Annotated in this window: 89 protein-coding genes and 2 pseudogenes; 44 read left to right on the forward strand and 47 right to left on the reverse strand. The window is 72.4% G+C overall.

Annotated features, from left to right (window positions below):
* Positions 1-97: 97 nt before the first annotated feature.
* A pseudogene (locus ACH5AO_RS25355) lies at positions 98-391 on the reverse strand (hypothetical protein); the annotation flags it as partial.
* Between the two features lie 128 nt (positions 392-519).
* Here ACH5AO_RS25355 and ACH5AO_RS25360 point away from each other — a divergent pair.
* A complete protein-coding gene (locus ACH5AO_RS25360; RefSeq protein WP_398928566.1) occupies positions 520-945 on the forward strand; it encodes an ATP-binding protein in 426 nt (141 codons plus the stop codon).
* 186 nt (positions 946-1,131) lie between these two features.
* Here ACH5AO_RS25360 and ACH5AO_RS25365 read toward each other — a convergent pair whose 3' ends face one another.
* From ACH5AO_RS25365 to ACH5AO_RS25390, 6 genes are read right to left on the reverse strand one after another with little or no spacing between them, the layout of a single operon-like run.
* Positions 1,132-2,007: a phosphogluconate dehydrogenase C-terminal domain-containing protein gene (locus tag ACH5AO_RS25365; protein ID WP_398928338.1), complete on the reverse strand. Its 876-nt coding sequence runs from the start codon at positions 2,005-2,007 to the stop codon at positions 1,132-1,134.
* Positions 2,007-2,807: a sugar phosphate isomerase/epimerase family protein gene (locus ACH5AO_RS25370; protein WP_398928340.1), complete on the reverse strand. Its 801-nt coding sequence runs from the start codon at positions 2,805-2,807 to the stop codon at positions 2,007-2,009. Before ACH5AO_RS25370 ends, ACH5AO_RS25365 begins: the two co-directional genes overlap by 1 nt.
* Positions 2,807-3,586 carry a triose-phosphate isomerase family protein gene (locus ACH5AO_RS25375; RefSeq protein ID WP_398928342.1) on the reverse strand — a complete coding sequence of 260 codons (780 nt, stop codon included), beginning with the start codon at positions 3,584-3,586 and terminating at the stop codon, positions 2,807-2,809. Before ACH5AO_RS25375 ends, ACH5AO_RS25370 begins: the two co-directional genes overlap by 1 nt.
* Positions 3,586-4,059, reverse strand: coding sequence for a ribose-5-phosphate isomerase (locus ACH5AO_RS25380; protein ID WP_398928344.1), 474 nt, complete (start codon positions 4,057-4,059; stop codon positions 3,586-3,588). The genes ACH5AO_RS25375 and ACH5AO_RS25380 overlap by 1 nt, the downstream gene beginning before the upstream one ends.
* Before the next feature lie 11 nt (positions 4,060-4,070).
* Positions 4,071-5,798 (reverse strand): dihydroxyacetone kinase family protein, encoded by a 1,728-nt coding sequence (locus ACH5AO_RS25385; RefSeq protein WP_398928346.1) that lies wholly within the window; start codon positions 5,796-5,798, stop codon positions 4,071-4,073.
* The gene (locus ACH5AO_RS25390) at positions 5,795-7,162 is read right to left on the reverse strand and encodes an MFS transporter (RefSeq protein WP_398928348.1); all 1,368 of its coding nucleotides are present in this window, start codon (positions 7,160-7,162) and stop codon (positions 5,795-5,797) included. Before ACH5AO_RS25390 ends, ACH5AO_RS25385 begins: the two co-directional genes overlap by 4 nt.
* Positions 7,163-7,397: 235 nt before the next feature.
* Between ACH5AO_RS25390 and ACH5AO_RS25395 the strand changes: the two genes are divergently transcribed.
* On the forward strand, positions 7,398-8,156 hold the full coding sequence (locus ACH5AO_RS25395; RefSeq protein WP_398928350.1) for a FadR/GntR family transcriptional regulator: 759 nt from the start codon (positions 7,398-7,400) through the stop codon (positions 8,154-8,156).
* Positions 8,157-8,563: 407 nt separating this feature from the next.
* On the opposite strand, the gene ACH5AO_RS25400 is transcribed toward ACH5AO_RS25395, so the two are convergent.
* The 3 genes from ACH5AO_RS25400 to ACH5AO_RS25410 are packed head-to-tail and all read right to left on the reverse strand — an operon-like array spanning position 8,564 to position 11,064.
* Entirely contained in the window at positions 8,564-9,295 is a 732-nt protein-coding gene (locus tag ACH5AO_RS25400) for an FAD:protein FMN transferase (protein WP_398928352.1), read from the reverse strand.
* Between the two features lies 1 nt (position 9,296).
* Positions 9,297-9,695, reverse strand: coding sequence for an FMN-binding protein (locus ACH5AO_RS25405; RefSeq protein ID WP_398928354.1), 399 nt, complete (start codon positions 9,693-9,695; stop codon positions 9,297-9,299).
* A 28-nt stretch (positions 9,696-9,723) separates the two neighbouring features.
* A complete protein-coding gene (locus ACH5AO_RS25410; protein WP_398928356.1) occupies positions 9,724-11,064 on the reverse strand; it encodes a ferric reductase-like transmembrane domain-containing protein in 1,341 nt (446 codons plus the stop codon).
* 149 nt (positions 11,065-11,213) lie between these two features.
* On the opposite strand from ACH5AO_RS25410, the gene ACH5AO_RS25415 reads away from it, so the two are divergent.
* The 3 genes from ACH5AO_RS25415 to ACH5AO_RS25425 all read left to right on the forward strand — a co-directional run bounded on the left by ACH5AO_RS25415 (position 11,214) and on the right by ACH5AO_RS25425 (position 14,551).
* Positions 11,214-11,903 carry a response regulator transcription factor gene (locus tag ACH5AO_RS25415; protein ID WP_398928358.1) on the forward strand — a complete coding sequence of 230 codons (690 nt, stop codon included), beginning with the start codon at positions 11,214-11,216 and terminating at the stop codon, positions 11,901-11,903.
* A 38-nt stretch (positions 11,904-11,941) separates the two neighbouring features.
* A complete protein-coding gene (locus ACH5AO_RS25420; RefSeq protein ID WP_398928360.1) occupies positions 11,942-13,393 on the forward strand; it encodes a sensor histidine kinase in 1,452 nt (483 codons plus the stop codon).
* Positions 13,394-13,546: 153 nt separating this feature from the next.
* A complete protein-coding gene (locus ACH5AO_RS25425) occupies positions 13,547-14,551 on the forward strand; it encodes an NAD-dependent epimerase/dehydratase family protein (RefSeq protein WP_398928362.1) in 1,005 nt (334 codons plus the stop codon).
* Positions 14,552-14,569: 18 nt separating this feature from the next.
* Here ACH5AO_RS25425 and ACH5AO_RS25430 read toward each other — a convergent pair whose 3' ends face one another.
* Both ACH5AO_RS25430 and ACH5AO_RS25435 read right to left on the reverse strand, forming a co-directional pair.
* Complete coding sequence (locus tag ACH5AO_RS25430; protein ID WP_398928364.1) at positions 14,570-15,682, reverse strand: sensor histidine kinase; 1,113 nt, start codon at positions 15,680-15,682, stop codon at positions 14,570-14,572.
* A gap of 3 nt (positions 15,683-15,685) precedes the next feature.
* Positions 15,686-16,414 carry a response regulator transcription factor gene (locus ACH5AO_RS25435; RefSeq protein ID WP_398928366.1) on the reverse strand — a complete coding sequence of 243 codons (729 nt, stop codon included), beginning with the start codon at positions 16,412-16,414 and terminating at the stop codon, positions 15,686-15,688.
* Positions 16,415-16,518: 104 nt separating this feature from the next.
* Here ACH5AO_RS25435 and ACH5AO_RS25440 point away from each other — a divergent pair, with 104 nt between their 5' ends.
* From ACH5AO_RS25440 to ACH5AO_RS25450, 3 genes are read left to right on the forward strand one after another with little or no spacing between them, the layout of a single operon-like run.
* Complete coding sequence (locus ACH5AO_RS25440) at positions 16,519-17,241, forward strand: glycosyltransferase family 2 protein (RefSeq protein ID WP_398928368.1); 723 nt, start codon at positions 16,519-16,521, stop codon at positions 17,239-17,241.
* Positions 17,238-17,858 carry a DUF2064 domain-containing protein gene (locus ACH5AO_RS25445; protein ID WP_398928370.1) on the forward strand — a complete coding sequence of 207 codons (621 nt, stop codon included), beginning with the start codon at positions 17,238-17,240 and terminating at the stop codon, positions 17,856-17,858. The genes ACH5AO_RS25440 and ACH5AO_RS25445 overlap by 4 nt, the downstream gene beginning before the upstream one ends.
* Positions 17,855-18,550, forward strand: coding sequence for a methyltransferase domain-containing protein (locus tag ACH5AO_RS25450; protein ID WP_398928372.1), 696 nt, complete (start codon positions 17,855-17,857; stop codon positions 18,548-18,550). Before ACH5AO_RS25445 ends, ACH5AO_RS25450 begins: the two co-directional genes overlap by 4 nt.
* Positions 18,551-18,749: 199 nt before the next feature.
* On the opposite strand, the gene ACH5AO_RS25455 is transcribed toward ACH5AO_RS25450, so the two are convergent.
* Together ACH5AO_RS25455 and ACH5AO_RS25460 are read right to left on the reverse strand one after the other, a co-directional pair.
* Positions 18,750-19,163 carry a hypothetical protein gene (locus ACH5AO_RS25455; protein WP_398928374.1) on the reverse strand — a complete coding sequence of 138 codons (414 nt, stop codon included), beginning with the start codon at positions 19,161-19,163 and terminating at the stop codon, positions 18,750-18,752.
* Between the two features lie 13 nt (positions 19,164-19,176).
* Positions 19,177-20,436: a molybdopterin-dependent oxidoreductase gene (locus tag ACH5AO_RS25460; protein WP_398928376.1), complete on the reverse strand. Its 1,260-nt coding sequence runs from the start codon at positions 20,434-20,436 to the stop codon at positions 19,177-19,179.
* 113 nt (positions 20,437-20,549) lie between these two features.
* Between ACH5AO_RS25460 and ACH5AO_RS25465 the strand changes: the two genes are divergently transcribed.
* Positions 20,550-21,872 carry a hypothetical protein gene (locus ACH5AO_RS25465; RefSeq protein WP_398928378.1) on the forward strand — a complete coding sequence of 441 codons (1,323 nt, stop codon included), beginning with the start codon at positions 20,550-20,552 and terminating at the stop codon, positions 21,870-21,872.
* An 18-nt stretch (positions 21,873-21,890) separates the two neighbouring features.
* On the opposite strand, the gene msrB is transcribed toward ACH5AO_RS25465, so the two are convergent.
* The 4 genes from msrB to ACH5AO_RS25485 form a co-directional block, all read right to left on the reverse strand.
* The gene (gene msrB / locus ACH5AO_RS25470; RefSeq protein ID WP_398928380.1) at positions 21,891-22,298 is read right to left on the reverse strand and encodes a peptide-methionine (R)-S-oxide reductase MsrB; all 408 of its coding nucleotides are present in this window, start codon (positions 22,296-22,298) and stop codon (positions 21,891-21,893) included.
* Between the two features lie 14 nt (positions 22,299-22,312).
* A complete protein-coding gene (gene murC / locus ACH5AO_RS25475) occupies positions 22,313-23,701 on the reverse strand; it encodes a UDP-N-acetylmuramate--L-alanine ligase (protein WP_398928382.1) in 1,389 nt (462 codons plus the stop codon).
* An 80-nt stretch (positions 23,702-23,781) separates the two neighbouring features.
* Complete coding sequence (locus ACH5AO_RS25480; RefSeq protein ID WP_398928384.1) at positions 23,782-24,255, reverse strand: indole-3-glycerol phosphate synthase; 474 nt, start codon at positions 24,253-24,255, stop codon at positions 23,782-23,784.
* 208 nt (positions 24,256-24,463) lie between these two features.
* Positions 24,464-25,258, reverse strand: a complete 795-nt coding sequence (locus ACH5AO_RS25485) for a pyrimidine reductase family protein (RefSeq protein WP_398928386.1) — start codon at positions 25,256-25,258, stop codon at positions 24,464-24,466.
* Positions 25,259-25,295: 37 nt separating this feature from the next.
* Here ACH5AO_RS25485 and zapE point away from each other — a divergent pair, with 37 nt between their 5' ends.
* The 10 genes from zapE to ACH5AO_RS25535 all read left to right on the forward strand — a co-directional run bounded on the left by zapE (position 25,296) and on the right by ACH5AO_RS25535 (position 35,305).
* Positions 25,296-26,405: a cell division protein ZapE gene (gene zapE, locus ACH5AO_RS25490; RefSeq protein WP_398928388.1), complete on the forward strand. Its 1,110-nt coding sequence runs from the start codon at positions 25,296-25,298 to the stop codon at positions 26,403-26,405.
* A 403-nt stretch (positions 26,406-26,808) separates the two neighbouring features.
* Positions 26,809-27,390: a carbonic anhydrase gene (locus tag ACH5AO_RS25495; RefSeq protein WP_398928390.1), complete on the forward strand. Its 582-nt coding sequence runs from the start codon at positions 26,809-26,811 to the stop codon at positions 27,388-27,390.
* 8 nt (positions 27,391-27,398) lie between these two features.
* Positions 27,399-28,841 carry a SulP family inorganic anion transporter gene (locus ACH5AO_RS25500; RefSeq protein ID WP_398928392.1) on the forward strand — a complete coding sequence of 481 codons (1,443 nt, stop codon included), beginning with the start codon at positions 27,399-27,401 and terminating at the stop codon, positions 28,839-28,841.
* A gap of 210 nt (positions 28,842-29,051) precedes the next feature.
* Complete coding sequence (locus ACH5AO_RS25505; RefSeq protein WP_398928394.1) at positions 29,052-29,891, forward strand: slipin family protein; 840 nt, start codon at positions 29,052-29,054, stop codon at positions 29,889-29,891.
* Between the two features lie 89 nt (positions 29,892-29,980).
* Positions 29,981-31,387, forward strand: coding sequence for a PhoX family protein (locus ACH5AO_RS25510; RefSeq protein ID WP_398928396.1), 1,407 nt, complete (start codon positions 29,981-29,983; stop codon positions 31,385-31,387).
* A 167-nt stretch (positions 31,388-31,554) separates the two neighbouring features.
* Positions 31,555-33,078, forward strand: a complete 1,524-nt coding sequence (locus tag ACH5AO_RS25515; RefSeq protein ID WP_398928399.1) for an FAD-dependent oxidoreductase — start codon at positions 31,555-31,557, stop codon at positions 33,076-33,078.
* A gap of 101 nt (positions 33,079-33,179) precedes the next feature.
* A complete protein-coding gene (locus ACH5AO_RS25520; protein WP_398928402.1) occupies positions 33,180-34,022 on the forward strand; it encodes a polysaccharide deacetylase family protein in 843 nt (280 codons plus the stop codon).
* A 19-nt stretch (positions 34,023-34,041) separates the two neighbouring features.
* On the forward strand, positions 34,042-34,227 hold the full coding sequence (locus ACH5AO_RS25525; protein WP_398928404.1) for a hypothetical protein: 186 nt from the start codon (positions 34,042-34,044) through the stop codon (positions 34,225-34,227).
* Between the two features lie 33 nt (positions 34,228-34,260).
* Positions 34,261-34,977: a peptidyl-tRNA hydrolase gene (locus ACH5AO_RS25530; RefSeq protein WP_398928406.1), complete on the forward strand. Its 717-nt coding sequence runs from the start codon at positions 34,261-34,263 to the stop codon at positions 34,975-34,977.
* 16 nt (positions 34,978-34,993) lie between these two features.
* A complete protein-coding gene (locus tag ACH5AO_RS25535; protein ID WP_398928408.1) occupies positions 34,994-35,305 on the forward strand; it encodes a hypothetical protein in 312 nt (103 codons plus the stop codon).
* Positions 35,306-35,354: 49 nt separating this feature from the next.
* On the opposite strand, the gene ACH5AO_RS25540 is transcribed toward ACH5AO_RS25535, so the two are convergent.
* Positions 35,355-37,205 (reverse strand): glycoside hydrolase family 76 protein, encoded by a 1,851-nt coding sequence (locus ACH5AO_RS25540; RefSeq protein ID WP_398928411.1) that lies wholly within the window; start codon positions 37,203-37,205, stop codon positions 35,355-35,357.
* A gap of 20 nt (positions 37,206-37,225) precedes the next feature.
* Entirely contained in the window at positions 37,226-38,701 is a 1,476-nt protein-coding gene (locus tag ACH5AO_RS25545) for a glycoside hydrolase family 76 protein (protein ID WP_398928413.1), read from the reverse strand.
* Positions 38,702-39,045: 344 nt separating this feature from the next.
* On the opposite strand from ACH5AO_RS25545, the gene ACH5AO_RS25550 reads away from it, so the two are divergent.
* The 4 genes from ACH5AO_RS25550 (at position 39,046) to ACH5AO_RS25565 (ending at position 43,573) form a co-directional block, all read left to right on the forward strand.
* A complete protein-coding gene (locus ACH5AO_RS25550; RefSeq protein WP_398928415.1) occupies positions 39,046-39,567 on the forward strand; it encodes a hypothetical protein in 522 nt (173 codons plus the stop codon).
* 108 nt (positions 39,568-39,675) lie between these two features.
* Positions 39,676-40,998, forward strand: coding sequence for a DUF692 domain-containing protein (locus ACH5AO_RS25555; protein WP_398928418.1), 1,323 nt, complete (start codon positions 39,676-39,678; stop codon positions 40,996-40,998).
* 107 nt (positions 40,999-41,105) lie between these two features.
* Positions 41,106-41,876: a TIGR04222 domain-containing membrane protein gene (locus tag ACH5AO_RS25560; protein ID WP_398928420.1), complete on the forward strand. Its 771-nt coding sequence runs from the start codon at positions 41,106-41,108 to the stop codon at positions 41,874-41,876.
* An 89-nt stretch (positions 41,877-41,965) separates the two neighbouring features.
* Positions 41,966-43,573, forward strand: a complete 1,608-nt coding sequence (locus tag ACH5AO_RS25565; protein ID WP_398928422.1) for an alpha/beta hydrolase — start codon at positions 41,966-41,968, stop codon at positions 43,571-43,573.
* On the opposite strand, the gene hemQ is transcribed toward ACH5AO_RS25565, so the two are convergent.
* A complete protein-coding gene (gene hemQ, locus ACH5AO_RS25570; RefSeq protein ID WP_398928424.1) occupies positions 43,574-44,305 on the reverse strand; it encodes a hydrogen peroxide-dependent heme synthase in 732 nt (243 codons plus the stop codon).
* A gap of 5 nt (positions 44,306-44,310) precedes the next feature.
* On the reverse strand, positions 44,311-45,768 hold the full coding sequence (gene hemG / locus ACH5AO_RS25575; RefSeq protein ID WP_398928426.1) for a protoporphyrinogen oxidase: 1,458 nt from the start codon (positions 45,766-45,768) through the stop codon (positions 44,311-44,313).
* A gap of 156 nt (positions 45,769-45,924) precedes the next feature.
* Between hemG and ACH5AO_RS25580 the strand changes: the two genes are divergently transcribed.
* Positions 45,925-46,935, forward strand: a complete 1,011-nt coding sequence (locus tag ACH5AO_RS25580) for a DUF4349 domain-containing protein (RefSeq protein WP_398928428.1) — start codon at positions 45,925-45,927, stop codon at positions 46,933-46,935.
* 47 nt (positions 46,936-46,982) lie between these two features.
* Positions 46,983-48,380 carry an FAD-dependent oxidoreductase gene (locus tag ACH5AO_RS25585; protein ID WP_398928430.1) on the forward strand — a complete coding sequence of 466 codons (1,398 nt, stop codon included), beginning with the start codon at positions 46,983-46,985 and terminating at the stop codon, positions 48,378-48,380.
* Positions 48,381-48,448: 68 nt separating this feature from the next.
* Here ACH5AO_RS25585 and ACH5AO_RS25590 read toward each other — a convergent pair whose 3' ends face one another.
* Entirely contained in the window at positions 48,449-48,772 is a 324-nt protein-coding gene (locus tag ACH5AO_RS25590) for a hypothetical protein (RefSeq protein ID WP_398928432.1), read from the reverse strand.
* Between the two features lie 133 nt (positions 48,773-48,905).
* Here ACH5AO_RS25590 and ACH5AO_RS25595 point away from each other — a divergent pair, with 133 nt between their 5' ends.
* A complete protein-coding gene (locus tag ACH5AO_RS25595; RefSeq protein ID WP_398928434.1) occupies positions 48,906-49,730 on the forward strand; it encodes a rhomboid family intramembrane serine protease in 825 nt (274 codons plus the stop codon).
* 45 nt (positions 49,731-49,775) lie between these two features.
* Here the strand turns inward: ACH5AO_RS25595 and ACH5AO_RS25600 are convergent, their stop codons facing one another.
* The 3 genes from ACH5AO_RS25600 to ACH5AO_RS25610 all read right to left on the reverse strand — a co-directional run bounded on the left by ACH5AO_RS25600 (position 49,776) and on the right by ACH5AO_RS25610 (position 52,843).
* Positions 49,776-51,065, reverse strand: coding sequence for a ribonuclease D (locus ACH5AO_RS25600; RefSeq protein WP_398928436.1), 1,290 nt, complete (start codon positions 51,063-51,065; stop codon positions 49,776-49,778).
* Between the two features lie 165 nt (positions 51,066-51,230).
* The gene (locus ACH5AO_RS25605) at positions 51,231-51,890 is read right to left on the reverse strand and encodes a LuxR C-terminal-related transcriptional regulator (RefSeq protein WP_398928438.1); all 660 of its coding nucleotides are present in this window, start codon (positions 51,888-51,890) and stop codon (positions 51,231-51,233) included.
* Between the two features lie 269 nt (positions 51,891-52,159).
* Positions 52,160-52,843 (reverse strand): DUF3000 domain-containing protein, encoded by a 684-nt coding sequence (locus tag ACH5AO_RS25610; protein WP_398928441.1) that lies wholly within the window; start codon positions 52,841-52,843, stop codon positions 52,160-52,162.
* A 129-nt stretch (positions 52,844-52,972) separates the two neighbouring features.
* On the opposite strand from ACH5AO_RS25610, the gene hemE reads away from it, so the two are divergent.
* Entirely contained in the window at positions 52,973-54,067 is a 1,095-nt protein-coding gene (gene hemE / locus ACH5AO_RS25615) for a uroporphyrinogen decarboxylase (RefSeq protein WP_398928443.1), read from the forward strand.
* A gap of 97 nt (positions 54,068-54,164) precedes the next feature.
* On the opposite strand, the gene ACH5AO_RS25620 is transcribed toward hemE, so the two are convergent.
* The 3 genes from ACH5AO_RS25620 to ACH5AO_RS25630 are packed head-to-tail and all read right to left on the reverse strand — an operon-like array spanning position 54,165 to position 57,261.
* Positions 54,165-54,995, reverse strand: coding sequence for a carbohydrate ABC transporter permease (locus tag ACH5AO_RS25620; RefSeq protein WP_398928445.1), 831 nt, complete (start codon positions 54,993-54,995; stop codon positions 54,165-54,167).
* Entirely contained in the window at positions 54,992-55,945 is a 954-nt protein-coding gene (locus ACH5AO_RS25625; RefSeq protein ID WP_398928447.1) for a carbohydrate ABC transporter permease, read from the reverse strand. Before ACH5AO_RS25625 ends, ACH5AO_RS25620 begins: the two co-directional genes overlap by 4 nt.
* Positions 55,945-57,261, reverse strand: a complete 1,317-nt coding sequence (locus tag ACH5AO_RS25630; protein ID WP_398928450.1) for an ABC transporter substrate-binding protein — start codon at positions 57,259-57,261, stop codon at positions 55,945-55,947. Before ACH5AO_RS25630 ends, ACH5AO_RS25625 begins: the two co-directional genes overlap by 1 nt.
* 151 nt (positions 57,262-57,412) lie before the next feature.
* On the opposite strand from ACH5AO_RS25630, the gene ACH5AO_RS25635 reads away from it, so the two are divergent.
* The 4 genes from ACH5AO_RS25635 to ACH5AO_RS25650 all read left to right on the forward strand — a co-directional run bounded on the left by ACH5AO_RS25635 (position 57,413) and on the right by ACH5AO_RS25650 (position 64,465).
* A complete protein-coding gene (locus ACH5AO_RS25635) occupies positions 57,413-59,806 on the forward strand; it encodes a glycoside hydrolase family 2 protein (RefSeq protein ID WP_398928453.1) in 2,394 nt (797 codons plus the stop codon).
* Positions 59,803-60,837: a LacI family DNA-binding transcriptional regulator gene (locus tag ACH5AO_RS25640; protein ID WP_398928455.1), complete on the forward strand. Its 1,035-nt coding sequence runs from the start codon at positions 59,803-59,805 to the stop codon at positions 60,835-60,837. Before ACH5AO_RS25635 ends, ACH5AO_RS25640 begins: the two co-directional genes overlap by 4 nt.
* A 281-nt stretch (positions 60,838-61,118) precedes the next feature.
* Entirely contained in the window at positions 61,119-62,336 is a 1,218-nt protein-coding gene (locus ACH5AO_RS25645) for a thiolase family protein (protein ID WP_398928458.1), read from the forward strand.
* Positions 62,333-64,465: a 3-hydroxyacyl-CoA dehydrogenase NAD-binding domain-containing protein gene (locus ACH5AO_RS25650; protein ID WP_398928459.1), complete on the forward strand. Its 2,133-nt coding sequence runs from the start codon at positions 62,333-62,335 to the stop codon at positions 64,463-64,465. Before ACH5AO_RS25645 ends, ACH5AO_RS25650 begins: the two co-directional genes overlap by 4 nt.
* Before the next feature lie 237 nt (positions 64,466-64,702).
* Here the strand turns inward: ACH5AO_RS25650 and ACH5AO_RS25655 are convergent, their stop codons facing one another.
* The 4 genes from ACH5AO_RS25655 to ACH5AO_RS25670 are packed head-to-tail and all read right to left on the reverse strand — an operon-like array spanning position 64,703 to position 72,280.
* Positions 64,703-66,688, reverse strand: a complete 1,986-nt coding sequence (locus ACH5AO_RS25655) for a glycosyltransferase (protein WP_398928460.1) — start codon at positions 66,686-66,688, stop codon at positions 64,703-64,705.
* Positions 66,689-66,729: 41 nt separating this feature from the next.
* Positions 66,730-68,736, reverse strand: coding sequence for a glycosyltransferase (locus ACH5AO_RS25660; protein ID WP_398928462.1), 2,007 nt, complete (start codon positions 68,734-68,736; stop codon positions 66,730-66,732).
* A gap of 3 nt (positions 68,737-68,739) precedes the next feature.
* Positions 68,740-70,410 (reverse strand): stealth family protein, encoded by a 1,671-nt coding sequence (locus ACH5AO_RS25665; protein WP_398928465.1) that lies wholly within the window; start codon positions 70,408-70,410, stop codon positions 68,740-68,742.
* Between the two features lie 52 nt (positions 70,411-70,462).
* Complete coding sequence (locus ACH5AO_RS25670) at positions 70,463-72,280, reverse strand: stealth family protein (RefSeq protein ID WP_398928568.1); 1,818 nt, start codon at positions 72,278-72,280, stop codon at positions 70,463-70,465.
* Positions 72,281-72,628: 348 nt separating this feature from the next.
* Between ACH5AO_RS25670 and ACH5AO_RS25675 the strand changes: the two genes are divergently transcribed.
* The gene (locus tag ACH5AO_RS25675) at positions 72,629-73,729 is read left to right on the forward strand and encodes an LCP family protein (protein WP_398928467.1); all 1,101 of its coding nucleotides are present in this window, start codon (positions 72,629-72,631) and stop codon (positions 73,727-73,729) included.
* A 24-nt stretch (positions 73,730-73,753) separates the two neighbouring features.
* Here ACH5AO_RS25675 and ACH5AO_RS25680 read toward each other — a convergent pair whose 3' ends face one another.
* Entirely contained in the window at positions 73,754-74,875 is a 1,122-nt protein-coding gene (locus tag ACH5AO_RS25680; RefSeq protein WP_398928469.1) for a hypothetical protein, read from the reverse strand.
* A 181-nt stretch (positions 74,876-75,056) separates the two neighbouring features.
* Complete coding sequence (locus ACH5AO_RS25685) at positions 75,057-76,073, reverse strand: hypothetical protein (RefSeq protein ID WP_398928472.1); 1,017 nt, start codon at positions 76,071-76,073, stop codon at positions 75,057-75,059.
* 132 nt (positions 76,074-76,205) lie between these two features.
* Between ACH5AO_RS25685 and ACH5AO_RS25690 the strand changes: the two genes are divergently transcribed.
* Positions 76,206-76,577, forward strand: a complete 372-nt coding sequence (locus ACH5AO_RS25690; RefSeq protein WP_398928474.1) for an NTP pyrophosphohydrolase — start codon at positions 76,206-76,208, stop codon at positions 76,575-76,577.
* Between the two features lie 22 nt (positions 76,578-76,599).
* Here ACH5AO_RS25690 and ACH5AO_RS25695 read toward each other — a convergent pair whose 3' ends face one another.
* Positions 76,600-84,042: an SDR family NAD(P)-dependent oxidoreductase gene (locus ACH5AO_RS25695; RefSeq protein WP_398928475.1), complete on the reverse strand. Its 7,443-nt coding sequence runs from the start codon at positions 84,040-84,042 to the stop codon at positions 76,600-76,602.
* Positions 84,043-84,200: 158 nt separating this feature from the next.
* Here ACH5AO_RS25695 and ACH5AO_RS25700 point away from each other — a divergent pair, with 158 nt between their 5' ends.
* The 6 genes and pseudogenes from ACH5AO_RS25700 (at position 84,201) to ACH5AO_RS25725 (ending at position 90,242) form a co-directional block, all read left to right on the forward strand.
* Positions 84,201-85,229, forward strand: a complete 1,029-nt coding sequence (locus ACH5AO_RS25700; protein ID WP_398928478.1) for a 3-oxoacyl-ACP synthase III family protein — start codon at positions 84,201-84,203, stop codon at positions 85,227-85,229.
* The gene (locus ACH5AO_RS25705; protein ID WP_398928480.1) at positions 85,226-86,179 is read left to right on the forward strand and encodes an alpha/beta fold hydrolase; all 954 of its coding nucleotides are present in this window, start codon (positions 85,226-85,228) and stop codon (positions 86,177-86,179) included. The genes ACH5AO_RS25700 and ACH5AO_RS25705 overlap by 4 nt, the downstream gene beginning before the upstream one ends.
* The gene (locus tag ACH5AO_RS25710) at positions 86,176-87,753 is read left to right on the forward strand and encodes an AMP-binding protein (protein WP_398928482.1); all 1,578 of its coding nucleotides are present in this window, start codon (positions 86,176-86,178) and stop codon (positions 87,751-87,753) included. The genes ACH5AO_RS25705 and ACH5AO_RS25710 overlap by 4 nt, the downstream gene beginning before the upstream one ends.
* The gene (locus ACH5AO_RS25715) at positions 87,750-88,799 is read left to right on the forward strand and encodes an NAD-dependent epimerase/dehydratase family protein (protein WP_398928485.1); all 1,050 of its coding nucleotides are present in this window, start codon (positions 87,750-87,752) and stop codon (positions 88,797-88,799) included. The genes ACH5AO_RS25710 and ACH5AO_RS25715 overlap by 4 nt, the downstream gene beginning before the upstream one ends.
* Positions 88,763-89,023 carry an acyl carrier protein gene (locus ACH5AO_RS25720; RefSeq protein WP_398928487.1) on the forward strand — a complete coding sequence of 87 codons (261 nt, stop codon included), beginning with the start codon at positions 88,763-88,765 and terminating at the stop codon, positions 89,021-89,023. The genes ACH5AO_RS25715 and ACH5AO_RS25720 overlap by 37 nt, the downstream gene beginning before the upstream one ends.
* A pseudogene (locus tag ACH5AO_RS25725) lies at positions 89,020-90,242 on the forward strand (beta-ketoacyl-[acyl-carrier-protein] synthase family protein). The gene ACH5AO_RS25720 and the pseudogene ACH5AO_RS25725 overlap by 4 nt, the downstream one beginning before the upstream one ends.
* 18 nt (positions 90,243-90,260) lie before the next feature.
* Here the strand turns inward: ACH5AO_RS25725 and ACH5AO_RS25730 are convergent.
* The 9 genes from ACH5AO_RS25730 to ngcE all read right to left on the reverse strand — a co-directional run bounded on the left by ACH5AO_RS25730 (position 90,261) and on the right by ngcE (position 102,500).
* Positions 90,261-91,778: an amino acid permease gene (locus ACH5AO_RS25730; RefSeq protein ID WP_398928489.1), complete on the reverse strand. Its 1,518-nt coding sequence runs from the start codon at positions 91,776-91,778 to the stop codon at positions 90,261-90,263.
* A gap of 149 nt (positions 91,779-91,927) precedes the next feature.
* Positions 91,928-93,862: a 1-deoxy-D-xylulose-5-phosphate synthase gene (gene dxs, locus ACH5AO_RS25735; RefSeq protein WP_398928570.1), complete on the reverse strand. Its 1,935-nt coding sequence runs from the start codon at positions 93,860-93,862 to the stop codon at positions 91,928-91,930.
* A gap of 253 nt (positions 93,863-94,115) precedes the next feature.
* On the reverse strand, positions 94,116-95,408 hold the full coding sequence (locus tag ACH5AO_RS25740; RefSeq protein WP_398928492.1) for a sugar ABC transporter permease: 1,293 nt from the start codon (positions 95,406-95,408) through the stop codon (positions 94,116-94,118).
* Positions 95,405-96,196 carry an ATP-binding cassette domain-containing protein gene (locus ACH5AO_RS25745; protein ID WP_351997641.1) on the reverse strand — a complete coding sequence of 264 codons (792 nt, stop codon included), beginning with the start codon at positions 96,194-96,196 and terminating at the stop codon, positions 95,405-95,407. Before ACH5AO_RS25745 ends, ACH5AO_RS25740 begins: the two co-directional genes overlap by 4 nt.
* A 185-nt stretch (positions 96,197-96,381) precedes the next feature.
* A complete protein-coding gene (locus ACH5AO_RS25750; RefSeq protein ID WP_398928573.1) occupies positions 96,382-97,482 on the reverse strand; it encodes a sugar ABC transporter substrate-binding protein in 1,101 nt (366 codons plus the stop codon).
* Positions 97,483-97,617: 135 nt separating this feature from the next.
* Positions 97,618-98,829 (reverse strand): ROK family protein, encoded by a 1,212-nt coding sequence (locus ACH5AO_RS25755; protein WP_398928575.1) that lies wholly within the window; start codon positions 98,827-98,829, stop codon positions 97,618-97,620.
* A gap of 207 nt (positions 98,830-99,036) precedes the next feature.
* Positions 99,037-99,972 carry a carbohydrate ABC transporter permease gene (locus tag ACH5AO_RS25760; protein WP_398928494.1) on the reverse strand — a complete coding sequence of 312 codons (936 nt, stop codon included), beginning with the start codon at positions 99,970-99,972 and terminating at the stop codon, positions 99,037-99,039.
* 15 nt (positions 99,973-99,987) lie between these two features.
* Entirely contained in the window at positions 99,988-100,920 is a 933-nt protein-coding gene (locus ACH5AO_RS25765) for a carbohydrate ABC transporter permease (RefSeq protein ID WP_398928497.1), read from the reverse strand.
* Positions 100,921-100,994: 74 nt separating this feature from the next.
* Complete coding sequence (ngcE, locus tag ACH5AO_RS25770) at positions 100,995-102,500, reverse strand: N-acetylglucosamine/diacetylchitobiose ABC transporter substrate-binding protein (protein ID WP_398928499.1); 1,506 nt, start codon at positions 102,498-102,500, stop codon at positions 100,995-100,997.
* A gap of 375 nt (positions 102,501-102,875) precedes the next feature.
* On the opposite strand from ngcE, the gene ACH5AO_RS25775 reads away from it, so the two are divergent.
* Complete coding sequence (locus tag ACH5AO_RS25775) at positions 102,876-106,679, forward strand: GH92 family glycosyl hydrolase (protein ID WP_398928501.1); 3,804 nt, start codon at positions 102,876-102,878, stop codon at positions 106,677-106,679.
* A 132-nt stretch (positions 106,680-106,811) separates the two neighbouring features.
* On the opposite strand, the gene ACH5AO_RS25780 is transcribed toward ACH5AO_RS25775, so the two are convergent.
* Positions 106,812-107,906, reverse strand: a complete 1,095-nt coding sequence (locus ACH5AO_RS25780; RefSeq protein WP_398928503.1) for a lytic polysaccharide monooxygenase — start codon at positions 107,904-107,906, stop codon at positions 106,812-106,814.
* A gap of 511 nt (positions 107,907-108,417) precedes the next feature.
* Positions 108,418-111,141, reverse strand: coding sequence for an aconitate hydratase AcnA (gene acnA, locus ACH5AO_RS25785; protein WP_398928505.1), 2,724 nt, complete (start codon positions 111,139-111,141; stop codon positions 108,418-108,420).
* A gap of 297 nt (positions 111,142-111,438) precedes the next feature.
* Here acnA and ACH5AO_RS25790 point away from each other — a divergent pair, with 297 nt between their 5' ends.
* The 4 genes from ACH5AO_RS25790 to ACH5AO_RS25805 all read left to right on the forward strand — a co-directional run bounded on the left by ACH5AO_RS25790 (position 111,439) and on the right by ACH5AO_RS25805 (position 114,567).
* Entirely contained in the window at positions 111,439-111,636 is a 198-nt protein-coding gene (locus ACH5AO_RS25790) for a DUF4236 domain-containing protein (RefSeq protein ID WP_398928508.1), read from the forward strand.
* Between the two features lie 64 nt (positions 111,637-111,700).
* On the forward strand, positions 111,701-113,230 hold the full coding sequence (locus ACH5AO_RS25795) for a UDP-N-acetylglucosamine 1-carboxyvinyltransferase (RefSeq protein ID WP_217129211.1): 1,530 nt from the start codon (positions 111,701-111,703) through the stop codon (positions 113,228-113,230).
* A gap of 282 nt (positions 113,231-113,512) precedes the next feature.
* On the forward strand, positions 113,513-113,893 hold the full coding sequence (locus ACH5AO_RS25800) for a hypothetical protein (RefSeq protein WP_398928511.1): 381 nt from the start codon (positions 113,513-113,515) through the stop codon (positions 113,891-113,893).
* A 5-nt stretch (positions 113,894-113,898) separates the two neighbouring features.
* Positions 113,899-114,567 carry a nucleotidyl transferase AbiEii/AbiGii toxin family protein gene (locus ACH5AO_RS25805; protein ID WP_398928514.1) on the forward strand — a complete coding sequence of 223 codons (669 nt, stop codon included), beginning with the start codon at positions 113,899-113,901 and terminating at the stop codon, positions 114,565-114,567.
* The last annotated feature ends 776 nt before the right edge of the window (positions 114,568-115,343 follow it).

Consider the following 115,343-nt stretch of genomic DNA (forward strand, 5'->3'; position numbering starts at 1 on the left):
TCCCGGTGGCCACTCTGCCAGGCATCCTTGCGCGCCTTACAGGTCAGCCGAAGCGACAAGCGCAACGAGCAAGATCTCGATCTACAGCTGGAGTATTAGCAGCCGTGTCGTAGTGGAGTTCCTGGCCGGCGAGGTACAAGACGGTCCTGACGGGGCCGCGGCGTATCAGAAGTTCGCCGTTGGCGTCGTAAAGGTAGTCGGTGGTCTTGGTGCCTTCGGTGAGGCGGGTGAGTTCTCCTTCGATGTCCCAGGTGAGGCTCTGCGCGGTGCCGGTGGGGCCGTAGCGTTTGGTGGTGTTGCCCTGCTCGTCGTACGTGAGGGTCTTGGCGGTGCCGGTGCCCACTGTGACGGAGGTCAGGGTGTGGGGCTGGCCGGTGCCGGAGGCGTTGACTCAGTAGTGGGGAAAGCGGGGAAATTTCCGGCCGGGTCCGACGCACACGGCCCGTGCTTTTCCTGCCCTTGCGCGGCCGGGAGCCGTTCACTCAGGCAAGGCCACACCGCAACCGCACCTACGAGGTCCTGACGACTGTGACGACAACGCCACGCCCCACGGGGCACCCCGGATACTCCGAGACCCTCCCCCGCTCAGCGGAGAGCGCGGCCGCCGCCCGCAGACTCGTGCGCACCGCCCTGGCCGCCTGGGGTCTCGAGGATCGGATGGAGGACGCCGCGCTGGTCGTCACCGAGCTGGTCTCCAACGCCGTCGACCACGGCCGTCTGCCCTCGATCCGCGTGATCGTCTCGCGGCCCGCGGAGAACCGGGTGCGCCTCGGGGTGGTCGACCGCTCGAAAGTCGTCCCGATGATGCGGACCGACTCCGACGGCGATCGGCTCCGGGGCCGTGGCCTCGTTCTGGTCGACGCGCTGACCGAGCGCTGGGGCACCGACCTCTACGCGTGGGGCAAGCAGGTCTGGGGAGAGCTGAAGTGCGGGTCGGCACGATGACCGGGGAGTTCGAGAAGGCGTACGAGGTCCTCCACGACTGGGCGGACGGTTCCGGCCGGGGCCTGACGGTCTGGCGCCGGTCGAGTCCGGACGGAGCCTCTGACGAGCGCCTTGAAGCGCCCGACGCCCGTGTCGCCGGGGGACGGGCGGCACGGGCGTCGGGAAGCGCTCGGGGAGCGCCTGGGATCAGCGCCTGATCTCCTTGATCTTCAGCATGCGCGTGATGACCTTGTCGAGCTCCTCGTCCTCGAAGACCTTCTTCCAGTCGTCACGGACGATGGACTCCCGGCCGTAGTCCATGGCGATCAGACAGGCGTCGGAGAACGGGTTGGAGCCCTTGAGGGTGTTCGCGAGGGCGACCTGGGTGTGGCCGAGCAGCATCGCGCGGGCGGCCTTCTCGGGGACGCCGACGGTGTGGACCGTCTCGTGCAGCGCCTCGGTGAGCAGGGCGCCGACCATGCAGGCGATGGTCTCGACGAGGGTCGGCTCCAGCACCGCGAGCTGCTTGACGGTGACCCAGTGGACGTCGACGACCGGCGCGTACATCACGCGGATGACCGACTCGGCCAGCTCCTGCTTGGCGGCGTCCCCGCCCTCGTACGCGGCGACGACCTCCTGCGGGGCGGCGATGCCGCCGAAGGTGTCCTGCCACTCCTCCTTGGTGGTGCGCTCCAGGAACACCGACGGGTGGCAGGGGTGGGCGCAGGCGTAGTGGATGTCGTCGCGGGAGAACAGCAGGCCGGCGTAGGCGGCGGCCGGGTCGAGGGTGAGGACGACGGTGCCCGGCCGCATCAGCGGGACGAGTTCCTCGGAGACCTTGCCGAGGACGACGTCCGGGACGGCGAGGATGACGACATCGGCCTGGGCGGCGGCGTCGGCGGACCCGGTGAGCTCGCGGCCGAGTCCGCGGATCAGTTCCTGGCCCTTGGGGGACGCCTCGCTGAAGAGCACCCGGAAGTCGCTCTCGACCAAATTGTTGGAGACGCGCTGGCCCATCTTGCCGGCGGCCCCGATGACGGCGACGGTCGTCACGTCGACCCGGGTTTCGATCTCGGTGGCCATTACGCGCTCCTCAGAAGGGTGTCGATGCTGTGCTGCGTCCACTGGTGTTCGAGCCGGGCGGTGGCGTCGTAGCCCTCGTCCTGCCACGGGAGCCAGTGCTCCACGATCTGGTTGAGGCCCCGCTCACCGGGGCGGACGGCGGCGGTCATGCCGTCGTAATCGAGGAGGCCCTCGCCGAGCGGGCAGCCGGCGTAGGTGAAGCCGACCCAGCCGTCGCGCCGGGTGAAGGCGAAGTCCTTCACATGGATGTTGACCACGTACGGTGCGGTGGCGGCGACCACGTCGGCGGGGCGTTCCAGCCGGGCGACGCTGTTGCCGGGGTCGAGGACGATCCCCAGATGCTCGCTGCCGACACCGCGTACGACGGCGAGCAGGTCGTCGGTGGCCACCTGCTCGTAGGTCTCCAGGCCGAGGGTGACGCCGGCCTCCTCGTAGCGGGGCACGGACTCCTTCAGCAGGGTCAGGGCCTCGGCGGTGTCCGGCCGGTGGTCGGCGGTGTTGAGCATGGAGCGCACCAGGGTGACGCCCAGTTCGCCGGCCTTGTCGAGGAAGTCGAGCAGGTGGCCGGGGCGGATGCCCCGGGTGCCGAGTTCCAGGGTGAGGCCCAGGTCGTGGGCGGTGGCGCGGAGGTCGGCGAGCTGTGCGGAGTCGTACGACAGCAGGGGGGCGTAGTCGCAGATCTGGAAGACCCGGCCGCCCAGTTCCGCGGTGTCGCGCAGCATGTCGGTGAGGGACATCGGGTGCGGTGCGCGCTCGGAGATCCGCCAGAAGTAGGCGTAGGTGCTGATGCCGTACGCCATCACGCCACCGCCGCCGGGGAGGGGGCGCCGACCTCGTCGAGGACGGCCTCGACGTTCGCCGGGTCGTGGGCGAAGCGGCCGAGGAAGAGGCCGTCGGCGCTGCCGGCCAGGCGGGTGAGCAGGCCGGGGCCCGCGCTGCCGCCGTAGATGACGGACGAGCCGGCGTGGCGGGGCCGGTCGTCCAGCCAGGTCCGCAGGGCGCCGCAGACGGCCGCGATGTGCTCGGCGGAGGCCGGTTCGGGGGCGCCGATGGCCCACTGCGGTTCGTAGGCGAGGACGACGGTGCCCTCGAGGCCGTCCAGCAGCCGGGCCGCCTCGGCGACCGTGCGTGCGGCGGCCTCCTCGGGGGTGCCGCGGTCGCGTTCACCGACGCAGAGGACGGGGGTGAGCCGGTTGCGCAGGGCGGCGGCCGTCTTGGCGGCGACGACCGTGTCGCCCTCGCCGTACAGGCGGCGGCGTTCGGCGTGGCCGACCTCGGCGTAGGCGCAGCCGATCTCCTTGAGGGCGGGGCCGCCGACCTCGCCGGTGTAGGGGCCGGTGTCCTCGGTGGCGATGTCCTGGGCGCCGAGGGCGACGCCGTAGGGGGCGAGGATGCCGGCGGCGGGGACCAGGGCGGGGAAGGAGGGGAGGACGAAGAGGCGGGCCGTGCCGGAGGTGAGGGCCGGGTGGCGGGCGGCGAGGGCGGCGATCCTGCGGGCCCAGTTGAGGGTCTCGTGGTGGCCGAAGTACATCTTCAGGCTCACTCCGAGCAGGACGGGCGGACGTGCGGGGCCGGGCATCAGGCGGCGGCCTCGTCGTTCTCGTAGTCGCACATGAGCTGGACCTTGGCGGCGGACGCGGAGGTCTCGTCGAAGCGGTAGGTGAGCCATTCGGCGGCGAGCCGGCGGGCGAGTTCGAGTCCGACGACGCGCTGGCCGAAGGTGAGGACCTGGGCGTTGTTGGAGAGGACGGCGCGCTCGACGGAGAAGGAGTCGTGCGCGGTGACGGCGCGGATGCCGCGGACCTTGTTGGCCGCGATGGCGACGCCGAGGCCGGTGCCGCAGACCAGCAGGGCGCGGTCGGCGTCGCCGCGGGCGACCATCTCGGCGGCGGCGATGGCGACCTTGGGGTAGGCGGTGTGGCCGTCGGCGTCGACGCCGACGTCGGTCACCTCGGCGACCAGGCCGTGCTTCTCCAGGTCCCGCTTGAGGGCTTCCTTGTACTCGTATCCGGCGTCGTCGGATCCGACGACGATGCGCAGCTTGTCGGTCATGTCTGCTTTCCTCAGTGGTCGTCGCGCAGTGCGCCGTGGACGGCGCGGGTGATCAGGGCGAGGGAGTGGGCACCGGCGTCGGGGGTGCCGAGGGACTTCTCCGCGTGCGGGCGGGCGCGCCCCTTGCGGGGCAGCAGTGCGGCGGTGGCCGCGGCGGCGGACCCGGCCGCCGTGGCGGCGCGGTCCCAGGCCTCGGTGAGCGGCGCCCCGGCGGCGACGGCGTCGGCGAGGGTGTCGGCGAACGGGACCAGGGCGTCGACCATGGTCTTGTCGCCGGTCTCCGCCCCGCCCAGCCGGCGCACGCCCGCGGATGCGTCGGTGACGCCGTCGGCGACGCGGGCCGCGGTCGGAGCGTCCTGGTCGCCGAGGGCGGTGCCCAGTGCGCGCAGCATGGTGCCCCACAGGGCGCCGGAGGTGCCGCCCGCCCGGTCGGCCCAGGCGTCGGCGGCGCGGGTGAGCACGGTGCCGGCGCCCGCGCCGAGCTCCAGGGCCTCGGTGGCGGCCCGGAGCGCGGCGGTGGAGCCGCGCCGCATGCCGATGCCGTGGTCGCCGTCGCCGGCGACGGCGTCGATGCGGCCCAGCTCCTCGACGTGCTCGTCGACGGTGCCGGCGAGGGCCCGCAGGGCGGTGAGGACGGTGGCGGCGGCCTTCCGGGAGTCCGCGGAGGCCGGGGGTACGGCGGTGTCCTCGGCGTCCTCCTCCGGCGCGACCGGTGCCGCGGCGGACGGTTCGGGAGCGCCCTTGCGGTGGGCGGGGGCGTCGGCCGGGGCCCGCCACAGCCGTTCCAGGCGGTCGTCGAGCCAGGTCAGCGTGAGGGAGACGCCGGCCATGTCGAAGCTGGTGACGAGTTCGCCGACCTCGGGTTCGACGATCTCGACGCCGGCCTCCTCCAGGAGGGCGGCCACCGCGCGGTAGACGACGAAGAGCTCCTCGTACTTCACGGAGCCGAGGCCGTTGAGGATCACGGCCGCGCGGGCGCCCTCGGGGGTGGGGACGTCGTCGGGGAGTTCCTTGAGGAGGGTGGAGGCCAGGAGGCGGGCGGCCTCGTCGGCGGTCGGCAGCGGTTCCTCGCCGATGCCGGGCTCCCCGTGGATGCCGAGGCCGACGGCCATGCGGCCCTCGGGGACGGTGAACAGGGGGTGGCCGGCGCCGGGCAGGGTGCACCCGGAGAAGGCGATGCCGAAGGAACGGGTGCGGGCGTTCGCGTGCTCGGCGGTGCGCAGCACCTCGTCCAGCGGCAGGCCCTCCTCGGCCGCCGCGGCGGCGGCCTTGAAGACGGGCAGGTCGCCCGCGATGCCGCGGCGCTTGCCGGATTCCTCGGGGCCGGCGCTGGAGATGTCGTCGGTGACGGCGAGGGTGCGGACGGCCACGCCCTCGGCGGCCAGGCGTTCGGCGGCCTGTCCGAAGTGCAGGACGTCGCCGGCGTAGTTGCCGTACATCAGCAGCACTCCCGCGCCGCCGTGGGCGGCGCGTGCCACGGAGCGGATCTGCTGCGCGGAGGGCGAGGCGAAGACGTTGCCGACCGCGGCACCGTGGGCGAGGCCCCGGCCGACGAGGCCGGAGAAGGCCGGGTAGTGGCCCGATCCGCCGCCGATGACGACGGCGACCTCGCCGCGCGGGGTGCCGCCGGAGCGGACGACACCGCCGGTGACGGACCGTACCCAGCGCCGGTGTGCGGCGGTGAAGCCCTCCAGGGCCTCGTCGGCGAAGGCGGTGGGGTCGTTGAACAGGCGGGTCATCGGTGGGCCTCCATCGGCTGCCGGTCGGTCCCGGGGGCCGGTTCGGCGGTGTGGTCACGGGCGGCGAGCCGGACCATCAGGACGGCCGACAGCAGCATGAAGAAGCCGACCAGGTAGAGCGGCGCGTAGTAGGCGCCGGTCCAGTCCTTGAGCCAGCCGGTGATGTAGCCGGCGGCGAATCCGGCGATGTTGCCGGCCGTGTTGATCAGGGCGATGCCGGCGGCCGCGGCGGCTCCGGTCAGGAAGCGGGAGGGGAAGGACCAGAAGACGGGCAGGGCCGCGAAAATGGCACAGGCGGTCACCGTGATGACGGCGATGGTGGCGGTCGGGGAGCCCATGTACAGGGCGAGCGGGATGGAGAGGCCGCCGACGACGGCCGGGCCGGCCACGTGCCAGGTACGGGTGCCGTGGCGGGTGGCGTGCCGGGTCCAGAAGAACAGCACGACGGCGGCGGGCAGGTACGGGATCGCGGTGATCCACGCCTTGTCCATCACGCTGAAGGTGGTGTCGTACTGCTCCTGGAAGCCGCTGATGATCGTGGGCAGGAAGAACGCCAGCGCGTAGAGGCCGTAGACGAAGCCGAAGTAGACGAGCGCCAGGACCCAGACGCGGGCGCTGCCGAAGGCCCTCTTGAGGTCGCCCTTGGCGTGCTTGCCCTCGTGGCCGGTCTTTTGCGCGTTCTCCGCGGCGAGTTCCGCGGTCAGCCAGTCGCGTTCGGCCGTGGTGAGCCACTTGGCGTCGGCGGGCCGGTCGATCAGGTAGAAGTAGGCGACGATGCCGAGGACGATCGCGGGCAGCGAGACGAACAGGAACATCACGCGCCAGCCCTCGAGGCCGAACATCCCGTGACGGCCGATGAGCCAGCCGGCCAGCGGCGCCCCGAAGACGGTGGTGAGCGGCTGGGCCAGGTAGAACAGGCCCAGGATCTTGGTGCGGTGCCGGGCGGGCACCCACTGGCTCAGGAACAGGATGGCGCCGGGGAAGAAGCCGGCCTCCGCCACACCGAGCAGGAACCGCAGCCCGTAGAGCTGTCCGGTGCTGGAGACCCAGGTGAACAGCAGGGAGACGATGCCCCAGCTCACCATGATCCTGGCCAGCCAGCGGCGGGCACCGAAGCGGTGCAGGGCCATGTTGCTGGGGACCTCGAGCACGATGTAACCGAGGAAGAAGATCCCGGAGGCGAAGCCGAACTGGGCGGCGGTGAGTGCGAGGTCCGCGCCCATCCCGTTGGGTTCGGCGAACGAGATGGCCGTGCGGTCCAGATAGTTCACGAAGAACATCAGCGCCACGAAGGGGACGAGGCGTACTGAGACCTTCTTGATGGCAGTTCTCTCGACTGCCGCGGAATGCGTGTCGGTACCCATGGGTGACTCCTCGGCTCGCCCGGACAGCTGTGTCCGGGTCGGGTCACGCCGGTGGCTCGCCGTACGGGGAGGCCGACCGGATCGCTTTCACGGTATGCGGCCACCCCAAATTGGTCACCAATTTACCAGTGTGGTGAGCGTCATAAATTCAGTACGCGACGCCCCCTTGACTTTCCTCACGCTCGTCGGAGTGAACTGCCTGGTCAGTCGCCTGGAACGGGCATCTGGTTGACTGGTGACCGTGACCAGTCAGCCTGATCAGACCGCCGCTGCCGCGCCCGATCTCGCGCAGCTGCTGCGCCCCGTCGTGCGCGAGTCCTCCGTCAGCGAGGTCGCGAAGCGGCTCCTCGACCACCTGTCGGCCGGCGACATCCGGCCCGGGACCCGGCTGCCCGCCGAGCGCCAGCTGGCCGAGGCGCTCGGCGTCGCCCGGTCGAGCGTCCGCGGCGCCCTCTCCGCCCTCGACGTCCTCGGCATCATCGAGATCCGCCCGGGCTCCGGCTCGTACGTCCGCGAGGGCACGTCGGAGTTCCTGCCCCGGGCGATCAACTGGGGGCTCATGCTGGGGCAGCGGCGGACCCAGGACCTGGTCGAGGTCCGCACCTACATGGAGGGCGTCTCCGCCCGCCTCGCCGCGGAGCGGGCCACCGACAAGGACGTCGCCCGCCTGGAGGAGCACCTCCAGCACATGCGGGACGCGCACGGGGACGTGGCGGCCTTCATCGACGCGGACATCGCCTTCCACCTGGAGTGCGCCCGCATCGCGCGCAACACCGTGCTGAGCGACATCCTGCACAGCATCAGGGCGCTGCTGCAGGTGTGGATGGAGCGCGTCAGCGACATCGAGGGCACGGTCAGCGGCACGCTGTGCGAGCACGACGCGGTCCTGCGGGCGATCCGCGACCGCGACCCGGAGGCCGCGGACCGGGCGATGGCGGAACACATGCGCATGGCCAGCACCCGCCTCCAGGCGTCCATCGACGGCACGCCGTAGGCGCCGGCGCCGGCCCGCCGCCCGCCGGAAGGCAGGCCCGGCGCCGCCCGGAGCCTCCGCCCGCGGAACACCGGGACCGCCACCGCCCCGCGACCTGGCGGCCGGCCCGGCAGCCGGGCGGGGGGCCGTCGGTACCGGCCGGCCTCTCGGCTCCGGGTCCTGGTACGCGGCGCCGTACGGGCGGCCGCCGTGGCCCGGTGACCTCACCGGACGTCCAGGTCCTGCCGTCGCCTTCCCGGCGTCCGCCCTTGGGACGGGCCGTCAGGTACGGGCTCCGGAGGCCGGGCGTGTGCCGAGCCCCGGGGAGGGGCTCTCCGCGGCAGCCGCTCACCGTGCGGACCGTGAAGGTCCGTGCGCGGGAGTGGTGTCGTGTTCGTCAGGGTGACGCACGAGGCTCCGGCGGTCGGCTACGCCGCCTGTCCGGCCGCGGGGAAGCCCGGTGATCGTACGACCCGGCGGTCCGCCGTCACGGCGTACACCTCGCAGCCGGGGCGTGCGGCGGCCCATGTGATGCCCTCCGGGCCCAGGGCGAAGGCCGCCGTGGCGACCGCGTCCGCCTCGGTCAGGGTGGGGGCGGTGACGGTCAGGGCGAGCAGGCCGGTCGCCGGGCGGCCGGTGCGGCCGTCGACGATGTGGTCGCCGCGTTCGTAGCGCGCGGAGGTCGCGACCGCGCCGTCGGTGAGGTCCAGGACGGTGCAGAGCCGGTCGGCGTGTTCGGGGTGCCGTACGCCCACGCGCCACGGCCCGCCGGCGGCGACCACGTCCCCGCCGGCGTTGAGGCAGAACCGCCGTGCTCCGGCCGCCCGCAGCAGGTCGGCGCCCTTCTGCACCGACCAGCCCTTCACCACCGCGCACGGGTCGAGGCGCCGGCCCGGCAACCGTACGTCGAACGCGCCCCCGGTGGCGGTCCGGTACCGCTCGCACAGGGCGAGGACCTCGGTGAGGTCGTCGCTGAGCCGACCGGGGTCCAGTTCGCCCCGGTCCAGGCGGGAGACCTCGCTGTCCTCGCGGAACGGGCTGAACCGGGCGTCGACCTCGCGCAGCCAGGCGAAGAGGCCGTCCGCCGCGGACTCCCGGAACCCCTCGTCGTCGACGCGGAGCGACACCGGGAAGCCCATGACGTGTTCGACGCGCCGCACGTCAGGAGCCCTGCGCGTCGAGGGCGGCCTGCAGGGACTCCCGGTAGCCGTCGCTGGTGACGGTGGCGCCGGAGACCGTGTCGACGTCGGCGCTCTGGGCCTCCAGTGTTTCCTCGATCAGGACCGGTACGGCGGCCGTGGTCTGCGGGTGGTCCGGCTGCCGGAGCATCCGTACGGCGCTGATGCGGTCGCCGTCGAGGGTGACCTCGACCTGCACGGGGCCCTTCTCCGTGTCGACGGTGGGGCCGGCCACCACCCGGGTGGTGCTGCCCGGGGAGGCGGGCGCCGAGGGGGCGGGCGCGGGTTCGGCGACCGCCGGCTCCGGGGCGGACGGGGTGTAGCGCCAAAGGGGGATCAGTCCGGCGACGGTCAGGACCAGGACGGGCAGTGCTCGTTTCACGGTGTTCTCCTCATGCGTCCCGTGCTTGTCATCCGGCCAGGCTGAAGCGCTCGTAGTGGATCTGCCGCTTCGGTACGCCCAGTTCGCGCAGGCCGCGCAGGACCGCGGTGGTCATGCCGGGCGGGCCGCAGACGTAGACGTCCCGGTCGGTGAGGTCGGGGACCAGACGGGACAGTTCGCCGGGGGCCAGCCGGTCGGGCACGGGCGGGCCGGTGATCAGGTGGAGGTCGGCGCCCTTGGCAAGGGCGAGTTCGCGCAGCTCGTCGTGGAGGACGGCGTCGGCCTCGGTGGACACGCGGTAGACGACGACGGCGTGGCCGTGCAGCTCCTCCAGCAGGGCGCGGATCGGGGTGACGCCGACGCCTCCGGCGATGAGCAGGGCGTCCGGGCGGGTGCGGTGCAGGGTGGTGAAGGCGCCGTAGGGGCCCTCGGCGAAGACCCGGGTGCCGGGCTCGAGATGGCGCAGGGCCGCGCTGCCGTCGCCGGCCGCCTTCACGGTGAGCCGCAGGGTGCGGCCGTCGGGAGCGGCGGACAGGGAGAACGGGTTCGCCTGCCACCAGCGGTCCTTCGTCAGGAACCGCCACAGGAAGAACTGGCCGGCACGGGCGGGCAGCCGGTCCAGATCGCGGCCGGTGATGTGGACGGACACCACGTTGTCGTTCTCCGGGACGACGGCCGTGACCCGGAACTGGTGGCGCCGGTTGCGCCACAGCGGCAGGACCAGCCGGCCGGCGAACACGGCGGCGAGGGCGGCGCCCCACAGTCCGTACCAGTAGGCGGTGGCGGCGGCCGAGGCCGTGAAGGTGGAGCCGACGGCGACCTGGTGGGTGAAGGCGAGGACCACGGCGACGTAGGTGTACAGGTGGATGAAGTGCCAGGTCTCGTAGGCGAGGCGGCGTCGGGCGCGGCGGGCCGAGACCGCGCCGACGACGAGGATCAGCACCAGTGCGACGACCGCGCGCAGCACGCCCTCGACGGTCTCGGCGAGGTCGACGAGCTGGTTCACCGGGTCCATGGAGGACATCTCGGCGTAGCCGAAGGTGATGAAGACGGCGTGACCGAGGAGCGTCCACAGCAGTCCGAAGCCGGTCCAGCGGTGCCACAGGGTCAGCCGGTCCATGCCGATCCGGCGGTCCAGCCAGGGCAGCCGGGCCACCAGCAGCAGCTGGAACGCCATCAGCAGGGCGGCGTACAGGCCGGTGAGGCGGCCGAGCACGACGAGGGCGTTCGCGCCGAAGCCCGCCTGGACGAAGAAGACGGCCACCACCACCGCGTTCGCGGCGAGCAGGCCGTAGAGGCCGATGCGCGCCACCGCCTTGGGGCGTCGCCTCGCGGTGGGGGGTGCGGGAGGCGATTGGACAGCTGTCACGCCGGAAACTCCTTGATCGGGTCCTGGGACTCCGAGCTTGGTCACAGGCGCTGTCGATTCCCTGTCGGTCAACTTTCAAGTTTTTATCGATCGAGATGCGATCGTGCACCGCCTCTGGCGCCGGGGGCGGTGTGCCGCAGTATGGGCGGGTGGAAAAAGTACGACTCCTCGTCGTGGACGACGACCCGCCGATAGCCGACCTGGTCGCGACCGTCGCCCGCTACGAGGGCTGGGACGCGGTCACCGCCAACTCGGGCAAGGAGGCGCTGCGCCGCGCCGCCGAGTTCCGCCCGGACATCGTGGTGCTCGACCTGATGCTGCCGGACGTCGACGGCTTCGGCGTCCTGGACCGGCTGCGGCGTTCCGGGACGATGGTGCCGGTGGTGTTCCTCACCGCGCGGGACGGGGTCGCCGACCGGGTGGCGGGGCTGACCCGGGGCGGGGACGACTACCTGGTCAAGCCGTTCGCCGTGGAGGAGCTGATGGCGCGGCTGCGCACCGTGCTGCGGCGCAGCGCGGGGCCGGGATTCCAGCGGTCGGTGCTGCGGGTGGCGGACCTGACGATGGACGAGGACACGCGCGAGGTGCGGCGCGGTGAGCGGCTGCTGTCGCTGACGCCGACCGAGTACGAGGTGCTGCGCTATCTGATGCGCCGGTCGCCGACCGTGCTGACCAAGGCGCAGATCCTGGACCACGTGTGGGAGTACGGCTTCGGGGGCCGCTCCAACGTGGTGGAGCTGGTGGTGAGCCGGCTGCGGCGCAAGCTGGACGACACCGGTGCGCCGCTGATCCAGACCGTGCGGGGCTTCGGGTACGTGATCCGGCAGGCCGCCGAGTGAGGGCGTGTCCGCGGCGGCTGCGGGTCACGTACCGGCGGATGCGGCTGGGCACCCGGCTGGCGCTGGGCCTCGGGGTGCTGTCCCTCGCGGTGTTCGCGGTCGTCGGCACCGCGCTCACCACGTACATGCACGACTATCTGGAACGGCAGCTGGGCGACCAGCTCAAGCTGATCCAGGCCGTGCAGGCCAAGGACGCGGCGGCGCACGGCACGGTGAAGCGGAAGCCGTACTACGGCTGGTACACGGCGGTGTACGACGTCTCCGGCGACGCGGTCAGCCTGCGCAGGCCCTCCGACGTGCCCGTCGACACCCGCGCCCTGGCCGACCTCGCGCGGGCGATGGCGCACTCCGACACGGAGCTGACGCGCACCGCGCGGATCAGGGGGGAGGGCACCTACCGGCTGCGCGGCTGCGAGGTCGAACCGGGGGTGGTGCTGGTGAGCGCCGCGCCCGTGGAGGACATCGAGGAGACCGTCGGGCAGCTGATCACGGTGCAGGTCGTGGTGTTCGCGCTCGCGCTGCTGGCCCTGGTGGTGTTCGGGCGGCGGATGCTGCGGCGCGGGCTGAAGCCGCTGAGCGACATGGCGCACACCGCGCACGGCATCGCCTCGCACGACCTGAGCGAGGCGGCGGCGCGGCTGCCGCTGCGCGCGGACGGTCGGGACGGGGGCCGGGAGGTGGCGGAGCTGCGGACCGCGTTCAACACGATGCTGGAGCACATCGACGACTCCCTCGCGGTGCGCGCGGAGGCGGAGCTGCGGCTGCGCCGGTTCGTCGCGGACGCCTCGCACGAGCTGCGCACCCCGCTGATGTCGGTGCGCGGTTACGCGGACCTGTTCCAGTACGCCGCCGCCAACGAGCCCGCCGAACGGGAGCGGCACCTGGCGCGGCTGCGGGCGGAGGCCGCCCGGATGGGTGTGCTGCTGGACGACCTGCTGCTGCTCGCCCGGCTGGACGCGGCGGAGGTGGAGGCACCGCTGCGGACGGCGGACACGGACCTGGCGGAGCTGGTCCAGCAGGCCGCCGACGCGTTCCGGGCGAGCTACCCGGGCCATCCGCTGGCGGTGACGGCGGGCTCCGGGCCGCTGATGCTCCGGATCGATCCGCAGCGCGTCCGGCAGGTCCTGGACAACCTGCTCACCAACGCGGCCGTGCACACCCCGGCCGGTACGAGGGTGTCCGTCACGGTCTCCGTCACCGCCGGCTCGGCGCTGGTACGGGTGGCCGACGCGGGCCCCGGCATCCCGGCGGAGGACCGGGAACGGGTCTTCGACCGCTTCTACCGCGTCGACAAGGCCCGCAGCCGCGACCGCGGCGGCAGCGGCCTGGGCCTGGCGGTCGCCCGCTCCCTGGTACGGGCGCACGGCGGCGACATCGACCTGAGCAGCACCCCGGGGACGACGACGTTCACCGTCCGGCTGCCGCTGGAGGCGTACCCGCGGGCGATCGTGCCGCAGGGCGGCACGGGTGGGCGCGACGGCACCCCGTAAGCGCCGGGCTGCGCTACCCACCCCCGCCCAGCCACCACACCGGGCACCGCCCAACCCCGGCCCACCTCAGCGCCGGGCGCCCCGGTCTTACGGACCCGTGACGTCACGGGCGCGGCGCCCCCGTCCGAAGAAGGACACGCCTAGCGTGAGCACATGCGCGTACTGGTCACCGGCGGCGCCGGTTTCATCGGATCCCACGTCGTGGAGGCGCTGCGCGCCCACGGGCACGACCCCGTCGTCTTCGACATCCGCACCGACCCCACGGCGGACGTCCGCTCCCCTGGAGCGGTCCGCGACGCCCTCTCCGGCGTGGACGCCGTCTGCCACCAAGCGGCCATGGTCGGCCTCGGCACCGGATTCACCGACGCCCCGGCCTACGTCTCCCACAACGACCTGGGCACAGCCATCCTGCTGGCCGCCATGGCGGAGACCGGGGTCGGCCGGCTCGTGCTGGCCGGTTCGATGGTGGTGTACGGCGAGGGCCGCTACCTCTGCGCCCGGCACGGAGTCGTACGCCCCGGACCGCGCGCCGCCTCCGACCTGGCGGCCGGACGCTTCGAACCCCTCTGCCCGGCCTGCGGCGCGGACCTCGAACCCGGCCTGGTCGGCGAGGACGCCCCGGCCGACCCGCGCAACGTGTACGCCACGACCAAGCTGGCCCAGGAACACCTGGCCGCCGCCTGGGCCCGTTCGACGGGCGGTTCGGCGGTGTCGCTGCGCTACCACAACGTCTACGGCCCCGGCATGCCCCGCGACACCCCGTATGCGGGCGTCGCCTCCTTCTTCCGCTCGGCGCTGGCCCGCGGCGAGGCCCCGCGCGTCTTCGAGGACGGCCGTCAGCGCCGGGACTTCGTCCACGTGCGGGACGTGGCGGCGGCGAACGTCGCCGCCCTGACGGCGGCGGACCCGGCGGCCGGGACGCTCACCGCGTACAACACCGGCAGCGGCACCCCGCACACGGTCGGCGGGATGGCCCGCGCCCTGGCCGCCGCGTACGGCGGTCCGGACCCGGTCGTCACCGGCGAGTACCGCCTGGGCGACGTCCGGCACATCACGGCGGACTCCTCCCGGCTCCGCGCCGACCTGGGCTGGAAGCCGGAGGTGGGCTTCGAGGAGGGGATGCGGGAGTTCGCGTCGGCGGGGCTGCGGGGCGAGTGAGGCGGCGGGGCGGGCGAGTCACCCCTCCGTCGCCGGGAGGATCACCTCGAAGCGGCAGCCGCCGGTGACGTTGCGGACGGTGGCGCTGCCCCGGTGGGCCTCGACGATGCCGCGGACGATGGCGAGGCCGAGGCCCGCGCCGGCCGGCGGGGTGCGGGCGTGGGTGCCGCGCCAGCCGGTGTCGAAGACGCGGGGCAGGTCCTCCTCGGGGATGCCGCCGCAGCCGTCGGTCACGGACAGCACCACGCCTTCGTCCGAACGCCGGGCGGCGACGGCGACCGTGCCGTCGGCCGGGGTCCGGCGGATCGCGTTGACCAGCAGATTGCCCAGTACGCGGCTCATCTCCCGCCCGTCCACCTCCACCGGCACCGGCTCCACCCCGTCCCCGACGAGCCGTACACCGTGCTCGCGGGCGAGCGGGTCCGCGCCGGCGAGGGCGTCGCCGATCAGGTCGTACAGGGAGATCCGGGAGGGCGAGAGGGTCAGTGTGCCGGCGTGGATGCGGGAGAGTTCGAAGAGGTCGCCGACCATGTCGTTGAGGCGTTCCACCTCGGTGCGGATCTGCCTCAGGTAGCGGTCGGGTTCGGCGGCGACGCCGTCCTCCAGCGCCTCGGCCATCGCACGGAGTCCGGCGAGCGGGGTGCGCAGGTCGTGGGAGATCCAGGCGACGAGCTCCCGCCGGGAGGACTCCAGGGCGCGCTCACGGTTCCGTGACTCGGCCAGTCTGACGCTGGTCGCCTCCAGTTCACGGCTGAGCGCGGCGAGTTCGGCGGTGGACGGGCGCTCGGGCGCGGCGAAGTCACCGCCGTCGCCGAACGAGCGGGCGGCGAGAGTCAGTTCGCGACTGCGGGCGACGACCCAGCGGCCCAGCAGCAGCGCGGTGACCGTGGAGACGACGGCGGCCATGGCGACGACCGTGGTCACCACGCTCAGGTCGTGCGCGGAGAGGAACATCGCCTGGGCGACGGCCAGGGTGCCCGCGAGCATCGCCGCCACCGCGACCCCGGCGACCACCGCGAGGTGCGCCGTCAGCGACCACCGCCGGATCAGCAGCAGGACGCACGCGCCGAGGACACCCGCCGCGGCGGCGCCGAGGAAGGCGAACAGGGCGATGAGCAGCATGTCCCGCATCGTTCACGCCTCCCCGGCCGCGGTGGCGGGGTCGAAACGGTAGCCGACGCCCCACACCGTCTGGATGAGCCGGGGCCGTGCCGGATCGTCCTCGACCTTGCCGCGCAGCCGCCGTACGTGGACGGTCACGGTGGACAGGTCTCCGAAGTCCCAGCCCCACACCTCACGCATCAGCTCCTCCCGCGCGAAGGCCCGCCCGGGGTGCCGCAGGAAGAAGGTGAGGAGGTCGAACTCGCGGATGGTGAGGGCGAGTTCGGAGCCGTTCTTGGCGGCCCGGCGGGCGGCGGGGTCGACGGAGAGGCCCGCCGCCCGCAGCAGGCCGGACGCGGGGTCCGGAGCGGGGCGGGCGCGGCGCAGCACGGACTCGACGCGCAGGACCAGTTCGCGCGGGCTGAACGGCTTGGTGACGTAGTCGTCGGCGCCGACCTCGAGACCGAGGATGCGGTCGTCCTCGTCGCCGCGCGCGGTGAGCATGATGACCGGCACGGGCCCCTGCCCGCGCATCCGTCGGCACACCTCCAGGCCGTCCATGCCGGGCAGCATCAGGTCGAGGACGACGAGGTCCGGCCAGTGGGCCGCCGCGCGGGCGAGCGCGCCGGGGCCGTCACCGGCCCGGTCGACGACGTATCCGGCGCGGTCCAGGTAGCCCGTGACGATCTCGGCGACGGTGGGGTCGTCGTCGACGACGAGGACCCGGGCTCCGGCCTCGGCGTGCGGTGGTCGCTGCTCCATGCCGCCAGCCTCGCACCACGCGCGCGCGAGCAGGGCGTCCGGGCCGCCGACGTCCGCATTCCGTAAGGAGCCGCTGCCCGGTTTGCCCTTTTCGCGTTCGTAGGGTGAGAGCCGTGACCACCTCCTCCCCCGCCCCCGAACCGGGCCCGCCGTCCGTGGACGTCGTCCTCCCCTGTCTCGACGAGGCCGCGGCACTGCCGTGGGTGCTGGAGCGCGTGCCGCCCGGCTGGCGCGCCCTCGTCGTGGACAACGGCTCCACGGACGGCTCCGACCGCATCGCCCGCGAGCTCGGCGCGACCGTCGTGCACGAGGAGCGGCGCGGCTTCGGCGCCGCCTGCCACGCCGGGCTGACCGCCGCCACCGCCGACATCGTCTGCTTCTGCGACTGCGACGCCTCCCTCGACCCGGCGGACCTGGTGCCGTTCGTGCGCGAGGTACGGGCCGGCGAGGCGGACCTGGTCCTGGGCCGGCGCCGGCCGCGGGGGCGCGGGGCCTGGCCGCTGCACGCCCGCGCGGGCAACCTCGCCCTGTCCCGGCTGCTGCGCCGCCGTACCGGGCTGCGGCTGCGCGACCTCGGCCCGCTGCGGGCGGCCCGGCGCGAGGAACTGCTCGCCCTGGACCTGACCGACCGGCGCAGCGGCTACCCGCTGCAGATGGTGGTGCGCGCCGCCGACGCCGGCTGGCGGGTCACCGAGCACGACGTCCCGTACGCGCCGCGCACCGGCACCTCCAAGGTGACCGGCACCTGGCGGGGCACCTTCCAGGCGGTACGGGACATGAGCCGTGTCCTCCAGGAGGCGCCGGTGCGGGAAGGGGCGGCGTCATGACGTCGTCGCCGGTCACGCTGCTGGTGATCGCCAAGGAGCCCCGCCCCGGCCGGGTGAAGACCCGGCTGACCCCGCCGTTCTCCCCCGAGGAGGCGGCATCGCTCGCCGAGGCCGCGCTCGCGGACACGCTGGACGTGGTGGCGCGCACGCCCGCGCGGCGCCGGGTGCTGGTGCTGGACGGGGCGCCGGGGCGCTGGCTGCCGGCCGGCGTCGAGGTCGTACCGCAGTGCGCGGGCGGGCTCGACGAGCGGCTGGCCGCCGCGTTCGCCGGGTGCGACGGACCGGCCCTCCTCATCGGCATGGACACACCCCAGGTGACCCCGGAGCTGCTCACCGTGGACTTCGGTGACTGCGACGCGTACTTCGGCCCCGCCGAGGACGGCGGCTTCTGGGCGCTGGGCCTGGCCGCACCCGATCCGGCGCTCCTGCGCGGGGTCCCCATGTCGGTACCGGAGACCGGGGCCGTGCAACGGCGACGGCTCGCGGGGTTGCGGGTCCGCGAACTGCCGCCGCTGCGGGACGTGGACACGGCGGACGACGCGGCGCTGGTCGCCGGTGAGGCACCCGGCGGACGGTTCGCCGCGCGACTGGCCCGGCTGACGGCGGCCCGCCGGTGAGCGGGGTGCGCGCGGCGGCGCGGGTAGGACACCAGCGGACGGCACCCGCCGCCGAGCGGGCCTGGTCGGCGGACCCGTACGCCGACGCCCTGCGCGCCGGCCGGGGGCCGCTGTTCCTGCGCCGTGCCGACGGCCGGCTGCTGCCGCTGGACGTGGAGCGCTGGTGCGCGGAGGCCGACGCGGCGGACCTGGAGGTGCTGCGGCGCTGCGAGGGCGCGGTGCTGGACGTGGGCTGCGGGCCGGGGCGGCTGGTCGCGGCGCTGGGCGCCCAGGGGCGCAGCGCGCTGGGCATCGACGTCAGCGAGGCCGCGGTCGCGCACACCGTCGGGCGTGGCGGGCAGGCGCTGCTCCGGTCGGTCTTCGACCCGCTGCCGGGGGTCGGGCGCTGGGGTACGGCGCTGCTGCTGGACGGCAATGTCGGGATCGGCGGGGATCCGGTCGCTCTGTTGCAGCGGGTCGCGCGGCTGGTGGTGGCGGGCGGGCTGTCGATCGTCGAGACGGTGCCGCGGCCGGACGTCGACGAACGTGTGCTGGTCCAGGTGACCGACGCGCGTCGTGCGCCCGGGGCGCCGTTTCCGTGGGCCCGTCTCGGGACGCCGGCGCTGTTGCGGTGTGCGGCGGGGGCGGGGTGGCGTGCGGACGGCCAGTGGTCGGCGGGCGGGCGCTCGTTCGTGGCGCTGCGGGCGGAGTAGGGACCTTTTTCTCGCCCCCGCCGCCCCTTCCCGTCCCGAACCTGGGGCTCCGCCCCAGACCCCGCTCCTCAAACGCCGGAGGGGCTAAGTTTCAGCCCGTCCGGCGTTTGAGGACGAGGCCCGAAGGGCCGAAAGGGGGGTCTGGGGGCGCAGCCCCCAGGGACGGGACGGGAAGGGGCGGCGGGGGCGAAGAGGATCGTCAGGCGTCGTCAGCCGACCGACGCCTCCTCCCCGCCCGCACGGCGAACACCACCGCAGACCCCCCGAACAGCACGGCCGTGACGATCAGCCACCGCATCGCGTACCCGTCCGCCGACAACCCCGTGACGCCGGCATACCGCTCCGACACCCGCCCGCTGATCAGCGGAAACCACACCAGCAGCAGCAACCCGGACAACGCCGCCGGCACCCGCACGTAGGGAACCCACCCCCGCCGCGCCACCCCTCGCACCAGCGCACGGTCGGCCCCCGCGTACAACGGCAGCAGCACCAGGTCATGGACCACCGCCGCCCCCACGAACCACAACGCGACCGAGAACCAGTCCCCGTCGAGCAGCCGCACCCCCGCGTACGCGCAGAGGACGAACGAACACAGCAGCACCACCAGCTTCACAGGTCCGCTCCCCTCACAGTTCGCCGAAGGTCAGCCGGGCGACCCACTTGGTGTTGAGCACACCGGGCGCCGCCGGCACGATGACCCGGGCCGGGTAGCCGTGATCGGCGGTCAGTTCCTCGCCGTTGACGAACAGGGCGAGCAGCGAACGCGGGTCGGCCACCTGGTTGGCCCGCAGCGCACCCCGCCGGAACGCGCCGCGCCGCTGGAGCGACTCCACGAACACGTCCACCGGCTCCTCGTGGCCGACGAGCGCCGCGAGGTCCCGCAGCCGTACCCCCCGCCACCACTGGTCGGAGGTGGACCAGCCCTCCACGCAGGCGATGGGCAGGGCCGCGCTGTGCAGCGGCATGGCGAGCAGCTCGGCCCTGCTGAGCCGTACGGTGCCGGCGGGCCCGGTGACCGCCAGCCGCCACGCCTCCTGGTTCGTCTCGGCGGCGCGGATCCCGGCGTACGCGGCCGTCTTGTTGATCTGAAAGCCCCCTGGTCCGCCGCCGGGTTCGGGACCGCCGTGCGGGGTGAGGACGGCGGTCTCGCGCAGCGGCCCGTCGAAGCTGCGCCCGGCGGAGGTGGCGAACAGCAGCAGCGAGCCGCCGCCGACCAGTCCGAGCGCCCCGCGCCGCGAGACGGTCGGCGGGCCGGGACGGGGAGCGACCAGCTCGTCCGCTTCCTCGTCGCCGCCGTCCCGCATCGTCCGCAGGTTCCGGAACGCCACCGGCGCCTTCAGCACCGCATGGGCGACGAACGCGCCGAAGAACACCCAGGCGCCGTAGAAGTGCAGCGGGTAGAAGGAGCCGGGGAAGACGTAGTCGAGCTGGACGTTGAGGATGCCCGTGGTGAACTCGAACAGCGCCCCGCCGACCAGGAGCAGCAGGGAGATCCGCTCCAGCGCGTGGGTGAGCGAGCGGGCCGGGGGCAGGGTGAACAGCCTGGGCACGACCGACCAGAGCTTGGCCAGCAGCACCGGGACGAGCACCAGGCCGAGCGTGACGTGGACGCCCTGGGTGAGCCGGTACAGCCAATGCGGGTCGGTGGGCCAGGAGAAGAGGTAGAAGCCGAGGATCCCCTTGCCGGGGGTCTTGTCGTTCACCCGCGCGAGGTCCGGGTTGTACGCGGCGTACGACAGCAGTCCCGTCACGAACAGGATCGTGATGCCGGCGAGGAGGACCACGCCGAGCACCGCGGTGAACCGGGGGCCGCGCAGCGGGCTGCGCCAGAAGTCCGGCGAGAACGGGCCACGCGCGGGGACGGTGGGGAGGAATGACCGAGCCATGTGCCGACCGTAGGACCGCACCACCCCATGGAAGGGTGCGGAAGGGATGACGAAACGCTGACATCCCCCCTCGCCGGCCGCTCGGGCCCGCTCCCCCGGCCTAGCGTGACGGCGTGAACCGCGATCTTCCCCGTTGCACCGCCCGTGACCTCTCTGCGGTCGCGGCCGCCGCCCTGCTCGTCCTGGCCGCCGCGCTGATCGGCGCGTGGATCGACCGCGACGGATCCTTGCGGGTGAACTGGCCGCCGCTGCTGGCGAACTGGGCTCCGCACGTCGGCCCCGGCACACCGGCCGCCCTGGGCGTCGCCGCCGCCGTGGTGGCGTACGGCCCGTCCCTGGCCGTACGGCTGTCCTGGCGGCGGCTGCTGCTCGCCACGTGGGCGGCGTCCCTGGCGTGGACCTGGTCCCTCGCCCTCGTCGACGGCTGGTTCCGGGGCGTCGCCGGGCAGCTGACCAGCACCCACGAGTATCTGCGGGCGGTCGACCGCTTCCGGGACATCCCCGCCACGCTGCGGGACTTCGACGCGCACATCCTGCTCGACAGCCCCGACAACTGGCCCGCCCACGTCGCCGGGCACCCGCCGGGCGCCACGCTCACCTTCGTCCTCCTGGACCGGATCGGGCTGGGCGGCGGGGGGTGGGCGGGCGCCTTCGTCATCGTCACCGGCACCACGGTGGCGGTCGCGGTCCTGGTCGCCGTACGCCGGCTCGCCGACGAGTCGCTCGCCCGCCGCGCCGCGCCCTTCCTCGTCCTGGCTCCGGCGGCGGTGTGGGTGGGCACGTCCGCCGACGGTTACTTCACGGCGGTGGCCGCCTGGGCCGTGGCGCTGCTCGCCCTCGCCGTGACCGGCCACCGCCCGGCCTGGACGGGCCTCGGCGCGGGACTGCTGTTCGGGCTCACCGTGTACCTGTCGTACGGGCTGACCCTGTTCGCGGTGATCGGCGCGGCGGTTCTGCTGCTGGGCACGCGGCGGCTGCGGGTGCTGCCGTACGTGATCGCCGGGTTCCTGGTCGTACCGGTGGTCTTCGCCGTGCTGGGCTTCGACTGGTGGGAGGCGTACCGCCTGCTGGTCACCCGCTACTACCAGGGCGCGGGCGGAGTACGGCCGTACGGGTACTGGGTGTGGGCGAACCTCGCGTGCACGGTGCTGATCACCGGCCCGGCGACGGTGGCCGGGCTGCGCAGGGCCGGGGGCGCGCCCTTCGGGCACCGGGGTGCCGACGCCCGTCTCGCGGTGCTCATGGCGTCCGCGCTCCTCGCGCTGCTGATCGCGGATCTGTCGGGGATGAGCAAGGCGGAGACGGAACGGATCTGGCTGCCCTTCGCCCTCTGGCTGCTCCCCGCCGCCGCCTTCCTGCCCGGCCCGCGCGCCTGGCTGACCGGTCAGGCGGTCCTCGCGCTGCTCCTGAACCACCTGCTGCTCACCGGCTGGTGAGCAGCAGGCCGGTACGGATCAGCCCTCGGTGGGCTGCAGCGTCAGCGAGATGCTGTTGATGCAGTACCGCTGGTCCGTGGGCGTCGGATACCCCTCACCCTCGAACACGTGCCCGAGGTGGGAGCCACACCGTGCGCACCGCACCTCGGTGCGGACCATGCCGTGCGAGCGGTCCTCGACCAGCTCCACGGCGTCGGTGTCCTTCGGGTCGTAGAAGGACGGCCAGCCGCAGTGCGACTCGAACTTGGTGGTCGAGGTGAACAGCTCGGCGCCGCAGGCGCGACAGGAGTAGACGCCCTCGGTCTTGGTGTCGGTGTACTCGCCGGTGAAGGCGGGTTCCGTGGCCGCCTGGCGCAGGACGGCGTACTCGGACGGGGACAGTTCCGCGCGCCACTGCTCGTCCGGCTTCTCCACGTCGTACGGCATGAGCTTCCAGCCCCTTACTTCGGCAGACGGTCCAGGATCAGCGGGCCGAGGTCGGTGACGTCGCCCGCTCCCATGGTGAGAACGAGATCACCGGGCTTCGCCATTCCCGCGATCACCTCGGGGATCTCCGCCTTGTCGTGGACGGCGGTGACGTCCGCTCCGGCCGTCCGGGCCGCCTCGATGATCAGCTCGCTGGTGACGCCGGGGATCGGGTCCTCGCGGGCCGGGTAGATGTCGAGGACCACCGAGGCGTCGGCGAGGGACAGGGACCGGCCCATCTCCTGGCCGAGCTCGCGGGTGCGGGAGAACAGGTGGGGCTGGAAGACGACGAGGATGCGGGCGTCGCCGGCGGCGGCGCGCATCGCCTCCAGGTCGGCGGTCATCTCGGTCGGGTGGTGCGCGTAGGAGTCGACGACCTGGACGCCGGCCGCCTCGCCCTTGAGCTGGAGGCGGCGCTTGACGCCCGTGTACGCGGCCAGCGCCGGGGCCAGTTCGGCGGCCGGGACGCCGAGCGCCACACCGGCGGCGAGCGCGGCGACCGCGTTGTGCGCGTAGTGCCGGCCGGGGACGGACACGGTGAAGGTGAGCGGGGCGCCGTCGAGTTCGACGGTCACCTCGCTCCTCAGTCCCTGCGGGACGACCGACAGCACCCGCACGTCGGCGTCCGCGGACTCGCCGTACGTCACGGTCCGCACCGAGCCGTCCAGCCGGCGGGTCAGCTCGCGGGCGCCCTCGTGGTCGGCGGAGATCACCAGGGTGCCGCCGGGCACGATCCGGCCGACGAACGTCTCGAAGGACTGGTGGATCTCCTCCATGGAGGCGTAGTTGGCGTGGTGGTCCAGCTCCACGTTGAGGATGATCGCGACCTCGGGGGCGTACTTGTGGAAGCTGCGGTCCGATTCGTCCGCCTCGGCGACGAAGATCTCGCCCGCGCCGTGCAGCGCGTTGGAGCCGGGGGCGTCCAGGTCGCCGCCGATCGCGTACGACGGCTCGCGGCCCAGCGCGGTGAGGGAGACGGCCAGCATGGAGGTGGTGGTGGTCTTGCCGTGGGTGCCGGCCACCGCGATGGGGCGCAGTCCGTCCATCAGGGCGGCGAGGGCGTCGGAGCGGTGCACCACGGGGACCCCCAGCTCGGCCGCGCGGACCAGCTCGGGGTTGTCCTCGCGGATCGCGGAGGAGACGACCACGCAGCTGGCGTCGTCGGCGAGGTGCGCGGCGGCGTGGCCGATGTGCACGGTGGCGCCGAGGGCGCGCAGGGCGTCGGCGGTCGGGGAGTCCTTGGCGTCGCTGCCGGCCACCTTCGCGCCGCGCTGGGCGAGGATCTTGGCGATGCCCGACATCCCGGCGCCGCCGATGCCGATGAAGTGCGGTCGGTCCATGGCGGTAGGAAGGCCGGGTGCCATGCGTGTTCTCCCAGTGGTGCGACGAGCGGGACGGCGGTCTTCGCGCTCTCACGGGGGAGCCGGGAGAGCGCCGCCCCAGCCTATGCCTTGCTGTGGGAGAAGAGTTTCAGCACCGGCACCCCGACCTTGTGCCGGGCCCGGGAGGCCCAGTCCCGGTGGAAGAACTCCTCCACGTAGTGCGGGTCGGTCAGGACGATCACCTCGTCCGCCCCGACCTCCTCCACCATGGCCTTCAGCGCGTCCAGGGGGTGGTCCTCGATGAGGCGGCCGTCCGCCGTGTCACCGGTGGCGCGCAGGGCCTGCAGGGAGACCGCCAGGGCGCGTTCCCCCGTGCTCCTGGCCTCTTCGCCCTCGGGGGTCCCGCCCTCGCGGACGGCCTCGTCGAGCTCGCCGAGCGCGACGTCGTCGATCGCTCTCAGCAGCCGGTCGGCCTGTTCGCCGCGCGGCTGGAGCAGCACGTGGAAGGAGACCGGCTCGTCGCCGTGCAAGGTGGTGACGAACTCCACGTCGGCGGACGTCAGGGCCTTCTCGATCATCAGTACGCTGGTGAACACCAGGCGTCCCTTCTCCTCGGAGGACCCTAGGGCCCCTCTCTGCTCCGTGAGCCCGGCCAGGCCCTGCGGAAACCCTTCTGCCCCGTGTGCGCACGGGTACTGCCGGATTCAGTGTCGCCCCTTCCCGCACCGGCCGGACGCATGTGTTCCGCCGATCACCGGACAAGCGGCCACCATCGGGCGCTCCCGCGGACGCGGACGCGGACGTTCAGGACCGCTGGTAGCGCGTGAACAGGAAACCGTCCTCCTCCAGCATCGACTTCAGCGTGAAGCGCCGCGGAAGTGTTACGGACGGTCCGCCGGCGATGCGCTGTGCGTCACCGGCGGTGAGCATCGGCGAGACGGTCAGACAGAGCTCGTCCAGCACCCCGGCCGCCACCAACTGGCCCAGCAGCCTCGGTCCGCCCTCGGTCAGCAGCCGGGTGTGTCCGAGGTCCGCGAGGGCCCGCACCGCCCGCGCGGGGTCCACCGTTCCCCCCTCCCCGGCGGTGATCACCCGGGCGCCCGCCCTCTCGGCGGCGGCCACGCGGTCGGGAGCGGCCCCGGCGCCGGTCAGCAGCAGCGTGGGCACCAGGGGGGAGGTGAACAGCGGCAGCGAGAAGTCCAGGTCCAGGCTCGCCGTCACCACCGCGATCACAGGCGCGGGCCCCTGTCCGGCGGCCTCCCGCGCGGCCGCGAACTCCGCGCGTGCGCGTGCCGGACGGTAGCCCTCCTGCCGTACCGTCTGCGCGCCGACGACCACGGCGTCGGCGAGCGCCCGCAGCGTGCCGAAGATCCGCATGTCGGCCGGGCAGGAGATGGGCTGGGAGCGGCCGTCGTGCTGGGCGGCCCCGTCGAGGGTGGAGACCATGTTGGCCCGCAGCCACGGCTCCCGCCCGCCGGCCGCCGGTTCGGGGTAGGCGTACGCGGCGGCCAGCTCGGCGAGGCTCCACTCACGGCCGTCCTCCCCGCCGGGAGCTGCCGTTTCGTCGGTCACGTCGGTCACGGGGAACAGGCGTCGCATGTCAGGCAGTGTTCCACGCCCCGTAGCATGGGGGACCGTGTCGTCCTCCTCCCCCGCCTCCCGTCCCGGTCCGGCAGCCGACGTGGCCCCGCTGTCCCTGTGCGCCCGTGAGCCGCACGTGCCCGCGGACCGGCTCGTCGCCGAGATGGTGCCGCCGCCGCGGTTCGACTCGGTCCGCTTCTCCAGCTACATACCGGACCCGGACCAGCCGAGCCAGACCGAGGCCGTGCGCGTCCTCGAGGGCTTCGCGACCGGTCTCGACGGGGCGGCGGCCGGCGACTCGGGCCGGCGCAGGCTGTTCGGCTTCGGCAGGGCTCCGAAGAAGGCCCCGGCCGGGCCGCGCGGCGTCTACCTCGACGGCGGCTACGGCGTCGGCAAGACCCACCTGCTGGCCTCCCTGTGGCACGCCACCCCCGCCGAGCCGGCGCTCAAGGCGTTCGGCACCTTCGTGGAGCTGACCAACCTGGTCGGCGCCCTCGGCTTCCAGCAGACCGTGAAGACCCTCTCCGGGCACCGCCTGCTGTGCATCGACGAGTTCGAGCTGGACGACCCGGGCGACACCGTGCTCGTCTCCACCCTGCTGGGCAAGCTGGTCGAGGCCGGTGTCGCGCTCGCCGCCACCTCGAACACGCTGCCGGGCAAGCTCGGTGAGGGCCGGTTCGCCGCCGCCGACTTCCTGCGCGAGATCCAGGGCCTGTCGGCCCACTTCCGCGCCCTGCGCATCGACGGCGAGGACTACCGCCACCGGGGTCTGCCCGAGGCGCCGGAGCCGTACTCCGACGAGCGGGTGACGCGGACGGCGCACGCCACCGAGGGCGCCTCGCTCGACGCCTTCCCCGACCTGCTGGAGCATCTCGCACGGGTCCACCCCAGCCGCTACGGCGCCCTGACCGACGGGCTCCGCGCGGTGTGCCTCACCGGTGTGCGTCCGGTGCCGGACCAGTCGACCGCGCTCCGGCTCGTCGTCCTCGCGGACCGGCTCTACGACCGTGAGGTGCCCGTCCTCGCCTCGGGACTGCCGTTCGACCGGCTGTTCAGCGAGGAGATGCTGAAGGGCGGCTACCGCAAGAAGTACTTCCGGGCGATCTCGCGGCTCACCGCGCTGGCGCGCGACGCGGGACGGCTCGCCGAGGCCGGGACCCGCTGAACCGCTGAACCGCACGTCGGACACCTGATCGAAGCGCTGCCGATCAGGGGCGCATTCACGCCAATTCACCCTTTCTTTTCAGGCTCTCCTCGCCACGAAACATTGAATTAACCCTGCAAAGGACTTTGCAGGGTTAACGTGTGTCTTGACCAACCGTTGACCAAGTCTTGGTGTGCGAAAGAGGTGCGAACCACCTTGCGAAACACACATGTTCCGAGGTCCGGCGATCGCGGCCCCACCCCGGCCCCTCGCCGTCGCTTTACCCCCGCTTCACTTCTTCGCGTTTCCCTCACCCTTCACGCCCGCGTACACATTCCGTGAGGCGAGGGCCACGGGTCAGCGGGGTCCGACCTTTGTCATGCCCGTCCGACGCGCCCCCACGCGCGCCAGGAGGAATCATCAGATGCAGCCCCTCATCGACAACGCCCGCACGTTCGGACAGCGCCCTGAGGAGTTCGCCCGCCTCGCCGAGGGTCAATCCCCCGACGTCCTGTTCATCACCTGCTCCGACTCCAGGGTCGTACCGGCCCTGATCACGGGCGCCCGGCCCGGCGAGCTCTTCGAGCTGCGCACCGCGGGCAACATCGTCCCGCCGTACACCCCCGGGCGCCCCACCTCCGAGGCGGCCACCGTCGAGTACGCCGTGGGGGTCCTCGGCGTCACGGACATCGTGGTCTGCGGCCACTCCCACTGCGGGGCCATCGGCGCGCTGGTGCGCGGCGACGACCTGGACGCCGTGCCCGCCGTGCGCGACTGGCTGGCGCACGCCGCCGACGAGCCGGCGTCGGCCGACGCGGCGGACCCGGCCTGCGCTCAGGCGGTCCAGCACCACGTCCTGGCCCAGCTGCTGCGGCTGCGCTCGTACCCGTGCGTCGAACGGCGGCTGGCCTCGGGCCGGCTCCGGCTGCGCGGCTGGTACTACGAGGTGCACACCGGAGCCGTACGCGAACACCGCGCGGACACCGACTCCTTCGAGGCGCTGTGAGCACGGCCGTGTCCAGGTTCCCCCATCTGCGGCAGGACTTCGCCGCCTCGCTCGTCGTGTTCCTCGTCGCGCTCCCGCTGTGCGTGGGCGTCGCCGTCGCCTCCGGTGTCCCGGCCGAACTCGGCCTGGTCACCGGCATCGTGGGCGGACTGGTCACCGGTATGCTGCCGGGCAGCAGCCTGCAGGTGTCCGGTCCGGCCGCCGGACTGACCGTGCTGGTCTTCGAGGCCGTCGACACCTACGGGCTGCCCGCGCTCGGTGTGATCGTGCTGGCCGCCGGACTGCTCCAGCTCGCCATGGGCGCGCTGCGGCTCGGACGCTGGTTCCGCGCGATATCGATCTCGGTGGTCGAGGGCATGCTGGCCGGCATCGGTCTCGTGCTCATCGCGGGCCAGCTCTACGCGGCCGCCGGGCTGCCGGCTCCCGCCTCCGGCCTCGACAAGATCCTCGGCCTGCCCGGGGCCGCCGCGGACGCGCTCGGCAGCACCGAGGCGCTCGCCTCGCTCGCGGTCGGCGCGGGCACCGTCGCCGTGATGGTCTTGTGGCGCCGGATACCCGGCCCGGCCGGGGTCGTACCGGGCGCGCTGGCGGCGGTGCTGCTGGCGACGGCGGTCACCCTGGCGTTCGGCGTGCCCGTCGCGACGGTCGAGGTACAAGGCCTGCTCGACGCCGTCCAGCCGCCCGGCGCGGACGCCTTCGGCTCACTGGGCGTCGGCGTCCTCGGCACGATCGTCGCGTTCACCCTGATCGCCTCCGCCGAGAGCCTGTTCAGCGCCGCCGCGGTGGACCGGCTGCACGACGGTCCGCGCACCCGGTACGACAAGGAGCTGATGGCGCAGGGCGCGGGCAACACGGTCTGCGGGGTCCTCGGCGCGCTGCCGATGACCGCGGTCATCGTGCGCAGCTCGGCCAATGTCCAGGCAGGTGCCAGGACCAAGGCGTCCCGGGTGCTGCACGGCGTGTGGCTGCTGCTGTTCGCGGCGCTGCTGCCGTCCGCGCTGGCCCTGATCCCGCTGCCCGCGCTGGCCGGCATCCTGGTCCACGCCGGCTGGAAGCTGATCCCGTTCGGGGCCGTGGCCGCGCTCTGGTGGGGCCACCGGGGCGAGGCGCTGATCCTGGTGGTCACCGCCGTGTCGATCGTCACGGTGAACATGTTCGAGGGCGTGCTGATCGGTATGGCCCTGTCGGTCGTCAAGACGGCCTGGGAGGCCTCGCAGGCGAAGCTGGAGGTCGTGGACAAGGGCGCGGGCCCCATACAGGTGCACCTGTCGGGCAACGCGACCTTCCTGCGCCTCCCGAAGATACTGGACACCCTGGAGTCCCTCCCCCAGGACCGCCCCGTCGAACTGGACCTCACCGGCCTCCACCACCTGGACCACGCCTGTCACACGGCCCTGGAGAACTGGTCCGCCCGCCACAGCACACCGGCCACGACCTCCTCCTCCCCCTAGGGGCGCGGGGCCGCGCCGACGTGCGGCTCCGCCGCGTGGGCGCGACCGGAGGTCCGGGGCAGCGCCCCCGGAGGCGGGAAGGGAAGGGGCGGCGGGGGCGAAGAACCCGCCGCCCGGTCCCCGGCCCCCCGGCATGGCCCTGTACCGACCACCGGGCATATCGTTGCGAATACACCCGAAGCGCACGGGCCTCTGCACCGGGAGGTCACCATGGTCGAGGAACTGCTCACCGCGGCCGCCGGCACCGCCGCGGCCGCCACCGCCTACCTCCTCGCGGCGGCCCGGGTCGTCAAGCAGTACGAGCGCGGCGTCGTCCTCCGCCTCGGCCGCCTGCACGGCACCGCGCGTCCGCCCGGCTTCACCCTCGTCGTCCCCGGCGTGGACCGCATGCGCAAGGTCAACCTCCAGATCGTCACGATGCCGATCCCCGCCCAGGAGGGCATCACCCGCGACAACGTCACCGTCCGGGTCGACGCGGTCGTCTACTTCAAGGTCGTCGACGCTCCGGCGGCTGTCATCAACGTCGAGGACTACCGCTTCGCCGTCTCCCAGATGGCCCAGACCTCACTGCGGTCGATCATCGGCAAGAGCGACCTCGACGACCTGCTGTCCAACCGCGAGAAGCTGAACCAGGGCCTGGAGCTGATGATCGACAGCCCCGCGATCGGCTGGGGCGTGCAGATCGACCGGGTCGAGATCAAGGACGTCTCCCTGCCCGACACGATGAAGCGCTCCATGGCCCGCCAGGCCGAGGCCGACCGTGAACGCCGGGCCCGCGTCATCAACGCCGACGCCGAACTCCAGGCCTCCAAGAAGCTCGCCGAGGCGGCCCAGGAGATGTCGGAGACCCCCTCCGCCCTCCAGCTCCGCCTGCTGCAGACCATCGTCGCCGTCGCCGCCGAGAAGAACTCCACCCTCGTCCTGCCCTTCCCGGTCGAACTCCTCCGCTTCCTCGAACGCGCCCAGCAGTCCCAGCCCCAACCTCCACCCGAGCCGGACCACCCGGCGGCAGCCCGCCCGGAGCCCGACGGACGGCGCCCCGGGCCGTGACACGAGCCACGCGCGTGGTTCCCGTGACCCGCACCAGGTGATAGACACGGCGGGTCACAGTTCCTGTCCGCCAGCAGGAAGGTTTCCCCATGTCAGAAACCGGGTCCACCACCAGGTCCACGACCGGCTCCCCCGCGACACGACGTCAGATGCTCGCCCGTTCCGGCGCCCTCGGCATCGGCATCGCCTTCACCGGCGCCCTCTCCGAACTCTTCACCGGCACCGCCGCCGCCCAGAACCTCGGCCACAGCGGTTACGGCCCGCTGGTCCCCGACCCCGACGGGCTGCTCGACCTGCCGAAGGGCTTCCGCTACGAGGTCCTCTCCCGCGAGGGCGACCCGCTGCGCTCCGGCGAGGGCCCGGTCCCCTCCAACCACGACGGCATGGCCGCCTTCGCCGGCCGCCACGGCCGTACCCACCTGGTCCGCAACCACGAGAACCGCGCCGACGGCAGAGTCCCCGTCCCGGTGGTCGACGGCCTGACCTACGACCCGGAGGGCAAGGGCGGCTGTACGGCACTCACCCTGGACCACCACGGCCGGGTGCTGTCGGAACGGGTCGCGATCGCCGGTACGGCCGTGAACTGCGCCGGCGGCCCGACCCCTTGGAACACCTGGCTGACCTGCGAGGAGACCGAGGACAAGGCCGGCACCAACGGCTACACCAAGGATCACGGCTACATCTTCGAGGTCGACGGCGCCGACCCGCGCCGTACGGGCGCCGTACCGCTGACCGCGATGGGCCGCTTCCAGCACGAGGCGGTCGCCGTGGACCCGAGGCGGGGCGTGGTCTACGAGACCGAGGACGCCTTCGAGCGTCCCTTCGGCCTCTTCTACCGCTTCCTGCCCCAAAAGCCGCTGGGCGGCACCGGTTCGCTGCGCGCGGGCGGCCGGCTCCAGGCGATGCGGGTGCCCGGGGTGCCCGACCTGTCCTCGATCCAGGAGATCGGTGCCCGCTTCGACCACATCGAGTGGGTGGACGTACCGGACCCGCAGGCCGCCCGGACCCCCATCCGCCACCAGGACTTCGGCCCGCGGGGCATCACCCACGCGCAGAAGCTGGAGGGCTGCTACTGGGGCGGACGCTCGGTCTACTTCGTGTCGTCCTTCGCCCGCAGCGCCGAGGGGTCGGCGGCCGACCACTACGGCCAGATCTGGCGCTACGACCCGGACCGCCGCCGCCTCACCCTGGTGATCGTCTTCGGCCCGGACACCGACGTCCGGCTCCCCGGCGAGTCACCGGACAACATCTGCCTCGCGCCCAGCGGCGGCCTGATGGTGTGCGAGGACGGCGACGGCGCCCAGCACGTCTACGGCGTCACCCGGCACGGCGAGGTCTACGCGATGGCGCGTGGCCGGCAGAACCTTGGCACCCCCGAGGACCCGGAGTGGGGCGAGTTCGCCGGGGTCACCTTCTCGCCGGACGGCCGCACGATGTACGTCAACTGCTACACGCCCGGCACGACGTTCGCCGTGACGGGGCCCTGGCGCGGGTAGCCCCGTGACGACCAGGGCGGACGGCGGGACCGCCGTCCGCCCCGGTGCGAAGTTCAGCCCGCGACGAGCACGTCCGTCTGGCCGACGGCCCGGCTCATCCCCTCCACCGCGCCCATGAGGGCACAGCCGTGCCACTGAACCGGGCGCACGCGGGTACTCGGCCCCGCATGACGGAGAAGCAGCAGGCAGGCGGTTCGTACTGGCTCCGGACCGCACCGGGCGGGCGGCACCCCGCACCGGCCGGGGACCTCGATGTCGACGTGGCCGTGATCGGCGCGGGCATCGCCGGCCTGTGCACGGCACGGGAGCTGGCGCGGGCCGGGAAGAGCGTCGCGGTGCTGGAGGCCGGACGGATCGCGGCCGGCGTCACCGGGCACACCACGGCCAAGATCACCGCCCTGCACACGCTGGTCTACGACAAGCTGCGCCGCACCCGGGGCGCCGAGGGCGCGCGCCTCTACGCCCGTTCGCAGTCCGAGGCGATCGAGCACACCGCCCGGGTCGTGGAGGAGCTCGGCGTCGACTGCGAGTGGGAGCGCCGCAGTGCGTACACCTACGTCCGGGACGCGGACCGGGTGGAGGAGCTGCGCGCGGAGGCCGAGGCGGCGCGGGAGGCGGGACTGCCGGCCTCCTTCGTGACGGAGACCGGTCTGCCGTTCCCGGTGGCGGGCGCCGTCGAGGTGACGGACCAGGCGCAGTTCCACCCCCGCAAGTACCTGCTGGCCCTCGCGGACGACATCGTCGCGCACGGCGGACGCATCCACGAGGACACCACCGTCCTCGGCCTGGAGGAGGGCACGCCGTGCCGCCTGTCGACGGCGGCCGGGGCGACGGTGACGGCCCGGGACGTGGTCGTCGCCACCCACTACCCGGTCTTCGACCGGGCGCTGCTGTTCACCCGCCTCTCCCCGCGCCGCGAACTGGTCGTCGCGGGACCGGTCCCGGCCGGCCAGGACCCGGGCGGCATGTACATCACCCCCGAGGAGAACACCCGCTCGGTGCGGACGGCCCCCTACGGCGACGACGGCACCCGCCGCCTCCTGGTGATCACCGGGGAGCACTTCACGCCGGGTACGGGTGACACCCGCGCCCTCTTCGACCGCCTCTCCGCCTGGGCCCGCACGCACTTCCCCGACGTGGAGCTCACCCACTCCTGGGCCACCCAGGACAACGACCCCACCGACACCGTGCCGCTCGTCGGCCCGCTGCACCCGGGCACCCGGCACACCTACGTCGCCACCGGCTTCGGCGGCTGGGGCATGAGCGGCGGCATGATGGCGGGCCTGCTGCTCACCGCGCAGATCACCGGCCGGGAGTGCGCGTGGAGCGGGCTGTACGACCCGCGCCGGCTGGCCTCCGCGGTGCGGGAGGCGCCGTCCTTCCTCAAGCACCAGGCGCAGGTGGCCAAGCACTTCGTCGGCGACCGGCTGCGCCCGGCACCGCCGGCCGAGGCGCTGCCGCCGGGCGAGGGCGCCGTGGTCCGCGCGGAGGGCGGCCGAGTCGCGGTCTACCGCGACGACGACGGCACCCTGCACGCCGTCTCCGCCCGCTGCACCCACCTGGGCTGCCTGGTGGACTTCAACGCCGCCGAACGCGCCTGGGAGTGCCCCTGCCACGGCTCCCGCTTCGACGTCGACGGCAAGGTCGTCCAGGGCCCGGCGACGCGGCCGCTGGAGCGGCGCGACATCTGAGGCGGTGCGGCGGGGCGGGCGCCCGCCCACCCGAGTGATCCGGGTACCGGCCGAGACGCACACCACCATGAATATGACGAATATGACCATATCGTCATACGGTGATCACTCCCGTACGTCGAGCAGCCGCCGTATGCGTGCTGGCCACCGCCCTCGCCGCCTGCGCCGCCCCTCCCCCCGCCCGGCAGGCACCTCACCCGGCGCCCTCCGCGCCCTCCTCCCCCTCGGTCCCTCCCACCCTCGCCCCGGGCCCGTCCGGTCTGACCCCGGTCTTCCGCAACGGCCCGCGCACCGGCGACCGGACGGTCGCCCTCACCTTCGACGCCGACATGACCGCGGACCAGGGCCCGAGGGCGGCGGCGGGCGAGCGCTTCGACCACCCGCGGCTCATCACCACCCTGCGCGCGCTGCGGGTGCCGGCCACGGTGTTCATGACGGGCCGCTGGGCCGAGGAGTACCCGGACCAGGCCCGCTCCATCGGCCGGGACCCGCTCTTCGAGGTCGCCAACCACTCCTACAGCCACTACGCCTTCACCGGCGACTGCTACGGCCTGCCGGCCGTCTCCGCCGACCGGATGCGGGCGGACGTGGAACGGGCGTACGCGGCGTTCCGGAAGGTGGGCGTGCCCGATCCGAAGCCGTACTTCCGTTTCCCCGGCGGTTGTTACGACCGTACGGCGCTCAAGGCGCTGACCCCGGCCGGGGTGACGGCCGTGCAGTGGGACGTGGTCGGCGGCGACGCGTTCGCCACGGACGCGGAGGCGGTGGCCCGGCAGGTGCTGGAGGGCGTGCGCCCCGGCTCCGTGGTCGTCCTGCACTGCACCCGCAGCGCGGCCCCGACGACGGAACGGGCGGTACGGAGGATCGTCCCGGAGCTGCGTCGCCGGGGTTACCGCTTCGTGCAGGTCTCCGACCTGATCGCGGCGGCGAACGGCCGGGGCTGAGCCGTCCTACGCTGGGAGCATGAGCGACACCGACAAGGACTACTGCCTGATCGACGCCACCCGGCCGCCCAAGGCCGACGGCCCGCCGTACGCGGCGTGCGTGCTGTGCCGGGAGCCGACGGAGTACCCGGAGTCGTACAAGGGCGTCACGCTGTGCCCGGTCTGCGAGTGGCGGGAGGCCGAACGCACGGCCTGCTCGGGCTGACGGGACCGCCGCGCGGGTTGGCACACTGGCCCCGTGAGCGATAACCGAACCCCTGCCGCCGACAGCCCCTTCCGTCCCGACCCCGGTGCCCGCGACGAGGCGCCCCAGTTCGTCCTGCCCCTGGTGGTCCGCATCGAGCGGGCGGCGCCTCCGGCCCGTACGGACGCGCTGGAGACGGCGGCCCGCGCCGTCCTGGTGATGCTGGCCGACGAGCGCTCGGTCGGCGGGGGCGAGTGGGCGCGGGCGATGCGCGACTGGCAGGACGCCCGCATCCGCAAGGTGGTGCGCCGGGCGCGCGGCGCGGAGTGGCGCCGCGCGGAGGCACTGCCGGGCATCACGGTCACCGGCAAGTCGGCGGAGGTCCGCGTCTTCCCGCCCGTGCCGCTGGACGGCTGGCCCAAGGACCTGGCCCGCCTCCAGGTCTCCGGCACCGACCTCGACGACCCCGACCCCGTGCCGCCCGCGGAGCCGGGGGTCCCCACCCTCTGGCTCAACCCCGCCCTCGACATGTCCGCCGGCAAGGCGATGGCGCAGGCCGGCCACGGCGCCCAACTGGCCTGGTGGGGGCTCTCCGACGAGGCCCGCGCGACCTGGCACGCCACCGGCTTCCCCCTCACCGTCCGCACCGCCGCCCCGGCCGACTGGCCCGCCCTGACCGCCGGCGGCCTCCCCACGGTCCGCGACGCGGGCTTCACGGAGATCGCCCCGGGCTCCTGCACGGTGGTGGCGGACCACCCGGCCCTGCGATGACGGGGACGGAGGACACGTGACCGAGCCGATCACCGGTTGGATCATGGGCCGCAACCTGCGCGGCTTCCTCGAGCTGCTGTCCCGCTACGCCGGGTACGCCTTCGACGAGACCGACTGGGAAACCGTCGAGGCCGGTGTTCAGGACACCGACGACGAAGCTCCCGACGGCTGGTACTCGTATCCCCTAGCCGGCACGGAGGCGACCCTGTGGGTCTCCCTCGCCCGGGCCGTCGGCGGCCGGGAAGTGTCCGTGAGCGTCATGGGCGCCGACACACCGGAGCTTCGGCTCCGCGCCGACACGCTGCTGTCCGCCTATGCCCGCGATTGACCGCGCGCCCTCCCCCGGACCGGCGGTGCCGGCCCGGGGGCGCTGTGCTTCAGCCACCCGGGCGCGCCACCACCGCCGACAGGGCGCTCGCCTGGGTGCGCCAGTCCGCCGGGTTGGGGGTGGTGCCGGACCAGCGCTGGCCGAGGCGGTTGAGGGGGTCGCGGTCGGTGGTCCAGACGGAGTCGGCCTGGCGGGCGAGGTAGGCGCGGTAGGCCGTCGAGCCGGTGGCCTCGGCGAGGTCGGCGAAGTGGCGTATGAAGATGCCCTTGAACTGCTTCTGGTTGTCGTCGCAGGTGGCGGCGCCGACGTCGCAGGACTCGGTGAGGATGCCGTCGCGGGTCAGCCGGGGTGAGGTCATCGCCGCGTCCGCCAGCCGCCGGGCGGTGTCGAGGTAGCGGGTCTCGCCGGTGGAGCGCCACAGCTGGGTGAAGCCGCCGATGGCCAGGCCCTGGTTGTAACTCCACACCGTCTGGCCGTTGTTGGCGCAGTCGCGGGTCAGGCCGTCGTTGACCAGGCCCGAGGAGTCGATCAGCCCGCTGTCCAGGTACCAGTCCGCCGCCGTGGTGGCCCGCTCGCCCCACACCGTGTCACCGGCGAGGCGCTGGTGCAGCGCGGTGGTCAGCCACAGGTACAGGCCGCTGGTGACGGCGTTCTTGTAGGTGTGCTCCCGGTCCCACCACATGCCGCCGCCGCAGGTGGACGGGTCCCAGTGCCGGTGCAGGTGGTCCGCGATGGTGACCGCCTCGTCCAGGTAGCGCCGTTCACGCGTCCGGTCGTAGGCGGTCACCCAGGCGATGCCCCACCAGCCCGCGTCGTCGACGGCGCGGCTGATGAAGTGGCCCTCGACCGGGTCCGAACTGCGGACGCCCGCGGGGAAGACGCCCCTGTTCTGCTCGAAGGTGCGGGAGACGGCCCAGTCGTAGTCGTGCCGTCCGGTCCGCCGGGCGAAGTCCATCACCGTGGTGATCGCGACCGCCGAGTTCCACCAACTGCTGCGCCACCAGCCCTCGTCGGTCCGGTACGACGCCATCAGCGCGTCGGCCGCCGCACGCGCCCGGGTCGGCACCGGCCGGGCCCACGCCGTGCAGCTGCCCTCCTGGTGGGCCGCCTCCCGGCCGCACGCGCGGACCGCGCCGCCGAAGAGGAGACCGCGCGGGTCCCGGGTGGCGAACATGTCCGTCCGGGTGCCGCGCGCACCGGACGGGACGGCCGTACGGCCCAGGGAGGAGCCCTCGGGCCAGGTCGCCCCGCCGTCCCAGGAACGGTCGAGCCAGATCTCGTCGCCCGCGCCGCCGTTCTCGATGACGCCCCAGGCCATACCGTTCGCGTGGTCCATGTGGAGGCTGATGGTGCGCCCGAACAGGGTCGTCGCCGGTACCGGGCGGTCGTCGCCGGCCGCGCCCGCCGGGTCGGCGCCGTCGCACGAGGAGCCGTCGCAGACCTTCGGGTACACCCAGTCGGTGCAGGCGACCCCGGCCGCGTCACCGCAGGCGCGGATCCAGCCGCGCCGGTGCCCGACCGGGTCGGTGATGTTGTACATCAGCGTCCGCGTGCCGGTCCAGGAGCCGGGGACGGACGCCTTGCCCAGCAGGGGTTCCCAGGTGGCGCCGCGGTCCCAGGAGCGGTCCAGCCAGACGGCGTCACCGGTGACAGCGTTGTCGATGCTCGCCCAGGCCATGCTGTCGGGGTCGGAGACGTGCAGCCGCAGGGTCCGTCCGTTGATGGTCCGGGCCGGTACGGGGAAGGTGTCCCGCGCCGCCCTGGACGGGTCGAGGGTGTCGCAGGCCAGCGCGCACACCGGCGTCGCCGCCCGCGCGGGGGCGGGCAGGGCGACCAGCCCGGCCAGGGCGAGGCCGAGGGCCACGAGTGCGCCGAGGAAGCGGTGAGTGCGGTCGAACATCGTCTCGTCCTTTCCGTCGGTCAGGGCGCGGCGTTGAACAGGTCGACGGCGCTGTGCTGACGCGCCGCGTCGACCTTGTCGAGGGGCCCGTACCAGCGCAGCCCGTACTGGTCGAGGGCGTTGCGGTCGCTCGCGTGGGCGCGGTCGGCCTGGCGTCGGAGGTAGGGGGTGTACGGGTGGTCGGCGAGGACGGTGTTCAGCTCCCCGAGCCCGCGCACGTGCGCCCCCTTGAACGACGGCCCGTCCGCACCGCAGTCGCCGTTCTCGCAGGGGTCGCGCAGGATGCCGTCCGCCGTGTTGAGCGCGGACGAGGTGGTGGCGGCGTCGGCGATCCGGCGCGCGTCGGTGAGCAGGGCGCCGTCGCCGGTCGCCCGGTACAGCTCGGTGAGGGCGCCGAGGAGCACGCCCTGGTTGTACGACCACACCGTGTCGCCGTTGTTGCGGCAGGTGCCCAGGTCGATGCCGTCGTTGACCAGGTTCGAGCCGTTCACCATGCCCGTGCCCCGGAACCAGGACCAGCCGGCCCGTGCCCGGTCGAGGTAGGTCCGGTCCCCCGGGATCCGGTTGTGCAGCGCGGCGTTGAGCTCGATGTAGAGGGAGTTCGCGATGGCGTTCTTGTACGTCCGCGCGGTGCTCCACCACACCCCGCCGCCGCAGGTGGAGTCCCAGTACGCGGCCATGTGGTCGGCGTCCGCGCGGGCGGTGGCGAGGTAGCGGCTGTCGCCGGTCAGGTCGTAGGCGGCCACCCAGGCCAGGCCCCACCAGCCGGTGTCGTCGATGTACTCGTTGCGGAACTGGCCGTCGCGCGCGTTCACGTTGAGGTCGTAGGTGCGGGCGACGGCGTACCGGTAGCTGCCCATGCCCGACACGCGGATGTTGTCGATGACGGAGGTGAGGGCGTTCGCCGAGTTCCACCAGCCGGTGGTGGCGAACAGGCCCGTGGAGTAGTCGTAGAGCGTCATCAGTCCGGTGGCCGCGGCGGTGCGCCGGTCGCCGGCGTTCCAGGTGGTGCGGGCCCAGGCGGTGCAGGCGATCTCGGGGCGGTCACCGGCCTTGCCGCAGGCCCGCAGCGCGCCGACGCCGTGCGCGCCCCAGTCGTCGACGTTGTACATCAGGGTGCGCCAGCCGCGCCGCCCGGACGGTACGGCGGTGGCGCCGAGCCTGCTTCCCGAGCTCCAGGTCCGGCCGCCGTCGAAGGAGCGGTCGAGCCAGACCTCGTCGCCGGGGTTCCCGTTGCCGACGGAGGCCCAGCCCATGGCGTCGGCGTCGTCGAAGTGGAGGACGATCGAGCGTCCGTGGACACTCGCCGTGACGGGTGTGCGGTCGCCCGGGGAGAGGGCGGGGTCGCGGGCGTCGCAGTACTTGTTGCAGACGGCGGCCGCCGCGCTCGCCGTGTCGTCGGCTGCCGCGGTCCGCGGCAGCAGCGCGCACAGCGCGAGGACGAGGCCGAGCGCCGCGGCGGAACGCCACCGGCGTGATCTCCGTACGGGATTCATGGGCGGTCTGCTCCCTGGGTGGGGCGCCTTCCTGCCCTGATGTCACCTGGTGTGGCCGTGCGCGGGAGCCTTCGACGGGGGAGGCGACGGCCCGGCGCACGGGGCAGGGTGCTCGGCGGATGTGGGGGTGTGAGAGCGCTCTCGCAACGTAGTACTGAGCATGGAGAGCGTCAACGTGCCTGACGGAACAAGGAGTTGCTCAGGATGTCGGGTAGGTTGCCACTGCGCCCTCCGAAGTCCGTGAGGGAGTGTGGGGAACGAGCCGGCCACGTACAGGCCCTGGGGCCGCGCGCGGAGGAGCGGACGACCGGGGAGGGCCGGGCGACGGACATCGAGGAGACACCGTGAACCGACCGTTGCTCTTCCTCGACGTCGACGGCCCGCTCAATCCCTACGCGGCCAAGCCGGAGAGGCGCCCCGCCGGGTACATCACGCTTCGGGTGCCGGTGGAGCGGGGGCCGTTGTCGTCGCGTCGGCGGCCGTTGCGCGTGTGGCTCAGCCCGGAGCACGGGCCGGCTCTCCTCCGGCTCGGGTACGAGCTGTGCTGGGCGACGACCTGGATGGGGGACGCCAACCGGTGGATCGGTCCCCGGCTCGGGCTGCCCGAGCTGCCCTTCGTCGACTTCGGTGACGCCCTGTTCCGGGAGCGGCCCGACGGAGTGCACTGGAAGACCGGTCCGCTGGTGGAGTACGCGGGCGGGCGCCCGTTCGCCTGGGTGGACGACGAGCAGAGCGAGCTCGACCGGGCGTATGTGGCCGCCCACCACCCCGCGGCCGGGCTGCTGCATCACGTCGACCCGCGGATCGGGCTCCGGGAGGACGACTTCCGTACGCTCGCCGGCTTCGCCCGGCCGGCGCGCCCCTAACCTCAAATGTTCCTCTGAAGGCGGGCCGGGCGCGGTTCGGGGACGCGCCGGGAGGCCATATCCCCTTCACCTACGGGGGGGCCGGACACACCGGCGGAGGAGGGGACGATGGTGCGACTGGGGACGGGGATCGGGTGGCGGCCGGAGATCGCGGAGGCCGTCGAGCACATGCCGGGGATCGACTGGGTCGAGGTCGTGGCCGAGAACGTCTGCCCGGAGCATCTGCCCGCATCGCTGGTGCGGCTGCGGGAGCGCGGGGTGACCGTCGTGCCGCACGGGGTCTCGCTGGGGCTGGGCGGGGCCGAGCGGCCCGACGAGGGGCGGCTGGCCGCCCTCGCCGAGCGGGCCGAGAGGCTCGGGTCGCCGCTCGTCACCGAGCACATCGCGTTCGTCCGGGCGGGCGGGGCGCTGACCGCGTCGTCGCCGATCGAGGCCGGGCACCTGCTGCCGGTGCCGCGCACCCGTGACGCCCTCGACGTGCTGTGCGAGAACGTCCGCATCGCGCAGGACGCGCTGCCCGTGCCGCTCGCCGTGGAGAACATCGCCGCGCTGTTCTCGTGGCCCGGCGAGGAGATGACCGAGGGCCAGTTCCTGTACGAGCTGGCCGACCGGACCGGCGTACGGCTCCTCATCGACGTCGCCAACCTGCACACCAACCACGTCAACCGGGGCGAGGACCCGGCCGAGGCGCTCGCCGGACTGCCCCTGGAGGCCATCGCGTACGTCCATGTCGCGGGCGGGTTCGAGCGGGACGGCGTGTGGCACGACAGCCACGCGCACCCTGTTCCGGAGCCCGTGCTCGCGGTCCTCACCGACCTCGCCTCCCGGGTCTCCCCTCCCGGCGTGCTGCTGGAGCGGGACGAGAACTTCCCGGAAGCGGAGGAGATGGAGCGGGAGTTGGGCGCGATCCGGCGGGCGGTCGAGGAGGGGGCGGGACGCCGGGGCGCGGGCACGGCGATGGGCACGAGCACAGCAACGGGCGCGGGTGTCCGGCCCGAGTCGCGGCAGGGCTCCCTCGAGGCCGTCCGGGAGCGGCTCGCGCTCGCGCAGACCGCGGTGTTGTCCGCGCTGGTCGCCGGGACACCCGTACCGGAGGGGTTCGACCGGGTGCGGATGGGAGTGCAGGCGCGGGCGCTCGCCGCCAAGCGGGCCGATGTCGTCGCCAAGGTGGCGCCCGAGCTGCCGGTGATCCTCGGGAGGGGATACCGGGCCGCGTTCCTCGCGTACGCGCAGACGCAGCCGATGACCGGCGGCTACCGGCGGGACGCGCTGGACTTCGCCGAGCACGTACTGGCCGGGCGGCCGGAGAACACGGCCGTGCGGCGGGAGTTGCGGGAGTGGTGGCTGGAGCGGTCGGGGCCGAGGCCGCGTTCGGCCAGGCCGACGGTACGGCTGGCACGGGCCACGCGGCGGGTGCTGCTGCGGCGCTGACCGCCGGCGCCCGGCAATCCGAGCGGAACGTCGCATACCGGTACCGCTCCGTCCCGGATCGTGAACAGGGCATGGTGTTGTCACGACCGCGCGCTTACAAACATTTCATGTTCTGGGTTCCTCTTCTGCTCCTGGCCTGGGCCGTCGCCGGTGTGACGTGCCTGCGGCTGTGTCTGACCGCCGTGCGCGGCGCCGCCGCGGCCGGCTCCGACGCGGGAGCGGAGCGCGATCTGACGCTGTACGAGGCGGCGTTCCTGTCCGGTGGTCCCGGACGGGTCGCCGACCTCACGCTCGTCGCGATGGCCCGTCAGCGGCGGCTGCTCCTCGCGCACACCGGCTGGGCGACGGTCGTCGATCCGTGCGGGCGGGACGAGATGGAGCGGTCGGTGATAGGGGCGATAGGGCCCCAGGGGCAGTCGCCGATCGCGCCGGTGCGGGCCGCCGCGGCGACCGCGGACGCCGTGCGCGGAATCGCCGAGCGGCTGGTCGGTGCCGGACTGGCGGTGCCCGACGGCGCCGGGACGACCGTCGCGGAGGCGGTGCGGCAGGTGCGGCTCGCCGTGCCGGTCGTGGCGGGACTGGGGGTGGCCGCCCTGCTCATGCCCGTCCCGTCGGGCGTGCCGCGCCTCGTCGTCGCGCTGTGGTTCGCGCTGCCGCTGCTCCTCGCGCTGGGCTGTCTGGCCATCGCGCGGTTCGAGGTCCACCCGTACTCACCCTGGGCCTCCCCGGCCGGTCAGCGTCTGCTGGGCGCGCTGCCCCACGGCGCCGGCGACGACCACGCGTATCTCACCTCCGTCGCGGTGCACGGCATCCGCGCGGTGGGCGAGCCGGAACTGCGCGCGGCCTTCGCACACCGGACGCCTCCCCGGGGGCACTGACGCCGACACCCCGGCGTACGGTGCTTGCCTCACCCCACCGACGCACGAAACATCCCTTTTGTCGCCATCGTGTACCGAAGGGATCGTCGATGAGAACCGCCGCCGCCGTCCATGTGGCCGCCGGGTCCTTGCTGCTCACCACCCTGGCCGCCGCCCCGGCCGGCGCGGGAACCCCCACCGCCGAGCTGCGCGGCACCGCGACGGCCGCCGCGCGGGCCGCGGCCGAGGGCATCGACTTCGGCCCGTGCCCCGACGGACAGGAGCTCCCCGGTACCGTCCAGTGCGGCACGGTCCGCGTCCCGCTCGACTACGCCCGCCCCGACGGGAAACAGATCGAACTCACCGTCAGCCGCGCCCGGGCCACCGGGAAGGATCCCGACGGCGGCGGGCGCGCGGTGCCCCGGCAGGGCGCCCTGGTCCACAACCCGGGCGGGCCGGGCGCCACCGGCATGTACTTCCCCATGGTGGGCGCGCTGCCCGAGTGGAAGCGCCTCGCGGCGGCCTACGACCTCGTCGGCTACGCCCCGCGCGGGGTGGGCCGTTCGGCCCCGCTGTCCTGCACGGACCCGGGGACGTTCTTCGAGGGCCCCTCGAAGGCGCCCGTCCACCCCTCGGCGGCGTACAAGCGGGAGCGCGTCGCGCGGGCCGAGGCGTACGCGCGGGGCTGCGCCGAGCGGACCGGCGACGCGCTGCGGCACTACCACTCGCTCAACAACGCCCGTGACCTGGACGTCCTGCGCGCCGCGCTCGGCGAGAACCGGCTGACGTTCCTCGGATCGTCGTACGGCACGTACTTCGGGGCGCTGTACGCCACCTTGTTCCCCTCGCACGTGCGGCGGATGGTGTTCGACTCGGCGGTGAACCCGGACCCGGAGCGGATCTGGTACCGCAACAACCTCGACCAGTCGGCGGCGTTCGAGGACCGCTGGGCGGACTTCAAGGCCTGGACCGCCCGGCACGACGCCGTGTACGGGCTGGGGGACACGGCGCGCGAGGTGCAGGACGGTTACGACCGGGCCCGCGCCCGGCTGGCGGAGGAACCGGCGGGCGGGAAGGTCGGGCCCGGGCAGTTGCAGGCGGCGTTCCTGAAGGCCGCCTACTACGACGACCACTGGCCGCACCGCGCGCACGCGCTGTCGGCGTACCTGAAGGGCGATCCCGCGCCGCTGGTCGAACAGGCCCAGGAGTATCCGGAGGCGGCGGCGGAGGCGGAGAACGCGCGGGCGGTGTACCTCGCCGTGGAATGCAACGACGCGCCCTGGCCGACGGACTGGGCGGTGTGGGACCGGGACAACACCCGGCTCGCGCGCCGGGCGCCCTTCGAGACCTGGGGCAACGTGTGGACCAACCTGCCGTGCGCCTACTGGCGGGCGCCCCGGCAGCGGCCGCTGGACGTGCGCGCGGGCAGCGGCGCGCTGCCGCCGACGCTGATCCTGGCGGCGGAGCGGGACGCGGCCGCCCCGTACGACGGGGCCCTGGAGCTGCACCGGCGGCTGGCGGGGTCGGCGCTGGTGACCGAGCGGGACGCCGGCGGCCACGGCCTCGCGGGCGGCACCAACGCCTGTGTGCACGGCCACCTGGAGGCGTACCTGCTGGACGGCCGGGTCCCGGGGCGGCGCGCCTCCTGCGCACCGCACCCGGAACCCGAACCGGAGCCGGCGGGCCGGCGGTCGGGGCGGACCCGGCCCGCCGTCTGATCAGGCCAGGCCCGCGACCAGTTCCGCGACGTTCTTGCGGCGGCCCGTGAAGAACGGGACCTCCTCACGGACGTGCATCCGGGCCTCCGAGCCGCGCAGGTGGCGCATGAGGTCGACGATCCGGTGCAGTTCGTCGGCCTCGAAGGCGAGGATCCACTCGTAGTCGCCGAGCGAGAACGAGGCGACCGTGTTGGCGCGCACGTCGGGGTAGCCGCGGGCCATCTTGCCGTGGTCGGCGAGCATGCGCCGACGGTCCTCGTCGGGCAGCAGGTACCAGTCGTAGGAGCGCACGAAGGGGTAGACGCTCACGTAGTCGCGGGGCGTCTCGTCGGCGAGGAACGCCGGGATGTGCGACCGGTTGAACTCGGCGGGCCGGTGCAGCGCCATGTTCGACCAGACCGGCTCGAGGGCGCGGCCCAGCTTCGTGCGGCGGAAGAGGCTGTAGGCCTCCTGGAGCTGGTCGGCGGTCTCGGCGTGCCACCAGATCATGAGGTCGGCGTCCGCGCGCAGGCCCGACAGGTCGTAGGTGCCGCGGACCGTGACGTCCTTGGCGGCGAGCTGGTCGAAGAGCTCCTGGACCTCGTCGGCGTACCCGGCGCGGTCCTCCGGCAGGACGTCCTTCAGCTTGAAGACGGACCAGAGGGTGTAGCGGATGACCTCGTTGAGGTCCTTGGCCAGCTTGCCCTTGTTCGGGATCCGGTCGGGGGCGGGGGTGGTGGCGTCGTCACTCATGTCCTTCATTCTCCTGCTCCGCCGTGGAGGCTCTGCACCGGGTGGGCGGTGAGTTCCTGCACAGCGTGCAGGTCACCGTGGATCTGGTCGGCGGCGGCGTACGCGCTCGCGATGCACGCGGGGACGCCGACGCCGTCGTAGGCCGCGCCGCACACGGCGAGCCCGGCGAGGCCCGCGAGGTGCTCGCGGACGCGGGCGACGCGCGCGTGGTGGCCGACGGGGTACTGGGGCAGGCCGTCCTGCCAGCGGGTGACGCGGGTGGCGACCGGGGCGGCGTCCAGGCCGACGGCGGCCTTCAGGTCGTGCCGGGCGACCTCCACGAGGCCGACGTCGTCGCGGTCGAGGATCTCCGTCTCGCCGTGGCGGCCCACGGAGGCGCGCAGGACGACCAGGTCCGGGTTCTCCTCGGCGATCCAGCCCCATTTGGCGGAGGCGAAGGTGGACGCCTTGACGGTGCGGCCGTCGACGGGCGGCACCAGGAATCCGCTGCCCTCGGGCAGGGCGGTCTCCGCGCGGCGGTAGGCGAGGGTGATCAGCGCCATGGAGGCGTACTCGACGCCGGCGAGCTCGGCGGCGGCGCCGGGCGCCTCGGCGCGCAGCAGGGCGGCGGCGGCCGGGGCGGGGACGGCGACGACGACCCCGTCGGCGCGCAGGGTCCGGTCGCCGGCGACGATCCGCCAGCCGTCCTCCGGTTCCCGGCGCAGCTCGGTGACCGGCGTGCCGGTGAGGATCTCGACGCCGTCCGCCCGCAGCGCGCCGGCGACCGCGAGCGGGAGGGTGCCCACTCCGCCCGCGATGCCCATGAAGACGGGGCCGGCCGGCGCCGAGGCGGCGGACTTCGCCTGGATCCCGCGGACCGCCTCGGTGAGGGAGGTGTGGGTGCGGGCGGCCTCGAAGAGCTGCGGGACCGCCGAGCGCATCGAGATGCGGTACGCGTCGCCCGCGTACACCCCGCCGAGGAGGGGCTCCACCAGGCGGTCGACGACCTCGCGGCCGACGCGCGCCGCCACGTACTCGCCGACGGCCACGTCGTCGCCGACCTCGGTGCGGGGCAGGTCGGCGTCGCGCCCGATCCGGGCCAGCCCCTCGTCGGAGAGGACGCCGGCGAGGGCTTCGGCGGTGCCGGGCACGCCCATGACGTGGCCCTTGGGCATGGGGCGCAGGGCGCCCCGGGTCCACAGCGAGGCGGTGGCGGTGGCCGGCGGCTGGAGCCGGCCGGCGAGGCCCACCGCGCGGGCGAGGCCCACCGCCTCGGGGCGGCGGGCCAGCAGTGACTCGGCGCCGAGGTCGACGCGCACGCCCGCGATCTCTCCCGGCAGCAGTTTGCCGCCGACCCGGTCCGAGGCCTCCAGCACGGTGACCCGTGCCCCGTGTTCCCGCAGCCGGTGCGCGGCGGCCAGCCCGGCGATTCCGGCTCCGACGACGACGATGTGCTGCCCGGAGCCCGTATGTGATCCGCTCATGGCTCCACCCTCTCAAACGCCCCCGGCGCCCCCGCCAGGGCCATGTGGCCCCCTCGAGTCCCTACCGTGACCGCATCGGGACCGTCCGGCGCCAACGTTCCGCACCCCTGCCGCGTCGAAGGAGCGTCAGTCATCACGACACCGGGGGAGCCCCACATGCGTATACGACGATCCCTGCGCCCCGCCCACGCCCTGGCCGGGGTCCTGCTGGCGGCGGCCCTCGCCGTCAGCGGGTGCGGCGGCGCGGGCGACGACTCCGGCGGGTCCGGGGCCGCCGACAAGGCCGCCGCCGCGCCGGCGGAGGGGCAGGCCGCGCAGGAGGACGCGCGGCAGGGTGCGGGCGGCGGCGCGGCGGACGGCGCGAAGGCGACCGCGGCGCCGAAGGTCACCGCGGACCACGTCATCCGCACCGCCTCCCTGACCGTACGGGTCGAGGACGTACCGAAGGCGCTGGACGAGGCCCGCACGACGACCGAGACCGCCGGCGGCCACATCGGCGACGAGACCACCGACAGGGACGCGGCGGGCCACGAGCACACGCGCGTGGTGCTGCGCGTGCCCGTCGGGAAGTACGACGAGGTCCTCGCCGGCCTGGAGGGCACGGGCAAGCTCCTCGAACGCAACGCCAAGGCGCAGGACGTCACCGACCAGGTGGTCGACGTGGAGAGCCGCATCACCTCCCAGCGCGCCAGCGTGGCCCGCATCCGCGAGCTGATGGACCGGGCCACCAAGCTCAGTGACGTGGTCACCCTCGAGGGCGAACTCAGCAGTCGCCAGGCCGATCTGGAGTCCCTGCTCGCCCGGCAGGCGTCCCTGAAGGACCGCACGAGCCTGGCCACCATCACCCTCACCCTCACGGAGACGCCGGTGAAGGAGGCCGCCGAGGACGAGGAGGACCCCGGTTTCCTGGACGCCCTCGCGGGCGGCTGGGGCGCGTTCGTGACGATGCTGCGCTGGCTGGCGGTGGCGATCGGCGCGGTGCTGCCGTTCGCGGCGGTGGCGGCGCTGCTGGCCCTGCTGTGGCGGAAGGCCGTACGCCCCCGGCTGTCGCGGCGGCCGGCGCCGGCGCCCGTGCCGAGCGCCCCGGGCCCACTGCCGGCGGCCCCTCCGGTGCCGTCGTCGGCGCCCCGCCCGGCGTCCGACGGGGACGGGGAGGACAAGGGCTGAGGGGCCCTCGGGCGATCCTGAACTCCCCTGCCCCGTAGCGTGTTCGCATGACCATGAGCGATGCGCGCGGTACGAGGGAACGCCTGGTGGTGATCGGCGGTGACGCCGCGGGGATGTCCGCGGCGTCACAGGCCCGCCGGCTGAAGGGGCCGGACGAGCTGGAGATCGTCGCGTTCGAACGCGGCCGCTTCACCTCCTTCTCGGCGTGCGGCATCCCCTACTGGGTGGGCGGTGACGTCCCCGACCGGGACCGGCTGATCGCCCGCACCGCCGAGGAGCACCGCGCGCGGGACATCGACCTGCGGCTGCGCACCGAGGTCACGGAGCTCGACCTCGAGCGGGGGCGGGTCCGCGCGCGGGACCTCGATTCCGGCGCCGAGTCCTGGACGTCGTACGACAAACTGGTGATCGCGACCGGTGCGCGGCCGGTCCGCCCGGAGCTGCCCGGCATGGACGCCCCCGGGGTGCACGGCGTGCAGACCCTGGACGACGGGCAGGCCCTTCTGGACACGCTGTCCCGCACGCGCGGGCGCCGCGCGGTGGTCGTCGGGGCGGGTTACATCGGCGTGGAGATGGCCGAGGCGATGATCAGACGCGGCTACGAGGTGACGGTCGTCAACCGCGGCGAGGAGCCCATGGCGACCCTCGACCCCGACATGGGGCGCCTGGTGCGTGAGGCCATGGAGGGCATGGGCATCACCATGGTGAACGACGCCGAGGTCACCGGGCTGCTCACCGGGGACGACGGCCGGGTGCGGGCGGTCGTCACCGAGGACGCCGAGTACCCGGCGGACGTCGTCGTGCTCGGCATCGGGGTGCGCCCGGAAACCACCCTGGCACGGGCCGCCGGACTCCCCCTGGGGGAACACGGCGGGCTGCTCACCGACCGGTCGATGCGGGTGCGCGGGCACGAGAACATCTGGGCCGGCGGCGACTGCGTGGAGGTCCTCGACCTGGTCTCCGGACAGCAGCGGCACATCCCGCTGGGCACGCACGCCAACAAGCACGGCCAGATCATCGGCGCGGGCGCCGGAGGCGGCTACGCCACCTTCCCCGGCGTGGTCGGTACGGCGGTCAGCAAGGTGTGCGACCTGGAGATCGCCCGCACCGGGCTGCGGGAGAAGGACGCCCACCGCGTGGGCCTGCGGTTCGAGGCGGTCACCATCGAGTCGACCAGCCGCGCGGGCTACTACCCGAACGCCTCCCCCATGACGGTGAAGATGCTCGCCGAACTCCGCACGGGCCGGCTCCTCGGCGTCCAGATCGTCGGCCGCGAGGGCGCGGGCAAGCGCGTCGACATCGCGGCGGTCGCCCTCACCGCCGGCATGACGGTGGATCAGATGACGACCCTGGACCTGGGCTACGCGCCCCCGTTCTCCCCGGTCTGGGACCCGGTACTGGTGGCGGCCAGGAAGGCTGCGGCGAGGATCCGTGCGACCGCGTGAGGAGGGGCGGGCCGGGCGCCCCTTCGGGGGCACTCGGCCTCGCCCCTACGGCGCACACCGAACACCCCTCACGCCGTCCCGTTGATCCTCTCGATCGCCTGCCGCGCCTGCTCCGCCGGAGGGCGTGACGGCAACGACGCCACCGACGCGCCGGTGTCCTGCGCGGGCGTCGGCGCCTGCGCCGCCGGCTTCGCGTGCGCGGCCCCCCGCACCGAGCGCAGCCGGTGGCTCACCGCCTCGTCCAGCGTCACCGGCCGCCGCATCTGCGAGGCGAGCCGCCCCGCCTCCTGCCCCAGCCGGGCGACGTCCTCCCACGGGAGGCGCACCACGAGCGTGAGCTCGGCCTCGCCGTCGGGCAGCGCGTGCATCGCGGGAGTCACTCGGTCGTCCATCGCCAGTTTCCTCACGTCGGCCCCACGGCCCCTTCCCCGGGCCGCGGACGGTCGACGGGTCATACGCACGACCGGACGGCGGCGTTCAGCGGAGCCGCGGATTCACCGGCCGCCGCCCGGGCACAAGGGGGGTGTGGTCATCCCCGTCCATGACGTGAATCCCGCGCGGCGCACCCCCTGGGTGACGTACGCGCTGCTCGCCGCCAACGTCGTCGTCTTCGTCGTCCTCACGCCGGGTGTCGTCGGTTCGCTGACCGGCGGGAGCGGCCTGGCCGACCTGTGCCACCTCCAGGCGTTCCTGGAACGGTACGCGGTGGTGCCGCGGGAGCTGATCCACCACCGGATGCCGGACCTGGTGCCCACGGGCGGCACCGGGGTGGGCCCGCGGGGGCCGGGATGCGTGATCGGCCCGCCGGGCTACGACAAGTCACCGGAGCTGAGCGTCCTGACGGCGATGTTCCTGCACGGCGGCTGGCCGCACCTGCTGGGCAACATGCTGTTCCTGTGGATCTTCGGCAACAACGTCGAGGACCGCATGGGCCACGTCCGCTTCCTGCTCTTCTACGCCGTCTGCGGTTACGCGGCCTCGTACGGTTTCTCCCTGCTGAACGCCGACTCGGGCGAGCCCCTGATCGGCGCCTCCGGGGCGATCGCCGGGGTGCTGGGCGCCTACCTGGTGCTGTATCCGAAGGCGCGCGTCTGGGTCCTCGTACCGTTCCTGGTCTTCCTGCCGCTGCGGCTGCCCGCCTGGATCGTGCTGGGCCTGTGGTTCGTGCTCCAGGCGGTGTACTCGTCGGGCCAGGGCGTCACCGACGCCGGGACGGTGGCGTACGTGGCGCACGTCGTCGGTTTCGTGGCCGGCATGCTGCTCGCCTGGCCGCTGCGCCCGGGCACACCGCCGCCGCCCGAGCCGCGCGGCGTCCTCTTCGGGCGGCGGGCGCGGCCGGGGCGGGGATAACGGCGGGGTCCGCCACGCCCCCTCCTCGGCAACGGCGGAGTCCCGCTACGCCCCCTTCGCGGACAGCGCCGTCACCAGCACCGGGGTGACCTGCTCCACCTGCCACGGTCGCGCCCCGTGCTCGGTGAGGGCGGCCCCGACGGACTCGGCGCGCACCAGCGCCGGCGGCTCCCAGCAGACCCTGCGCACCGTGTCCGGCGTGATCAGGTTCTCCGGCGGCATGTTCAGCCGCTCGGCGAGCTCGCTGATCCCCGCCCGGGCCGCGGACAGCCGCGCCGCGGCCGCCGGGTCCTTGTCGGCCCACGCGCGCGGCGGCGGGGGTCCGGTCACCGGCTGGCCGGGCTGGGGCAGCTGTGCCTCGCTCAGCGCCTTCGCCCGGTCGACGGCCGCCTGCCACTGCTCCAGCTGGCGCCGCCCCACGCGCTGCCCGAACCCGTTGAGCGCGGCGAGGGCGTGGAGGTTGGCCGGGAGGGCGAGCGCGGCCTCCACGATCGCCGCGTCCGAGAGCACCTTGCCCGGGGAGACGTCCCGGCGCTGCGCGATCCGGTCGCGGGTCTGCCACAGCTCCCGCACGACGGCCATCTGCCGGCGCCGGCGCACCTTGTGCATGCCGGAGGTGCGCCGCCAGGGGTCCTTGCGGGGCTCGGGCGGCGGGGCCGAGGCGATCGCGTCGAACTCCTGCCGTGCCCAGTCCAGCTTGCCCTGCCGGTCCAGCTCCTTCTCCAGCGCGTCACGCAGGTCGACCAGGAGCTCGACGTCGAGGGCGGCGTAGCGCAGCCAGGGCTCGGGCAGCGGGCGGGTGGACCAGTCGACGGCGGAGTGGCCCTTCTCCAGGACGAAGCCGAGCACGTTCTCGACCATCGCGCCGAGCCCGACCCGGGGGAACCCGGCGAGGCGTCCGGCCAGCTCGGTGTCGAAGAGGCGGGTGGGCACCATGCCTATCTCGCGGAGGCAGGGCAGGTCCTGGGTGGCGGCGTGCAGGACCCACTCGGCGCCGGACAGCGCCTCGCCGAGCCCGGACAGGTCGGGGCAGGCGACGGGATCGATCAGCGCGGTCCCGGCGCCCTCGCGGCGCAGCTGGACGAGGTAGGCGCGCTGGCCGTAGCGGTAGCCGGAGGCGCGCTCGGCGTCCACGGCGACGGGGCCGCTGCCCGCGGCGAAGGCGGCGACCGCCTCGGCGAGGGCGGCCTCGTCCGCGATCACGGGCGGGATGCCCTCGCGCGGCTCGAGCAAGGGGATCGGCGCCTCCGTAACAGAAGATCCGCCGTCGTCCGGAGGGGCGCCTCCGGTGGTGCGCAGTGAACGGTCTGCTGCGGTGTCGTGGGCGTCGGTCACCTGTCAAGGGTATCCGTGTCACGCAGGCGCCCGTCGACGGTCGTGTTCCGTGACGGGCGCCTGCGGGTCGTATTCCGGTCGGGAGGGTGCAAGAGGGTGTGCGCGTGCCCGTGGGCGGGGCGGAGGGGGCGGACGGGTGGGGTGGTCGGAAGTGGCCGGAAGTGGTCAGTGGATGATGCCGGTGCGCAGGGCCACCGCCACCATGCCGGCGCGGTCGCCCGTGCCGAGCTTGCGGGCGATGCGGGCGAGGTGGCTCTTGACGGTCAGTGCGGACAGGCCCATCGACACGCCGATCGCCTTGTTCGACTGGCCCTCCGCCACCAGCCGCAGCACCTCGACCTCGCGGCCGGACAGCTCCCGGTAGCCGCCCGGGTGGCTCGGGGCACCCGGGGGGCGGCGGTGCAGGCGGGCGGCGGCACCGATGGGGGCGGCACCGGGTCGGATGGGGAGCCCGAGGTTGGTGCGGGTGCCGGTGACGACGTACCCCTTCACTCCGCCGGCGAGGGCGTTGCGCACGGCGCCGATGTCGTCGGCGGCGGAGAGGGCGAGGCCGTTGGGCCAGCCCGCCGCGCGGGTCTCCGAGAGGAGGGTGAGGCCGGAACCATCCGGCAGGTGGACTTCGGCGACGCAGATGTCGCGGGGGTTGCCGATGCGGGGACGAGCCTCCGCGACGGACGAGGCCTCGATGACATCGCGCACACCGAGCGCCCACAGATGGCGGGTGACGGTGGAACGGACGCGCGGGTCGGCCACGACCACCATGGCGGTCGGCTTGTTCGGGCGGTAGGCGACCAGGCTTGCGGGCTGCTCGAGGAGAACGGACACCAGGCCTCCTGGGGTGCGGGACGGGGGCGGCTCGTGGGGGGTGGAGCCGGGACGAACCGTGCTTTCAAGGTCACAGTCGTCTTCGGCAATAAACCTGGTGTCCTTTAACGAATGATCACGAAGGGATGAGTAACAATCCGAACAATTCGGACGCACGAGCGATCATTCGAAGATCGAACGGTTTCGATCCGCGTCACAAAGCTTCCGAAAGTGGCCGTGTCGACAAAGAGATGGACGCTCACGGCCGCCGCGGGCACCCGGCGGGGAGCTCAGCGCGACCGCGGCCCCCTGCGCTGCGGCAGCGTCACCACGGACGCGTCCCCCGGAACGGCCGGCGGCAGCCCCGCGACCTGCGCCAGCAGATCGGACCACGCGACCAGGTGGACGGCCGCGTCCGGAACCCCGCCCAGGCCCTCCCGGGGCGTCCAGGAGGCCCGGATCTCGATCTGCGAGGCGGCGGGCCGCTCGGACAGCCCGCCGAAGTAGTGGGAACTCGCGCGCGTCACCGTGCCGCTCGGCTCGCCGTACGTCAGTCCGCGCGCCGTCAGCGCACCGGTCAGCCAGGACCAGCACACGTCCGGCAGCAGCGGATCCGCCGCCATCTCCGGCTCCAGCTCCGCGCGCACCAGCGTCACCAGGCGGAAGGCGCCCCGCCAAACGTCGTGTCCGGCCGGGTCGTGCAGCAGCACCAGCCGGCCGTCGGCCAGGTCCTGCTCGCCGTCGACGACCGTCGCCTCCAGCGCGTACGCGTACGGGGCGAGCCGCTTCGGAGCGGGCGCGGGATCCACCTCGATCTGCGGACGCAGCCGCGCGCAGCGCAGCGCCTCGACAGCGGCCCGGAAGGACAGCGGGGGCGCACCTCCCGCACCCCCCTGTCCGGGGTCCCCTCCGGTCTCCTTCCGCTCGTCCATTCCGCCAGCGCCGTCCGACAGTCGTCCCTGAGCCGCAGCCATGCGGGGAAGATTAAGCGGAACGGGCCCCCGGCGCAGGGAGGGACACCCGCGCCGCCCGACGGTGTCCGGATCCCGCCCGGCGGGCCCTGGGGTCCGGGCGCGCCGGCGGGTCGTGCGAGACTTGCCGGTGTGAGTGCCAACGCGAGCCCGACGGGCCAGACGCCGACCTCGACCCCCGATCCCGTCAGGAACGACACAGTCCAGGAATCGGCCTTCCTCAAGGCGTGCCGCCGCGAACCCGTGCCGCACACGCCGGTGTGGTTCATGCGGCAGGCCGGGCGCTCACTGCCGGAGTACCGCAAGGTCCGCGAGGGCATCGGGATGCTCGACTCCTGCATGCGTCCCGAGCTGGTCACCGAGATCACGCTCCAGCCGGTGCGCCGCCACCAGGTGGACGCGGCGATCTACTTCAGCGACATCGTCGTCCCCCTCAAGGCCATCGGCGTCGACCTCGACATCAAGCCCGGCGTCGGCCCGGTCGTCGAGCAGCCCGTGCGCACCCGCGCCGACCTCGCCCGGCTGCGCGACCTCACCCCCGAGGACGTCACCTACGTCACCGAGGCGATCGGCATGCTGACCCGCGAGCTCGGGTCCACCCCGCTGATCGGCTTCGCGGGCGCCCCCTTCACCCTCGCGAGCTACCTCGTCGAGGGCGGCCCGTCCCGTACGTACGAGAACGCCAAGGCGATGATGTACGGCGACCCGGAGCTGTGGGCCGACCTGCTCGACCGCCTCGCCGACATCACGGCCGCGTTCCTCGAGGTGCAGATCGCGGCCGGTGCCTCGGCCGTCCAGCTCTTCGACTCCTGGGCCGGCGCGCTGGCCCCGGCCGACTACCGGCGCTCGGTGCTGCCCGCCTCGGCGAAGGTGTTCCGCAAGGTCGCCGGTCACGGCGTCCCGCGCATCCACTTCGGTGTCGGCACCGGTGAGCTCCTCGGTCTGATGGGTGAGGCCGGCGCGGACGTCGTGGGCGTCGACTGGCGCGTCCCGCTGGACGAGGCCGCCCGTCGCGTCGGCCCCGGCAAGGCGCTCCAGGGCAACCTGGACCCGACCGTGCTGTTCGCCGGCCGGGAGGCCGTCGAGGCGAAGGCGCGGGAGGTCCTGGAGGCGGCCGCCGGCCTGGAGGGCCACGTCTTCAACCTCGGCCACGGCGTCATGCCGTCCACCGACCCGGACGCCCTGACCCGTCTCGTGGAGTACGTCCACACGCGGACGGCGCGCTGACCCACCGCACCGCGTACGCGCCGGGCACCCGCCGGCCGGCTCGCCGTGGACGGCGAGGCGGCCGGGTTCGTCCCGTGCCTCCCGGCGGAGCGGTCCCCTACTTCGTCGCTCCCCTCATGAAGCCGTTGTAGATGAAGCGCTGGAGGAAGAGGAAGACCAGCAGGGTGGGGAGGATGACCAGGACCGCGCCCGCCGAGATGGTCTCCCAGTGCGCGCCGAAGGGGCCCTTGAAGCGGAACAGGGACGTCGAGATCACGCCGAGGTCCTCGGAGGGCAGGTAGAGGAAGGGGATGTAGAAGTCGTTGTAGACGTTGATCCCCTTCACGATCACCACCGTCGCGATGGCCGGTTTGAGCAGCGGGAGGATCACCTTGCGGTAGACCGTGAAGGCGCCCGCGCCGTCCAGGCGGGCCGCCTCGTCCAGGGAGATCGGGATGGAGCGGATGAACTGCAGGAAGATGTAGATCGACACGATGTCCGTGCCCATGTAGAGCGCGATCGGCGCCCACAGGCTGTCGAACATGCCGAGGCTGTCGACGATCTGGAAGGTCGCCACCTGGGTGGTCACCCCGGGGACCAGCGCGGCGAGCAGGAACAGGGCGACGACCGGCTTCCTGAAGCGGAAGTGGAAGCGGTCGATCGCGTACGCCGTCATCGAGCCGATGAGGATGGTGCCGCCGACGGCGACGACCAGGATGACCGCCGTGTTGCCGAACGCGGACAGCATCTGCCCGTCCCGGAACGCGGTCACGTAGTTGTCGAGGTTCAGCGGGTCGTCGGGCAGGGCGAGCGCCCCGCTGCCGCCCGCCATCTCCTGCGGGGACTTCAGCGAGGTCAGGAAGACCACGGTGAGCGGCAGCAGCACGACGAGCGTGGCGAGGACCAGCGACAGGTACACGAGGGCGCGGGCCACGGTGCGGCGGGTCATACGAGGTCCACCCTCTCGTCGGGGACGATGCGCCGCTGCACCCAGGTGACCGCCAGGACGATCAGCAGCAGGACGACGGCGGCGGCCGAGGCGAGCCCCGTCTTGTTGAACTGGAAGGCCAGCTTCACGGTCTGGATCACGAAGGTCTCGGTGCCGGTGGCGCCGCCGGTCATGATGTACGGGATCTCGAAGACCGAGAGCGAGCCGGAGACGGAGAGGATCACGCTCAGGCTCAGTACGGGTTTGATGCCGGGCGCGATGATGTGCCGGAACTGCTGCCAGCGGTTCGCGCCGTCGATCTCGGCCGCCTCGTACAGCTCGCCCGGGATGGACTGGATGGCGCCGAGGAAGAGGACGAAGTTCAGGCCCAGGTGGCGCCAGACGGAGACGCCGGCGAGTGAGGTGTTGGCGGAGAACGGCGTGCCCAGCCAGGCGTGGTCGGTCTCGACGCCGAGCAGGCGCAGTACGGAGTCGAGGGTGCCGCCGTCCTGGAAGAAGTAGAGGAAGACGAAGCCGATCGCCACCCCGTTGATCAGGTACGGGAAGAACAGCACGCCCTTGAAGAAGTTCCGGAAGCGGACGTCGAAGCTGAGGATCGTGGCGAAGTAGAGGGCGAGGACGATCTGCGCCACGGAGGCGGCGAGGTAGTAGCCGCTGACGAAGAAGACCTCGAACAGCTCGGAGCGGGTGAGGAGTTCGGTGTAGTTCTCGGTGCCGGTCCAGTTCAGTTCCGGGCTGACGCCGTCCCAGTCGGTGAAGCTGTACGCGAGCATGTTGGCGATCGGCGCGTAGGTGAAGGTCAGCAGCAGGGCCAGCGGGGCGGTCAGGAAGAGCCACGGGGTGAGGCGGCGGGTCAGCCGGGTGCGGCGCGGGGCGGGCGCGGCCCGCTTCGGTCCGGCGGGCGTGGCCGGGGCCGCCGGCCGCGCCGCCTTGCGGGTGGTGTCCGTCATCAGGACCCCAGCGAGTTCCGCGCCTCGGCCCATCGTTCGCCGAGGTCCGCGAGGAAGTCGTCGAGGCCGCCTTCGCGGGCGCCGCGGGCGAGGTCGACGAGTTCCTGGCGGTAGTCGGGCTTGTAGATGCCGACCTCGGACCGGTTGTCGATGGTCTTCACCTCACCGCCCTTGGTGTCGTCGAGGTCGATGAGCTTGACGCCCTTCTCCTCGTACGGCTTGAGGATGTCGGGCAGGGGTGCGTCCTTCAGCGGGGACAGGGCGAGGTTGGCCGCCGCGTAGCCGGACTCGTCGGTGAACCAGTCGATCCAGGCGCGGGCGGCTTCCTTGTGGTCGGAGTGGACGTTGACGGCCTGCTGGTAGTCCGGGGAGGTCACCGCGCAGAAGGCGCCGTCCTTCTGCGCGGGGAAGGGCATGAAGCCGATGTCGGCGGGGTCGGTGCCGGCCTGCTCCGCGGCGTCCCGCATCTGGACGACGGCCCAGGAGCCGAGCCACATGGTGGCGATCTCCCCCTTGGCCAGCTTGGGCTTGGAGCCCTCCCAGTTGGTGGTGGTCGGGTCCTTCTCCGCGAGTCCGCCGCTGACGATGTCGTGGAGCAGGGTGTCGCCCACGCGCAGGTCGGCGCCCTCGGCCCAGGGGTCGCCCTCGGCGAGCTCCGTGGTGGCGTTCGTGTCGCAGCCGACGGAGCCGTTGACGTTGGTCCACTGGGTCAGCGGCCACATGTCCTTGAAGTTGGTGTAGTACGGCACCGCGTCGGTCCTCGACCTGATCGCCTTCAGGTCGTCGAGGAACTCGGCGGGGGTGGTGGGCCAGTCGGTGACGCCGGCCTCGCTCCACACCTTCTTGTTGTAGATGAAGCCGGGGACGACCCCGAGGGGGCTCTGGCCGTAGACCTTGCCGTCGACGGTGGAGTAGTCGGTGAAGCGGTACTTGGCGCCGCGTTCGGCCTTGGTGCCGAGGGAGGCGAAGAACTTCGGGTAGTCCTTCTTCTCGATGACCGCCGGGATCATGAGGACGTCGCCGTAGTTCTCCGTGTTCATACGGATCTTGACCTCGCCCTCGTAGTCGGTGAGGCCGTCGAACTCGACCTTCACCCCGGGGTAGGTCTTGTTGAACTCGGCCGCGTACTTCTTCATCGTCCCGTCCTGCACCAGGTCGGTCCGGTGGGTGAGGACCGTGATGGAGCCCTCGACCTTCGACGGGTCGTCGGGCGCCTCGGCGTCCGCGCCCTCGGCGGAACCTCCCGAGCCCGTGCAGGCGGAGGCCAGCAGGGCGAGGAGGGCGATCGATGCGGCAAGTGCGGTGCGGCGGTACATGTGCATCAGCTCCGTTCACGGGGCGGACGAGCACGAGTGGGTTGGCTGGTTCGGCACTCTGACAGCCCCTCACTGAACCGGTAAAGTCTCTATCACGCCAACGATGCCAGGACGTTGCCCGGACATGGCTCGACCGGTTTAGGGAGTGTGCATGCGTCAGGTCACACCGCTCGCCGAGGGATGGACCCTGCGACACCCGGACGGCACGGGGGACGCGCTCCCCGCCTCGGTGCCGGGGTGCGTGCACACCGATCTGCTGGCGGCCGGGCTGATCCCCGACCCGTTCCTCGGCCGGAGCGAGACCGAGGTGGCGTGGGTGGGTCGGCGGGAGTGGACGTACGAGACGGAACTGACCGCCGGGGCGGGCGCGCACGAGCGGACGGACCTGGTCTTCGACGGTCTCGACACCGTCGCCGAGGTCCTGCTCGACGGCCGGGCACTGGGCCGGACGCGGAACATGCACCGCTCGTACCGCTTCGACGTGACGGGGCTGAGCGGGCGGCTCACCGTGCGGTTCGCGTCCGCCTACGCCGAGGCCGAGGCGGTGCGCGGCGCGGTGGGTGAGCGGCCGGGAGCGTACGCCGAGCCGTACCAGTACGTGCGCAAGATGGCCTGCTCGTTCGGCTGGGACTGGGGGCCGACGCTGGTGACGGCCGGGATCTGGCGGCCGGTGCGGCTGGAGCACTGGTCGACGGCGCGGATCGCCCGGGTGCGCCCGCTGGTGACCGTCGAGGACGGCGTGGGACAGGTCGAGCTGGCCGTCGACGTGGAGCGTTCCCGGGGCGGGGCACCGCTCACCCTGGAGGCGAGCGTCGGCGGCGTACGCGCCCGCGCGGAGCTCGACGGGACGCGGGGGACCGTACGGCTGCGGGTGCCGGACGTACGGCTGTGGTGGCCCCGGGGGTACGGCGAACAACCGCTGTACGACGTCGAGTTGACGCTGCTGCACGGTGAGGACCCGTTGGACTCGTGGCGGCGCCGGATCGGGTTCCGGGCGGTGGAACTGGACACCTCGGCCGATGAGCACGGCACCGGGTTCACCCTGGTCGTCAACGGGGAGCGGCTGTTCGCGCGGGGCGTCAACTGGATCCCGGACGACGTCTTCCCGTCCCGGATCACCCGTGAGCGCTACCGGCGGCGGCTGGAACAGGCGGCCGGCGCGGGCGTGGACCTGGTCCGCGTCTGGGGCGGCGGGATCTACGAGAGCGAGGACTTCTACGACGCCTGCGACGAGCTGGGACTGCTGGTCTGGCAGGACTTCCCGTTCGCGTGCGCGGCCTACCCCGAGGAGCAGCCGCTGCGCGGGGAGGTGGAGGCGGAGGCCCGGGAGAACGTCGTACGGCTGATGCCGCACCCCTCGCTGGTGTTGTGGAACGGCAACAACGAGAACCTGTGGGGGTTCCGGGACTGGGGCTGGGAGCCGGGGCTGGCCGGGGACTCCTGGGGCGAGGGGTACTACCTGGGCGTACTGCCCAGGGTCGTCGCCGAGTTGGACCCTACGCGGCCGTACACGGCGGGCAGCCCCTGGTCCGGTTCCTGGCGGCACCACCCCAACGATCCGGCGCACGGCACGCACCACTCCTGGGAGGTGTGGAACCGTACCGACTACGCCGACTACCGCCGCCATGTGCCGCGTTTCGTGGCCGAGTTCGGCTGGCAGGCGCCGCCCGCGTACGCCACGCTGCGGCGGGCGCTGCCCGGGGAGGAGCTCGCGCCGGACTCCCCCGGCATGCTGCACCACCAGAAGGCGGACGACGGCAACGGCAAGCTGGAGCGCGGGCTGGCCCGCCACTTCGCCGTGCCGCAGGGGGACTTCGACCGCTGGCACTATCTGACGCAGGTCAACCAGGCGCGTGCGATCGCCGCCGGGGTCGAGCACTGGCGCTCGCACTGGCCGGTGTGCGCGGGCACGGTGGTGTGGCAACTCAATGACTGCTGGCCGGTGACGTCCTGGGCCGCGATCGACGGGGACGGGCGGGAGAAGCCGCTCTACCACGAGCTGCGGCGGCTGTACGCGGACCGGCTGCTGACCGTGCGCGCGGACGGGGACGGGGGCGGCGGTGGTCTGGTGGTGGCGGCGGTCAACCAGTCCGCCGGGGACTGGTACGGCACGCTGCGGCTGCGCCGGATGTCCGTGGACGGCACGGTGCTCGGGGAGGCGAGCCCGGCGCTGGCCGCCGGGGGGCGGACGGTGGCGGTGACCGAGGTCCCGGCCGGCCTGGTCCCGGCCGGCCCGAAGGAGTTCCTGGTCGCCGACGCGGACGGCCTGCGGGCCGCGTACTTCCCGGTGCCGGACCGGGAGATCCCGTACCCGCGCCCGGAGTTCGAGGTCGCCCTCGCGCCCGGCGGGATCACGGTCACGGCCCGCACCCTCGTACGGGACCTGCTGCTCCAGGCCGACCGGCTGGACCCGGACGCGGTGGCCGACCGGGGGCTGGTGACCCTGCTGCCCGGAGAAGAGGTGACGATCGGGGTGCGGGGCTGGAAGACTCCGGACCCGGACACCGCCCGCCGCGCCCTGTACTGCGTGGAGCCCACTCGATGACGGCAACGCCGACCCCCCGCGTCACCATCAAGGACGTCGCCGCGCGCGCCGGCGTGTCCAAGGGGGCCGTGTCCCTCGCCTTCAACCGGAAACCCGGCCTGTCGGAGGCGACCCGCGAGCGGATCTTCCGGGCGGCGCGGGAACTGGGCTGGGCGCCGAGTCCGACCGCGCGCACGCTGGCCGGGTCGCGGGTGGACGTGGTGGGGCTCGCGGTGTGCCGGCCCGCCCGGCTGCTCGGCCTGGAGCCGTTCTACATGGAGTTCATCTCCGGGGTGGAGAGCGTCCTGGTCGAACGGTCCTGCTCGCTGCTGCTGCGGCTGGTGCGCAGCCCGGAGGAGGAGGTCGGGCTGATGGAGTCGTGGTGGAGGGGCCGGCAGATCGGCGGGTCGATCCTGGTGGACTTCCGCGCCGACGACCCCCGCCCGGCGGTGGCCGGGCGGCTCGGGCTGCCGGCGGTGGCCGTCGGGCACCCGTCGCTGACCGGCGGGCTGACCTCCGTGTGGACGGACGACGCCACGGCCGTGACCGAGGCGGTGCGGTACCTGGCGGCGCTCGGGCACCGGCGGATCGCCCGGGTGGGCGGCGCGGCGGCGCTCGGGCACACCGCGATCCGTACGACCGCGTTCGACGAGGCGGTGCGGGCGCTGGAGCCGGCGGCGCGGGCGTGGCAGGTGGCGACGGACTTCTCCGGGGACGCGGGCGCGCGGGCGACCCGCTCGCTGCTGGCCGCCGCGCCGGGCGACCGGCCGACGGCGATCGTGTACGACAACGACATCATGGCGGTGGCGGGGCTGTCGGTGGCGGCGGAGATGGGGCTGCGGGTGCCGGACGACGTGTCGTTGCTGGCGTGGGACGACTCGCAGCTGTGCCGGCTGACGCATCCGACGTTGTCGGCGATGAGTCATGATGTGCACGGGTTCGGGGCGGAGGTGGCCCGAACGTTGTTCGGCGTCATCACCGGGGAAGGGCAGGGGTCCCACCCCGTGCCGACCCCGGTCCTGACACCTCGCGGATCCACGGCGCCGCCGTGAGGGGTTCTCGCCCCCGCCGCCCTTACCCGTCCCATCCCGGGGGCGCCGCCCCCGGACCCCCGCTCCTCAGACGCCGGAGGGGCTGAAAAGACAGCCCCTCCGGCGTCTGAGGAGCGGGGTCTGGGGCGGAGCCCCAGGTTCGGGACGGGAAGGGGCGGCGGGGGCGAGGCAAACGTGTGATGTTCACCGCTCCGGCCGACGGGACTGTGCAGTCACGTTACCCACAAGTAGCATGGCCCGTAAGCAAGCGCTCAGCATCCCGCACCTGGAGGAGAGCCATCGTGCCTCGTACCGTCAGGGACGTCGTCTTCGTCGACGGCGTCCGTACCCCGTTCGGCAAGGCGGGCCCGAAGGGCATCTACCACGAGACCCGCGCCGACGACCTCGTCGTGAAGGCGATCCGGGAGCTGCTGCGCCGCAACCCCGGTCTCGACCCGAAGAAGATCGACGAGGTCGCCATCGCCGCGACCACGCAGATCGGCGACCAGGGCCTGACCATCGGCCGCACGGCCGGCATCCTCGCGGGCCTGCCCACCTCGGTCCCGGGCTACTCCATCGACCGCATGTGCGCCGGCGCCCTGACCGCCGTCACCACGGTGGCCGGCTCCGTCGCCTTCGGCGCGTACGACGTCGCCATCGCGGGCGGCGTCGAGCACATGGGCCGCCACCCGATGGGCGAGGGCGTGGACCCCAACCCGCGCTTCGTGAGCGAGAAGCTGGTCGACGAGTCCGCCCTGTTCATGGGCATGACCGCGGAGAACCTGCACGACCGGTACCCGCAGATCACCAAGCTGCGCGCCGACGAGTACGCGGTCCGCTCCCAGGAGAAGGCCGCCAAGGCGTACGCCAACGGCAAGATCCAGGCCGACCTGGTCCCGGTCTCCGTACGCCGTACCAACGAGGAGGCCGGCGAGACGGGCTGGGGCCTGGTCACCGCCGACGAGCCGATGCGTCCGGGCACCACCCTGGAGAACCTCTCCAACCTGAAGACCCCGTTCCGCGTCCACGGCCGGGTCACCGCCGGCAACGCGGCCGGTCTGAACGACGGCGCGACCGCCTCCCTCATCGCGAGCGAGGACTTCGCCCGCGAGAACGGCCTCCCGGTCAAGATGCGCCTGGTCTCCTACTCCTTCGCGGGTGTGGAGCCCGAGGTCATGGGCTACGGCCCGATCCCGGCCACGGAGAAGGCCCTGGCCCAGGCCGGCCTGTCCATCTCCGACATCGGCCTGTTCGAGATCAACGAGGCCTTCGCCGTCCAGGTCCTCGCCTTCCTGGACCACTACGGCATCGCCGACGACGACGAGCGCGTCAACCAGTACGGCGGCGCCATCGCCTTCGGCCACCCGCTGGCCTCCTCCGGCGTCCGCCTGATGACGCAGCTGGCCCGTCAGTTCGAGGAGCAGCCGCACGTCCGCTACGGCCTGACCACCATGTGCGTCGGCTTCGGCATGGGCGCGACGGTCATCTGGGAGAACCCGCACTTCGAGGGGGACAAGTGAGCACCACCACCGCAGAGCTGCTGAAGGGTGCGGCCGAGCTGTTCCCCGGCGAGGTCGTCACCAGCGCGCACGTACGCCACTTCGACCTGCCGCTCGGCGCGGGCCGTTTCGCGCTGATCACCCTGGACAACGGTCACGACCACACCAAGCCGACCACCCTCGGTCCGCAGTCGCTGGCGAACATCGACGCCGCGATCGACCAGGTCGAGAAGGAGGCCGCGGACGGCGACATCGTCGGCGTCGGCGTCACCGGCAAGCCGTTCGTCTTCGCGGTCGGCGCCGACCTCAAGGGCGTCGAGCTGCTGAAGCGCCACGAGGACGCGCTGGCCATCGGCAAGGGCGGCCACGACGTCTTCAAGCGGCTGTCGAAGCTGGCCGTGCCGACGTTCGCGTACTACAACGGCGCGGCGATGGGCGGCGGCGTCGAGATCGGCCTGCACTGCTCCTACCGGACGGTGTCGGCGGCCCTGCCCGCCTTCTCCCTCCCCGAGGTCTTCCTCGGCCTGGTCCCCGGCTGGGGCGGCTGCACCCTGCTGCCGAACCTGATCGGCGCCGACAAGGCCGTCTCGGTCATCATCGAGAACAGCCTCAACCAGAACAAGCAGCTCAAGGGCGCGCAGGTCCACGAACTCGGCATCGCGGACGCGATCTTCGAGGGCGCGGACTTCCTGGAGCAGTCGCTGATCTGGACGGCGGCCGTCCTCAAGGGCGAGATCGTGATCGAGCGTCCGGTGATCGACCGCGGTGAGGCCTGGGACCAGGCCGTCGCGCGCGGCCGGTTCATCGCCGACTCCAAGGTGCACGGCGCCGCCCCGGCCGCCTACCGCGCCCTGGACATCATCGCCGCCGCCAAGGACGGCGACCTCCAGAAGGGCTACGACGCCGAGGACCTGGCGCTCGCCGACCTCATCATGGGCGGCGAACTGCGTTCCGGCATCTACGCCTTCAACCTGGTGCAGAAGCGCGGCAAGCGCCCGGCCGGCGCCCCGGACAAGTCGCTGGCCCGCCCGGTCACCAAGGTGGGCGTGGTCGGCGCCGGTCTGATGGCCTCCCAGCTCGCGCTGCTCTTCCTGCGTCGCCTGGAGGTGCCGGTCGTGCTGACCGACATCGACCAGGAGCGCGTCGACAAGGGCGTGGGCTACGTCCACGCCGAGATCGACAAGCTGCTCGGCAAGGGCCGGATCAACCAGGACAAGGCCAACAGGCTGAAGGCCCTGGTCTCCGGTGTCCTGGACAAGGCCGAGGGCTTCGCGGACGCGGACTTCGTCATCGAGGCCGTGTTCGAGGAGATGGGCGTCAAGCAGAAGGTGTTCGCGGAGGTCGAGGCGGTCGCCCCGGCGCACGCGATCCTCGCCACCAACACCTCGTCCCTCTCCGTGACGGAGATGGCGTCGAAGCTGAAGCACCCCGAGCGGGTCGTCGGCTTCCACTTCTTCAACCCGGTCGCGGTCCTGCCGCTGCTGGAGATCGTCCGCGGCGAGAAGACCGACGAGGCCTCGCTGGCCACGGCGTTCGGCGTCGCCAAGAAGCTGAAGAAGACCGCGGTGCTGGTCAAGGACGCCCCGGCGTTCGTGGTCAACCGCATCCTGACCCGCTTCATGGGCGAGATCCAGAACGTCATCGACGAGGGCACGCCGGTCGAGGTCGCGGAGAAGGCGGTGGAGCCGCTCGGCCTGCCGATGTCCCCGCTGGTCCTCCTCGAACTGGTCGGCCCGGCGATCGGCCTGCACGTCTCCGAGACCCTGAACCGGGCCTTCCCGGACCGCTTCACGGTCTCCCCGAACCTCGCGGCCGTCGTCAAGGCCGGCAAGCGCGGCTTCTACGTCTACGACAGCGGCAAGCCCGAGCTGGACCCGGAGGTCGCCGCGCTGCTGAAGCAGGGCGATACCGTCCTCACCGAGGAGCAGGTCCGCGCCCGCGTCCTGGACGCGGTGGCCCAGGAGATCGGCCTGATGCTCGACGAGGGCGTCGTCGCCGAGGCCCAGGACATCGACCTCTGCCTGATCACCGGCGCCGGCTGGCCCTTCCACCTGGGCGGCATCACGCCGTACCTGGACCGCGAGGGCGTCTCCGAGCGGGTGAACGGGAAGCGGTTCCTGGAGCCGGGCGTGGCGAGCGTTCCGGTGTAGGACCACCGCTGTGCACGCGGTGAGGGCCGTACGGGAGCGATCCCGTACGGCCCTCACCGCGTGCACAGCGGTCACCATGAGCACGTCGTCGATGCCACTGCGTACGGCCTCCGCCACCACGTACGCGATGGCGGGCCGGTCCACGACCGGGAGCATCTCCTCGGGGGCGCCCCGGTCGCGGGGAGGAACCGGGTGCCGGGATCCGCGGCCGGGATCCGGAGCCGGGGGGAAGAGGTGTCAGGCCTTGTCGGGGCTGGCGGTGAAGGACAGCTCGTTGCCGGGCGTGAAGAAGACCCTTCCGCGCGCCGGGCCCTGCGTCGGATGGTGCCAGCGCTGCGTGGGATAGACGTCGATCCGCTTGCGCTCCAGGATGTCGTCGAAGAAGCGCGCCAGCCGGATGCGCGGCTGGCCGGGTTCACGCTCCAGCCACAGGTCCCAGTCGTCGTGGCCTCCCGACGAGGCGGCGACCACCCCGGCGAACGGCAGACGCGCCTCGAAGGCGCCGTCGTGTCCCACGGACACCGGGCCCGACACCGTGGACGCGGCACTCCCCTTGCGGGGCACGGCCACCAACCGGAGCCCGGAGAGGCCGGTGCCCGGAGGGGCGACCAGGCCGCCGCGCACGAGCCAGCCCTCCTGCCCCACCAGCACGGCACGCACCTCGGCGTGCTCCACGCGGTTCCGCACGAACACCGACAGATGGCCGTCCGCGGTGCGGTAGGGCACGGGCCAGTACGCGGGGCCTTCCGCCGGGATCCGGCGGACCAGCAGACCACCGGTGTGGACGCCCTCCACGGCGAGCGGCCGGCGTCGGCCGTCCGACAGCTCCAGGTCGATGTCATAGCGGCCCTCGGCGAGGGCCGGCGGTTCGGCGGGAACCGCGTACACCGCCCGCAGCGTGCCCGTCGCCTCGTCCACCGACGTCCCGAGAGCGGCCAGCCTGAACAGCGTCTCGCCCCGGCGAGGGGTCACGCACAGCGCGGGCGGCTCGGTGCCGGGCCTCAGCACGACACGCACCTCGATGGCGCCGTCACCGCGTACCAGTACCTCCGCCGGGACGGCGGACGGGACCGCGGCGGTACGCTCCTTCGGCACCGAGGCCGCCACGTCCCGCAGGAACGCGTCGTAACGGGAGGCGATGCGCTCGGCGCTGTAGAGCGGGGCCGTGGCGTAGGCGCCCTGGGACAGGGTCTCCCGCACCGCCGGCTGTTCGATCAGGTAGCTCATCGCCTGGGCCATGGCGTCCGCGTCGTCGATCGGCACCAGGATGCCGTTGCTGCCCGGGACGACGATCTCGCCCGGTCCGAAGGGCGCGTCGGCCGCGAGAACCGGGAGCCCGTGGTGCATGGCCTCCACCAGGGTCAGGCCGAAGGACTCGCGGCGGGCCGCGCTCACCGCGAACGCGGCCTTGTCCCACTCGGCCGTGAGGTCGGGCAGCGCGCCCATGAGGCGGACGGCGTCGCTGAGCCCGTGCGTGTGCACGAGGTCCTGCAGCCGTGCGTGCTCGGGCCCGCGGCCGAAGATGCGCAGCCGCCACTGCGGGTGGTGGGGGACGACCTGGGCGAACGCCTTGATCAGCGTGTCGAAGCCCTTACGCGGCACGAGCTGTCCCGCGGCGGCGATCAGGGGCAGGCCACGCACCGGGGCGTGCCGGGCCGGCGGTGGCACGATGTTGCCGATGGCGGCGAGCGGGGGTGCCTGGTCGCCCAGCTGTCGCTGGTAGTTGTCCGCGTCGGCCTGGGTGAGGCAGACGACGCCGTCCATCTCGCGGTAGAGCTCCAGAGTGCGCTCGCGCAGCTTCCGAGAGGGCACCATCGAGCCCTCGTGGTCGATGACCACGCGCCCGTAGCCGTGCCGTCCATGGGCTGTGAAGTACGCGGCGAACGTCGGCCGGGCGGCGATCACGACATCGGCACCGCAGCTGCCGAGGTGACCGATGATCAGGTCGTCGATCTCCTGGGTGTACTCGTCGGCCCAGCTGTCCTCGCGCGGCATGATCCGGGACGGTTTGCCGCTCTTGCCCTCCGCCGCTCCTTTCCGCCGGTCGGTCAGGTAGCGCAGGGTCACGCCGCCGGACGGCGGGAAGGACGGCCGGTCCGCCGTGCGGAAGACCGAGACGACCTCCACCTCGTGGTGGTCCGCCAGCGCGGAGGCCAGACTGCTGGTCGCCCGCGGTACCCCGCCGAAGTTGTCGATGGTGTGAAGCAGGAAGGAGATCCGCACAAGTGTCCTTTGGGATGCTCTGGGTCCGTGAGGAGCCTCTGTCAGTGATGCTCGGTGACCACGAGCGAGAGTTCGTTGTCCGCGGTGAAGTAGGGGCGCAGTCCGACGACGGCGCGGTCGACGTCCGGGCCGAACAGGCCGGCCGGCTCCTCCCGCACCAGCTCCGGGAAGCGCTGTACGTTGCGCCTCACCACCTGGTCGTCGGCGATGCGCGCCACCCTGACCGGTTCGCTGCCGCCGCTGTCGGTGAGGAGCACGTCCCAGTTCTCGCGCATGAGCAGCCGGGCCCTCATGGCCTCGTCCATGTCCAGCTCCGCGCCGAACCAGCCGCCTTCGAAGCGCACCCGGCCGGCTGCCAGTGTGCGGGCGGGCTCCTGACGCCGGCGCAGGAGCAGCATCAGCTCGCCGCCGAGCCGCCACTCCCCGTGCAGCCAGCCCGTCAGCCACAGGCTCGTGTCGCTGTAGTCGACGGTCACCAGCTCCGCATGGCGCGGACGGGACCAGACGCGCAGACGGAAGTAGCCGCCCTCGGTCGCGTACGGCAGCGCCCAGTGGAAGTGGTCCAGGTCGCTCAGGTGTCCGACGTCGCGTGCCCCGCCGAGCGTGCACCGCCCGTAGCGCAGGCGCCTCTCCTTGTCCTTGCCGTCCACCACGTAGGCATCGGCGCGGCCCTCGCCCAGCACGGCGAGCGCGCGGGCGTCGATCCGGGCCCGGGTCCCGCCGCTCTCGACGGCGAAGTCGACCACTCCCTTGCGGCCCTTGCCCTCCTCCTTGACGCGCACGGTCCGGGCACCGGACACGCCGCGCAGGGTGACCTCCCACGCGCCGTCCGACAGCACCCGGCAGTCGGCGGTGGGGAGGGTGCGGCCTTCGACGGGCGCGCCGCCCGTGCGCCGCCGCCCCCGGCCCCAGCGGCCGCGCACCCCTGCCTTGACCGCCTTGAACAGTTCCTCGTACGCGTCGCCCACCTGTTCCGTGCCCGCGGACTGTGCGATCCGCAGGGCCTGGGCCCCGTGCGTGGAGCGCAGTCGCTCGTCCGCCATGTAGCGCTCCAGGGCGCGGGCCGTGGCGTGGACGTCACCGACCGGCACCAGCAGCCCGCCGTGGCCCTCGGACAGCACCTCGGGGGCTCCGAAGGGCGTCTCCGTGGCGACCACGGGCGTGGCCTGGGCGAGCGCCTCCAGCACCGGGCGGGCGCTGTCCTGGCGCTCCGCGGTCACCAGGGCGATGTCGGCGTCGTAGAAGTCCTCTTCGCCGGCTTCCCGGTCGGACAGCAGCACATGGTCGTGGAGTCCCAGCGCGGTGACCAGTTCGCGGGTCTCGCGGCGCAGCGGCCCGGTGCCGACCACCCTCAGCTGCCAGCCCGGGTGAGCCGCACGGGTCCGGGCGAAGGCGTGCAGCGCCACCTCGACGCGCCGGTGCGAGACCAGCCGCCCCGCGCTGATCACCACACCCGTCGTCGGTTTGTCCGGGCTCTCGGCGAGCGGCATCGGCTCGGCGATGTGGCGCACCTCGACGCCGGCGGCACGCAGCGCCTGGTACTCGGGGGCGGCGGCGTCGCCCCGGGTGAGCGGGACGACCGCGTCCAGTTCGCCGTAGAGCTCCACCCATCGGGCGCGCACCGATTCCGGGAGCCGCTCGACGGGTGCCGGCTGGCGGGCGATGCGCCGCGCGTGGGGTACGCGGCACTGGGCGAGGACCGCGCCGAGCGCGGAGCTCAGGGCGACCACCACGTCGGCGCCGCTCGCGGACAGGTGCTCGCGGAGCCTTCCGTCGTCGGCGCGGTTGTACCGCCGGAACTCGGGGTCGCCGGCGATGACGAGCCGGGACGTCTCGTCGTCGTCCCGGTCGCCCGCCGCGACCGAGGGGGCCAGGGCCAGGACGTCGGCCTCGGCGGGGAACCGCAGCGCCGGGTGGGGTGCGGCGGCGCCCCGCGCGGTGACGACGGTCACCCGGTGCCTGGTGACGAGGGACCGGGCGAGCCGGGCGGCCGCCCGCGCGCCGATGGAATCGGTGGCCAGGGTGTGAACCAGGATGTCGATGTTCATGGCTCAGGCCGCCGTCTTCTCGTACGGGCTCGGCACGGGGTAGAAGGCCTCCAGGAACCGGTGGAGCACCTGGCTCTGGTGCTCGATCTCGGCGGGGTCGCTCGCGGAGTCGTTGAGGCAGAAGGTGTCCCGGTCCCGGCGCAGCAGCAGCAGTTCCAGCTTGTGCTCCAGCTCGGGGTCGTCCAGTGCGAAGTAGCCGTACCGGAGGTCGCCGGGCAGGCTGCGCCCGGAGTAGTAGCCGTAGTAGTGGTGCAGCGAGGACGCTATGGACAGGTCCGAGACGCTCCGCACGGGGCTGGCGGAGGTGCGCCGGTGCTCTTCGGGGAAGTCCCGTTCGATGGCCGCGAGGACGTCCCGGTTGAGCGCGTACGGCACGTGCTTCATCTTCTGGACGAGTGTGCGGCCGAACCGCTCCTGGATGAGCCGGCGGTTGTTCTTCGCGGCGACCGAGGTGGGCACCTCGTCGGGCTCCGGCTCGCCGTAGGGGACCTGTGCCGGGGACGGGAAGAACTTGGCGATGCCGTTCGGGTGGAAGAACGCGGAGGGCGTGAGGGGCCGGCCGATGAACATGTCGTCGTTGAAGTAGACGAAGTGGCGCGACAGTCCGGGGATGTGGTGCAGCCTGGACTCGATCGCGTGGCTGTTGAAGGTCGGCAGGTGGGAGGGATCGTCGAAGATCTCCCGGTGGTCCACCACGCGGGCCCTGCCGTCGCCGGGGGCCCACCAGTGCGGAGTCTGCCGGTCGGTGACGATGTAGATGTTCCGCACCCACGGCATGAACATGCGCACGGAGCGGAGGCTGTACTTCAGCTCGTCGCGGGAGACATAGCGGGCCAGGCTCGCCGCCTCCGCGTGGAAGACCTCACCGCGGCTCTCGGCGCGGCGCCGTTGCCAGGCCGGGTCGTCGCCGTCCACCCAGGTGTACACGACGTCGATGGGGAAGGGGTGCTCGTCGGGGAAGGGGATGTCCAGTTCGGGGCGGGTGCGTGTCGGGCGCAGCTGCGGCACCCCGGACCCGTGGGCCCGGCCCACGAGCCTGGTCATCTGCTCCCCCGGGACGAGGAGCTGCGGGTGGTCGAGGGAGACGTGCTCGCTGGCGCGGTTGCGGCGGGGCGCGACGAGGCGGTCGACCCCCTGGCCGGGCACGCTCTCCTCGGGCTCCCAGAACTCGATGTCGCAGCCCGCGTCGGCGCCGTACGTCAGGCGTCCTTCGTGCGTGGTCCGGAACCAGAAGGCGCGTACGACGGAGAGGCCGTCCGCCCGCTCCCACGTCTTGTCCGACGAGCCGTCCCACGCGCCGTCGCCGGGGGCCATCCCGGACTTGGGGCGGGCGATGTAGCCCCTGCTGCGGGACAGGCCGGCGCGCAGCGCCGCCAGGACCTGGGGGCGCTGACGCGCGTCGACGCCGATCGCGGAGGCGGTGTCGTCGAGGCCCGGCACCGCGAACCAGTCGATGTGCCCGGCTTCCAGGGCGTGGCGGACTTCCAGGTTGTTCAGCTCACGCGCGGCGAGCGGCGTGAGACGGTCGTGCACCAGCGCGACCCGCTTGTGCATGTCCACGACGACCTGCCGCTCCGTACGGCTCCTGCGCGGTCGCGCCGGCGCGGGCTCCGGGCGGGAGCCGGTGCCCGTGGAGGCCTCGCCACCCCTTTCTCGACTGGAGGTGTCAAACACGCGGTTCACTTTCATGACGGGGATGGGTACTGCGACAGAAGAAACGTTTCTCTTACCGTCCGACTTCGGCCTTCCACGACCGGCTCGAACGGTTCACGCCGCGGTACTCGTCCCGTTCCGCCCGCTCGAAGCGGCTGGGGACGGGGAAGTACGCGTCGAGGAAGGACCTGACCATGCGCTCCTGCGCCTCGGGGTCCGGGTGCACCACCGTGTCGTTCAGACAGAAGGTGTCGAAGTTCCGGCGCGCGAGGAGGGTGTCCAGCCGTCGCCGGGCGAGTTCCGAGGCGAGGTCGATGTAGACGTAGCGCAGGTTGCCGGTGGTCGCGCGGCCCGTGTGGAAGCCGTAGTAGTGGTGCAGGGACGAGGTGATGGGGACGTCGTCGGGTGACCTGAAGCGGGAGTGCTGGGTACGGCGGTGCTCGGCCGCGTACACCAGCTCGATGTCCGCGAGGACGCTGCGCCGCAGCGGGTGCGGGGTGTGCTTCATCTTCTGCGCGACACGGGTGCCGAACGAGCGCCCGATCAATGCCCGGCTGTTCTTTCCGGCGGCGTCCACCGGCAGGTCGTCGGGGCTCGTCGGACCGCTCGGCACGAGCGCCTTGGACTGGAAGAACTTGCTCAGCCCGTTGGCGTGGAAGAAGTGGCCCGCGGTGAGCGGACGGCCGAAGAACACGTCGTCGTTGAGGTAAAGGAAGTGCTCCGACAGGCCTTCGATGTGGTGCAACTGGCTTTCGATGGCATGCGAGTTGAAGGTCGGCAGGGCGGAGGGGTCGGAGAAGATCTCCCGGTGGTCGACCACCTTCAGGCCCGGGACCTCGGTGTCGAGCCAGGCGGGGACCTGCCCGGCGGTGACCAGGTGGATGGTGCGCACCCAGGGCGCGTACTGGTGCAGGGAGCGCAGGGAGTAGCGCAGCTCGTCACGGCTGGTGAAGCGGGAGTCGTTGGCGGCCTGGGAGTGCAGCCGCGGCGCGGGGACGCCCAGCCGTCCCGACCGGGCGGCGTCCCGTTCGGCCGCCCAGACGGGGTCGGAGTCGTCGACCCAGGTGTAGACGACGTCGATGGGGAAGAGGTGGTCCTCGGGGAGCGGCTCGGTGAACTCGGGCAGCGTGCGGGTGAGCCCTGTGGCGTAGGCGCGGGGTATGAGGCTGAACAGGGCCTGCGGTGCCTCGACCCGCTCCCCGACGTCGACGAAGTCGGAGACGACGCTGTTGGGGCGGGGGGCGGTGAGACGCCCGTCGACTTCCTTCCAGAACTCGAGGTCACAGCCGAAGTCGGCTCCGAAGACCAGTTCCTGGGTGCGGTCGGTGACGTACCAGGCGACGCGGAGCACGTCGTGCCGGCGCAACCGGTTCCAGCTGCGCTGCTCGTCGCCGGTCTGCATGGCCCCGTCGCCGCCGCCGACGGGCCCCGCGTATCCGGGCGCCGCCTCGAACACAGCCCGCAGCACCGCCTCCGCCTCATGGCGCAGAGCGGCCGGCACGGCAACGGCGGGCAGGTCGCGTCCGGCGCTGCGGATGCTGAAGTGGTCGATGCCCCCGGCTTCCAACGCGGTGACCAGGAGGTGGAGGTTGCGGGCACGAGCCGCCCAGGCGGTGGCGCCGTCCACGAGCTGGGCGCGCATGTGCCGGTTGCCGACCCTGACGACCCGGACACCGTGGTCGTCACCGTGGCGCGGCGGGTTGCGGCGACCGCCCATGGCCCAGACGACCGCGGCGGAGCGGACGGTGTCGACCGTGGACAGCGACTGCTTCACGGCGGAGCGCAGCGGGGTGGGGACCTTGCGGGCGATGCCTCGCCGGGCAGCCGTCGGCACGATCGCCCGGTACGCGGACACGAGGGATCCAGACTCCGGATTGCCGGAACCGACCACGAGGCACTCACCATCCATGCCGCCACCGGTCCCGCGCCGGCATCGGAGAGGCCGCGCTGCCTCCCGATCGCCGAGCGAAGACAGACCGTGCGCTGCCTATTCATCCGATCTGTTCGACTCGCGACTCAGCCCGCACATACATCGAACATGCACACGGGGTGAGCGAGTCACAGAACCTTCACATAAAAGCCCTCTAAAAGTCCAGGCGTCAAATATCGCGTAACGTGACGGTGTACGTGAACAATCCCACACCACCCCTCATACAACCTTTTACGGCCTCCGGATGCCGACCGCGATGCCACGGGGAGGGTGCCCGACGCCTGGTCGGCCTGCATATAGTGCTCCGTCATGAGTGACCCCGCCCCCGACTCCAGCACCCACGCCGGCCGCCGAAGAGCCTCCCGCAGCGGCCGCAGGCAGCGCACCCGTCGTTCACGGATCGTTCGCATCGTTCTCGGCACCTTCGTGGTGCTGCTGCTCGCCGCGGGCGGCACGGCCTACTGGCTGTACAGCAGCCTGAACGGAAACATCCAAGGAGTCGACCTCGACGAGGCCATCGGCGGCGACCGGCCGCGGAAGCTCCCCACGTCCGGGCAGAACATACTGATCCTGGGCTCGGACTCACGCGCCGGGGCCAACGCCGAACTGAAGACCGGCAACGTCGCCGGTGCCCGCTCCGACACCGCCCTGGTGATGCACATACCCGAGGGCCGCACCCGGGCCGTCGCCATCAGCATCCCGCGCGACACCCTGGTCACCCGGCCCGCGTGCGGCACGTCCGACGGCGGCGAGGTCGCCTCGGCGGAACGTGTGATGTTCAACTCCATCTACTCGCAGGTCGGCCCTGCCTGCGTGGTCAAGACGGTGGAGCAGATGTCCGGGATCCGCATGGACCACTACATGGAGATCGACTTCGCCGGCTTCAAGGGACTGGTGGACGCGATCGGCGGAGTGACCGTCACCGTGGACCAGGACATCAAGGACTCCTCCAGCGGCCTCGACCTGACCGCCGGCACCCACCGGCTCGACGGCACCCAGTCCCTGCAGTTCGTCCGCACCCGGCACGGCATCGGTGACGGCAGCGACCTCGGGCGCATCGGCCTCCAGCAGCAGTTCATGATCGACCTGCTGTCCGAGATCAAGAAGCAGGACCTGCTGGGCAGCCCCACGAAGACCTACAGGATCGCCGACGAGCTCACCTCCGCCCTCACCACCGACTCCGAGCTCGCCTCGATCACCGAACTCGCGGACTTCGGCCGCAGCCTCAACGGTGTCGACCCGGCCACCATGGAGACGATCATGCTTCCGGTGGCGTACGACACGATCGATCCGAACCGGGTGGTGGCCGCCGAACCGCAGGCGTCGACCCTGTGGAAGGCGATCCGCAGCGACTCGGAGATTCCCGAGTCGGCCAAGAAGTCCCCTGCCACGGGCGGCACGGGGAGCTGAACCGGGCAGTGGCCCGCCGCGGCGTCAGACGGGCACGGACGGCGTCATCGACAGGCCGGGCTCGCCGCTCTGCCGGGCGACGCGCGGCGAACCGTCCCGGCCGAGCACCGCGAGCACGACGCGACCGAGCGCGTCGACGGCCAGTGCCGGGGCGGTCCCGCTGTGCTCGCCGGTCTGCGACCACCACACACCCGCCTGCTCGTTCTCCGTACCGCAAGCGGCCAGCACGACCTGCCCGGCGGCATCGCGGTGAGCCAGCACGGTGCAGTCGTAACCGTCGAGCACCGCACGCACCACCGCGACGGGCTCGGCGGCCGGCGCACCGCCGAGCGGGACCGGCCAGCCCCCGAGGCGATGTGCGATGATGCCGCCCGCTTGCGCATCGGTCCAGTAGTACGTCGCGCGGTCCGGCGCGGTCTCGATCGCCGAGGCGGTTCCGGGCACCATCCGCACAGGCATTTTCACGTCCCGCCGAAGCTCGCCGTCGGGTTCGTGCTGACGCCACCACATGACGTCGCGCTCACCGCCGGCCAGCAGTTCGATGCGTCCGGTGGTGTGGGCGAGGGCGGCGAGCCCGTCATGCACCCCGCTGCCCCTGAGGTCGTACCACTGCTCCCACTTTCCACCGGGCGTCTCCCGGCGCAGCATCACCCCGCCGCCCGCGTTGCGCACGAAGACGTGCACCCGGCCGGAGCCGCTGACAGCGGCCGCGGGCGCCCCCACCTGGGCCGCCTTCTCCGGGTCCGTGTGCGGGTTGCCCAGCGATCGCCATTCGGTGACCGGGCGTCCGGTCTGGTACTGGATGGCGTGGACGATGTCAGTGGCGGGCGGGCCGTCCGGCCGGCCGACCACTCGCCGGCCGAGGAAATGCACATAGGCGTCGGCGCCCTGAGCCACCGAAAGGTGAGTCAGGTGCGGTACGGGGAAGAAGTCCGGACCCGCCCACGCGGGCCCGCCCGGCCTCGTCTCGGTCCAGCGCAGCAGACCGTCGTCGGTACGCACGTACGCGGTCAGCCGGCCGTCCTTGCCGAGGACGAGCCAACGGCCGTTCACGGTGCGCCGCGTCCCGTGCCGTTCGGCCGACGGCTGTTCCGTCCCGGAGGGTCCCCTGCCCCGGGATGCGCCGCGCCCGGATCTGGTGCGCATGACGAGACCTGCCCTTTCCGTACTCTCGGCGCGGCCGGTCCGCCTCTCCCGAACCTGTGTACGGGAGACCGAGCGGGTTTATCATAAGATGACCATGTAGTGAACGAAGCATGGAGAGTGTGCGGTAACCGACCGGGCGCGTAGTGCCCCGCTCGCGCGTGTCCGCGCACTCGCCGCCGTCTCAGACCGCCTCCCACGCTCCCAGCGCCAGCCCCGCCTCGTCCTTGCGCCGGCTCAGCAGCAGCCGACCGCTCGACGGGGACAGGGTCGCCGCCACCAGGCGGCCGTCGGCCCCCAGGGTCAGGGAGACGGTCGCGTCGGGCGGCAGGGCGGGGCCCGACTCGGTCCAGGCCGCGCCCAGTTCCTCCCGTTCCGAGGGGTACGCGGCGAACGCCACGCGGCCGCTCGCGGAGCGCTGGGCGAGCACCGTGCAGTCGTGGCCCTCGACATCGCAGCGCACGGCGGAGACCGGACCGGGGCCGGCCGCGGGGAGCAGGGGCACCGGATCGGCACCGGGACGCCAGGCGCACAACTCCCCGCGTCCGTCGGTGAAGTAGAGGGTGGTGCGTTCCGCGGAAGTGGCCAGCGCGTAGAGGGTGCCCGGGCGTGCGAAGGCGCCGGTGTCCCCCGTCCGTACGGGCTGCTTGCCGGGCTCCTCCTGGCGCCAGTGCGCGATCCCGCCCGGGACGGCCGCGTACAGCTCGACCAGGCCCGACTCCCCGGTCACGGCCGCGAGCCGGTCCTGGACGCCCTCTCCCCCGAGGTCCTGCCACGGGTTCCAGCCGCCCTTCTCCTTCTGCGCGAGCAGGCTCACCCCGCCGCCCTTGTCGCGGACGAAGACGTGCGCGCGGCCCCGGTCGTCGACGGCGACGGCCGGGGTGCCGGTGCGGTCGCCCTTCTTGCCGGGGTGGCCGACGGGGGTCCAGTCCAGCGGGGCGAGGCGGGGGCGGAAGTGGGTGGAGTGCACCAGGACCGACCCGTCGGACCCGGTGGGCCGCCAGGCGACCAGGTGGGCGTAGCCGTCGGCGCCCTGCCCGACGGCCGGGCCCGGGTGGAGTCTCTGGTCGCCGCCGACCCTGCGGGGTGTCTCCCAGGGACCGCCTGGGACGAGTTCCGCGCGGCACAGGACGGCGTCGTCCGACGGCAGGTAGACGGTGAGGCGGCCGTCGCGGCCGCGGAGGAGCCAGTCGCCGTTCACCGGTTCACCTTACGCAAACCAGTTCATGGGGAGGAGCGGGCCCGCGCCTTGGCACATGTCCGCCTCGTCGTCGTCGGCCGCCGGATGCCGCGTGCGGCGGGGCGGGTGGGGCTCGCGTGGGACCCTGACGTCATGGATGACACCGCTGCCCTGCTCGTGATCGTCGACGCCGCGAACGTCGTCGGGTCGGTGCCCGACGGGTGGTGGCGGGACCGGCGGGGAGCCGCGGAGCGGTTGCGCGACCGGCTGGCCGCGGACGGGGTGCCCGGCCGTCCGGGGCCGGTGGAGATCGTGCTGGTGGTCGAGGGTGCGGCGCGCGGGGTGGAGTCGGTGCCGGGGGTGCGTGTGGAGTCCGCTCCGGGCAGCGGTGACGATCACATGGTCGCCCTGGTGGACGGGGCGGGGGACCGCCCCGTCCTGGTCGTCACGGCCGACCGCGAGCTGCGCCGCAGGGTGACCGCCGTGGGCGCGGAGGTCGCCGGTCCGCGGTCGGTGCCCCGCTGAGACCGGCGACGTCCGGCGCCCGCTACGTGTCGGCGTTCAGGTCCAGGCGCTGGTGGATCAGTCGGGCGAAGTGGGCCAGGGTGCGTCCGGTGGCCAGGTCGGCCGGGCCGAGGCGGATGCCGAACAGGTCCCTCGTCTGGAGCAGGAACTGCATGCCCAGCAGCGAGTCCAGTCCGAAGTCGGTGACGTTGCGCGTGGGGTCCAGGTCGGCCGGGTCGGTCTGCAGGACGTCCGCGAGGAGCTGGGTGATCGTCTCGGTGATCCTGCCGATCGCCTCGTCCGCCGGGAGGTCCGCCAGTGTGCTCAGGAGTTCGTCGCGGGCGTCCGGGGAGGCCGTGGCGGAGGACGGGGCCAGCGGGGCGAACCGGGGGGTGGCCAGGGCGGGCAGCAGGTGGCGTGCGGCTCCCCAGCGGTAGCGGCCCGCCCCGGCGACGTCGGTGCCGGCGGCCAGGAGGCGGTCGGTGGTGGCGAGGACCTCGGCGGGGGTGAGCAGTTCGAGGCCGCGTCCGGTCATGGCGGGGCCCATGCCGCTGCGGGCGACGTAGCCGGTCCCGCCGATCGGCCCCCAGGCCAGTGCCGTACCCGGCCGGCCTGCGTCGCGCCGGGCCCGTACGAGGGCTTCCAGGTAGGCGTTGGCCGCCGCGTAGGCGGCCTGGCCCGGGTTGCCGATGGCGGCGGAGACGGAGGAGCAGGTGAGGAACAGGTCCAGGTCGCGGTCGGCGGTGAGGCGGTCCAGGAGGGCCGCGCCGCCCGCCTTGGGCGCCAGGACGGCGGCGAACCGGTCGTCGGTGAGGTCGGCCAGCACCGCGTCGTCCATGTGCATCGCCGCGTGGACGACGCCGCGCAGGGGGTGTCCGGTGGCGTCGACGGCGTCGAGGACCCGGCGCAGCGCGGTTTCGTCGGTGACGTCGGCGGCGTGGGCGGTGGCGTGCACGCCGCGGTCGGTGAGTTCCCTCAGCAGGGCGGGCGCGTCGGGGGCGTCGGGGCCGCTGCGGGAGAGCAGGGCCAGGTGGCGGGCTCCGCGGTCGGCCAGCAGGCGGGCGGTGGCGGCGCCGAGCCCGCTCAGTCCGCCGGTGATCAGGTAGGTGCCCTCGCCGTCGAGGCGGAGGGTGCCGGGGGCGGGTTCCACGGGGACGGGTTCGTCGAGGGGGTCGAAGGTGACGACGACCTTGCCGGTGTGCCGGGAGTGCTGCAGGAGGTGGAAGGCCTCCTCGACCCGTGCGGCGGGGTGGACCGTGTGGGGCAGGGGGCGGTAGGTGCCGGAGGCGGCCTCCGCCTCGAAGTCCGTGAGGAGCAGGGCGCCGAGTTCCGGGTCGTCGATGACGGCGTCGAGGTTGAAGCCGATGAAGGTGAGGCTGCGGTCGAAGGGGCGCAGTGTGATCGGGTTGTTGAGGAAGATGTCCTTCTTGCCCAGCTCGATGAAGCGGCCGTTGGGCCGCAGGAGGCCGAGGCCGTGGGCGATGGCCTCGCCGCTGAGGGAGTTCACCACGACGTCCACGCCCCGGCCGCCGGTCAGTTCCCGTACGCGGGGGACGAAGTCCAGGCTGCGTGAGTCGAGTACGTGCTCGGCGCCGAGCGTGCGCAGCAGGTCCCGTTTGGTCTCCGTGCCGGCGGTGGCGATGACGCGGGCGCCCTGACGGCGGGCGCACTGCAGGACGGCCAGGCCCACCGCCCCGGCTCCGCCGTGGACGAGCACGGTCTCCCCGGGGCCGAGGCGGGCCTGGTTGACGAGGGTCTGGTGGACGGTCAGGAAGGCGACGGGGAAGGTCGCCGCCTCCGTGAAGCCCAGCCCGTCGGGGATGCGGATGACGGCGGAGGCGGGGGTCGTCGCGTGGGAGGCGAGGGCGGCGGGCACGAGGCCGCAGACCCGGTCGCCGGGCTTCAGGTCCCGTACGCCCTCCCCCACGGCGCGTACGACGCCGGCGCCGTCGGTGCCCAGTCCGCGGCCGATCGGGCTGTTCTCCACCGCCTCGGGCGGCAGCAGGCCGTTGGCCCTCATGGGGTCGCGGTAGTTGAGGGCCACGGCCCGCATCTCCAGGGCCACCTCGCCCGGTCCGGGTGCGGGGAGGTCCGTCCGGCGCCAGATCAGCCGCCGGCGCAGGCCCGGATCGCGGGCTTCCAGGATGTACGGCGTGCCGGCGGGGACGCCGGGGGGTTCGTCCGCCGGGTGCTGGACCTGCCGGGGGACGAACCGGCCCCGGGCGGTCAGGACGATCTCGTCCTCCTGGGTGTCCGGGTCGCCGTCGCCGGGGGCGAGGAGTTCGCCGGCCAGGCGGCGGGCGTCGGTGTGGGGGTCACCGGTGCGGTGGCAGGAGAGGCGCCGCGGGGAGAGGTCGGGGCGCTCGTTGGCGAGGGTGCGGCAGGCCGCCCAGACGGCCGCGTCACCGGGGTGGGAGGGCTGCTCCGGGGCCGGGAAGAGGCCGGTCGGGCGGGTGACGAGCCATACGCGGGGGACGGCGGTGGTGCCGGTGGTGCCCTTCGGGCTGTCACAGGCGGTGGCCAGGGAGCGCAGGAGGGCCGCCCGGCGGGTGGTCCGTGCGACGACGGTGTCGTGCGGGCCCGGTTCGGCGAGCAGCAGGACGACGCGCGGATCGGGGCCCGTGGGCAGGGCGTCGCGCCAGGCGGCGGCCCGGTCGGGCGCGACGACGACGGTGGCCTTCCCGAGGAGGGCGGCCAGTGCCCGCGCGGTCGCCGTCTCGGTGTCGTCCTCGACGGCGATCGTCCAGGCGGCGCCGGGGGCCATCGGCGGTTGCTCGGTGTCCGGGCCGTGGTCGCGGTCATGGCCCGTACCACCGTGGTGGCCCGTACCGCCGTCATGGCCCGGAGTGTCGTCGTGGTCCGCCGCCGCGAGGAGGACGGAGCGGTCCGCGGGCCCGGTCTGGGCCACACCGGAGAAGCCGCACCGCCGCAGCAGCGGGGCCCACTGGTCGCGGGAGAGGATGCGGGACGCCGGGCGCAGGGTGTGGTCGCCGCGCTCCCAGAAGTCGTCCAGCGTGCCGGAGAGCAGGGCCTGGAGCCGGGCGTGGTGCGGTTCGGTGGCCAGCAGGTGTCCGCCGGGGGCCAGCACCGTGTGCAGCCGGCGCAGGGTCGCGGCCAGGTCGGTGGTGGCGTGCAGGGCGTCGCCCGCGAGGACGAGGTCGAAACCGGACCGGGGCAGGCCCTGGGCGATCAGGTCGGCGTCCGGGTCCAGGGTGCGGTGGTCGACGAAGTCGTAGGCGGCGAAGCGGTGTTCGGCGCGGGTGAGGCCGCTGCCGGTGGGGGCGGCGCAGGTGTAGCGGGTCCGGTCGGCCGGCAGTACGGGCAGGGCCGCGGCGGTCAGGGCGGTGGTGGCCGCGCCGACTTCCAGGACGCGCAGCGGACGGTCGGCGGGCCAGCGGGCGACGATGTCGCCGAGCAGTGCCCGCACGGCGTGGTGGGCGAAGCGGTGGGCGGGGCCGGTCTCGTGGAGTTGCTCGTACGCGCTGTCCCCCGCCGGCAGGAGGTCGCGTGCGTCGACGCGTCCCCGCACCACGTCGGGCAGCCGGCGCAGTTGCCGGTTGAGGAGCAGCGTCTCGGCGCCGAACCGGGGGTGGTCCTCGACCAGGCCGCGCAGCAGCGCCTCGGCGCGGGTCCGCGCGCCGGTCAGCTGCCAGGTCTGCCCTGTTGTCCGGACGAGGCCGTGCTCGGCCAGCAGGGGCAGCATCAGCCGTACCGCACGCCGGTGCCGGGGTTGCAGTCCTCCGGCCATCAGGTCGCCCATGGAGAAGGGTGCCGTGGGGTCGGCGAGGAGGCCGTGCAGCGTCTCGGCCCAGCGGTGGGCGCCGGCCTGTTCGGCGTCGGCGGTGAACCGGTGGTGGCCGCTGTCGTCCAGGGCGGCGCGGGCGGCGGTGATACGTGGTCCGGCCGCGCGGAGGATCTCGGCGGGTGCGGGGAGCGGGGAGGGCGGGGCGGGGGTTCCCGGGTGGGGGGCGGCCCGGAGCACGGTGCGCTGGACGGTCAGCGGGGTGTGCCCGGTCAGGTGGCCGCGGCGGGTGCGGCAGCCGTCGATCTCGGCGGTGACCGTGCCGTCGGCGTCGGCGTAGGTGATGTCCCAGCACATCTCGTGGGCGCTACGGCTGCGCCGGCGCAGGTGGACGATGCCGGTGGGCGCGGGGGTGCGCCACACGCGTACGGATCCGAACACGGTCGGCAGGAACGCGGCGGATTCCGTGTCCTCCCCGGCGAGGGCCACGGTGGCCTGCAGCGGTGCGTCGATCAGGACCGGGTGGGCGGTGTAGGCGTCGGCGGTGTGCGTCAGCCGGTAGGTGACGAGTGCCTCTTCGTCGCCGACGTCGACCCGGTTGATGAGCTGGAAGTCCGGCCCGCAGTTCAGGCCGATGCCGTGGCACGTCCGGTAGAAGTCGGGGCCGTCGACGCTCCGGTCGCAGCGGGCCCGGAGCGCGGCGAGGTCGAGCGGGGCCGGTGCCGTGCCGAGCAGGGTACGGACCTGGGCGCGTACGACGGGGTGGCACTCCCCTCGGTGTTCCTCGCGGACGCTGATGGTCACGGCGCCGTCGTCGGGGGTGACCGCGGTCTGCAGGGCGACCGGGGTCGGGTCCGGCCACGGTACGGACAGCGGGCGGCCGATCTCCAGGTGCCGTACCTCGACCGGGCGGTCCAGGGCCCGGCGGCCGGCGCTCAGGGCCATCTCCACGTAGGCGGCGGCCGGCATGAGGACGTCGTCCCCGATCCGGTGGTCGCCCAGCCAGGGCACGAGTTGCGGTTCGACGGTGCCGTGCCACACGGGGTGCGGGGCGGGCATCCGCTCGCCCACCAGCGGATGGTCCAGCAGACCGCTGCCGCTGGTGCCGGCGACCCGGTCCTGCGCGGTGCCGTGCCAGTACCTCTCGTGCTGCCAGGCGTAGGCGGGCAGGTCGACGACCCGGCCCGGCCGGGGGAAATGGTGGCGCCAGTCGGTGGCGGTGTCGGCGGCGAGCACGGCGGCGACGGCCGCCGCGGTCTCGCGGGGTCCGTCGCCGCCGCGGTGCAGGGTGGCGACGCAGGTGGCTCCGGTGCGGCGCAGGTAGGGGCGCAGGACCGGGTGCGGGCCGATCTCGGTCAGGATGCCCGCGTGTCCGGTGGCGAGCAGGGCGGCCGCCTCGGCGAACCGGACGGGTTCGCGGATGTTGCGCCACCAGTACGTGGCGTCGAGTTCCGGTCCGTTCAGCTCGGTGCCGGTGACGGTGGAGACGAACGGGATCCGGGCGGGGTCGGGCCGGAGTCCGTCGAGGGCGTCGAGCAGCGGTTCCCTGATGGGGTCCATGGCCCGGCTGTGGAAGGCGTAGTCCAGGTCGAGTTCGCGGAAGAAGACGCCGCGGCCGGTCAGTTCGGCGCCCCAGGCGGCGAGTGCGTCGGCGTCCCCGGCGACGGTCACGTCGCTCTCGCTGTTGATGCCCGCGATCTCCAACCTGCCCTCGTGGCCGAGGAGTTCCTCACGCGCCCGCGCTTCGGGCAGGCCGACGGCGGCCATGCGGCCCCGGCCGGCCGTGGCACCCTGGGTGCGGCTGCGTGCGGCGATCACCAGGGCCGCCTGTTCGAGGGTGAGGGCCCCGGCGGCGTGGGCGGCGGCGACCTCGCCGACGCTGTGTCCGGCCACGGCCCGCGGGTGCACGCCGTGCGAGGCGAGCAGCCCGGTCAGGCCCACCTGGACGGCGAACAGGGCCGGCTGGGCCACCTCCGTACGCTGCCACTTCCGGGGGGAGGGGTGGGCGAGTTCCTTGGCCACCGACCAGCCGAGGTGGGGTGTCAGGGCCGCGTCGGCCTCCTCGACGGCCCGGCGGAAGGCCGGTTCGCGCTCCAGGAGGTCGGCGGCCATGCCCGGCCACTGGGAGGCGTTGCCGGAGTACACGAACGCGGTCCCGTCCCGTTCGCCCGTGCGGACGACGGCCCCGTGGGCGGGTTCCGCGGCCGTCAGCCGGTCCAGTTCCCGGGCGGCGTCCTCCGGGCCGGTGGCCAGGACGGCGGCGCGGTGCGGGTGCGCGGTGCGCCGTACAGTGCTGGTGTGGGCCAGGTCGTAGAACTCGCCGGGTTCCGCGTCCCGCAGCCGCTCCGCCATGCGGGCGGTCATCCGCTTCAGCGCCTTGGGGGACCGCGCGGAGACGACCAGCGGCAGCGGGCGCCCGTCCGGCACCGGACTCGGCTCGCTCCCGTGGGCGGCGGGTGGCGGGGTGACGACGACGTGGGCGTTGGCGCCGCCGAAGCCGAAGGCGCTCACTCCCACGGCGGACCGCTCCCCCACCTCCAGCGGGACGGGTTCGACGGCGGGGGCCAGTCCCAGGCCGTCGAAGTCGATGCGGGGGTTGAGGGGGAGGGCGTGCAGGGACGCCGGCACCAGCCGGTGGCGCAGCACCAGGATCGCCTTGAGCAGGCCGGCCATGCCGGAGGCGGGTTCCAGGTGGCCGAGGTTCGACTTCACCGAGCCGATCGGCAGCGGGCCGCCGCGCCGGCCCCGGCCCAGGGCCCGGCCGATGGCCTCGGCCTCCGCCGGGTCCCCGATCTGGGTGCCGGTGCCGTGGGCCTCGACGTAGACGACGTCGTCGGCGTCGATGCCGGCCTCCGCGTAGACCGCGTGGAGCAGCGCCTCCTGCGTCTCGGCGCTGGGGACGATCATGCCGGTGCTGCGGCCGTCGGTGTTGTTGCCGGTGGCGGCCAGTACGGCGTGGACGCGGTCGCCGTCCGCCACCGCGTCCGCGAGGCGTTTGAGGACGAGCACCGCGCCGCCCTCCGCGCGGACGAACCCGTCGGCGTCGGCGGAGAACGCCGCGCAGCGCCCGCGCCGGGACAGCATGTTCGCGTAGGAGAACCCGGCGAAGGAGTAGGGGTTCGACAGCACGTTGACGCCGCCGGCCAGGGCGACGCGGCCGGTGCCCTCGCGCAGGGTGCGGCAGGCCCGGTCCAGGGCGACCAGGGCGGAGGAGCAGGCCGTGTCGACGGCCATGCTCGGCCCGCGCAGGTCGAAGGCGTACGACATCCGGTTCGCCGTGATGGACAGGGTGGCGCCGGGCATGGTGTGCGGGCTGGTGTGGTCCTGCATCATCGACAGGTTGACGCCGTAGCCGGGGTCCGAGACGCCCACGTACACACAGGTGTCCGAGCCCGCCAGCGACGCGGCGGGGACGGCGGCGTCGTCCAGTGCCTCGGCGGTCATCTCCAGCAGCAGCCGCTGCTGCGGGTCGATGTGCCGGGCCTCCGCGGGGGACATGCCGAAGTAGGCGGCGTCGAACGAGGCGACGTCGTCGAGGAAGCCGCCGGCGGCGGTGTAGCTGCGGCCGGGGCGCACGGTGCCCGGGTCGACCGTACGGTCGCGGGGCAGCCGGTCGGCGGGCATCTCGCCGACGACGTCCCGCCCGTCGCGCAGCACGGACCACAGGCCGTCCAGGTCGGTGACGCCTCCGGGGAGCCGGCACCCCACGCCCACCACCGCCACGGCCCGTTCGAACTGCTGCATCGCCAAGTCCCCGCCCCTTTACGCCGTTTGCCGACCCTCGTGTCGGATTGAAGCGGACCGAAGGGACAACGGGCGGGAAAATACATCTCATATCACTCGTTGGGGTGGACATCCTCGCGTATGCGTCATGACGGTCATGCAGCGGCTACGGTGGCGCGGTGCCCGAAGCCATCCGTGCCCGTATCGCCGCCGTCTCCGCTCATCTTCCGTCCCGTTACCGGACCTTGGACGAGATCCGCGTCAAGATCACCGAGACGGGTGGCTACGCTCCGCCGCCCGGTCTGCTGGAGGACCTCACCGGGGTGCGCGGGGTCCATGTGCACGAGGACGGCGAGGACGCCTCCGACCTCGCCGTGACGGCCGCCCGCGCGGCGCTCGACGAGTCGGGGCTGAAGATCGGCGACATCGGTCTGCTGCTGTTCGCCTCGACCTCGCAGGACCTGGTCGAACCCGCCACGTCCCACCTCGTGGCCGCCAAACTGGGCGCCTCGTGCCCGGTGTTCGACGTCAAGAACGCCTGCAACAGCTTCCTCAACGCCATGGAGGTGGCCGCGTCGTTCATCGAGACCGGCCGCTGCCGCACGGTCCTCATCGCCTGCGGCGAACCCTCCACCCTGGCCACCCGCTGGCACGCCCCCAGCCGGGAGGACCTGCTGAGGGCCCTGCCCGGCTACACCGCCTCCGACGCCGGCGCCGCGATGGTGCTCACCGCCGGTCCCGCGGGTGACGGCGATCCCGGCATCCTGGCCCAGCGGTTCGTCAGCAACTCCGCGGCTTGGAACGCCTGCACGGTGTCCGGCGGGGGCAGCATGCACCACCTCTCCGTCCACGACGACCACACCACCCTGCGGCTGAACGGGGACCTGCGCCGGGCCGCGCTCGACGTGCTCCCCCGGATCCTGGACACCGCCGGGGAGGGACTCGAGGCGGCACGCTCCGGCGCCTACGCCTTCATCGCCTTCCACCAGATCGCCATGCCGCAGTACCGCGAGGTGATCGACTGGTTCTCCCTCCCCGAAGACCGCTGCCTGCCCGCGGTGGCCGAGCACGGGAACTGCGCGGCGGCCTCCCTCCCCCTGCAACTGGTCAAGGCGCGCGAGGCCGACCGCATCGAGAGCGGGGACCTGGTGGCGATGATCGGCCTGGCCAGCGGTTTCAGCTTCGGCCTGGCGCTCGTACGGTGGTGACCGCCCGAGCCGTGGACACCCCGGCCCTCGGCCCCGTACCGGATCCGGCCACGCTGGAACGGCTGATGCCGGGCTACCCCGCGCCCCGGCACTGGCGGCGCGTGCCGGTCACCGGACAGCACTACCTCGATCTCGGCTCCGGGCAGCCGGTGCTGTTCCTGCACGGCAACCCGTCGTGGAGCTACGTCTGGCGGGGGCTGCTGCACCGGCTCGCCCCGCACGCCCGCTGCCTGGCCCCGGACCTGCCGGGCTTCGGGCTGTCCCGGCACCTGCGGCCGGCGGACGGGGTGCCGGACCCCTACGAGGCCCAACTGGAGGGCCTGGACGGCCTCTACCGCCATCTGGTGCGGGACGAGGGGCTGCCCGAGCGGGGCTGGACGTTCGTCCTGCACGACTGGGGCGGCCCGCTCGGTGCCGCCTGGGCCCTGCGGAACCCGGGTGTCGTGGCCCGGCTGGTCTGCTGCAACACCGTGGCCTTCCCCTTCCCGGACGGCTTCCGGCTGCCGCTCCCCCTGCGGTGGATCCGTGACCACCGGCCGGTCGCCGAACTCGTCCACGCCACCAACGCGTTCGCCCGGGTCGCCGTGCGCGCCGGCGTCCACCGTCCGCTGCTCACGGCCGAACGGCGGGCCTACCTGCGGCCCCACGCCCGCCGCGCGGAGCGCCGGGCGCTCACCGACGCCGTCCGGGCGATCCCCCGCGGCCCGGCGGACCCGGCGTGGCGGCTGCTCGAACCTCCCGGCGACGGGGCCGGCCTGTCGGAACTGCCCCTGCTCATCGGCTGGGGCATGCGCGATCCCGTCTTCACCCCGGCGCTGCTGGAGGAGTGGGTCCGCCGCCACCCGCACGCCGTCGTCCACCGTTTCCCCGACGCGGGGCACTTCGTGATGGAGGACGCCGGCGCCGAACTCGGCGACCACGTCCGTGACTTCCTCCAGGGGGCACCATGACCGCCACCGTTCCCGGCATCGCCGCACGCCTGACCGACGGGCCCGACACCGTCGCCCTCGTCGAATGCCGGAGGGGGACCTCCCGGACGACCCGCCGTGACGAGCTGGTGCGGCGCTGCCACCTCCTCGCGCGGGCCCTGCGCGAGGCGGGCGTGCGGCCCGGTCACAAGGCCGTCGTGATGACCCGCGACGCCCACGACCTCACCGCCGTCTCGTACGCCCTCGGCCTCCTCGGCGCCGTCCCCGTCCTGATCGAACCGCGCGCCGAGGTCGGCCGCTGTCTGCGGGACGTCGCCCCGGACGTCTTCGTCGGGGAGCCGCTGGCCCATCTCGGGCACCGGGTTCTGGGGTGGGGCCGCCCCCATGTACGGATCCCCCTGGTCACCGGTCCCGCGCCGTTCCCCCTGGGACGGCGGCTGATCACCCGCGCACCGGCCGGCGACGTCCCGGTCCCGCCGGTGCGGGAGCCCGACGGCGACGCGCCGGCCCTCATCGCCTTCACGTCCGGCTCCACCGGACGGCCCAAGGGCGCGGAGTACCGCCACACCACCCTGGCCGGGCAGCTCGACGCGCTGACCACGCTGCTGGGCCCCCGGCCCGGCGACGTACTGCTCGCCGGGTTCCTGCCGGCCGCGCTGCTCGGTCCGCTGCTCGGCGTGACCACCGTCGTCCCGGCGGTGAACCACCTGGCCCCGGCCCGCACAGCGCCGGAGGAACTGATCGGGCCGATCCTGGAACACCGGGCGAGCATCGTCCTGGCGTCGCCCGCCGTGCTCACCCTGATCGCCCGTCACTGCGCCCGCCGCGGCATCACCCTGCCCTCGGTCCGGCAGGTGCTGTCCTTCGGCGCCCCGCTGCGCGTCCGCCTCGCCGACGCCCTGCGCGGGGCCGTGCCGGACGACGCCGAGATCCTCAGCGTCTACGGGGCCACGGAGTGCCTGCCCGTCTCCGCGATCGGCGACCACGAGCTACGGGCCTCACGCGCCGCGCCGCCCGCCGGGCACACCGGCACCTGTCTGGGCCGGCCGCTGCCCGGCATCCGCGCCCGGATCCTGGACGCCGACGCCACCGGGCTCGGCGAGATCGCCGTCACCGGCCCCACCGTCAGCCCCGCCTACCACGCCCGCCCCGACGCCGACGCCGCCGTCAAGAGCGCCACCGACCACGGCGTGCTGCACCGCACCGGGGACCTCGGCCGACTCGACGACGAGGGCCGGCTGTGGTTCCTCGGCCGCAAGGCCCACCTGGTCACCGGCGCCGGCTTCACCCTGACCACCGAGGACGTCGAGGCCGCGGCGGACACCGCCCCCGGCGTCCGGCGCACCGCCCTGGTCGGTGTCGGCACGGCCGTGTGCCAACTGCCCGTGCTGTGCGTGGAGCCCCTGCCGTCCACCTCGGGTGCCGCCGCCCTGGCGGCCGTACGCGCCGTCCTGAGGGACCATCCGGACGGGCACCGCGTGGGCGCCCTGCTGGTCCGTCCCGGTTTTCCCACCGACCCCCGGCACAACTCCAAGATCGACCGTATGCGGCTGGCCTGCTGGGCCGCGAAGCGCCTGCGCGGGAGGCTCCGATGAAGGTACTGGTCACCGGCGGGAGCGGCTTCCTCGGCCTGGAGATCTGCCGGCGGCTGAAGGAGCGCGGCGACACCGTCTCCTCCCTGTGCCGCCGCCCCAGCGGCGCGCTGGAGCGGCTGGGCGTCCACCAGCACCTGGGGGACCTCGCCGACGCCGACGCCGTCTCGCGTGCCGTCGCCGGGTGCGACGCCGTCGTCCACAACGCCGCCCTGGCCGGTGTCAGCGGCCCGCCGCGGCCCTACTGGGCCACCAATGTCGTCGGCACCCGCCAGGTGATCGGGCAGTGCCGCGTCCACGAGGTGCGCACGCTCCTCCACACCTCGACCGCCAGTGTCGTCTTCCGGCCCGGCGGTGTGGAGGGCGTCACCGAGAGCCTTCCCCCCGTCCCCCGCCACCTGGCCGCCTACCCCGCGACCAAGGCCCGCGCCGAGGCCCTGGTGCTGGCCGCGCACGGCCCGGAGCTGGCCACCGTCTCGCTGCGCCCGCACATCATCTGGGGGCCGGGCGACCCCCACTTCGCGCCCGCCCTCGCGCGTGCCGTACGGGCCGGCCGGCTGCTGATGCCCGGTGACGGCGGCAACCTCGTCGACACCACCCACGTCCGGACCGCCGCCCACGCCCATCTGCTCGCCCTGGACCGGCTGCGGCGGTCACCGGACGCGGTGGGCGGCCGCGCCTACTTCATCGGCCAGGACGACCCGCGTCCCCTGCGCGAGCTCACCCGGCACTTCCTGCGGGCCGCCGGCACCGACGCCCGCTGGTGCGCCGTACCGCCCCGGCTCGCCACCGCCGGCGCCGCGGCCGGTGACGCGCTGCTGCGCGCGGTCCGCAGTCCCCGTACCCACGCCCTGAGCCGCTTCCTGGTCGCGGAACTGCTGCATCCGCACTGGTTCGACCTCACCGCGGCCCGCCGTGACCTGGGCTTCGAGCCGCCGGTCTCGTTCGACACCGGCATCGCGGAGCTCACCCGGCTCGCCCCGTCCGCCCCGAACGACCGAGAGGAAACCCCGTGCCGGACGCCTACGCCGCCGTCCGTTCCGTCCTGACCAGTGCCTTCCGGGTCCCGGAGGACGAGATCCGGCCCCAGCGCACCCTGGGGCAACTGGACCTGGACTCGCTGGCCCTGACGGAGCTGGTGCTCGTCCTCCACGAACGCCTCGGGGTGCGGATCGGCACCGAGGACCTCTCGCGCGGCACGACCCTCGCGCAGCTCGCCGACCGCCTGGACGCGCTGCTCGCGGACGGTACGAGCACGGTGGCGCCGTCGTGACCGAGCCCGTCGCCGTCACCGGTCTCGGCCTGGTCACGCCCGCCGGGGAGGACGCCGGAGCCACCTGGGAGGGGGTCTGCCGCGGGGTGGGCACCGCGTCCCGCGATCCGGCGCTGGCCGGGCTGCCGGTGGACTTCTCCTGCCGCGTCCCCCTGTCGCGCGACGCCCTGGACCGGCGCGTCGGGCGCACCGCCTGGCGCATGTCCCGCAACGCCGTACTGGCGGTGCTCGCCGCCCGTGAGGCGGTGCGCGACGCCGGTCCCGATCCCCGGAGGTGGGACGGCGAACGGGTCGCCGTCGTCATCGGCTGCGGGATGGGTGCGGGCGCGGAACGCGAGGAACAGGCCGGGCGGCTGCGGGACCTGGGCGCCGACATGGTCTCCGCGCTCACCGTCCCCCAGATCATCCCGGACATGGCGGCCGGGGAGGTCTCCATCGACCTCGGGGCCCGCGGGCCCGGTCTCGCTCCCGCCACCGCCTGCGCCTCGGGTGCCACCGCCGTCGCCGTCGCCCGCGACCTCCTGGTCTCCGGCCGGTGCGATGTCGCGGTGGCCGGGGCCACCGAGGCCGCCGTCACCCCGCTGACGGCCGCCGGTTTCCGGCGTGCGGGCACCCTGTCCCGGCGTACCGGCGAGCCCGCCGGGGCGTCCCGGCCCTTCGCCGCCGACCGTGACGGCTTCGTCCTGGCGGAAGGCGCGGGCGTCGTCGTACTGGAGCGGACCGGGGACGCGGCCGCCCGCGATGCGCGCGTCCGTGCCCTGCTGGTGGGCTGCGGCAGCACCTCGGACGCCCACCACCCCACCGCGCCCGCCCGGGACGCCCGGGGTGCGGAGGCGGCGCTGCGCACCGCCCTGGCGGACGCGGGCCTGACCCCGCACGACGTCGACCACGTCAACGCGCACGGCACCTCCACTCCGCTGGGTGACGCCGCCGAGGCGGCCCTGATCGCCCGGGTGCTGCCGCACCGCCCCTGCGTCACCGCGCCCAAGGGCGTGCTCGGCCACAGCCTGGGCGCGGCGGGCGCCGTCGAGGCGGCGCTGACCGTGCTCACCCTTCAGCACGGCACGGTGCCGCCGGTCGCGAACCTGGACGCCCGGCGCCGGGGTTCGGCCTCGACTGCGTGACCGAGGAGCCCCGCCAGCAGGACGTCCGGTTCGCCGTCAGTCACTCCTTCGGCTTCGGCGGGCACAACGTCGTCCTCGCTCTGGCCAGGGCCTGACGGCGGGCCCGTGCCGGTTCAGCGGGACGGCGGGACGGGCGGGGTGGCGGCCGGGTCCTCGTCGTGGCCCGGGGCCATCCGGCTGTGACCGCGGCTGTAGAGGAAGTAGACGACGATGCCGATCGCCATCCAGATGCCGAAGCGGACCCAGGTCTCGGCGGGCAGGTTCAGCATCAGCCACAGCGAGGCGGCGACCGACACGATCGGCAGGACGGGCACCCAGGGGGTGCGGAACGCGCGGTGCAGGTCGGGGCGGGTCCGGCGCAGGATGATCACGCTGATCGCGACGATGACGAAGGCGAACAGGGTACCGATGTTGACCAGCGCGGCGAGCTCGTTCAGCGGGGTGAAGCCGGCGAGGACCGCGATGAGGACGCCGAGCAGGATGGTCGGCCGGTGCGGGGTCTTGAACCGGGGGTGGACCCGGGAGAAGAACCTCGGCAGCAGTCCGTCGCGGCTCATCGCGAAGAAGACCCGGGTCTGGCCGAGCAGCAGGATCATGCAGACGGTCGTCAGGCCGACGGCGGCGCCGAAGCTGATGAAGCCGGCGAACCAGGGATGTCCGGTGGCCTTGAAGGCGTCGGCCAGCGGGGCGTCCACGGACAGCTCGCTGTAGTGCTGCATTCCGGTGACGACGAGCGACACCAGGACGTAGAGGACGGTGCAGATGAACAGGGAGCCGAGGATGCCGCGGGGCATGTCGCGCTGCGGGTTCCTGGTCTCCTCGGCGGCCGTGGCGACGATGTCGAAGCCGATGAAGGCGAAGAACACCACCGAGGCGGCGGTGAAGATGCCCATCACGCCAAAGTCGGCCGGGGCCCAGCCGAAGATGAGCTGGATGAGCGGGGCGTCGAGGCTCTGGCCCGGGGGTACCGGCTTCGAGTCCGGGATGAAGGGGTCGTAGTTGTCGGCGGTGATGAAGAAGGCACCCGCGATGATCACCACGAGGACCACGACCACCTTGATGGCGACGACGACCGAGGTGACGCGGGCGGACAGCTTCATGCCGAGGACGAGGATGCCGGTGAGCACCAGCACCAGGACGGCGGCGAGGATGTCGAACCCGAAGCCGTCGGCTCCCTCGCGGCTGCCCAGCGCCGCGGGCATCTCCCAGCCCGCGTTGGCCATGAGCGACTGGATGTAGCCGGACCAGCCGACGGCCACCACCGCCGTGCCGAGCGCGAACTCCAGGACCAGGTCCCAGCCGATGATCCAGGCAGGCAGTTCACCCAGGGAGGCGTACGAGAAGGTGTACGCGGAGCCCGCCACCGGGACGGTGGAGGCGAACTCGGCGTAGCAGAGCGCGGCGAGCGCGCAGACGACACCGGCCACGACGAAGGCCAGGGCCGTGGCCGGCCCGGCGTTGTCCTTGGCGACCGTACCGGTGAGGACGAAGATGCCGGTGCCGATGATGACGCCGACGCCGAATACGGTCAGGTCCAGCGCGGACAGGGATTTCTTGAGCGCGTGCTCGGGTTCCTCGGTGTCGCGGATGGACTGCTCTACCTTCTTCGTCCGGAAGAGGGGGCTTGTCACGGGTACCTCCCACGCTTGTCGTCCTCGACATGATCGAGAGGGGGCGTAGCTCGTATGCCCCGGCGCGGGCTCTTTCACGCAGACGGGCCGCGCGCGCCACTCTTCACAGTGGCACGGGCGGCCCGTCCGGGCGACGCGTGAGGCGCGGGTCAGTCGCGGGCCGGCTCCACGGAGTCGACCGCGTCGGCGGTGGAGCGCTCGTACCGGCCGTCGAGCTTCGCCACCAGGCCGGTGACCTGGCGGGCGATGTCGGGGGCGGTCAGTCCGATCTCGGCCATGACCTCGGCGCGGGAGGCGTGGTCGAGGAAGCGCGGCGGGATGCCGAAGTCGCGCAGCGGCACGTCCACGCCGGCGTCGCGCAGGGCCTGGGCGATCGTGGAGCCGACGCCGCCGACGCGGGAGTTGTCCTCGACGGTGACGACCACGCGGTGCTTCTCGGCGAGCGGGGCCATGGCCTCGTCGACGGGCTTGACCCAGCGCGGGTCGACGACGGTGGCGGAGATGCCCTGCCGGTCCAGCAGCGAGGCGATCTCCAGGCACATCGGGGCGAGCGCGCCCACGGAGACCAGCAGGACGTCGGGGGTGTCGGTGCCGGGCTCGCGCAGGACGTCCATGCCGCCGACGCGGCCCACGGCGGGTACGGCGGGGCCGACGGCGCCCTTGGAGAAGCGGACCACGGTGGGGGCGTCCTCGACGGCGACGGCCTCGCGGAGCTGGGCGCGGACCTGGTCGGCGTCGCGCGGGGCGGCGAGCCTGAGGCCGGGGACGACCTGGAGGATCGACATGTCCCACATGCCGTTGTGGGAGGCGCCGTCGCTGCCGGTGATCCCGGCCCGGTCGAGCACGAACGTCACGCCGCACTTGTGCAGGGCCACGTCCATGAGCACCTGGTCGAAGGCGCGGTTGAGGAAGGTGGCGTACACGGCGAAGACGGGGTGCACGCCGGCGTGGGCGAGGCCGGCGGCGGAGACGGCGCCGTGCTGCTCGGCGATGCCGACGTCGTAGACGCGGTCGGGGAAGCGCTTGGCGAACTTGTCGAGGCCGACCGGCTGGAGCATCGCGGCGGTGATGGCGACGATGTCCTCGCGCTCCTCGCCGAGCTTGACCATCTCCTCGCCGAACACGGAGGTCCAGTCGGCGCCGGAGGTGGCGATCGGCAGGCCCGTGTCGGGGTGGATCTTGCCGACGGCGTGGAAGCGGTCGGCCTCGTCCGCCAGGGCGGGCTGGTAGCCGCGGCCCTTCTCGGTGAGGCAGTGCACGATCACCGGGCCGTTGAAGCGCTTGGCGCGGGTCAGGGCGGACTCCAGGGCCTCGATGTCGTGGCCGTCGATGGGGCCGACGTACTTCAGGCCGAGGTCCTCGAACATGCCCTGCGGGGTGATGAAGTCCTTCAGGCCCTTCTTGGCGCCGTGCAGGGTGTCGTAGAGGGCCTGGCCGACGACCGGGGTGCGCTCCAGGACCTCCTTGGTCCGGGTCAGGAAGCGCTCGTAGCCGTCGGTGGTGCGCAGGGTCGCCAGGTGGTTGGCGAGGCCGCCGATGGTGGGCGAGTAGGAGCGCTCGTTGTCGTTGACGACGATGACCAGCGGGCGGTCCTTGGCGTCGGCGATGTTGTTGAGGGCCTCCCAGGCCATGCCGCCGGTGAGGGCGCCGTCGCCGATGACCGCGACGACGTGGCTGTCGTCCCGCTTCATGATCTGGTTGGCCTTGGCGATGCCGTCGGCCCAGCCGAGGACGGTGGAGGCGTGGCTGTTCTCGATGACGTCGTGCTCGGACTCGGCCTGCGAGGGGTAGCCGGACAGGCCGCCCTTCATCTTCAGCCGGGAGAAGTCCTGCCGACCGGTGAGCAGTTTGTGCACGTAGGACTGGTGGCCGGTGTCCCAGAGCACCTTGTCCTTGGGCGACTCGAAGACCCGGTGCAGGGCGATGGTGAGCTCCACCACACCGAGGTTGGGACCGAGGTGGCCGCCGGTCTTGGAGACCGCGTCGACGAGGAAGGTCCGGATCTCCCCGGCCAGCTGGTCGAGCTCCTCCCGGCCGAGCCGGTCCAGATCGCGCGGTCCCCTGATGCGGGTCAGCAGCGGCACCCGTGCCTCCTTGCAGTAGAGCTGATCGAGCTGTTGCCGGGCCGGGTCGAGTCTAATGTTCCGCTCAACCGATCGGACCCCGGGCCTTGCGTCGTGCGTCACCCGTTCAGTGGTACCCACGGACGAAGAACTGTTGCCCGGCACCTGGAAGGCACCGGGCAACAGCAACACCCGCTAGAGGGCGCGGAGCGGAGTCGGCGGGCGGCTCCGCCGCGCGGGCGCGGTCAACCTCGGCGCACCCGCGGCGAGGCGGCTACGCGCGCCCCGCGGTCTTCTGCGTCTTGCGGGTGACCGCGTCGATGACGACGGTCGCCAGCAGCACGCCACCGGTGATCATGTACTGGACCGGCGAGGCGATGCCCTCCAGCGCCAGACCGTAGGTGATCGAGATGATCACCATCACACCGAGCAGCGCGTCCCACGTGCGGCCACGGCCACCGAAGAGCGACGTACCGCCAATGACGGCCGCGGCGATGACGTTCATCAGGAACTCACCGGTACCCGCGCCCTGGTTGGCGGAGGCGATCTTCGAGGCGACGAACAGGCCGCCGATCGCGGCGAAGGTGCCGGCGATCGCGAAGACCGAGATGCGGACCATCTCGACGTTGATGCCGGCGCGGCGGGACGCCTCGACGCTGCCGCCGAGCGCGAAGACCTTGCGGCCGTACGCGGTGCGGCGCAGCACGAAGTCCGTGAGCACCAGGAACGCCAGGAAGATCACCACGGCCAGGGGCAGGCCCTTGTACTGGTTGAAGACGATCGCGGCGGCGAAGGCCAGGATCGCGAGCAGCACGGTCCGCACGATGATCTCGTTCAGCGGGCGGGACGGCACACCTGCGGCCTCACGGCGGCGGTTGTCGAAGAACGCCAGGAGGAAGTACCCCACGGTGGCGACGAGCGCCAGGCCGTACGCGGCGGCCACATCGCTGAAGTAGTAGCTGGTCAGCTTGACGACGATGCCCTCGGAGTCGAGGTTGATCGTGCCGTTGTCGCCCAGGATCTGCAGCATGAAGCCCTGCCAGAACAGCAGTCCGGCCAGTGTCACGGCGAAGGCCGGGACGCCGATGCGGGCGAAGATGAAGCCGTGGATGGCTCCGGCCACCGTGCCGGTGAGGATCGCCAGCACCAGGGCCAGGATCTCGTTCATCCCGTTGGTGACGTTCATGACCGCGAAGGCGGCGCCCGCGACACCGCTGACCGAGCCGACCGACAGGTCGATCTCACCGAGCAGCAGGACGAAGACGATACCGACGGCGATCATGCCCGTGCCGACCATGGCGACGGACATGTCGGAGAAGTTGCCGGCGGTGAGGAAGTTGGAGTTCAGGCTGGTGAAGATGGCCCAGATGATCAGCAGGCCGACCACGACGGGGATGGAGCCGAGGTCACCGGCCTTCATCTTCCGCTTGAACTCGTTCCAGTAGCCCAGCAGGCCCTGTTCGCGCACCAGCAGCCGGGGGTCGACCACGGTGACCGCGGCGGCGGCCGCCTCGGGGTTCTCCACGGTGTGGTCCTCGGCGGGGGTGGAGGTCTTTTCGGTGCTCACTTCTTGATCTCCCCATTGGTGCGCGCCGCACGACGGGTGACGGCGTTGTCCGTGGCGCCCGTGATGGCGGAGATGATCTCTTCCTGCGAGGTCGACTTGACCTCGAAGACGCCGTTGTTGCGCCCGAGGCGCAGGACCGCGACCTTGTCCGCCACGGCCTTCACATCGGCCATGTTGTGGCTGATGAGGATGACCGCGTGGCCGCGCTCGCGCAGCCGCTCGACGAGGTCGAGGACCTGCGCGGTCTGCTCGACGCCGAGGGCGGCGGTGGGCTCGTCCAGGATCACCAGCTTGGGCTCGCCGAGCATGGACCGGGCGATGGCCACGACCTGGCGCTGACCGCCGGAGAGGGAGGCGATCGGGATCCGGACACTGGGGATGCGGATCGACAGGGTGTCGAGGAGCTCGCGGGAGCGGCGCTCCATCTCGACCTCGTCCAGGACTCCGCGCCTGCGGATCTCCCGGCCCAGGTAGAGGTTGCCGACGACGTCGATGTTGTCGCACAGCGCGAGGTCCTGGTAGACCGTCGCGATGCCCAGGTTCTGGGCGTCGTGGGGCTTGCTGATCTGGACGGTCTTGCCGTCCCACTCGATGGATCCCTCATCGATGGGGTGCACGCCGGCGATCGTCTTGACCAGCGTGGACTTTCCGGCGCCGTTGTCGCCCACCAGGGCGACCACCTCACCGGCGTGGACCTCAAGCTCTACGTCGGTGAGCGCCTGGACGGCACCGAAACGCTTGGAGACCCCGCGCAACGCCAGCACGGGCGTAGCGGACACGTGAACCATCTCCTTCGCCGCCTGACCCGGCGGGAGGTTGTGCAGAAGTTTCTGGGGGGGGTGTTCCGTCCGGCGCCCCGCGTAGCTTGCGGGGCTGATGTGTGCGGGGCGCCGGCGGAGCGTGTGGCAGTCGGTCCCGTGCGGGGAGTTCCGGGTCGCGGACTCCCTGGACCGTCACGGGACGCGGGGACTGCTTACTTGAGGCCGATCTTGTCGCAGGCGGCCTTGTACTTGCCCGTGCAGATCTCCTGGACGGTGTAGATGCCGTCCTTGATCACGGTGTCGTTGATGTTCTCCTGGGTCAGCGACACGACCGGGACGAGCACGGAGGGGACACCCTTGGTGGTGGGGCTGTCGACCTTGTCCTTGGCGAGGGAGTCCAGCGACTTGCCCTGGGCCAGCAGCACGGCCATCTCCGCGGCCACGTCGGCCTCCTGCGGGTACGGCTTGTAGACGCTCATGTACTGCTCACCGGTGACGATGCGCTGCACACCCGCGAGTTCGGCGTCCTGGCCGGTGACCGGGATGTCGTCGATGCCGGCGGCCTTCAGGGCGGTGATGATGCCGCCCGCCATGCCGTCGTTGGCGGAGTAGACGCCGACGATCTTGTCCTTGCCGATGGCGGAAATGGCGCCCTCCATGTTGGAGTTGGCGTTCTCCGGCTTCCACTCCTTGGTGTCGTACTCGCGGCCGACCTTCACCTTGCCGTCGAGGACGGAGTGCGCGCCCTCCTTGAACATGGCGGCGTTCGGGTCGGTGGCGGAGCCGTTCATCATGACGATCTGGCCGTCCTTGGCCTTGTCGCCCAGCGCCTCGAGCAGGGCCTCGCCCTGGGTCTTGCCGACGGTCACGTTGTCGAACGAGGTGTAGGCGTCGATCGGGCCCTCGGCGAGGCGGTCGTAGGCGACGACCGGGATGCCCTGGTCCTTGGCCTTCTTCACCGAGCCGGCGATGGCCTTGGAGTCCACCGCGTCCACGATGAGCACGTCCACCTTGTTGGTGATCATCGTGTCGACCTGCTGGTTCTGCAGGCTGGCGTCCTGCTTGGCGTTGGCGTAGACGACCTCGCCCTTGTTGTTCGTGAGCTCCTTGACCTTCTTCTCGATCAAGGGCTTGTCGAACTTCTCGTACCGCGCGGTCTGGTTCTCCGGCAGGAGCAGACCGACCTTGATGTCATCGCCCTTGGCGGCGGAGTCGCCGGAGTCCTTCTTGTCACCGGACTCGGCGGCGCTGCCACAGGCGGCCAGCGAGACGGCCATCGCACCGGCGGCGATGGCAACGGCGGCACGACGCATACGCGTGTTCACTTCTACAAAACCTCCCTGACGAGGCCGCGTCGTTGCGGCCGAGGTGGCTGGAAGTCAACTCGGCCACACGTGCGACGTCAAGAAGTAAATCCTTAACGAGATGGCAACGGTGCCATCCGTTCTCTAAGTGAAGGCAGGGGTCGCCGCGGTGAGCGACCCGGTCGCCGTGCCGTCCAAAAGGGTCGAATCGCCCATCTCGCTCAGTGCGAGGGCGAGCGCTCCGAGCACCTCGGCACGGCCTCCAAGTGCCCCGGGGAGAACGGACAGTTGACGTGCCGCGCTGGGGATCGCATAGCGGCCGACGGACTCCCGGATCGGCCCGAGCACGAGTTCGCCGGCCTCGGCGAGATCACCACCGAGGACCACCCGGCTCGGGTTCAGCAGGTTGCAGAGATTGGCGACTCCACTGCCGATGTGGCGGCCGACGTCGGCGATCACCCGACGGCAGCCAGGGTCCCCGTCCCGCGCCAGCCGTACGACGCCCTCCATGGTGAGATCGGTGCCGTGACTGGGCTGGAGCAGCGGGAGCACGTAGCGCGCGGCCGTGAAGGTCTCCAGGCAGCCGCGGTTGCCGCAGCGGCAGACGGGACCGGATTCATCGAGTGTAATATGTCCGATTTCGCCTGCGGTGCCGCCCTGACCGCGGTAGATCTTCCCGCTGATCACCAGACCGGCGCCGACACCGCTGGCCACCTTGATGTACGCCAGGTCGCGCACGCCCCGGCCGCTGCCCCAGACCATCTCGCCGAGCGCGCCGAGGTTGGCGTCGTTGTCCACGTGCACCGGCACGCCGAGCCGCCCCCGCAGCTCCTCGGCGGGCCTGGCGCCGGTCCAGCCGGGCAGGATCGCGGTCGAGCCCAGGGTCCCGGACTCCACGTCGATCGGCCCCGGTACGCCGAGGCCCACGCCCGCCACCTTGGACGGATCCACTCCGGTCGCCTCGATCAGCCGCTTGACCAGCTGTTCCGCCCGGTCGAGGCCCTGTGCCGAGGAGGCGTCCACGTCCAGCGGCTCGGACTCCTCGGCCAGCACCTGATGGGCGAGGTTCCCGACCGCGACCCGCAGATGGGTGTGCCCGAAGTCGACCCCGACGACGATCCCGGCGTCCCCGCTCAGCGAGACGCTGCGCGCCCGGCGCCCGCCCGCCGAGGTGGGCGTGACCTCGACGGTTCCCCGGTCCTTCAGTTCCCGGACGATGTTGGAGACCGTGGCCGCGGACAGACCGGTCGTCCTCGCGATCTCGGCCTGGGTGAGGGAACCCGCAAGACGTACTGCTCGGACGACCCGCTCCAGGTTGGCTCGGTGCAGCGACGACTGCGACCCCGGAGTCTCCACGACGACCTCCTGCGCGCGGGGCCGCTTCGGCGGGGCCCCGTTCATGTCCAACTAGTGAACTCTAAGCTGAGCCGTTCGGGTCGCCTCCCGTCAAGAGGTTGAACCGTTTCCGGGTGTACGGGCACACACGCACACGCCGCTCCCTGGGGCGGGAGCGGCGTGTGCTCGGGGGGTTCCGGTGCGTCACTTCAAGGCGGTACCGCTGGTCTACTTCAAGGTGGCGGAGGTGAGCCCGGCCTGCACCTGGCGCTGGAAGGACAGGTAGACCACCAGCATGGGCACCATGGCGATCGTCACGCCCGCGAAGAGCACCGGGAGGTCCGAGGCGTACCCCTGCTGCTGCTGGAGCTGGATGAGCCCCTGGGTCAGCACATAGCGTTCCGGATCGTCGCCGCTCTGCGGCTGCATCAGCACCGTCGGCAGGATGTACTGGTTCCACTGGCCCAGCGTGTTGAAGATGCCGACGCTCAGCAGACCGGGCTTGGCCATGGGCAGCATCACCTGGAAGAAGGTCCGGGTGTGCGAGGCGCCGTCCAGGATCGCCGCCTCGAAGACCGCCGTGGGCAGGGTCCGGAAGAAGGCGTGCATGAAGAACACGGTGAACGGCAGCGAGTAGGCCACGTACACCAGGGCCAGGCCGTGGTAGGTGTTCAGCATGTCGAGCCGTTTGACCATGAAGAACAGCGGCACCAGGGCCAGGAAGACGGGGAACATCGCGCCGGCGACGAAGAAGTAGTACAGCAGGCGGTTGCCCCGGAACTCGTAACGGGCCAGCACGTAGGCCGCCATGGAGCCGAACAGCATCGTCAGCGGTACGGACATGACGAGGACGATGACGGTGCTGGTGAAGTAGTCGCCGAGGCCCTTCTCCCAGGCGCGGGAGAACACGCCCGGGTCCCAGTTCCGCGGCCAGCCGAAGGCGGAGCCGCCGATCTGCGTGTCGGTCTTGAAGGAGCTGAGCACCAGCCACAGCAGCGGCAGCACGATCAGCACCGCCCACAGGGCGAGGAAGCCGTGCGAGAAGACGTTCAGCACGACGCCTTCGCCGCGCCGGTCGCCGGGGCGGACGGTGCCCTTGGTCACCGGCGGCAGGTGCGGGGTGGGGCCCTGGGTGGGGGCGGTTTCCTCGAGGGGTGCGCTCATCGTCGTTCCTCCGCCTCAGAACTCGATGCGCTCGCGACGGGTGGCGCGCAGCATGACCACGGACACGATCAGGGTGAGGAGCAGCATGACCACGCCCATGGCGCAGGCGTAGCCGCTGCGGCCGTACACGAGGAAGTTCCGCATCATCACGGTCGACATGACCTCGCTGGCGTGGTCGGGGCCGCCGCCGTAGCCCCGGCCGGAGGTCATGGTGGAGACCAGGATGAACATGTCCATCGCCGCGATGCCGAGGTAGACCCAGGCGGTCTGCACGGAGTCCCACAGCAGCGGCAGCGTGATGCGGAAGAAGGACTGGGCGCGGCCGGCGCCGTCGATCAGCGCGGCCTCGTAGACGTCCCTCGGAATGGACTGCATGGCGGCGGAGAACAGCACGAGATAGAAGCCGACGCCGTGCCAGACGACCACCGCGATGAGTGCCCAGAGCACGATGTCGGGCTCGTTGAGCCATTCCACCGGATTGTTCCTGTCGACGAGCCCGAGTTCGATCAGGACGCCGTTGAGCATTCCGCCGCCGTCGCTGCGGTACACCGCTCCGAAGAGCACCGCCATGATGGCCAGGGAAAGCACTTGCGGGAAGAAATAAATGACCCGGTAGTACTTGGATCCGGCGACTCCCGAGACCCCTCCGGAACGTCCGCGTCCGCCCGCGTTGAGCATGAAGGCGAAGAACAGCGCGAGCAGGATGGTGATCACCGGGATGAACACCAGGAACAGGATGTTGTGCCAGATGGCCCCCATGAAGATGTCGTCCTTGAACAACGCCGTGTAGTTGTCGAGGCCGACGAAGCCGAAGGTCTGCGACTGGCCCTTCCAGTCGGTCAGTGAATAACCGAACGTCTGGATGTACGGCCAGATCACGAAGATCAGATAGAGCGCCACGGGAAAGAGGAGAAATCCCGCGACGAACCGGTGCTGTCCTTTGCGCATGGCGTTCCTGCCCCTGGGTGTGCCGCTGCGGGCCGGGGGTCGCCCCGGCCTGGAACGCGACCGGACGAGCGGACTCAGTCGCGGTGGTTCTTCTTCGATTCCGGGTCCTCGGCCTGCTTGTCGACCGCGGCCTGGGCCCGCTTCAGCCACTCCTTGGGCTGGATGCGCTTGGCCATCAGCTCGTTGGAGGCGTTCTCGATGGCGGAGTTCATCTCGCTGTACCACTCGGTGTACAGGTAGCGGAAGGTGTTGTCACCGGCCGCCTTGGACGCCTCGACGGTGGACTGGGTGCCCGGCCGGAGCCGGACGTTCGGGTCGACGCCGTCCTTGAGGATGGTCAGCGAGTTCGCCTCCTTGGCGAACAGCGTCGACCACTCCTTGGAGAGCATCATCCGCATGAACTCCTTGGCCGCGGGAAGGTTGCCGGCCTTGGAGGGGATGATGAAGGGCTCGCCGGAGCCGGCCCGGATCGCCTCGAACGGCAGCGCGCTGTCCGGCAGCAGCGGCATCGGCAGGAACTTCATGTCGAAGTCCGCCGGCGTCGTCCTGAGCTGCTCGTTCTCGAGCCAGGAACCGCTGGTGATGAAGGCGGCCTTGTACTGGTTCCAGCGCGTCTGCGACTCGGTGTGGGTCAGGCCGTTCGTACCGGGCATCAAATAGCCCTTCTCGACGACCTCGTAGACGGCCTCGATGGCCTCGGCGGCGGCGTCGGAGCCGGTGAACGCCTTGGGGTCGAGGTTGTCGATCGCCTTCATGGCGTCCAGGCCGCCCTTCTTGGCGATCAGGTCCATGATGGCGACGTTGATGTAGTACGGGTACTTGCCCTGGTGGGCGAGGCCGCCGATGCCCTGGGCCTTTGCGTCCTTGCAGATCGCGAGGAAGTCGTCCCAGGTCCTGGGCGCCTCCCAGCCCTTCTCCTGGAAGAGCTTGCCGGAGTACCACAGACCCCACACCGTGTAGATGTAGTTGAGGGCGACGACCTTGCCCTCCTGCATGCCGGCGTCGAGCGTGCCGGGGATGAGGGTGTCGCGGACCTTCTTGCCCGGGTCGTCGACCGAGGGGGCGTCCAGCACTTCGGCGAGGTCGAGGAGCTGGTCGTTCTTGGCGAGCACGTCGATCGGGATCTGCTGGTTGCCGGAGTCGTCCACGATGTCCGGCGGATTCCCGGCGTTGAACCGGGGCTGGAGCTTGCCCGTGATCTCCTGGGTGCCGGTGTGGACGGAGGTGACGCCCCACTTCTTCTTGAACGCGGCCTCCCACGCCTTGGCGTAGTCGTCGCCGTAACCGCCCTTGAAGATGACGACGTCGAGTTTGCTGCCTTCCTTGACGCCGAACGGGTTGGACTCGGAGGTCTCGCCCTCGTTCTCACCGGAGTTGTCACTTCCGCCGCCGCTGGCGCACGCGGACAGGAAGCTCATCGCCGGTACGGAAATCAGGCCGAGTGCGGCGGACCGTTTGATCAGCGCGCGACGCCCCACGCCGGTCGTGGCGTTGTCGCCGGTGCCCCGACTCCCGGTGCAACCGGTGCCTTTACTCCCTGCGGTACCGGTGCCGTCGTTCTCTGCGGACGTGGATCCCATGCTCAAGTCCTCGCCTTCTCCAGGACTCAGGCGGTGAACCGGATCCTCCCCGGCACCGCGTTCGGGTCAAGCTGGGTCGTGCAGGAAGTGCGGCCGTACAGGATCGGGTGCGGTGAAGACGCCCCGGAGTGCCGACAGGTATAGTCCACTTCCCGCCGACGGAGCAAGATCGAATGCAAGGTTCGCCTCCGGTCTTTTCCGAGTTGATACCTCGCGGAAATATCGGCCTCCGGCGCGCTCCCCAAACGGATAAATCGTTGCCGTTGGACTGGAATGCGACATTCAACCCCCTTGACACCACCGGCGACTTGACGCACTACTAGACCTTGCGCATCAAGTTGACAACGTTGTCCTGCGCAGGGAGGGTACTCACGCATGCACAGCAGGGTTCGGCACAGATGGGGGACGGCGGTCGTCGCGGCGACCGCCTTCGCTTTGGCCGCGGGCTCACAGGGCGTCGCCGTGGCGCTGCCCCAGGCACCGCAGAAGGCGGACCGTGAGTTCGCGTCGTCGTTCGAGTCCGGGGATCCCGCCCCGGACTGGCTGAACACCGTCGACACCACGCGGGGCGGCGAGAAGCGCGCCTCGGGCGTGGACGGCGGTTACAGTTCCGGCATTCCGGGCAATGTCACCGACCACGTCACGGACGTCCGCGCCAGCGCGGAGAACACCGGCGGCGGGGAGGTGAAGGAGAACCTCGTCGACGGCGAGCCGAGCAGCAAGTGGCTGGCGTTCGAGTCGACGGGCTGGGTGGAGTTCGACCTGGACGCGCCCGTGAAGGCGGTCCGTTACGCGCTCACCTCCGCCAACGACGCCGCCGAACGGGACCCGCGGGACTGGACCCTCAAGGGCTCCACCGACGGCGAGGACTGGAAGACCCTCGACACCCGCTCGGGCGAGACGTTCGCGGAGCGCTTCCAGACCAAGCTCTACGACATCGACGCCTCCGCCGTCGCCGAGTACCGGCACTTCCGGCTGGAGATCACCAAGAACGGCAGCGGCAACATAGTCCAGCTCGCCGACGTCCAGTTCTCCACCGGCGACGACGAGGCGCCGATACCGCAGGACATGCTCTCGCTGGTCGACCGGGGCCCCACCGGCTCGCCGACGGCCAAGGCGGGCGCCGGGTTCACCGGGAAGCGCGCCCTGCGCTACGCCGGCCGGCACACCGCCGACGGGCGGGCGTACTCGTACAACAAGGTGTTCGACGTCAACACGAAGGTCGAGCGGAACACCGAACTGTCGTACCGCATCTTCCCGTCGATGGCGGACGGCGACCTCGACTACGACTCCACCAACGTCTCCGTCGACCTCGCCTTCACCGACGGCACCTACCTGAGCGACCTGCACGCCACCGACCAGCACGGCTTCCCGCTCACCCCGCGGGGGCAGGGCGCGTCGAAGATCCTCTACGTCAACCAGTGGAACAACGTGGTCTCCCAGATCGGCTCGGTGGCCGCCGGCAAGACCGTCGACCGGATCCTGGTGGCGTACGACTCCCCCAAGGGCGAGACCAAGTTCCGCGGCTGGCTGGACGACGTGGCGCTGAAGCAGGTCAGGCCCGAGCGGCCGAAGGCCCACCTCTCCGACTACGCGGTGACGACCCGGGGCACCAACTCCAGCGGCGGCTTCTCGCGCGGCAACAACTTCCCCGCGACGGCCGTGCCGCACGGCTTCAACTTCTGGACCCCGGTCACCAACGCCGGTTCGCTGAGCTGGCTGTACGACTACGCGCGCGGCAACAACGCGGACAACCTGCCGACGCTCCAGGCGTTCAGCGCGAGCCACGAGCCGAGCCCGTGGATGGGCGACCGGCAGACCTTCCAGGTGATGCCGTCGGCCGCCTCCGGCACCCCGGATCTGGGCCGTGAGGAGCGCGAGCTGGCGTTCCGGCACGAGAACGAGACCGCCCGGCCGTACTACTACGGGGTGCGGTTCGAGAACGGCCTGAAGGCCGAGATGGCGCCGACCGACCACGCGGCGGCGATGCGCTTCACCTTCCCCGGCGACGACGCGAGCGTGCTCTTCGACAACGTCACCGACCAGGCCGGCCTGACCCTCGACGAGGAGAACGGCACCTTCACCGGCTACTCGGACGTCAAGTCCGGGCTGTCGACGGGCGCGACCCGGCTGTTCGTCTACGGCGAGTTCGACAAGAAGGTCACCGAGGGCGACGCCAGCGGTGTCAAGGGCTACCTGCGCTTCGACGCGGGCAAGGACCGCACGGTCACCCTGCGCCTGGCCACCTCGCTGATCAGCGTCGACCAGGCGAAGGACAACCTGCGCCAGGAGATCGGCAAGCACGCCTCCTTCGACAAGGTCAAGCGCGACGCCCGGAAGCAGTGGGACAGGATCCTCGGCAAGGTCGAGGTCGAGGGCGCCACGCCGGACCAGCTGACCACGCTCTACTCCAGCCTCTACCGGCTGTACCTGTACCCGAACGCGGGCCACGAGAAGGTCGACGGAAAGTACCGGTACGCCTCCCCGTTCTCGAAGATGGAGAAGGCCGACACCCCGACGCACACCGGCGCGAAGATCGTCGACGGCAAGGTGTACGTCAACAACGGCTTCTGGGACACCTACCGGACCACCTGGCCCGCGTACTCCTTCCTGACCCCGTCCAAGGCCGGTGAGCTGGTCGACGGGTTCGTGCAGCACTACAAGGACGGCGGCTGGACCTCCCGCTGGTCCTCCCCCGGCTACGCCGACCTGATGACCGGCACCTCCTCGGACGTCGCGTTCGCCGACGCGTACGTCAAGGGCGTCGACTTCGACGCGGAGGCCGCGTACGACGCGGCGGTGAAGAACGCCACCGTCGTACCGCCGTCCTCCGGTGTGGGCCGCAAGGGCATGGCCACCTCGCCGTTCCTCGGCTACACCAGCACCGACACCCACGAGGGCCTGTCGTGGGCGCTGGAGGGCTACCTCAACGACTACGGCATCGCCAAGATGGGCGAGGCGCTCTACAAGAAGACCGGCGAGAAGCGCTACAAGGAGGAGTCGGCGTACTTCCTCAACCGCGCCCAGGACTACGTCAACATGTTCGACCCCGAGGCCGGCTTCTTCCAGGGCAGGAACGCCAAGGGTGACTGGCGGGTCGAGTCCTCGAAGTACGACCCGCGCGTGTGGGGCCACGACTACACCGAGACCAACGGCTGGGGCTACGCCTTCACCGCCCCGCAGGACAGCCGCGGCCTGGCCAACCTGTACGGCGGCCGGGACGGCCTCGGCGACAAGCTGGACGAGTACCTCTCCACCCCCGAGACGGCCTCCGCGGAGTTCGTCGGCTCCTACGGCGGTGTCATCCACGAGATGACCGAGGCGCGGGACGTCCGGATGGGCATGTACGGCCACTCCAACCAGGTCGCCCACCACGCCCTGTACATGTACGACGCGGCCGGGCAGCCCTGGAAGACCCAGAAGAACGTGCGCGAGGTGCTGTCCCGCCTCTACACCGGCAGCGAGATCGGCCAGGGCTACCACGGCGACGAGGACAACGGCGAGCAGTCGGCCTGGTACCTCTTCTCCTCGCTCGGCTTCTACCCGCTGGTCATGGGCAGCGGCGAGTACGCCATCGGCTCCCCGCTGTTCAAGAAGGTCACCGTGCACCTGGAGAACGGCCGCGAACTGGTCGTCAAGGCGCCGAGGAACAGCGCGAAGAACGTCTACGTGCAGGGCCTGAAGGTCAACGGCAAGCGCTGGAACTCCACTTCGCTGCCGCACTCGGTGATCTCGAAGGGCGGGGTCCTGGAGTTCGACATGGGCTCGCGTCCGTCGTCGTGGGGCACGGGCAAGAACGCGGCGCCCGTGTCGATCACGCAGGACGACGAGGTGCCCACGCCCCGCAAGGACGCGCTGAAGGGCGAGGGCGCCCTGTTCGACGACACGTCGGCGACCGGCGCCACGGTCTCCACCGTGGAGCTGCCCGTTACCGGGGACACCGAGGCGGTGCAGTACACGCTGACCTCCTCGGACCGCGCCAAGGCGCCCACGGGCTGGGTGCTGCAGGGCTCGGCCGACGGCGAGAAGTGGACCGACCTCGACGAGCGGACGGACGAATCCTTCCGCTGGGACCGCCAGACCCGCGCCTTCTCGGTCGACGAGCCGAAGGCCTACGGCCACTACCGGCTGGTGCTGACCGGTGAGGCGACGCTGGCGGAGGTGGAACTGCTGAGCTGAGCCGAACCGCGCTCACACGGCGGGTCCGGACCTCGGTCCGGGCCCGCCTTTTCCATGGCTTCCCCAGGCCAAGGGACGTGTGGGCGGCACCGATGACGACCGGACACGCCATCGGGGCCGCCCACGGGGCGGTCAGCCGACCCGGCAGGGCAGGGTCGTCGTGCTGTCACCGCCCGGTCCTGAGACCACGTAGCCGAACGTCGTGCTCTCCCCCGGATCGAGGGAGCCGTTGTAGCCGGCGTTGTGGACCATCACGTCCTGGCCGTCGTAGGTGGCGTCGCCGCCCCACAGGCTGTCGACGCGCTGGCCGTCCGGGAGGGTCCAGTCGACCATCCAGCCGAGCATCGGCACGTCACCGCTGTTGGTGACGGTCACCTCGGACTGGTGGCCGCCGTTCCAGCTGCCCGTGGTGCTGCGGGTGGCGGTGCACTCCCCCGGGACGGGGTCGGGGTCGGTCGGGTCGCCGGGGTCCTTGACGCCGGTCACCTCGCCGTTGCCGCCGTCGAAGACGACGTCGGAGCAGGAGTAGAAGGTCTCCTGGCTGTCCGAGCGCTGCCACACCATGTAGACGATGTGGCGGCCGGACTTGCCCTCCGGGAGCTGTCCGCTCCAGCGGTAGTCGGCCTCGACGGTGCCCGGGGAGCCGTTGAGCGGCGGGTGGTCGACGGTGAGGAAGGGCTGCTCCTCCATGTCGGCCCAGGTGAGGGTCCGGGTCGGGTCGAAGCCGTCCCTGGTGATGTAGACGTGGAACCACCCCGGGTGGGCGGCCCAGGCGTTGTAGGAGAAGTCGACGGTCGCGCCGGCCGTGAGATGGGTGAGCGGCCAGTCGGCGCTGGGGGTGTCGAAGCCGGTGAAGTTGGTGTTCCCGCCGCTGCACAGCTCCCCGTCGGGCACGAAGCCGCGGGTGCGTCCGGCGCCGTCGGAGCGCAGGACGGAGAACCAGTTGTAGAAGGGGGTGGTGCCGCTGACCTGCGCGGCGGTCTTGCAGGCCGGGTTGACCGGTTTGATCTCGCCGGTGTCGGTCAACGCGTCCTGCCAGCACAGGAAGGTGCGGCTGCCGGGCTTCATGGGGGTGCCGTGGGCTTCGGCCTCACCGCCCGCCGTCACGACCAGGCCGATGGCCGGGACGGTGGCGAGCAGGGAGACCAGGACGAGGAAGAGGGCTCGGGTGCGGGTGGAGAGCGATGATCGGGAAGCCGCTTCACTCTCCGGTCTTGTTGTGATCATGACACACCTGTCCGCGGCTGTGGGATTGACGGATCATGCAGGGGTGCGTGGAGGGGGCGGGGTGGGAGCGTCCCGGCGGCGGGTTCCGGTCCGCCGAAGTGTGGGAGCGCTCCCACCTCGCCCGTGGGGGGGACCGTAGCGCGGAGCGGCGCGCTTGTAAACGGTCGCCACGCGGGCGAGTTGTGCCGGGTCGGCCGGCGGCGTCGGTCAGCCGCGCGAACTCGTCGCCCGCCGGCCCTCCTTCGAGGACCCGGACCACGTCCACCGGCCCCGTTCCCCGCCCGGAACACCGGGCGCGGCCCGCACGGCGGCGTCGGGTTCTTCCCGGTCGCCGTCCCGACCGCCGGCCAGGACACGGCGCACGCGTTCCGTACGGCCCGCCGTCACCCCCCGTCGTCCGGCGGGACGTCGGCGCACGACGACGACGGCAACGGCGGCGAGGGCGGCGGCGACGGCGAGGGCCGTACCCCCGTCACCGGGGGTACGGCCCTCGACTGCCCTGCCGTACCGCTTACTTGCGGATCAGGCTGCGCAGCACGTACTGCAGGATGCCGCCGTTGCGGTAGTAGTCGGCCTCACCGGGGGTGTCGATGCGGACGACCGCGTCGAACTCGACGCCGGTGTCGGTGGTGACCTTCACCGTGCGCGGGGTGGTGCCGTCGTTGAGCTCGGTGACACCGGTGACGGAGAAGGTCTCCTCGCCGGTCAGGCCGAGGGACTCGGCGGTGTGGCCCTCGGGGAACTGCAGCGGCAGGACGCCCATGCCGATGAGGTTCGAGCGGTGGATGCGCTCGTAGGACTCGGCGATGACGGCCTTGACGCCGAGCAGCGCGGTGCCCTTGGCGGCCCAGTCGCGGGACGAGCCGGAGCCGTACTCCTTGCCGGCCAGGACGACGAGCGGGATGCCCTGCTCGATGTAGTTGCGGGAGGCGTCGTAGATGAACGACACCGGACCGCCGTCCTGGGTGAAGTCGCGGGTGTAGCCGCCCTCGGTGCCCGGCGCGATCTGGTTGCGCAGGCGGATGTTGGCGAACGTGCCGCGGATCATGACCTCGTGGTTGCCGCGGCGCGAGCCGTAGCTGTTGAAGTCGCGGCGCTCGATGCCGTGCTCCGTGAGGTACTTGCCGGCCGGGGTGTCGGCCTTGATGGCGCCGGCCGGGGAGATGTGGTCGGTGGTGACCGAGTCGCCCAGCTTGGCCAGCACGCGGGCGCCGGAGATGTCCTCGACCGGGGCCGGCTCCATGCCCATGCCCTCGAAGTACGGGGGCTTGCGGACGTAGGTGGACTCGGCGTCCCACTCGAAGGTGTCGCCGGTGGGGATGGGCAGCGCCTGCCACTGGGCGTCACCGGCGAAGACGTCGGCGTAGGACTTGGAGAACATGTCCTCGCCGATGGCGTTGGCGACGACGTCGTTGACCTCGGCCTCGGAGGGCCAGATGTCCTTCAGGAAGACCGGGTTGTTGTCCTGGTCGTACCCGAGGGCCTCGCGGGTGATGTCCACCGTCATGGAACCGGCGATCGCGTAGGCGACGACCAGCGGCGGGGAGGCCAGGTAGTTCATCTTGACGTCGGGGTTGATCCGGCCCTCGAAGTTGCGGTTGCCGGAGAGCACCGAGGTGACGGCGAGGTCGTGCTCGTTGACCGCCTGGGAGACCTCCTCCGGCAGCGGGCCGGAGTTGCCGATGCAGGTGGTGCAGCCGTAGCCGACGAGGTTGAAGCCGACCTTGTCGAGGTACGGGGTCAGGCCCGCCTTCTCGAAGTAGTCGGTGACGACCTTGGAGCCCGGGGCGAGGGTGGTCTTGACCCACGGCTTGCGGGTCAGGCCCTTCTCCACCGCCTTCTTGGCCACCAGGGCGGCGGCGACCATGACGTACGGGTTGGAGGTGTTGGTGCAGGAGGTGATGGCCGCGACCGTCACCGCGCCGTGGTCGAGCGTGTAGGTCGTGCCGTCGGGGGCGGTGACCTCGACCGGGTGGGAGGGGGCGCCGTTGGAGATGGCCGGGGCGTCGGAGGCCGGGAAGGACTCCTTGCTCGCCTCGTCGACGTCGCCGCCGTCCTTGACGTAGTTGCGCACGTCCTGGGCGAACTGGGCCTTGGCGTCGGCGAGGACGATGCGGTCCTGCGGGCGCTTCGGGCCGGCGATGGAGGGCACGACGGTGGACAGGTCCAGCTCGAGCTTCTCGGAGAAGTCCGGCTCGGCCTGCGGGTCCAGCCAGAGGCCCTGCTCCTTGGCGTACGCCTCGACGAGGGCGACCTGCTGGTCGCTGCGGCCGGTCAGGCGCATGTAGTTCAGCGTCTCGTCGTCGATCGGGAAGATCGCGGCGGTGGAGCCGAACTCCGGCGACATGTTGCCGATGGTGGCGCGGTTGGCGAGGCTCGTGGCCGCCACGCCCTCGCCGTAGAACTCGACGAACTTGCCGACGACGCCGTGCTTGCGCAGCATCTCGGTGATGGTGAGCACGAGGTCGGTGGCGGTGGTGCCGGGCTTGAGCTCGCCGGTGAGCTTGAAGCCGACGACGCGCGGGATCAGCATGGAGACCGGCTGGCCGAGCATGGCGGCCTCGGCCTCGATGCCGCCGACGCCCCAGCCGAGCACGCCGAGGCCGTTGACCATGGTGGTGTGCGAGTCGGTGCCGACGAGCGTGTCCGGGTAGGCCTTGCCGTCGCGGACCATTACCACGCGGGCCAGGTGCTCGATGTTCACCTGGTGGACGATGCCGGTGCCGGGCGGGACGACCTTGAAGTCGTCGAAGGCGGTCTGGCCCCAGCGCAGGAACTGGTAGCGCTCGCGGTTGCGGCCGTACTCCAGGTCGACGTTCTGCTTGAAGGCGTCGTTGGTGCCGAACTTGTCGGCGATGACGGAGTGGTCGATGACCATCTCGGCCGGGGAGAGCGGGTTGATCTTGTTCGGGTCGCCGCCGAGCTCCTTGACGGCCTCGCGCATGGTGGCGAGGTCAACGACACAGGGCACGCCGGTGAAGTCCTGCATGATCACGCGGGCCGGCGTGAACTGGATCTCCTGCGACGGCTGGGCCTGGGAGTCCCAGCCGCCCAGGGCGCGGATGTGGTCGGCGGTGATGTTGGCGCCGTCCTCGGTGCGGAGCAGGTTCTCCAGCAGCACCTTCAGGCTGTAGGGAAGGCGCGCGGAGCCCTCGACCTTGTCCAGCCGGAAGATCTCGTACGACTCGTCGCCCACCTGCAGCGTGCTGCGGGCGTCGAAGCTGTTCGCCGACACGACAGTCTCCTTCATTGATGTGCGCGTACCACCGCATCCTGCCGCCACGCCGCCCTGGCCTATCCGCTGAGGTAAGGCTAAGTTAGGTATCCCTTACCAGGGTGGCGGCTGCGGTGCGCCTCGGCAGATATCTCGATGTCGAGATAACTCTAGTACACGAGGGCCGAATGGTCATGCCCGGACCCGGCACGCCGCACCCCACCCCCCGTCACCACACCGCCACCGCATGCCATCAGTGCGCCCGGACGGGGTAACCGACCGGAACGGAGTCGGTTCCGGACAGGAAGGAGTACAGGAATGCCGCTCACGTTTCGCAAGAGCTTTCGGATTCTTCCGGGGGTGCGGCTGAACATCAACAAGCGGTCGTGGTCCATCACCACCGGCGGCAAGAACGGGCCCCGGTACACCCGGAGCAGTACGGGACGTCGTACGACATCGATGGATTTGCCGGGACCTTTCGGATGGCGCCGGACCCGTCGCACCAGGGGACACTGACGTCACGTCACCCGAATGGACACCCCAGGAGGTGCCATCTCATATCTGAGATAACCTCATCCTCATGTCAGACGACTACCTCGTACGCATCGGCAAGCTCATCCGTGACGCCCGGCAGCACCGCGGGTGGACGCAGACACAGCTCGCCGAGGCGCTCAACACCAGCCAGAGCGCCGTCAATCGGATCGAGCGCGGCAACCAGAACATCAGTCTTGAGATGATCGCCCGGATCGGCGAGGCCCTGGACAGTGAGATCGTCTCCCTGGGCTACGCCGGTCCGATGCACCTGCGCGTGGTGGGCGGCCGCCGCCTCTCCGGCGCCATCGACGTGAAGACGAGCAAGAACGCGTGTGTGGCCCTGCTGTGCGCCTCGCTGCTCAACAAGGGCCGCACCGTGCTGCGCCGCGTCGCCCGCATCGAGGAGGTCTACCGCCTCCTGGAGGTGCTGAACTCCATCGGCGTGCGCACCCGCTGGATCAACGACGGCGTCGACCTGGAGATCGTGCCGCCGGCCGAGCTGGACCTGCCGGCCATCGACGCGGACGCCGCCCGCCGCACCCGCTCCATCATCATGTTCCTCGGCCCGCTGCTGCACCGCTTGGACCGCTTCATGCTGCCGTACGCCGGCGGCTGCGACCTCGGCACGCGCACCGTCGAGCCGCACATGATCGCGCTGCGCCGGTTCGGCCTGGACGTCGCCGCGACCGAGGGCCAGTACCACGCGGTGGTCGACCGTTCCGTCGCCCCCGACCGCCCGATCGTGCTGACCGAGCGCGGGGACACCGTCACCGAGAACGCGCTGCTGGCCGCCGCGCGCCACGACGGCGCCACCGTCATCCGCAACGCGTCCTCCAACTACATGGTCCAGGACCTGTGCTTCTTCCTGGAGGCGCTGGGCGTCAAGGTCGACGGCATCGGCACCACCACGCTCACCGTGCACGGCGTGCCCACCATCGACGTCGACGTGGACTACTCCCCCTCCGAGGACCCGGTCGAGGCGATGAGCCTGGTGGCCGCGGCCGTGGTGACGGAGTCGGAGCTGACGGTCCGCCGGGTCCCCATCGAGTTCCTGGAGATCGAGCTGGCGGTCCTGGAGGAGATGGGCCTCGACCACGACCGCACACCGGAGTACTTCGCCGACAACGGCCGCACCCGGCTGGTGGACCTCACCGTCCGCCCCTCCAAGCTGGAGGCGCCGATCGACAAGATCCACCCGATGCCGTTCCCGGGCCTGAACATCGACAACGTCCCGTTCTTCGCGGCGATCGCGGCGACGGCCCAGGGCAAGACCCTCATCCACGACTGGGTCTACGACAACCGCGCCATCTACCTGACCGACCTCAACCGCCTCGGCGGCCGCCTCCAGTTGCTCGACCCGCACCGCGTCCTGGTCGAGGGCCCGACCCGCTGGCGCGCGGCCGAGATGATGTGCCCGCCGGCACTGCGCCCGGCCGTGGTGGTCCTGCTGGCGATGATGGCGGCGGAGGGCACGTCGGTCCTGCGCAACGTGTACGTCATCAACCGCGGCTACGAGGACCTGGCGGAGCGGCTGAACTCGATCGGGGCGCAGATCGAGATCTTCCGGGACATCTGAAAGGCTCCGGAAATGGCGCCGCCACACCCCTGCTGACCTGCGTAAAGGTGAAGCGGGAGAGGAAGTGGCGGCGCCTCTGGGACTTCTCCGGGACTTTCGACCGGTATCGAGGGCTTCCGGTCGCCGCGCTCTTGAACTGACGCGTCACCGGGTGCTCGGAGCGCCGAAGGGCGTCACGAGCGGCAGTCCCCTCGTCGGACGGAACGGACTGCCGCGGCCTGCTCTCCGCTCCCCCTGCTCGCACCTGCCCCTCACCCCCTCTCCAGCCGCCATAATGGACTCATGCATCACCCCGCACCCCCGCCGAGCGGCCTCTCGGACGCGGCCGCCGAGGACCTCGCGCTGTACCGGGAGAAGTTCCGGCGGCGTCTGCCCGAGTCGCTGGACGAGTTGCACGGTCCGACCCAGGGGATCGTGGATCTGCCGCTGCACGTGGCTTGGTCGGGGATGACGTCGTACGACATGAACAAGCCTCGTCAGCGCATGGGCCTGTACCGCACCGTCCTGCACGAGGGCCTGCGTGACGACCTGCCCCGGTATCTCGACCGGGACCTGCTCCTTCAGCTGTGGCCGGTCCTGCGCACCCTCGTCGGTCGCACCGTGCGCACCGTATGGGAAGACGCCTTCCCCCAGCTCGCCTCCCGCACCCGGGCTGTCGCGTGACGGACATGCCGGAGCTGCACGCTCGGCTCCTGGCGGATGTGATCACCCTCGGCTCGCCGTATCCCCTGGTCCTCACCGGCGGGTACGCCGTGCGAGCACACCACCTCGTCAACCGCCCCAGCCAGGACCTCGACGTCGCCACCGAGAACCCGGCGCCCATGGCCGACATCGCCGCCACGCTCCGCGCCGGCCTGGAGGCCCGCGGCTGGAAGGTGCACGCGCTGGAGACCGCCCCGCTGTCCGCCCGCTTCACCGTGACCGACCCGGCCACGGGGCAGGAATGCGAAGTCGACATCCTCAAGGAGATCTTCTGGCGGCCGGTCGCCCAGAGCCCGTACGGGCCCGTCCTCGCGGAGGAGGACGTGATCGGGACCAAGGTCCGCGCCCTCGCCGACCGCGGAGCGCCCCGCGACCTGATCGACGTGTTCGCGGCCTCACGCCGCTGGCCCAATGCCGAGCTCGAGGAGTTCGGCCGCCGCCACGCCCGCGGCCGCTTCGAGCACGAAGACCTGCGGGCGAACCTCACGGGCGCCGAGTGGACCGACGACGAGGCCTTCGCCGCCTATGGGCTCGATGACGCCACCATCACCGCGCTCCGTGCCTGGGCCTTGGAGTGGGCCGACGACCTCGCGGCCCGTCTCCTGGAAGAGCCCGATGATCCGGACACCGACTGATCGTGTCGGGACAGGACCCGCTTTTCGGTCACGGTCCGAGGTGCACGTACGCCGCCCATATCTCTACGGCTTCCGGTCGTTCGCGGCGACGTTCCCGCACCATTGCGCAGAGGGCGTGTGCCGCGTGGCGGGCTGTCGGGACAAGGGCCGCATGCCCGCGGGCGCTGGAGATTTCCAGCAGCTTTTCGTAGAAGCTGGTGGCGACGTGCCGGGCCCGGAGGCTGTTCGGCTGCCACTGTGCGGCGACGACGTGACGTACCTGGGCAGCACCCGAGAGCAGGCGGCCGAAGCCGCCCGGGTCGTCGTGGTGGCACGAAGCGGTGGCCCTGCTGGTCCCCGCCGTCATCTCCGGCTCGGTGGGGACATGGGCAGCGGGCTGGTTCGACGACGACCGTGATCGTTCCTCCGACGCCGCCGAACGACCCGTCGTGGAGACGCCCGTGAGCGGCAGGCCGAGGGGCGGTCACCGGTTCGGTCCCCCTGCCGACCGACCCCGACACCCACTGCGCCACCCGCTCGCAGGCCATGGGGTCCGTGGTGTGGATGCCCTGCGCACGCGTTACCGAGGACTCGGTCCGGTTCGGCGTCATGGCCAGGAGACCCCGGTCCCGGTGGACACCCTCCGCCTCCCACCAGCGGACGGGTCTTGGATAGGGTGCGGAGCGCTCCGACTGCCGGAGCTCCACCGCGCCGCCGGAGAAAGTACCGACTGCCGCGGTCACACCTCATGGTGTGCCACCGCGCGCAGACATTCCCGTGCACCACGTGCGTCCGCG

It is taken from the genome of Streptomyces sp. NPDC018964 (assembly GCF_044390325.1).
GTDB lineage: Bacteria > Actinomycetota > Actinomycetes > Streptomycetales > Streptomycetaceae > Streptomyces.

Bases quoted from the DNA above. Each gene is read 5' to 3' on its own strand.
- ACH5AO_RS25765 (WP_398928497.1), bottom strand. From the start codon at position 100,920: ATGCGCAAAGGACAGCACCGGTTCGTCGCGGGATTTCTCCTCTTTCCC.
- ACH5AO_RS25775 (WP_398928501.1), top strand. From the start codon at position 102,876: ATGCACAGCAGGGTTCGGCACAGATGGGGGACGGCGGTCGTCGCGGCG.
- ACH5AO_RS25795 (WP_217129211.1), top strand. From the start codon at position 111,701: ATGTCAGACGACTACCTCGTACGCATCGGCAAGCTCATCCGTGACGCC.
- ACH5AO_RS25660 (WP_398928462.1), bottom strand. From the start codon at position 68,736: ATGAACATCGACATCCTGGTTCACACCCTGGCCACCGATTCCATCGGC.
- ACH5AO_RS25695 (WP_398928475.1), bottom strand. From the start codon at position 84,042: ATGCAGCAGTTCGAACGGGCCGTGGCGGTGGTGGGCGTGGGGTGCCGG.
- ACH5AO_RS25375 (WP_398928342.1), bottom strand. From the start codon at position 3,586: ATGCCCGGCCCCGCACGTCCGCCCGTCCTGCTCGGAGTGAGCCTGAAG.
- ACH5AO_RS25430 (WP_398928364.1), bottom strand. From the start codon at position 15,682: ATGCGGGACATGCTGCTCATCGCCCTGTTCGCCTTCCTCGGCGCCGCC.
- ACH5AO_RS25710 (WP_398928482.1), top strand. From the start codon at position 86,176: ATGACCGCCACCGTTCCCGGCATCGCCGCACGCCTGACCGACGGGCCC.
- ACH5AO_RS25385 (WP_398928346.1), bottom strand. From the start codon at position 5,798: ATGACCCGCCTGTTCAACGACCCCACCGCCTTCGCCGACGAGGCCCTG.
- ACH5AO_RS25420 (WP_398928360.1), top strand. From the start codon at position 11,942: ATGCGGCTGGGCACCCGGCTGGCGCTGGGCCTCGGGGTGCTGTCCCTC.
- ACH5AO_RS25540 (WP_398928411.1), bottom strand. From the start codon at position 37,205: ATGTTCGACCGCACTCACCGCTTCCTCGGCGCACTCGTGGCCCTCGGC.
- ACH5AO_RS25715 (WP_398928485.1), top strand. From the start codon at position 87,750: ATGAAGGTACTGGTCACCGGCGGGAGCGGCTTCCTCGGCCTGGAGATC.
- ACH5AO_RS25780 (WP_398928503.1), bottom strand. From the start codon at position 107,906: ATGATCACAACAAGACCGGAGAGTGAAGCGGCTTCCCGATCATCGCTC.
- ACH5AO_RS25620 (WP_398928445.1), bottom strand. From the start codon at position 54,995: ATGACCCGCCGCACCGTGGCCCGCGCCCTCGTGTACCTGTCGCTGGTC.
- ACH5AO_RS25690 (WP_398928474.1), top strand. From the start codon at position 76,206: ATGGATGACACCGCTGCCCTGCTCGTGATCGTCGACGCCGCGAACGTC.
- ACH5AO_RS25555 (WP_398928418.1), top strand. From the start codon at position 39,676: ATGGTGCGACTGGGGACGGGGATCGGGTGGCGGCCGGAGATCGCGGAG.
- ACH5AO_RS25435 (WP_398928366.1), bottom strand. From the start codon at position 16,414: ATGGAGCAGCGACCACCGCACGCCGAGGCCGGAGCCCGGGTCCTCGTC.
- ACH5AO_RS25560 (WP_398928420.1), top strand. From the start codon at position 41,106: ATGTTCTGGGTTCCTCTTCTGCTCCTGGCCTGGGCCGTCGCCGGTGTG.
- ACH5AO_RS25525 (WP_398928404.1), top strand. From the start codon at position 34,042: ATGAGCGACACCGACAAGGACTACTGCCTGATCGACGCCACCCGGCCG.
- ACH5AO_RS25590 (WP_398928432.1), bottom strand. From the start codon at position 48,772: ATGGACGACCGAGTGACTCCCGCGATGCACGCGCTGCCCGACGGCGAG.
- ACH5AO_RS25390 (WP_398928348.1), bottom strand. From the start codon at position 7,162: ATGGGTACCGACACGCATTCCGCGGCAGTCGAGAGAACTGCCATCAAG.
- ACH5AO_RS25790 (WP_398928508.1), top strand. From the start codon at position 111,439: ATGCCGCTCACGTTTCGCAAGAGCTTTCGGATTCTTCCGGGGGTGCGG.
- murC (WP_398928382.1), bottom strand. From the start codon at position 23,701: ATGGCACCCGGCCTTCCTACCGCCATGGACCGACCGCACTTCATCGGC.
- ACH5AO_RS25745 (WP_351997641.1), bottom strand. From the start codon at position 96,196: ATGGTTCACGTGTCCGCTACGCCCGTGCTGGCGTTGCGCGGGGTCTCC.
- ACH5AO_RS25445 (WP_398928370.1), top strand. From the start codon at position 17,238: ATGACGTCGTCGCCGGTCACGCTGCTGGTGATCGCCAAGGAGCCCCGC.
- ACH5AO_RS25545 (WP_398928413.1), bottom strand. From the start codon at position 38,701: ATGAATCCCGTACGGAGATCACGCCGGTGGCGTTCCGCCGCGGCGCTC.
- ACH5AO_RS25565 (WP_398928422.1), top strand. From the start codon at position 41,966: ATGAGAACCGCCGCCGCCGTCCATGTGGCCGCCGGGTCCTTGCTGCTC.
- ACH5AO_RS25370 (WP_398928340.1), bottom strand. From the start codon at position 2,807: ATGGCGTACGGCATCAGCACCTACGCCTACTTCTGGCGGATCTCCGAG.
- ACH5AO_RS25680 (WP_398928469.1), bottom strand. From the start codon at position 74,875: ATGCGCACCAGATCCGGGCGCGGCGCATCCCGGGGCAGGGGACCCTCC.
- ACH5AO_RS25515 (WP_398928399.1), top strand. From the start codon at position 31,555: ATGACGGAGAAGCAGCAGGCAGGCGGTTCGTACTGGCTCCGGACCGCA.
- ACH5AO_RS25800 (WP_398928511.1), top strand. From the start codon at position 113,513: ATGCATCACCCCGCACCCCCGCCGAGCGGCCTCTCGGACGCGGCCGCC.
- ACH5AO_RS25510 (WP_398928396.1), top strand. From the start codon at position 29,981: ATGTCAGAAACCGGGTCCACCACCAGGTCCACGACCGGCTCCCCCGCG.
- ACH5AO_RS25425 (WP_398928362.1), top strand. From the start codon at position 13,547: ATGCGCGTACTGGTCACCGGCGGCGCCGGTTTCATCGGATCCCACGTC.
- ACH5AO_RS25805 (WP_398928514.1), top strand. From the start codon at position 113,899: ATGCCGGAGCTGCACGCTCGGCTCCTGGCGGATGTGATCACCCTCGGC.
- ACH5AO_RS25625 (WP_398928447.1), bottom strand. From the start codon at position 55,945: ATGACGGACACCACCCGCAAGGCGGCGCGGCCGGCGGCCCCGGCCACG.
- ACH5AO_RS25505 (WP_398928394.1), top strand. From the start codon at position 29,052: ATGGTCGAGGAACTGCTCACCGCGGCCGCCGGCACCGCCGCGGCCGCC.
- ACH5AO_RS25760 (WP_398928494.1), bottom strand. From the start codon at position 99,972: ATGAGCGCACCCCTCGAGGAAACCGCCCCCACCCAGGGCCCCACCCCG.
- ACH5AO_RS25460 (WP_398928376.1), bottom strand. From the start codon at position 20,436: ATGGCTCGGTCATTCCTCCCCACCGTCCCCGCGCGTGGCCCGTTCTCG.
- hemG (WP_398928426.1), bottom strand. From the start codon at position 45,768: ATGAGCGGATCACATACGGGCTCCGGGCAGCACATCGTCGTCGTCGGA.
- ACH5AO_RS25380 (WP_398928344.1), bottom strand. From the start codon at position 4,059: ATGACCGACAAGCTGCGCATCGTCGTCGGATCCGACGACGCCGGATAC.
- hemQ (WP_398928424.1), bottom strand. From the start codon at position 44,305: ATGAGTGACGACGCCACCACCCCCGCCCCCGACCGGATCCCGAACAAG.
- ACH5AO_RS25640 (WP_398928455.1), top strand. From the start codon at position 59,803: ATGACGGCAACGCCGACCCCCCGCGTCACCATCAAGGACGTCGCCGCG.
- msrB (WP_398928380.1), bottom strand. From the start codon at position 22,298: ATGCCGTACGACGTGGAGAAGCCGGACGAGCAGTGGCGCGCGGAACTG.
- ACH5AO_RS25750 (WP_398928573.1), bottom strand. From the start codon at position 97,482: ATGCGTCGTGCCGCCGTTGCCATCGCCGCCGGTGCGATGGCCGTCTCG.
- ACH5AO_RS25630 (WP_398928450.1), bottom strand. From the start codon at position 57,261: ATGTACCGCCGCACCGCACTTGCCGCATCGATCGCCCTCCTCGCCCTG.
- ACH5AO_RS25365 (WP_398928338.1), bottom strand. From the start codon at position 2,007: ATGGCCACCGAGATCGAAACCCGGGTCGACGTGACGACCGTCGCCGTC.
- ACH5AO_RS25580 (WP_398928428.1), top strand. From the start codon at position 45,925: ATGCGTATACGACGATCCCTGCGCCCCGCCCACGCCCTGGCCGGGGTC.
- ACH5AO_RS25485 (WP_398928386.1), bottom strand. From the start codon at position 25,258: ATGCGACGCCTGTTCCCCGTGACCGACGTGACCGACGAAACGGCAGCT.
- ACH5AO_RS25675 (WP_398928467.1), top strand. From the start codon at position 72,629: ATGAGTGACCCCGCCCCCGACTCCAGCACCCACGCCGGCCGCCGAAGA.
- ngcE (WP_398928499.1), bottom strand. From the start codon at position 102,500: ATGGGATCCACGTCCGCAGAGAACGACGGCACCGGTACCGCAGGGAGT.
- ACH5AO_RS25495 (WP_398928390.1), top strand. From the start codon at position 26,809: ATGCAGCCCCTCATCGACAACGCCCGCACGTTCGGACAGCGCCCTGAG.
- ACH5AO_RS25585 (WP_398928430.1), top strand. From the start codon at position 46,983: ATGACCATGAGCGATGCGCGCGGTACGAGGGAACGCCTGGTGGTGATC.
- ACH5AO_RS25610 (WP_398928441.1), bottom strand. From the start codon at position 52,843: ATGGCTGCGGCTCAGGGACGACTGTCGGACGGCGCTGGCGGAATGGAC.
- ACH5AO_RS25635 (WP_398928453.1), top strand. From the start codon at position 57,413: ATGCGTCAGGTCACACCGCTCGCCGAGGGATGGACCCTGCGACACCCG.